The organism is Lactococcus sp. bn62 (assembly GCF_029492705.2).
Lineage (GTDB): Bacteria > Bacillota > Bacilli > Lactobacillales > Streptococcaceae > Lactococcus > Lactococcus petauri.
This window is the reverse complement of record NZ_CP120417.1, coordinates 114,506-229,848: the sequence shown is the minus strand read 5'-3', so window position 1 is coordinate 229,848 and position 115,343 is coordinate 114,506. Positions and strand designations below refer to the sequence as shown.

The 115,343-nt window shown below is 37.4% G+C and carries 125 protein-coding genes, 1 tRNA gene and 2 pseudogenes (2 of these 128 running past the window's edge); 13 read left to right on the top strand and 115 right to left on the bottom strand.

What is annotated here, in order from left to right:
- Window positions 1-549: the beginning of a glutamate--tRNA ligase gene (gene gltX, locus P3G65_RS01300; protein ID WP_019291418.1), read on the bottom strand. It extends 891 nt beyond the left edge of the window; 549 of the gene's 1,440 nt are visible here — the first part of the coding sequence; the start codon lies at window positions 547-549; its stop codon lies beyond the left edge, outside the window.
- Between the two features lie 145 nt (window positions 550-694).
- Between gltX and P3G65_RS01295 the strand changes: the two genes are divergently transcribed.
- Window positions 695-1,189, top strand: coding sequence for a GNAT family N-acetyltransferase (locus P3G65_RS01295; protein WP_019291419.1), 495 nt, complete (start codon window positions 695-697; stop codon window positions 1,187-1,189).
- Between the two features lie 30 nt (window positions 1,190-1,219).
- Here P3G65_RS01295 and ald read toward each other — a convergent pair whose 3' ends face one another.
- The 4 genes from ald to radA form a co-directional block, all read right to left on the bottom strand.
- Window positions 1,220-2,341: an alanine dehydrogenase gene (gene ald, locus P3G65_RS01290; RefSeq protein WP_019291420.1), complete on the bottom strand. Its 1,122-nt coding sequence runs from the start codon at window positions 2,339-2,341 to the stop codon at window positions 1,220-1,222.
- A 186-nt stretch (window positions 2,342-2,527) separates the two neighbouring features.
- Complete coding sequence (locus P3G65_RS01285; RefSeq protein ID WP_019291421.1) at window positions 2,528-3,157, bottom strand: pyridoxamine 5'-phosphate oxidase family protein; 630 nt, start codon at window positions 3,155-3,157, stop codon at window positions 2,528-2,530.
- A 22-nt stretch (window positions 3,158-3,179) separates the two neighbouring features.
- A complete protein-coding gene (locus tag P3G65_RS01280) occupies window positions 3,180-4,256 on the bottom strand; it encodes a PIN/TRAM domain-containing protein (RefSeq protein ID WP_195917651.1) in 1,077 nt (358 codons plus the stop codon).
- A gap of 131 nt (window positions 4,257-4,387) precedes the next feature.
- Window positions 4,388-5,749, bottom strand: coding sequence for a DNA repair protein RadA (radA, locus tag P3G65_RS01275; RefSeq protein WP_029345652.1), 1,362 nt, complete (start codon window positions 5,747-5,749; stop codon window positions 4,388-4,390).
- 188 nt (window positions 5,750-5,937) lie between these two features.
- Between radA and P3G65_RS01270 the strand changes: the two genes are divergently transcribed.
- A tRNA-Thr gene (locus P3G65_RS01270) sits at window positions 5,938-6,010 on the top strand.
- Between the two features lie 247 nt (window positions 6,011-6,257).
- Here the strand turns inward: P3G65_RS01270 and P3G65_RS01265 are convergent.
- From P3G65_RS01265 to infA, 8 genes are all read right to left on the bottom strand, one after another.
- Entirely contained in the window at window positions 6,258-6,710 is a 453-nt protein-coding gene (locus P3G65_RS01265; protein ID WP_019291424.1) for a hypothetical protein, read from the bottom strand.
- 9 nt (window positions 6,711-6,719) lie between these two features.
- Complete coding sequence (locus tag P3G65_RS01260) at window positions 6,720-8,204, bottom strand: S-layer homology domain-containing protein (protein ID WP_019291425.1); 1,485 nt, start codon at window positions 8,202-8,204, stop codon at window positions 6,720-6,722.
- 388 nt (window positions 8,205-8,592) lie between these two features.
- The gene (gene rplQ, locus P3G65_RS01255; RefSeq protein WP_003133776.1) at window positions 8,593-8,973 is read right to left on the bottom strand and encodes a 50S ribosomal protein L17; all 381 of its coding nucleotides are present in this window, start codon (window positions 8,971-8,973) and stop codon (window positions 8,593-8,595) included.
- Between the two features lie 15 nt (window positions 8,974-8,988).
- Entirely contained in the window at window positions 8,989-9,927 is a 939-nt protein-coding gene (locus P3G65_RS01250) for a DNA-directed RNA polymerase subunit alpha (RefSeq protein WP_019291426.1), read from the bottom strand.
- Between the two features lie 51 nt (window positions 9,928-9,978).
- Window positions 9,979-10,362 carry a 30S ribosomal protein S11 gene (gene rpsK / locus P3G65_RS01245; RefSeq protein WP_003133774.1) on the bottom strand — a complete coding sequence of 128 codons (384 nt, stop codon included), beginning with the start codon at window positions 10,360-10,362 and terminating at the stop codon, window positions 9,979-9,981.
- 17 nt (window positions 10,363-10,379) lie between these two features.
- Window positions 10,380-10,745, bottom strand: coding sequence for a 30S ribosomal protein S13 (rpsM, locus tag P3G65_RS01240; RefSeq protein ID WP_003133773.1), 366 nt, complete (start codon window positions 10,743-10,745; stop codon window positions 10,380-10,382).
- A 17-nt stretch (window positions 10,746-10,762) separates the two neighbouring features.
- A complete protein-coding gene (gene rpmJ / locus P3G65_RS01235; protein WP_014024193.1) occupies window positions 10,763-10,879 on the bottom strand; it encodes a 50S ribosomal protein L36 in 117 nt (38 codons plus the stop codon).
- A gap of 52 nt (window positions 10,880-10,931) precedes the next feature.
- Window positions 10,932-11,150, bottom strand: coding sequence for a translation initiation factor IF-1 (gene infA, locus P3G65_RS01230; protein WP_003133772.1), 219 nt, complete (start codon window positions 11,148-11,150; stop codon window positions 10,932-10,934).
- A gap of 201 nt (window positions 11,151-11,351) precedes the next feature.
- Here infA and P3G65_RS01225 point away from each other — a divergent pair, with 201 nt between their 5' ends.
- Genes P3G65_RS01225 through P3G65_RS01215 form a run of 3 tightly spaced genes read left to right on the top strand, consistent with a single transcriptional unit; the run spans window position 11,352 to window position 13,341 of the window.
- Entirely contained in the window at window positions 11,352-11,795 is a 444-nt protein-coding gene (locus P3G65_RS01225) for a zinc-dependent MarR family transcriptional regulator (RefSeq protein ID WP_019291427.1), read from the top strand.
- Window positions 11,796-11,816: 21 nt separating this feature from the next.
- Window positions 11,817-12,539: a metal ABC transporter ATP-binding protein gene (locus P3G65_RS01220; protein ID WP_019291428.1), complete on the top strand. Its 723-nt coding sequence runs from the start codon at window positions 11,817-11,819 to the stop codon at window positions 12,537-12,539.
- The gene (locus P3G65_RS01215; RefSeq protein WP_019291429.1) at window positions 12,532-13,341 is read left to right on the top strand and encodes a metal ABC transporter permease; all 810 of its coding nucleotides are present in this window, start codon (window positions 12,532-12,534) and stop codon (window positions 13,339-13,341) included. The genes P3G65_RS01220 and P3G65_RS01215 overlap by 8 nt, the downstream gene beginning before the upstream one ends.
- Window positions 13,342-13,389: 48 nt before the next feature.
- Here P3G65_RS01215 and P3G65_RS01210 read toward each other — a convergent pair whose 3' ends face one another.
- The 28 genes and pseudogenes from P3G65_RS01210 to rpsJ all read right to left on the bottom strand — a co-directional run bounded on the left by P3G65_RS01210 (window position 13,390) and on the right by rpsJ (window position 31,249).
- Window positions 13,390-14,037 carry an adenylate kinase gene (locus tag P3G65_RS01210; RefSeq protein ID WP_003133767.1) on the bottom strand — a complete coding sequence of 216 codons (648 nt, stop codon included), beginning with the start codon at window positions 14,035-14,037 and terminating at the stop codon, window positions 13,390-13,392.
- Between the two features lie 151 nt (window positions 14,038-14,188).
- A complete protein-coding gene (gene secY, locus P3G65_RS01205) occupies window positions 14,189-15,505 on the bottom strand; it encodes a preprotein translocase subunit SecY (protein ID WP_019291430.1) in 1,317 nt (438 codons plus the stop codon).
- A 70-nt stretch (window positions 15,506-15,575) separates the two neighbouring features.
- Complete coding sequence (gene rplO, locus P3G65_RS01200; protein ID WP_003133763.1) at window positions 15,576-16,028, bottom strand: 50S ribosomal protein L15; 453 nt, start codon at window positions 16,026-16,028, stop codon at window positions 15,576-15,578.
- A 202-nt stretch (window positions 16,029-16,230) separates the two neighbouring features.
- Entirely contained in the window at window positions 16,231-17,280 is a 1,050-nt protein-coding gene (locus tag P3G65_RS01195; protein WP_003133762.1) for a BMP family protein, read from the bottom strand.
- Between the two features lie 137 nt (window positions 17,281-17,417).
- Complete coding sequence (rpmD, locus tag P3G65_RS01190) at window positions 17,418-17,600, bottom strand: 50S ribosomal protein L30 (RefSeq protein ID WP_003134512.1); 183 nt, start codon at window positions 17,598-17,600, stop codon at window positions 17,418-17,420.
- Between the two features lie 10 nt (window positions 17,601-17,610).
- Complete coding sequence (rpsE, locus tag P3G65_RS01185; protein ID WP_003133760.1) at window positions 17,611-18,105, bottom strand: 30S ribosomal protein S5; 495 nt, start codon at window positions 18,103-18,105, stop codon at window positions 17,611-17,613.
- A gap of 20 nt (window positions 18,106-18,125) precedes the next feature.
- Window positions 18,126-18,473 (bottom strand): 50S ribosomal protein L18, encoded by a 348-nt coding sequence (gene rplR / locus P3G65_RS01180; RefSeq protein ID WP_003133759.1) that lies wholly within the window; start codon window positions 18,471-18,473, stop codon window positions 18,126-18,128.
- Window positions 18,474-18,615: 142 nt separating this feature from the next.
- Window positions 18,616-19,152: a 50S ribosomal protein L6 gene (rplF, locus tag P3G65_RS01175; protein WP_019291431.1), complete on the bottom strand. Its 537-nt coding sequence runs from the start codon at window positions 19,150-19,152 to the stop codon at window positions 18,616-18,618.
- 87 nt (window positions 19,153-19,239) lie between these two features.
- Window positions 19,240-19,638 carry a 30S ribosomal protein S8 gene (gene rpsH, locus P3G65_RS01170; RefSeq protein WP_003133755.1) on the bottom strand — a complete coding sequence of 133 codons (399 nt, stop codon included), beginning with the start codon at window positions 19,636-19,638 and terminating at the stop codon, window positions 19,240-19,242.
- 333 nt (window positions 19,639-19,971) lie between these two features.
- Window positions 19,972-20,830 (bottom strand): annotated as a pseudogene (gene rfbD, locus P3G65_RS01165) (dTDP-4-dehydrorhamnose reductase).
- A complete protein-coding gene (locus P3G65_RS01160) occupies window positions 20,827-21,780 on the bottom strand; it encodes an L-lactate dehydrogenase (protein WP_019291434.1) in 954 nt (317 codons plus the stop codon). Before P3G65_RS01160 ends, rfbD (P3G65_RS01165) begins: the two are co-directional and overlap by 4 nt.
- Window positions 21,781-21,880: 100 nt before the next feature.
- Window positions 21,881-22,273 carry an ArsC/Spx/MgsR family protein gene (locus tag P3G65_RS01155; RefSeq protein WP_029346060.1) on the bottom strand — a complete coding sequence of 131 codons (393 nt, stop codon included), beginning with the start codon at window positions 22,271-22,273 and terminating at the stop codon, window positions 21,881-21,883.
- 359 nt (window positions 22,274-22,632) lie between these two features.
- Window positions 22,633-24,234: a Na/Pi cotransporter family protein gene (locus P3G65_RS01150; RefSeq protein ID WP_019291436.1), complete on the bottom strand. Its 1,602-nt coding sequence runs from the start codon at window positions 24,232-24,234 to the stop codon at window positions 22,633-22,635.
- A 229-nt stretch (window positions 24,235-24,463) separates the two neighbouring features.
- Window positions 24,464-24,649 carry a type Z 30S ribosomal protein S14 gene (locus tag P3G65_RS01145; protein ID WP_003129946.1) on the bottom strand — a complete coding sequence of 62 codons (186 nt, stop codon included), beginning with the start codon at window positions 24,647-24,649 and terminating at the stop codon, window positions 24,464-24,466.
- Between the two features lie 19 nt (window positions 24,650-24,668).
- A complete protein-coding gene (gene rplE, locus P3G65_RS01140; protein ID WP_284071236.1) occupies window positions 24,669-25,211 on the bottom strand; it encodes a 50S ribosomal protein L5 in 543 nt (180 codons plus the stop codon).
- A gap of 19 nt (window positions 25,212-25,230) precedes the next feature.
- Window positions 25,231-25,536 carry a 50S ribosomal protein L24 gene (gene rplX, locus P3G65_RS01135; protein ID WP_003133750.1) on the bottom strand — a complete coding sequence of 102 codons (306 nt, stop codon included), beginning with the start codon at window positions 25,534-25,536 and terminating at the stop codon, window positions 25,231-25,233.
- 156 nt (window positions 25,537-25,692) lie between these two features.
- The gene (gene rplN, locus P3G65_RS01130; protein WP_003133749.1) at window positions 25,693-26,061 is read right to left on the bottom strand and encodes a 50S ribosomal protein L14; all 369 of its coding nucleotides are present in this window, start codon (window positions 26,059-26,061) and stop codon (window positions 25,693-25,695) included.
- A 21-nt stretch (window positions 26,062-26,082) separates the two neighbouring features.
- On the bottom strand, window positions 26,083-26,343 hold the full coding sequence (gene rpsQ, locus P3G65_RS01125) for a 30S ribosomal protein S17 (protein WP_003133748.1): 261 nt from the start codon (window positions 26,341-26,343) through the stop codon (window positions 26,083-26,085).
- Window positions 26,344-26,361: 18 nt separating this feature from the next.
- Window positions 26,362-26,571, bottom strand: coding sequence for a 50S ribosomal protein L29 (gene rpmC, locus P3G65_RS01120; RefSeq protein WP_003133747.1), 210 nt, complete (start codon window positions 26,569-26,571; stop codon window positions 26,362-26,364).
- A complete protein-coding gene (gene rplP / locus P3G65_RS01115; protein ID WP_003133745.1) occupies window positions 26,568-26,984 on the bottom strand; it encodes a 50S ribosomal protein L16 in 417 nt (138 codons plus the stop codon). The genes rpmC and rplP overlap by 4 nt, the downstream gene beginning before the upstream one ends.
- A gap of 3 nt (window positions 26,985-26,987) precedes the next feature.
- Window positions 26,988-27,641: a 30S ribosomal protein S3 gene (rpsC, locus tag P3G65_RS01110; protein ID WP_003133744.1), complete on the bottom strand. Its 654-nt coding sequence runs from the start codon at window positions 27,639-27,641 to the stop codon at window positions 26,988-26,990.
- 12 nt (window positions 27,642-27,653) lie between these two features.
- Window positions 27,654-28,001: a 50S ribosomal protein L22 gene (rplV, locus tag P3G65_RS01105; protein WP_003133743.1), complete on the bottom strand. Its 348-nt coding sequence runs from the start codon at window positions 27,999-28,001 to the stop codon at window positions 27,654-27,656.
- A 15-nt stretch (window positions 28,002-28,016) separates the two neighbouring features.
- Window positions 28,017-28,295, bottom strand: coding sequence for a 30S ribosomal protein S19 (rpsS, locus tag P3G65_RS01100; protein WP_003133742.1), 279 nt, complete (start codon window positions 28,293-28,295; stop codon window positions 28,017-28,019).
- Between the two features lie 213 nt (window positions 28,296-28,508).
- Window positions 28,509-29,342: a 50S ribosomal protein L2 gene (gene rplB, locus P3G65_RS01095; protein ID WP_017368757.1), complete on the bottom strand. Its 834-nt coding sequence runs from the start codon at window positions 29,340-29,342 to the stop codon at window positions 28,509-28,511.
- A 15-nt stretch (window positions 29,343-29,357) separates the two neighbouring features.
- Entirely contained in the window at window positions 29,358-29,654 is a 297-nt protein-coding gene (locus P3G65_RS01090; protein WP_003134519.1) for a 50S ribosomal protein L23, read from the bottom strand.
- On the bottom strand, window positions 29,654-30,280 hold the full coding sequence (gene rplD, locus P3G65_RS01085; protein WP_003133739.1) for a 50S ribosomal protein L4: 627 nt from the start codon (window positions 30,278-30,280) through the stop codon (window positions 29,654-29,656). The genes P3G65_RS01090 and rplD overlap by 1 nt, the downstream gene beginning before the upstream one ends.
- Window positions 30,281-30,302: 22 nt before the next feature.
- Window positions 30,303-30,926, bottom strand: coding sequence for a 50S ribosomal protein L3 (rplC, locus tag P3G65_RS01080; RefSeq protein WP_003133737.1), 624 nt, complete (start codon window positions 30,924-30,926; stop codon window positions 30,303-30,305).
- Between the two features lie 14 nt (window positions 30,927-30,940).
- The gene (gene rpsJ / locus P3G65_RS01075) at window positions 30,941-31,249 is read right to left on the bottom strand and encodes a 30S ribosomal protein S10 (RefSeq protein WP_003129973.1); all 309 of its coding nucleotides are present in this window, start codon (window positions 31,247-31,249) and stop codon (window positions 30,941-30,943) included.
- 325 nt (window positions 31,250-31,574) lie between these two features.
- Between rpsJ and mscL the strand changes: the two genes are divergently transcribed.
- Entirely contained in the window at window positions 31,575-31,955 is a 381-nt protein-coding gene (gene mscL / locus P3G65_RS01070; RefSeq protein WP_019291438.1) for a large-conductance mechanosensitive channel protein MscL, read from the top strand.
- A 37-nt stretch (window positions 31,956-31,992) separates the two neighbouring features.
- On the opposite strand, the gene P3G65_RS01065 is transcribed toward mscL, so the two are convergent.
- The 6 genes from P3G65_RS01065 to P3G65_RS01040 all read right to left on the bottom strand — a co-directional run bounded on the left by P3G65_RS01065 (window position 31,993) and on the right by P3G65_RS01040 (window position 38,672).
- On the bottom strand, window positions 31,993-33,270 hold the full coding sequence (locus P3G65_RS01065; protein ID WP_019291439.1) for an MATE family efflux transporter: 1,278 nt from the start codon (window positions 33,268-33,270) through the stop codon (window positions 31,993-31,995).
- Between the two features lie 46 nt (window positions 33,271-33,316).
- Window positions 33,317-33,877, bottom strand: coding sequence for a transcription termination/antitermination protein NusG (gene nusG / locus P3G65_RS01060; protein WP_003133733.1), 561 nt, complete (start codon window positions 33,875-33,877; stop codon window positions 33,317-33,319).
- 108 nt (window positions 33,878-33,985) lie between these two features.
- Window positions 33,986-34,183 (bottom strand): preprotein translocase subunit SecE, encoded by a 198-nt coding sequence (gene secE, locus P3G65_RS01055; protein WP_003133731.1) that lies wholly within the window; start codon window positions 34,181-34,183, stop codon window positions 33,986-33,988.
- Window positions 34,184-34,188: 5 nt separating this feature from the next.
- A complete protein-coding gene (gene rpmG / locus P3G65_RS01050) occupies window positions 34,189-34,338 on the bottom strand; it encodes a 50S ribosomal protein L33 (RefSeq protein WP_003134525.1) in 150 nt (49 codons plus the stop codon).
- A 41-nt stretch (window positions 34,339-34,379) separates the two neighbouring features.
- Window positions 34,380-36,215, bottom strand: coding sequence for an acyltransferase family protein (locus tag P3G65_RS01045; protein ID WP_284071235.1), 1,836 nt, complete (start codon window positions 36,213-36,215; stop codon window positions 34,380-34,382).
- Window positions 36,216-36,383: 168 nt separating this feature from the next.
- Window positions 36,384-38,672 carry a PBP1A family penicillin-binding protein gene (locus P3G65_RS01040; protein ID WP_019291441.1) on the bottom strand — a complete coding sequence of 763 codons (2,289 nt, stop codon included), beginning with the start codon at window positions 38,670-38,672 and terminating at the stop codon, window positions 36,384-36,386.
- A 75-nt stretch (window positions 38,673-38,747) separates the two neighbouring features.
- Here P3G65_RS01040 and P3G65_RS01035 point away from each other — a divergent pair, with 75 nt between their 5' ends.
- Window positions 38,748-39,632 carry an RluA family pseudouridine synthase gene (locus tag P3G65_RS01035; RefSeq protein WP_019291442.1) on the top strand — a complete coding sequence of 295 codons (885 nt, stop codon included), beginning with the start codon at window positions 38,748-38,750 and terminating at the stop codon, window positions 39,630-39,632.
- 70 nt (window positions 39,633-39,702) lie between these two features.
- Here P3G65_RS01035 and P3G65_RS01030 read toward each other — a convergent pair whose 3' ends face one another.
- The 9 genes and pseudogenes from P3G65_RS01030 to guaB all read right to left on the bottom strand — a co-directional run bounded on the left by P3G65_RS01030 (window position 39,703) and on the right by guaB (window position 46,052).
- Window positions 39,703-40,548, bottom strand: coding sequence for a metal ABC transporter solute-binding protein, Zn/Mn family (locus P3G65_RS01030; protein ID WP_284071234.1), 846 nt, complete (start codon window positions 40,546-40,548; stop codon window positions 39,703-39,705).
- Between the two features lie 231 nt (window positions 40,549-40,779).
- The gene (gene comGF, locus P3G65_RS01025) at window positions 40,780-41,220 is read right to left on the bottom strand and encodes a competence type IV pilus minor pilin ComGF (protein WP_019291444.1); all 441 of its coding nucleotides are present in this window, start codon (window positions 41,218-41,220) and stop codon (window positions 40,780-40,782) included.
- A complete protein-coding gene (comGE, locus tag P3G65_RS01020; RefSeq protein ID WP_019291445.1) occupies window positions 41,201-41,500 on the bottom strand; it encodes a competence type IV pilus minor pilin ComGE in 300 nt (99 codons plus the stop codon). The genes comGF and comGE overlap by 20 nt, the downstream gene beginning before the upstream one ends.
- Window positions 41,466-41,882: a competence type IV pilus minor pilin ComGD gene (gene comGD, locus P3G65_RS01015; protein WP_019291446.1), complete on the bottom strand. Its 417-nt coding sequence runs from the start codon at window positions 41,880-41,882 to the stop codon at window positions 41,466-41,468. Before comGD ends, comGE begins: the two co-directional genes overlap by 35 nt.
- On the bottom strand, window positions 41,857-42,162 hold the full coding sequence (comGC, locus tag P3G65_RS01010; protein WP_029345656.1) for a competence type IV pilus major pilin ComGC: 306 nt from the start codon (window positions 42,160-42,162) through the stop codon (window positions 41,857-41,859). The genes comGD and comGC overlap by 26 nt, the downstream gene beginning before the upstream one ends.
- Before the next feature lie 18 nt (window positions 42,163-42,180).
- A pseudogene (gene comGB / locus P3G65_RS01005) lies at window positions 42,181-43,200 on the bottom strand (competence type IV pilus assembly protein ComGB).
- Window positions 43,139-44,083: a competence type IV pilus ATPase ComGA gene (gene comGA, locus P3G65_RS01000; RefSeq protein WP_019291447.1), complete on the bottom strand. Its 945-nt coding sequence runs from the start codon at window positions 44,081-44,083 to the stop codon at window positions 43,139-43,141. Before comGA ends, comGB begins: the two are co-directional and overlap by 62 nt.
- Before the next feature lie 185 nt (window positions 44,084-44,268).
- Window positions 44,269-44,445: a 30S ribosomal protein S21 gene (gene rpsU / locus P3G65_RS00995; protein ID WP_003134539.1), complete on the bottom strand. Its 177-nt coding sequence runs from the start codon at window positions 44,443-44,445 to the stop codon at window positions 44,269-44,271.
- Between the two features lie 125 nt (window positions 44,446-44,570).
- Window positions 44,571-46,052, bottom strand: coding sequence for an IMP dehydrogenase (gene guaB, locus P3G65_RS00990; protein ID WP_003133714.1), 1,482 nt, complete (start codon window positions 46,050-46,052; stop codon window positions 44,571-44,573).
- Between the two features lie 168 nt (window positions 46,053-46,220).
- Between guaB and P3G65_RS00985 the strand changes: the two genes are divergently transcribed.
- A complete protein-coding gene (locus P3G65_RS00985) occupies window positions 46,221-47,822 on the top strand; it encodes a GH25 family lysozyme (RefSeq protein WP_019291792.1) in 1,602 nt (533 codons plus the stop codon).
- A gap of 132 nt (window positions 47,823-47,954) precedes the next feature.
- Here the strand turns inward: P3G65_RS00985 and P3G65_RS00980 are convergent, their stop codons facing one another.
- From P3G65_RS00980 to P3G65_RS00860, 25 genes are all read right to left on the bottom strand, one after another.
- Window positions 47,955-49,742 carry a hypothetical protein gene (locus tag P3G65_RS00980; protein WP_019291791.1) on the bottom strand — a complete coding sequence of 596 codons (1,788 nt, stop codon included), beginning with the start codon at window positions 49,740-49,742 and terminating at the stop codon, window positions 47,955-47,957.
- A gap of 4 nt (window positions 49,743-49,746) precedes the next feature.
- Window positions 49,747-51,120: a DUF2142 domain-containing protein gene (locus tag P3G65_RS00975; protein WP_284071233.1), complete on the bottom strand. Its 1,374-nt coding sequence runs from the start codon at window positions 51,118-51,120 to the stop codon at window positions 49,747-49,749.
- A 60-nt stretch (window positions 51,121-51,180) separates the two neighbouring features.
- Window positions 51,181-52,608 carry a flippase gene (locus P3G65_RS00970; RefSeq protein ID WP_019291789.1) on the bottom strand — a complete coding sequence of 476 codons (1,428 nt, stop codon included), beginning with the start codon at window positions 52,606-52,608 and terminating at the stop codon, window positions 51,181-51,183.
- A 59-nt stretch (window positions 52,609-52,667) separates the two neighbouring features.
- A complete protein-coding gene (locus tag P3G65_RS00965; protein WP_019291788.1) occupies window positions 52,668-53,675 on the bottom strand; it encodes a stealth family protein in 1,008 nt (335 codons plus the stop codon).
- A gap of 200 nt (window positions 53,676-53,875) precedes the next feature.
- Window positions 53,876-55,006 (bottom strand): glycosyltransferase, encoded by a 1,131-nt coding sequence (locus P3G65_RS00960; RefSeq protein WP_019291787.1) that lies wholly within the window; start codon window positions 55,004-55,006, stop codon window positions 53,876-53,878.
- A 2-nt stretch (window positions 55,007-55,008) separates the two neighbouring features.
- Window positions 55,009-55,806: a glycosyltransferase gene (locus tag P3G65_RS00955; RefSeq protein WP_019291786.1), complete on the bottom strand. Its 798-nt coding sequence runs from the start codon at window positions 55,804-55,806 to the stop codon at window positions 55,009-55,011.
- Between the two features lie 454 nt (window positions 55,807-56,260).
- The gene (locus P3G65_RS00950; protein WP_019291785.1) at window positions 56,261-57,205 is read right to left on the bottom strand and encodes an NAD-dependent epimerase/dehydratase family protein; all 945 of its coding nucleotides are present in this window, start codon (window positions 57,203-57,205) and stop codon (window positions 56,261-56,263) included.
- A complete protein-coding gene (locus P3G65_RS00945) occupies window positions 57,189-57,554 on the bottom strand; it encodes a DUF2304 domain-containing protein (protein ID WP_019291784.1) in 366 nt (121 codons plus the stop codon). The genes P3G65_RS00950 and P3G65_RS00945 overlap by 17 nt, the downstream gene beginning before the upstream one ends.
- The gene (locus P3G65_RS00940; RefSeq protein ID WP_019291783.1) at window positions 57,554-58,285 is read right to left on the bottom strand and encodes a glycosyltransferase family 2 protein; all 732 of its coding nucleotides are present in this window, start codon (window positions 58,283-58,285) and stop codon (window positions 57,554-57,556) included. The genes P3G65_RS00945 and P3G65_RS00940 overlap by 1 nt, the downstream gene beginning before the upstream one ends.
- 2 nt (window positions 58,286-58,287) lie before the next feature.
- Complete coding sequence (locus P3G65_RS00935) at window positions 58,288-59,154, bottom strand: glycosyltransferase (RefSeq protein WP_019291782.1); 867 nt, start codon at window positions 59,152-59,154, stop codon at window positions 58,288-58,290.
- A 5-nt stretch (window positions 59,155-59,159) separates the two neighbouring features.
- The gene (locus tag P3G65_RS00930) at window positions 59,160-60,401 is read right to left on the bottom strand and encodes a glycosyltransferase family 4 protein (RefSeq protein ID WP_019291781.1); all 1,242 of its coding nucleotides are present in this window, start codon (window positions 60,399-60,401) and stop codon (window positions 59,160-59,162) included.
- Between the two features lie 120 nt (window positions 60,402-60,521).
- Complete coding sequence (locus tag P3G65_RS00925) at window positions 60,522-63,458, bottom strand: rhamnan synthesis F family protein (RefSeq protein ID WP_019291780.1); 2,937 nt, start codon at window positions 63,456-63,458, stop codon at window positions 60,522-60,524.
- Between the two features lie 18 nt (window positions 63,459-63,476).
- Window positions 63,477-64,811 (bottom strand): DUF2142 domain-containing protein, encoded by a 1,335-nt coding sequence (locus P3G65_RS00920; protein ID WP_284071232.1) that lies wholly within the window; start codon window positions 64,809-64,811, stop codon window positions 63,477-63,479.
- Window positions 64,812-64,821: 10 nt separating this feature from the next.
- Window positions 64,822-65,712, bottom strand: a complete 891-nt coding sequence (locus tag P3G65_RS00915) for a polysaccharide pyruvyl transferase family protein (protein WP_019291778.1) — start codon at window positions 65,710-65,712, stop codon at window positions 64,822-64,824.
- Window positions 65,709-66,869, bottom strand: coding sequence for an ABC transporter ATP-binding protein (locus P3G65_RS00910; protein WP_019291777.1), 1,161 nt, complete (start codon window positions 66,867-66,869; stop codon window positions 65,709-65,711). The genes P3G65_RS00915 and P3G65_RS00910 overlap by 4 nt, the downstream gene beginning before the upstream one ends.
- Window positions 66,870-66,879: 10 nt before the next feature.
- Window positions 66,880-67,689: an ABC transporter permease gene (locus P3G65_RS00905; RefSeq protein WP_019291776.1), complete on the bottom strand. Its 810-nt coding sequence runs from the start codon at window positions 67,687-67,689 to the stop codon at window positions 66,880-66,882.
- Window positions 67,686-68,627 (bottom strand): glycosyltransferase family 2 protein, encoded by a 942-nt coding sequence (locus P3G65_RS00900; protein ID WP_019291775.1) that lies wholly within the window; start codon window positions 68,625-68,627, stop codon window positions 67,686-67,688. Before P3G65_RS00900 ends, P3G65_RS00905 begins: the two co-directional genes overlap by 4 nt.
- Window positions 68,628-68,648: 21 nt before the next feature.
- Window positions 68,649-69,800 carry a beta 1-4 rhamnosyltransferase Cps2T gene (gene cps2T, locus P3G65_RS00895; protein ID WP_153924341.1) on the bottom strand — a complete coding sequence of 384 codons (1,152 nt, stop codon included), beginning with the start codon at window positions 69,798-69,800 and terminating at the stop codon, window positions 68,649-68,651.
- Between the two features lie 110 nt (window positions 69,801-69,910).
- The gene (rfbD, locus tag P3G65_RS00890; RefSeq protein ID WP_019291773.1) at window positions 69,911-70,807 is read right to left on the bottom strand and encodes a dTDP-4-dehydrorhamnose reductase; all 897 of its coding nucleotides are present in this window, start codon (window positions 70,805-70,807) and stop codon (window positions 69,911-69,913) included.
- Between the two features lie 15 nt (window positions 70,808-70,822).
- Window positions 70,823-71,866 (bottom strand): dTDP-glucose 4,6-dehydratase, encoded by a 1,044-nt coding sequence (rfbB, locus tag P3G65_RS00885; protein WP_019293029.1) that lies wholly within the window; start codon window positions 71,864-71,866, stop codon window positions 70,823-70,825.
- Between the two features lie 22 nt (window positions 71,867-71,888).
- Window positions 71,889-72,146, bottom strand: coding sequence for a hypothetical protein (locus P3G65_RS00880; protein WP_019292676.1), 258 nt, complete (start codon window positions 72,144-72,146; stop codon window positions 71,889-71,891).
- Between the two features lies 1 nt (window position 72,147).
- Window positions 72,148-72,744 (bottom strand): dTDP-4-dehydrorhamnose 3,5-epimerase family protein, encoded by a 597-nt coding sequence (locus tag P3G65_RS00875; RefSeq protein WP_019292677.1) that lies wholly within the window; start codon window positions 72,742-72,744, stop codon window positions 72,148-72,150.
- Window positions 72,745-73,614: a glucose-1-phosphate thymidylyltransferase RfbA gene (gene rfbA, locus P3G65_RS00870; protein WP_019292678.1), complete on the bottom strand. Its 870-nt coding sequence runs from the start codon at window positions 73,612-73,614 to the stop codon at window positions 72,745-72,747.
- A gap of 151 nt (window positions 73,615-73,765) precedes the next feature.
- Entirely contained in the window at window positions 73,766-76,084 is a 2,319-nt protein-coding gene (locus P3G65_RS00865) for an HAD-IC family P-type ATPase (protein WP_284071231.1), read from the bottom strand.
- Between the two features lie 103 nt (window positions 76,085-76,187).
- Window positions 76,188-76,838: a DUF1129 domain-containing protein gene (locus tag P3G65_RS00860; protein ID WP_019292680.1), complete on the bottom strand. Its 651-nt coding sequence runs from the start codon at window positions 76,836-76,838 to the stop codon at window positions 76,188-76,190.
- A 181-nt stretch (window positions 76,839-77,019) separates the two neighbouring features.
- On the opposite strand from P3G65_RS00860, the gene rpmB reads away from it, so the two are divergent.
- The 5 genes from rpmB (at window position 77,020) to feoB (ending at window position 82,289) form a co-directional block, all read left to right on the top strand.
- Window positions 77,020-77,214: a 50S ribosomal protein L28 gene (gene rpmB, locus P3G65_RS00855; RefSeq protein ID WP_003133678.1), complete on the top strand. Its 195-nt coding sequence runs from the start codon at window positions 77,020-77,022 to the stop codon at window positions 77,212-77,214.
- A 290-nt stretch (window positions 77,215-77,504) separates the two neighbouring features.
- Window positions 77,505-77,867, top strand: coding sequence for an Asp23/Gls24 family envelope stress response protein (locus P3G65_RS00850; RefSeq protein WP_026063759.1), 363 nt, complete (start codon window positions 77,505-77,507; stop codon window positions 77,865-77,867).
- Window positions 77,867-79,537, top strand: a complete 1,671-nt coding sequence (locus P3G65_RS00845) for a DAK2 domain-containing protein (RefSeq protein ID WP_284071230.1) — start codon at window positions 77,867-77,869, stop codon at window positions 79,535-79,537. The genes P3G65_RS00850 and P3G65_RS00845 overlap by 1 nt, the downstream gene beginning before the upstream one ends.
- A 172-nt stretch (window positions 79,538-79,709) precedes the next feature.
- Window positions 79,710-80,171, top strand: a complete 462-nt coding sequence (locus P3G65_RS00840) for a ferrous iron transport protein A (RefSeq protein WP_019292682.1) — start codon at window positions 79,710-79,712, stop codon at window positions 80,169-80,171.
- 12 nt (window positions 80,172-80,183) lie between these two features.
- Window positions 80,184-82,289, top strand: a complete 2,106-nt coding sequence (gene feoB, locus P3G65_RS00835; RefSeq protein WP_019292683.1) for a ferrous iron transport protein B — start codon at window positions 80,184-80,186, stop codon at window positions 82,287-82,289.
- A gap of 192 nt (window positions 82,290-82,481) precedes the next feature.
- Here the strand turns inward: feoB and P3G65_RS00830 are convergent, their stop codons facing one another.
- The 34 genes from P3G65_RS00830 to P3G65_RS00665 all read right to left on the bottom strand — a co-directional run.
- Window positions 82,482-83,384: a prenyltransferase gene (locus tag P3G65_RS00830; RefSeq protein ID WP_019292684.1), complete on the bottom strand. Its 903-nt coding sequence runs from the start codon at window positions 83,382-83,384 to the stop codon at window positions 82,482-82,484.
- Window positions 83,385-83,387: 3 nt separating this feature from the next.
- Window positions 83,388-84,368: a polyprenyl synthetase family protein gene (locus P3G65_RS00825; RefSeq protein WP_019292685.1), complete on the bottom strand. Its 981-nt coding sequence runs from the start codon at window positions 84,366-84,368 to the stop codon at window positions 83,388-83,390.
- Window positions 84,369-84,474: 106 nt separating this feature from the next.
- A complete protein-coding gene (locus tag P3G65_RS00820; protein WP_019292686.1) occupies window positions 84,475-85,086 on the bottom strand; it encodes a nitroreductase family protein in 612 nt (203 codons plus the stop codon).
- A gap of 77 nt (window positions 85,087-85,163) precedes the next feature.
- A complete protein-coding gene (locus P3G65_RS00815; protein ID WP_019292687.1) occupies window positions 85,164-86,294 on the bottom strand; it encodes an aminotransferase in 1,131 nt (376 codons plus the stop codon).
- Between the two features lie 10 nt (window positions 86,295-86,304).
- Entirely contained in the window at window positions 86,305-86,796 is a 492-nt protein-coding gene (locus P3G65_RS00810) for a prolyl-tRNA synthetase associated domain-containing protein (protein ID WP_019292688.1), read from the bottom strand.
- Between the two features lie 51 nt (window positions 86,797-86,847).
- Complete coding sequence (gene arcC, locus P3G65_RS00805) at window positions 86,848-87,798, bottom strand: carbamate kinase (RefSeq protein WP_019292689.1); 951 nt, start codon at window positions 87,796-87,798, stop codon at window positions 86,848-86,850.
- A 97-nt stretch (window positions 87,799-87,895) separates the two neighbouring features.
- Window positions 87,896-89,359: a basic amino acid/polyamine antiporter gene (locus P3G65_RS00800; RefSeq protein ID WP_019292690.1), complete on the bottom strand. Its 1,464-nt coding sequence runs from the start codon at window positions 89,357-89,359 to the stop codon at window positions 87,896-87,898.
- A 196-nt stretch (window positions 89,360-89,555) separates the two neighbouring features.
- On the bottom strand, window positions 89,556-90,599 hold the full coding sequence (gene argF, locus P3G65_RS00795; RefSeq protein WP_003133656.1) for an ornithine carbamoyltransferase: 1,044 nt from the start codon (window positions 90,597-90,599) through the stop codon (window positions 89,556-89,558).
- 126 nt (window positions 90,600-90,725) lie between these two features.
- Entirely contained in the window at window positions 90,726-91,955 is a 1,230-nt protein-coding gene (gene arcA / locus P3G65_RS00790) for an arginine deiminase (protein WP_003133654.1), read from the bottom strand.
- A 209-nt stretch (window positions 91,956-92,164) separates the two neighbouring features.
- The gene (gene rlmN, locus P3G65_RS00785) at window positions 92,165-93,235 is read right to left on the bottom strand and encodes a 23S rRNA (adenine(2503)-C(2))-methyltransferase RlmN (RefSeq protein ID WP_019292691.1); all 1,071 of its coding nucleotides are present in this window, start codon (window positions 93,233-93,235) and stop codon (window positions 92,165-92,167) included.
- A gap of 96 nt (window positions 93,236-93,331) precedes the next feature.
- Window positions 93,332-93,934 (bottom strand): YutD family protein, encoded by a 603-nt coding sequence (locus tag P3G65_RS00780; protein ID WP_019292692.1) that lies wholly within the window; start codon window positions 93,932-93,934, stop codon window positions 93,332-93,334.
- Window positions 93,918-95,279, bottom strand: a complete 1,362-nt coding sequence (locus P3G65_RS00775) for a bifunctional UDP-sugar hydrolase/5'-nucleotidase (RefSeq protein WP_040086895.1) — start codon at window positions 95,277-95,279, stop codon at window positions 93,918-93,920. The genes P3G65_RS00780 and P3G65_RS00775 overlap by 17 nt, the downstream gene beginning before the upstream one ends.
- Window positions 95,280-95,426: 147 nt before the next feature.
- The gene (locus P3G65_RS00770) at window positions 95,427-96,554 is read right to left on the bottom strand and encodes a site-specific integrase (protein WP_284071229.1); all 1,128 of its coding nucleotides are present in this window, start codon (window positions 96,552-96,554) and stop codon (window positions 95,427-95,429) included.
- A 43-nt stretch (window positions 96,555-96,597) separates the two neighbouring features.
- Entirely contained in the window at window positions 96,598-96,804 is a 207-nt protein-coding gene (locus P3G65_RS00765; RefSeq protein WP_198495080.1) for a hypothetical protein, read from the bottom strand.
- 104 nt (window positions 96,805-96,908) lie between these two features.
- Window positions 96,909-97,418, bottom strand: a complete 510-nt coding sequence (locus P3G65_RS00760; RefSeq protein ID WP_284071228.1) for a hypothetical protein — start codon at window positions 97,416-97,418, stop codon at window positions 96,909-96,911.
- Between the two features lie 26 nt (window positions 97,419-97,444).
- The gene (locus P3G65_RS00755; protein ID WP_284071227.1) at window positions 97,445-97,936 is read right to left on the bottom strand and encodes an antirestriction protein ArdA; all 492 of its coding nucleotides are present in this window, start codon (window positions 97,934-97,936) and stop codon (window positions 97,445-97,447) included.
- A 108-nt stretch (window positions 97,937-98,044) separates the two neighbouring features.
- Window positions 98,045-98,566, bottom strand: coding sequence for an EF0163 family protein (locus P3G65_RS00750; RefSeq protein ID WP_284071226.1), 522 nt, complete (start codon window positions 98,564-98,566; stop codon window positions 98,045-98,047).
- Window positions 98,567-98,587: 21 nt separating this feature from the next.
- Window positions 98,588-99,610 (bottom strand): phage tail tip lysozyme, encoded by a 1,023-nt coding sequence (locus tag P3G65_RS00745; RefSeq protein WP_284071225.1) that lies wholly within the window; start codon window positions 99,608-99,610, stop codon window positions 98,588-98,590.
- A 1-nt stretch (window position 99,611) separates the two neighbouring features.
- On the bottom strand, window positions 99,612-101,528 hold the full coding sequence (locus P3G65_RS00740; protein WP_284071224.1) for a hypothetical protein: 1,917 nt from the start codon (window positions 101,526-101,528) through the stop codon (window positions 99,612-99,614).
- Between the two features lie 11 nt (window positions 101,529-101,539).
- Window positions 101,540-104,038, bottom strand: coding sequence for an ATP-binding protein (locus P3G65_RS00735; protein ID WP_284071223.1), 2,499 nt, complete (start codon window positions 104,036-104,038; stop codon window positions 101,540-101,542).
- A 10-nt stretch (window positions 104,039-104,048) separates the two neighbouring features.
- Window positions 104,049-104,453: a conjugal transfer protein gene (locus tag P3G65_RS00730; protein WP_003134448.1), complete on the bottom strand. Its 405-nt coding sequence runs from the start codon at window positions 104,451-104,453 to the stop codon at window positions 104,049-104,051.
- Window positions 104,454-104,462: 9 nt separating this feature from the next.
- On the bottom strand, window positions 104,463-104,681 hold the full coding sequence (locus P3G65_RS00725; protein ID WP_003134449.1) for a hypothetical protein: 219 nt from the start codon (window positions 104,679-104,681) through the stop codon (window positions 104,463-104,465).
- A gap of 16 nt (window positions 104,682-104,697) precedes the next feature.
- Window positions 104,698-105,363, bottom strand: coding sequence for a translation initiation factor IF-2 N-terminal domain-containing protein (locus P3G65_RS00720; RefSeq protein ID WP_284071222.1), 666 nt, complete (start codon window positions 105,361-105,363; stop codon window positions 104,698-104,700).
- Window positions 105,364-105,426: 63 nt separating this feature from the next.
- Complete coding sequence (locus P3G65_RS00715) at window positions 105,427-108,642, bottom strand: SpaA isopeptide-forming pilin-related protein (protein WP_284071221.1); 3,216 nt, start codon at window positions 108,640-108,642, stop codon at window positions 105,427-105,429.
- A gap of 199 nt (window positions 108,643-108,841) precedes the next feature.
- The gene (locus P3G65_RS00710; protein WP_284071220.1) at window positions 108,842-109,795 is read right to left on the bottom strand and encodes a hypothetical protein; all 954 of its coding nucleotides are present in this window, start codon (window positions 109,793-109,795) and stop codon (window positions 108,842-108,844) included.
- A 23-nt stretch (window positions 109,796-109,818) separates the two neighbouring features.
- Complete coding sequence (locus tag P3G65_RS00705) at window positions 109,819-110,118, bottom strand: helix-turn-helix transcriptional regulator (RefSeq protein WP_017368496.1); 300 nt, start codon at window positions 110,116-110,118, stop codon at window positions 109,819-109,821.
- 73 nt (window positions 110,119-110,191) lie between these two features.
- The gene (locus P3G65_RS00700) at window positions 110,192-110,371 is read right to left on the bottom strand and encodes a hypothetical protein (RefSeq protein WP_284071219.1); all 180 of its coding nucleotides are present in this window, start codon (window positions 110,369-110,371) and stop codon (window positions 110,192-110,194) included.
- 81 nt (window positions 110,372-110,452) lie between these two features.
- A complete protein-coding gene (locus P3G65_RS00695; protein WP_284071218.1) occupies window positions 110,453-110,593 on the bottom strand; it encodes a hypothetical protein in 141 nt (46 codons plus the stop codon).
- A 124-nt stretch (window positions 110,594-110,717) separates the two neighbouring features.
- Window positions 110,718-110,978: a hypothetical protein gene (locus P3G65_RS00690; RefSeq protein WP_017368494.1), complete on the bottom strand. Its 261-nt coding sequence runs from the start codon at window positions 110,976-110,978 to the stop codon at window positions 110,718-110,720.
- Between the two features lie 29 nt (window positions 110,979-111,007).
- Window positions 111,008-111,274, bottom strand: a complete 267-nt coding sequence (locus P3G65_RS00685) for a hypothetical protein (protein WP_252170102.1) — start codon at window positions 111,272-111,274, stop codon at window positions 111,008-111,010.
- The gene (locus P3G65_RS00680) at window positions 111,267-112,571 is read right to left on the bottom strand and encodes a replication initiation factor domain-containing protein (RefSeq protein ID WP_165712671.1); all 1,305 of its coding nucleotides are present in this window, start codon (window positions 112,569-112,571) and stop codon (window positions 111,267-111,269) included. Before P3G65_RS00680 ends, P3G65_RS00685 begins: the two co-directional genes overlap by 8 nt.
- A 351-nt stretch (window positions 112,572-112,922) precedes the next feature.
- Window positions 112,923-114,539 carry an FtsK/SpoIIIE domain-containing protein gene (locus tag P3G65_RS00675; protein WP_240265565.1) on the bottom strand — a complete coding sequence of 539 codons (1,617 nt, stop codon included), beginning with the start codon at window positions 114,537-114,539 and terminating at the stop codon, window positions 112,923-112,925.
- A gap of 16 nt (window positions 114,540-114,555) precedes the next feature.
- A complete protein-coding gene (locus P3G65_RS00670; RefSeq protein WP_240265566.1) occupies window positions 114,556-115,059 on the bottom strand; it encodes a hypothetical protein in 504 nt (167 codons plus the stop codon).
- Window positions 115,060-115,061: 2 nt separating this feature from the next.
- Window positions 115,062-115,343, bottom strand: the 3' portion of a protein-coding gene (locus tag P3G65_RS00665; RefSeq protein ID WP_198495095.1) for a hypothetical protein. 60 nt of this gene lie beyond the right edge of the window; 282 of the gene's 342 nt are visible here — the last part of the coding sequence; its start codon lies off the right edge, out of view — the gene reads right to left on this strand; it ends in the stop codon at window positions 115,062-115,064.

Here is a 115,343-nt window from a genome sequence, read left to right as displayed (position 1 = left end):
AATGTTCCCACCTTCAAATTCGATATCGCCCTTAACCATATCTGTCCATTTATAAATGGCTGTTTCATTTACAGAAATACGAACAACCGGTGTAATTCCTGCAGCTTTGCGTTCAGCGATGTAAGCTTCTTTCTCAGCCTCTGACATCCCAGCATATTCATTGACATAATGAGGTGCAACACCTGCTGCTTCTTGTGCTTCATGATCAGCTTCAAGCTCTTCTGGCGTTTTGTAAGAGTAATAAGCCTTTCCTTCACTCAAAAGTTGATTAATATATTTTTGGTAAAGTTCCAACCGTTCAGATTGGCGATAGTTTTCATGTGTTTCAGGACTTTCATCCCAGTCAATCCCCAACCAACGTAAGTTTTCAAGTTGAGAACGTTCCCCATCTTCCACATGACGTTCGCGGTCTGTATCTTCGATACGAATGATGAAATCTCCATCATAATGACGCGCAAAAAGATAGTTAAAAAGTGCAGTACGGGCATTACCGATATGTAAAAGCCCAGTTGGTGATGGCGCATAGCGCACACGAATGTTATTAGACATAGTTTTCTCCTGTTAGTTTCGATCCTTTTTATTTTATCATATTATGAGCAATGTTTCTAACAGTGAGTCATTATAAAATCATACTGTAATTAAAGAAACACAAGCTTCATTGACTCGACAAGGAGGACCATGTTAGAATAGAGATATGACTAAAATTACATATGACAAAGCAAAAATCACAGACATTGATGATGTGATGCACATTGAAGAGACTTCTTTCCCAGCGGATGAGGTACTCTCACGCGCTTCAATGTTAGAACGTATCCAAGTCATTCCTGAGCGTTTTTTCGTCGCTCGAAATGAAGAAGGTAAAGTGGTCGGCATTCTTGTGGGCCCAACTTCTGATAAATGTTATCTGACAGACGATATGTTTGAAAAAACAGAAGCAAGTCTTCCGACTGACCGCTTTCAAATTATCGTTAGCCTTGCTGTAGATAGTGAATACCAAGGACTTGGTATTGCTACTTCATTACTGGATTTGATGAAAGAGGCTGCAGCTGAGGAAAGCCGTCAAGGCATCAGCTTGACTTGTGTAGAAAGCCTTATTCCTTACTACGAACGTTATGGATTCGTTTCAAAAGGAATTTCTGACTCACAACTTGCAGGAGAAACATGGTACAACATGGTTCTTCCTCTATAAAAAAACGCTGCTCAGGCAGCGCTTTTTTATTTAATTACTTATAACTTCATCAATGTCTGTGTAAACCATGTTATAGAAATCAGCAACAGGTTTACATGTCAACTTACCATGGTCTGCATTTAGTCCCTCTTTCAGACCTGAGTTAGCTCTCAAGGCTTCTTTATAACCTTTGTTTGCTATAGCTAAACCATTTGCGAGAGTTGCGTTATTTAAAGCTGCTGTCGAAGTTACAGGGACAGCACCAGGCATATTACCAACACAATAGTGGATAACACCTTCTTCTTCAAAAACAGGGTTGTCATGATAAGTCACATGAGAACTTTCACAAGTTCCTCCTTGATCAATTGCCACATCGACAATAACTGCACCTTTTTTCATCAATGGTAAATGTTCACGGCGAATAAGCTGTGGTGTAGCTGCACCAGGGATAAGCGCAGCTCCAATCACTAAGTCTGCTTTAGAAATCAGATCTTTTACCGTATGATCAGTGCTGTAAACCGTGTTTACACGCCCTTGATAGAGCTTATCAAGCTCAGTTAAGGCATCTAAATTCACATCGACTGCAGTAACATTAGCATGAAGCCCAACAGCCATAGCGACAGCATTACGACCAACAACTCCTGCACCACCAAGTACCAAAACATTTGCTGGAAGAACGCCAGTCACTCCTCCAAGAAGAACACCACGTCCTCCAAAAGGACGTTCCAAGTATTTCGCACCTTCTTGGACTGATAAACGCCCTGCAATTTCAGACATGGGTTTAAGCGCTGGCAGTGCACCGTTACGGTCGCGGATGGTTTCATAGGCAATCGCGACAATTTTCTTATCTAAAACAGCTTCTGTCAATGCTTTATCTGCTGCTAAATGGAAATAGGTATAAAATATTTGTCCCTCACGCATCAATGAATATTCTGGCTCAAGCGGTTCTTTGACCTTTATAATCATATCCGCTGTTTCATAAATATCCTCGGCAGTTGGTAAGATATTACAGCCAACTGCTGTGTAAAGTTCATCGGAATATGATGAGCCTTCACCTGCCCCTTTTTGAATATAGACATCATGTCCAGCGGCAACATAAGCTGCAGCAAATTCTGGTGCAAGTCCTACACGATATTCGTGTTTTTTGATCTCTGTTGGAACACCTATTTTCATCAAATTATCCTCCATATAGATATATGCTTCGGGGCTTTTCCCCTTTTTTGTTTGAAACCATAATACGACAAAAGCGAAAATGTAACCGCCTTCATAATTAGAATAACATTTCTAAAGTTTTATTGCAACTATGAACTTATACGTATTTTTTGTATCTGTGTAACAAAAAAGAAGTCTAAAAAGACTTCAATTAAATTCTATTATGTGGCTACCTTCTTTAAAGTTTTCATGAACCAAGGATTTAACCGTAAGTTTGATAATGGCCATATTTGCCGCATTTTCATGCACCTTCAGTAGATTAGGTTCCTGTTTAACACATTCTTTTGCTGCCGCTTCTTCTAAGACTTCGGCATACACATTATTCGAGGATAAACGCTCCCCCTTCTCTAAACTATCAAACCATGTAGTGAAAGAGACATCAGGATTTTCCTTAATGCTTTGTACTTTACGGGCATGCTTATCAGCTACCATGTAAAATATATTTTCTTCATGGACTGATTGGATAAAACTCATAATCGTCGTTGTTGATTCCCCATCTTTTGTTAAACAACTCAAAGCAAGGTAACCCGGAAGAAGTCCCAATATACGTCGTACTTCACCTCCTTGACCTTGAGCACCAACACTCGTTGCTTTTTTATTGGTTTTCAACACGGTCAAAAGAACCAAGGGCAAGGTTAGTACTGCATAGGAGATAAGTAAAGCTAGGATTAAAGTTAGATTTTTATTTTGCAAAAAATTTGTTGAAATAATACCAACAAGGACAAGTGCTGCTAGTACATAGATAAGAAAAAGTTGTAAAAAACGCTTAAAGTACATGTTTCTCCTTATTTTTGTTTAACTATTTTGGATGAACAAGCTCAGCAAAAATCATACGTCCTGCACTTGTTTGCAGAACTTTTGCAACCTCAACCAACACTTTTTTATCAATCATTTTGGCCGTATCTTCAATGACAATCATTGTACCATCTGGTAGATAGGCTACACCTTGCTGACGTTCAGAACCTTCACGAATGATTGTTACTTCAATCTGCTCCCCAACCACCAGTTGTGTCTTAACGGCGTTTGCAAGATCATTAATGTTTAGGACGATTACGCCTTGGATCTCCGCTACTTTGTTGAGATTAAAATCGTTTGTGACTAACTTCGCACCGATTTCGCTAGCATAGCGAAGCAGTTTAGTGTCAACCTCGCGTATGTCCTTATAGTCTTTATTAGAAATTTCAACATTGTCAAATTCTTTTAAGGAATTTACGAGATCCAAACCACGGCGACCCTTGGCACGTTTCAAGGGATCAGCACTATCTGAAATGAGCTGGAGCTCTAGTAATACAAAATTAGGTACAATTACTTTATCACTGATAAAACCTGTTTTTAATACATCCAAAATACGTCCGTCAATAACCGAACTTGTATCCAAAATCATAGCATGTTGAGCTGTAACGACTTCTTTGACCACGGGCTTATCCACTGCAGCGACTTCTTTACGTTTACGAAAAACGATTTTAAAGATTTCATCTCCTCGCTTATCAAAGACCGTATAGCCAAGATAAAGCAGACCAATGATCAGCACAAAGGAAATAATGTTGCTTAATACTGGTACCCCGAGTAAAGAGAGAGGAATCGTTAAAAGCACACCTACGGTCAGACCTAAAATAGCACCAATAAAATTAAATACCATTTTTGAAAGATTGACTCTCGTAATTTTTTGATCTAGTTTTTTCAATGCTCGCATCAGCAAATTGGACATAAAGAATGATAAAATAACAAAAATAATTGCTCCAATTAACCCATTTACAATTTCCTGATTAAAAGCATTTCCCTCTTGTCTAAAGAGGTCCCAAACCCAAGGGAGAGTAGTGATGCCTAAAGAAGCACCCACAATACCCATGAGAACATGAATTATCCAACGACGCATAAGACTTCCTTTCTGTACATAGCCTCAATTTTTTATAACTAAAAAGCTCTGTGTCAATTATATCACACATCATAACAAGATACTTGTTTGTCCTATTACGATTATGACATCTTGACTCACAAAGCTTTTTCTTAGCCAAACACTTTTTTCAAACATTCAGATAAAGTCGTCACGCCGATCACTTGCAAATTTTCTGGAATATCTACACCTGCTAAGCTATTCTTAGGCGCATATACTTTTTGGAAACCTAATTTACTTGCTTCATTGAGACGTTGCTCCATACGTGTGACACGTCGGATTTCTCCAGTTAGGCCAATTTCGCCAATAAAGCATTCACGTGCATCTGTTGGCTCTTCCTTATAGCTGGAAGCAATTGCCACAGCGACTGCCAAGTCGATGGCTGGTTCATCCAACTTGACCCCACCTGCAGATTTCAAGTAAGCATCTTGCTGTTGTAAAAGAAAACCGGCACGCTTTTCAAGTACTGCCATGATTAAACTCACACGGTTAAAGTCTAAACCGGAGGTTGTACGTTTGGCATTCCCAAACATGGTTGGTGTTGTCAAAGCTTGAATTTCAACCAATATCGGACGAGTACCTTCTAACGCACAGACGATAGCAGATCCGGTAGAACCCTCTAGACGTTCTTCCAGAAAGACTTCACTCGGGTTGGTTACTTCCACTAAACCACTGCCTTGCATTTCGAAAATTCCAATTTCATTTGTTGAACCAAAACGGTTTTTGACCGCGCGTAAAATTCGGAATGTATTTTGGCGTTCTCCTTCAAAATACAAGACGGTATCAACCATATGTTCCAACATACGTGGGCCTGCAAGTTGCCCTTCCTTGGTGACATGTCCGACAATAAAAGTCGCAATATCGTTAGTTTTGGCCAATTGCATTAATTCTCCTGTCACCTCACGCACTTGACTAACTGAACCCTGGGTACTCTGAATTTCAGGCGTCATGATAGTTTGAATCGAATCTACAATAAGAAAATCTGGCTGTAGACGTTCCACTTCATTTCGGATACTTTGCATATTGGTTTCAGCATAAAGATAAAAATCTGTATCAATGTCGCCCAAACGCTCAGCACGTAGCTTAATTTGTTGAGCTGACTCCTCCCCACTCACATAAAGGACACGCCCTCTTGAAGCAAGTTGTGTAGATACTTGAAGCAGTAGAGTCGATTTACCAATCCCTGGATCACCCCCAATAAGGACAAGACTTCCTGGAACGACACCGCCTCCAAGGACTCGGTTAAACTCATCTAGGTCGGTTTCCACGCGCGGTGTATCAAAAAGTTCAACCTGATCTAACTTCATGGGTTTAGAGTGCTCACCTGTCAAACTTACTCTCTGATTTTTTACCTCTTGGACTTCTACTTCTTCCACAAAGGAGCCCCAAGCGCCACAATTGGGACAACGTCCGAGTTTTTTTACTGATTTATAGCCACATTCTTGACAAAGAAAGGTTGATTTTTTTTTAGCTATTTTGAAGCCCTCATTTCTATTATTCTTATAGACTTTTATTCGTATTTTTGTTAAAATAATTATGGTTTAACTATAAGCCACTGTAGCTCAGTCGGTAGAGTTGGAAGCACTGCTTCCAATCGGTGGATAAGGGTTTGCAGAGCAAATCCTCATCTGTTGCTCTCTGACTGGGCGAAAGCACAAATATAGCCGCTGTAGCTCAGTCGGTAGAGCAACACCATGGTAAGGTGGAGGTCGATGGTTCGATTCCATTCAGTGGCATGAATAAATTTTAGCCTCTTAAGGCTTTTTATTTTACCCATTATTTGATTATAACATATCAAAAGACAGACTTCACTGACTGTTTTCTTTTCTCCTCAAAGAATTTTTCAATCCCTCAAATCCTCTTCCTTATGATAATTCAATACAATAAAAATGGTAGTTATAATAGCACTACCATTTTTATTGTATTTACTGTAAAGTACTTCTTAAAACGCTCTGTAAAGCCTATTTTGAGCTCTAAACAACACTATTGTCTGAGATATTCTTTTACATTTTTTACAAATTCTTCCTTGTCTTTTGAACGTTCCCAGACAGTTAAAATGTCATCATCCGTCATACTATGGGAATCAATACCTGCTTCATAAAGTGCAATACGTGCTTGACCTAAGTCCGTGGTGCTGCCTGATTCAGTTCTTACCGTATGGTCTGCTTCTGGAGCTTGGGGATCTGGAGACACTTTAGAAGCCTCTGTGCTGGTATTATCCTTACTTGTTGATTCTTGGTTTTTTTCTGACTTAGACTGCTCTACACTTGCATCACTTTTTGATGTTGCTGTATCGGATTTTACTGTACTTTCTTTGCTTTTACCTGCCACTGTACTGGAATCCTTTTGCGGTTGTTTATTGGTTTGCTGATTTCCACATCCAGATAAACCAAGCAAGCTGACAAGGAGTAGAGCTATTACTGATATTTTTTTCATGGTTTCCTCCTACTTAATCGCAAATACAGGACGGCCTGCATTCCAATCCATAGCATCTTGACTAGGACGTCCCCATAGTTCACGCAAAGTTGTTTTTCCTGAAGGATAGAATAGTTTTCCATAAGGATCGTTAATATTTACTCGACCATTAGTGTTGTCATAGTCGGAAACGACAACGGCATGGCCAATACCCACATTAATATAAAATATGAGAGGATATCCTGCTCTGAGCAAAGTTTCTGCTCGGTTGATATTACTGATAACTTCTACACTACGTCCATAAGCTTTAGCAGTATTGATCAAATCCTTCCCTGAGAGTCCAAAGCTTTCGTGACTAATCGTATCCGTTTTTTTAGCAACAATTCCTGGGTCAACATTTTGTCCATAGCTTCCCCGTAGAATCATAGCCAAGCTTGTAGGCACACACCCTGAAACTCCTACATTGGAGCCATTCAATCTGTTATTCTTCCATCTTGCATCCAGCTGAGAATAATATATTGGTTGATTAGCATGAGGTTGTGGTGCTGCCGGAAGTTTCTGATTATTTACTACAACACTATAGAAGCGATAGAGAAATGCGGCCATCTCTCCACGTGTGATATCCGCATCTGGTTTAAAAGATGTCGCTGTATATCCTGTCGTTATCCCTTTTGAACTTAGCCATCCTATATCATTTTTAAACATATGATTTTGGACATCCCAAAACTTTGGATTATATTTTGCAGAAGCAGAAGCTTTTCCTGATGCTTTTGCCATCCTGTGCAGAAAGGCCGCCATTTGTCCACGAGTTACCTTACCATTAGGATTATAGTGAGGGGCTGTACCATTAGATACTGTGGTCGCTGTCAACCAAAGGATTTGGTTTTTGTACTGACTAATGTCTGTATAAACATTGAAAGGTGCTTTATATGTTGGTGCTCCTGCTAAGCGGTGTAGAAAAAGAGCCATCTCTCCGCGTGTTACTTTTGCATTAGGGTTATAGGTGCTTGGCGTATAACCTGTAGTAATACCACGACCATAAATCCAGTTGATGTTATTTTTGAACATTGACTGTGAGATATCTCTAAAAAGAGATCCTGAATTTTTTACGGGTAATTGTTTAAGACTAACACCAACTCTGGGGAGATTTTTGCGTGAAAAATACTCTTGGGCAACCGACTCCTTGGCCACTTCCTTCTCACTGTTATTTTTCTCTGGTTTTTCAGTTGTGCTTCCTGGAGCTGTCCCGGTTTCTTCAGTCTCCTTATCTGAAGGGGGATTACTTTGATGGTCACTTTCAGAAATACTATCTTCCAGAGAGCTATCAGCAGTAGAACTATTTTCAGAACTTCCTTCTGAACTACTAGAAGCTTCGACCTCTTCTTGCACGTTGCTCGTTATTGGGACACTGCTGTCCACATTTGTCGCTGTAAGCTCACTGGCACTTACCAATATTCCTTGTGTGGACGATAAAACGAGAGCGCTAAGCGTGAGTAATTTTTTATATTTTTCCACAAATGCTATTCCTTTTTCTCATAAATTCCTATTCATACGTCCTTAACAAAAAAGTGTCTTCGTTATTTTTAAAATTATTCCACACTACAACAGACACTATATCCTCTCCCAAGTTCGTAGTCCTTGATTTGATTATATCATATCAAAGGAAAGAATTTTATATTCTTTTAATCCCCACACTTAAAAAAGCCTCTTTATTGAAAAGAGACCTATATTTTTATAAAAAAGCAAAAAAAAAAACATATTGAGTGAACTACCGAAATAAATATCTCGGTAGACAGAGCTAGACTAAGCAGTGCTACTCGACGTTTTTACGTCAACTCAAACACAGCGCCATCATCATAACACTCAATAAGTAATCTTATATAATATTTAAATCCGAACTCTCTTAAACAAGCTCGATGATTGCCATAGGGGCAGCATCACCACGACGTGGTTCAACTTTCAAGATACGAGTGTAACCACCGTTACGGCCTTCGTAGCGTTTAGCAATATCGTCGAACAATTTTTGAAGTGCAGTTGGGAAAGTTTCAGTTTCTTCGTTGAAATCTTTAATAGCGATTTCGTTACGAACGTAAGCTGCTGCTTGACGACGAGCGTGCAAGTCACCACGTTTACCAAGAGTGATCATCTTTTCAACTGTTTTACGGATTTCTTTAGCACGAGCTTCAGTTGTAACGATAGTTTCGTTGATGATAAGATCAGTTGTCAAATCACGAAGCATAGCTTTACGTTGTGAAGATGTGCGTCCAAGTTTACGGTAACCCATTTTTTTCCTCCTGTATTATTTTCGTTTTTTGAGCTCCAAGCCCAAGTCAGTCAATTTAACCTTGACTTCTTCTACTGATTTGTGACCGAGGTTTTTGACTTTAATCATGTCAGCTTCACTCATTTCCACAATATCAGCTACGGTATTGATTCCAGCGCGTTTCAAACCATTGTAAGCACGAACTGAGAAGTCCATTTCTTCGATAATTTTATCGAGGACACGTTCTGTTTTAACTTCTTCTTTAGCCACGAGAGTTTCAGATTCTGAAGCTGTTTCTGACAAGTCAACAAACAAGTTCAAGTGATCTGTCAAAATCTTCGCAGAGAGAGACAAAGCATCATCAGCAACGATTGTGCCGTTTGTAGTGATTTCCAAAGTCAACTTATCGTAAGATGCATCACCACCTACACGAGCTGGTTCTACTTGATAGTTAACTTTGCTAACTGGTGTGTAAATTGAGTCCACAGCAATTGTACCGATAGGTGCGCCTTCGACTTTGTTTTCGTCAGCAGGAACGTATCCGTAACCTTTGTTTACTGTCATCACAGCACGCATAGAATGACCTTCTGCGATAGAGAAAAGAAAATGGTCTTTATTGACAATTTCGATATCACTATCTGTCAAAATGTCACCTGCGGTTACTGTCATAGGTCCAGTAACGTCAAGCTCAATTTGTTTTTCATTTTCAACGTAAGATTTGATCGCAAGTCCTTTAATAGCAAGGATGATTTGGACCACATCTTCACGTACACCAGGGATTGTTGCGAATTCGTGTTGAACACCTTCAATTTGGATTGAAGTAACAGCAGACCCAGGCAATGAAGACAAGAGAACGCGACGTAAAGAATTACCCAAAGTTGTACCGTAACCACGTTCAAGTGGTTCTACTACAAACTTACCGTAAAATTCTGTTTCGTCAAATTTAATAATTTTTGGTTTTTCAAACTCAATCATGTATAGTCTCCTCTAAAAGAAAAGTAAAGTGATTTTGCAACTCACTAACGATTATACACGACGACGTTTTGGAGGACGTGCACCATTGTGAGGTACAGGAGTCACATCACTAATAGAAGTTACGTTAAGACCAGCAGCCGCGAGTGCACGGATTGCAGATTCACGACCTGAACCAGGACCTTTAACTGTAACAGATACTGTTTTCAACCCTTGTTCTTGAGCAGCTTTAGCAGCAGCTTCAGATGCCATTTGTGCAGCGAATGGTGTAGATTTTTTAGAACCTTTGAAACCAAGTGAACCTGCAGATGACCAAGCAAGAGCGTTACCATGAACGTCAGTAATCATAATGATAGTGTTGTTAAAAGTTGATTGAATGTGGGCGATACCAGTTTCAATATTCTTTTTCACACGACGTTTACGAGTAATTTTTGCCATTTTAACTCCTTTCTAGATTATTTTTTCTTACCAGCGATAGCTTTAGCAGGACCCTTACGAGTACGTGCGTTGTTTTTTGTGTTTTGTCCACGTGTAGGAAGTCCACGACGGTGACGCATACCACGGTAGCTACCAATTTCCATTAAGCGTTTGATGTTGAGGTTTACTTCACGACGAAGATCTCCTTCGAGTTTCAAGCCGTCAAGTTCACGACGAATTGCGTCTTCTTGATCAGATGTAAGATCTTTAGTACGTACATCTTCTGAAACACCTGCAGCAGCAAGCACTTTTTTAGCAGTTTGAAGTCCAACACCGTAAACGTATGTCAATGAAATAACGATACGTTTTTCGTTTGGAATATCAACTCCAGCAAAACGAGCCATAATTTAATAGTTCCTTTCTATCCCTGACGTTGTTTATGTTTTGGATTTACAGGGCAAATTACCATAACACGACCGTTACGACGAATTACTTTACAGTATTCGCAGATTGGTTTAACTGATGGTCTTACTTTCATTGTGTCTTCCTTTCTATGGTTACTGTGCTTTCGCACTCAATGAATGTCCAGGTTATTTAAAACGGTAGGTAATGCGTCCACGTGTCAAATCATATGGTGACATTTCCACTTGCACGCGGTCGCCAGGCAGGATACGGATATAATTCTTACGAATTTTTCCAGAAATCGTCGCCAAAACTTTGTGACCATTTTCAAGTTCAACAGTGAACATCGCATTCGGCATAGTATCTACTACTTTACCTTCAATTTCGATAACATCATCTTTTGCCAAGCAAAAGTACCTCCTTAAAAATCCCCGAAAGATACAAGTGTATCTAAAAAGTCGGACTGATATATTATAGCACACTGACTGACAAATGACAAGCCCTCTATTTATTTTTTTCCTTTATTTTTCTTTCTGCTTTAATATTAACCGGTTGACATTTAATGAGAGCCATGTTATTATTAACCAGTAAATGAAAGGAGAGGAATCATGCATACAAATTTAGAAAAACAAATTGATCAATTCTTATCTCAAGTCATGCAATTTGCTGAAAACAAGCACGAAATTCTTCTTGGAAAGTGTCAAAGTGATATCAAATTAACTTCTACTCAAGAACATCTCTTGATGCTCCTGAATGGAGAACCAACAACCAATGCTCGGATGGCAGAAACTCTTTCGGTCTCTCCGGCTGCCATCACTAAAGCTTTAAAAAAGTTACAAGATTTAGAACTTATATCGCCCACGAAAAGTAAGACCGATGAACGTGTTGTTTTATGGAATCTAACAGAAAAAGCATTGCCCATTGCACGTGAACACGCTGCACATCATGAGGCAACGCTAGACAGTTATCAGCAACTTACACAGAAATATACAGAAGATGAACAAAAAGTAATCCAAGACTTTCTTCATCAACTCGCTGAAAAATTTAAGTAGTTTAGAAAGTAAATAAAAATTATGCCTTATATTGATGTTCAAAATGTAAGCTTTTATTATGACAATAATCCTGTTTTAGAAGATGTGAGTTACTCGGTTAACCCAGGGGAATTTGTAACATTGACTGGAGAAAACGGTGCGGCAAAGTCAACGCTAATCAAAATAACGCTCGGAATTTTGAAACCTAAGTCTGGTAAAGTTATCATTGCACGCCATGACACACAAAATCGCCGTTTACGTATCGCTTACGTCCCACAACAAATTTCCAGTTTCAATGCGGGTTTCCCCTCAACTGTTCATGAATTTGTTCGTTCTGGTCGTTATCCCCGTAAAGGTTGGTTCCGCAAGCTTAATGCACATGACGAAGAACACGTAGAAGCTGCTCTTAATGCTGTAGGCATGTGGGACTTTCGTCATAAAAAAATTGGAGAACTTTCCGGTGGACAAAAGCAACGTATCATCATTGCTCGTACATTTGCTTCTGACCCTGATGTCTTTGTTCTGGATGAACCAACTGTTGGGATGGACGATGTAACCACAGAAGCCTTTTATGAGCTCATGGCCCATGCTGCACATGAGCATGGTAAAAGTGTTCTCATGGTTACACACGATCCTGACTCTGTTAAAAAATATATGGACCGAAACATCCACCTTGCCCGAGACAAAAACGGAAAATTTGAATGCTTTGAAGTCCATGGCAACCCTAATGCAAAAATGAAAAAGGAGGTAAAAGCTAATGTTTGAAATCCTCTCTTATGACTTTATGCGCAACGCTTTACTAGCGACAACTGCCATTTCACTTTTTGCACCACTTCTTGGGGTTTTCCTTGTTCTGCGTCGTCAGTCTCTACTCTCTGACACCCTCTCCCATGTTTCTCTAGCAGGCGTTGCTTTCGGAGTCCTCTTTAGTTTAAATCCGACATGGACAACTTTAATTGTCGTTATTATTGCCGCTATCTTTATGGAATTTCTCCGTACCGTCTATAAAAATTATCTTGAGCTCGCAACCGCGATTTTAATGTCCGCTGGACTTGCTTTAGCCATGTTTATTATTAATGTGGCAGGAAGTAAAACCAGCATCAGCATTGACCAATATCTGTTTGGTTCAATTGTAACTATCGCTACTCCGCAAGTCGTGATGCTTTACATCATCGCTCTGATTGTTCTAGCTGGCTTTATATTCTTTCTCCGTCCACTTTATGTGATGACTTTTGATGAAGATACAGCTTTAGTAGATGGTCTTCCCGTCCGTGCTATGTCAATGATTTTTAATATTGTAACTGGTTTGGCGATTGCTTTGATGATTCCTGCCTGTGGCGCCCTACTGGTTTCTGCAATCATGGTTTTACCTGCTAGTGTATCTATGCTTATTGGAAAATCTTTCAAGACCGTATTAATCTGGTCAGTTATCATTGGTTTTATTGGTATGAACAGTGGATTGATCATCTCCTATTACTTCAATGCGCCTGCAAGTTCTGCAATTACCTTAATCTTCGTTGCACTTTTCTTAATTGTTTCTTTATTGAAACGTCTTTTCCGAAGATAGACAAACAAAAAACACTGAAATAATGTTCAGTGTTTTTTTTGTTCTATTTTAGCCAAGAACAGCTTGAATATCTTCGGTTACTTTCTCCATAGCTTGTCCGCCATCGATTGATTTAACTAAACCCAGTTCTGTATAGTGTTTCAAGATTGGTGCTGATTCCTTGATGTTTACTTCTAGGCGATTTTTAACTGTTTCTGGAACATCATCGGCACGTTGATAAAGGTCATGTCCTCCACATACATCACATGTTCCTTCAACTTTTGTAGGTTTGAAGAGTTTGTGATATGTTGCGCCACATGTACGGCAGATATAACGTCCACTTAAGCGTTCGACCAAGATATCTGGGTTTACTTCGATGTTGATGACTGCATCAAGTTTAATGCCAAGTTCTACCAACATTTTGTCCAAAGCTTCTGCTTGGTCAAATGTACGTGGATAACCATCAAGCAAGAATCCTGAAGCTTTGATGTCATCTTGTGCCAAACGTTCTTTGACTATACCGTTTGTTACTTCATCTGGAACCAATGCTCCTTTGTCGATATAAGATTTAGCAAGTTTGCCCATCTCAGTTTCATTTTTCATCGCTGCACGGAACATATCTCCTGTAGAGATGTGATTCACGCCGTAATTTTTAACGATAAATTCTGCCTGTGTACCTTTACCTGCGCCTGGCAAGCCCATGATTAACAAGTTCATTGTTTTCTCCCGTTTTCTTCTTACAAGTTTTACTATAGATGCTGCAACTCTTGCTTATGAGTTTACAGACAACATAATATAAATTATACCTTAATATTTTACCGCATTTCTTACGATAAATAAAGAAAAACCTTGCCGAAGCAAGATTTTTTTAGCTTTCAATTGGATTATCCATAAATCCTTTGTAGTTTTTCTTGTAGAGATAACCTTCAAGTTGTTTAACAGCTTGAATAGCAACCTGAATCAAGATCAAGAGCGATGTTCCTCCCAAGGCAACGATTTTTGGCAATCCCCAAATATTTTGGGCAACGATTGGAAGAATCGAAATAAAGCCAAGGAAAAGTGCCCCGACTGTTGCCAGACGCATAAGTAAGCCTGAAACATATTTTTCAGTCCCTTTACCTGGACGAACAGATGGGATATATGAACCTTGTTTTTGCAGATTTTCTGCCATCTTTTCTGGATTAACTTGTACAAATGAGTAGAAGAAGGTAAAGAGAACAATCAATAAGCCATAAAGTAACATCCCAGTCCATGTATTATAAGAAAGGGCTGATTGTAAGCTATTCAGCCAGCCAACATTGTTACCTTGAGCGCGTTGTAAGAACTGTAAAATCGTTGCTGGAGCAGTTGTGATAGAACCTGCAAAGATTACTGGAATAACGCCTGCTGGGTTAACACGAAGTGGCAAGTATGAACTTGTAGGCGCCCCTTGTGTCAACTTAGTGTATTGAATCGGAACTTTACGTTCTGCTTGTTGTACAAATGTTGTGAAGTAAATAATCAATGCTGAAGCAACAACCAGAATAGCGACCATTACCCACGACATTGGAATTTGACTCGGACGAACATTTACAAACCACTCTGTATAAACTTCGTGAATGGCGCTTGGAATACCTGAAACGATACCCGCAAAGATAATAACAGAAATACCAGAACCAAACCCTTTTTCATTGATTTGTTCACCCATCCATGTAACAACCATTGATCCTGTTGTCAAAATGACACCAATCATTAGGTAAGTTTGCCAGTTAGGATTTTGTACGATATTTGCCGAGCTCATAGCTTGGAAACCTGCAGTGATACCGATAGATTGAGCCATAGCCAAAACTAAAGTAATATAGCGTGTCGCTTGATTAAGCTTACGACGCCCTATTTCCCCTTGTTTTGACCATTCTACAAACTTCGGCAAAATATCCATTTGTAAAAGTTGAACGATAATTGATGCTGTGATATAAGGTGACACCCCCATAGCAAACAATGAATAGTTTTGCATGGCATTACCAGACACCAAGTTCATCATGTTCAAGAACGGTAAATCACTCAGGGCATTCAAGTTTTCAACATTGATCCCCGGTACTGTGATATGCGCACCTAATCGAAAGACAAACAGAATAAAGATGGTGAAGATAATCCGTGCTCTTACATCTTTTATTTTGAAAGCTTCCTTTAGAGTTTTGAAAAACATAATTTCCCTCTAAACTTTCTTAAATATTAACCCTATAAAATAAGCGGTTGAAAATCAACCGCCAATTGAATTATTTTGCTTCAAGAAGTTCTACAGAACCACCAGCAGCTTCAATAGCAGCTTTCGCAGCAGAAGATGCTTTAGCAACGTTAACCTTAAGGTTTTTAACTGTCAATTCGCCGTTAGCAAGAACTTTGATACCAGATTTAACATCTTTGATGATTTTAGCAGCTACAAGAGTTTCAGCTGTAACTTCAGCACCATCACCAAGACGGTTCAAAGTGTCAAGGTTTACGATTGCGTATTCTTTACGGTTTACGTTAGTAAATCCGCGTTTTGGAAGACGACGGAACAATTCTGTTTGTCCACCTTCAAAACCAGGACGTACGCCACCACCTGAACGTGATTTTTGACCTTTTTGTCCACGACCAGATGTTTTACCGTTACCAGATGAAGTACCACGACCTACACGGTTGCGAACTTTACGGCTGCCTTCAGCAGCTTTCATTTCATGAAGTTTCATGTTTTCTCCTTATTTTGTACAATGCTGCCGCCTCGCTCCACTCTAAGGAAGGATGGAGTTCAACTCGCCTGTACTTTTCTAATTTTTGGCTTTTAAACCTTTTCCATTTTACTAAATTTACTCTGAAAAAGCAAATCATTCCATAGTCTTTTCTTTTTTTAAAACAGAAAAAAAGAGTATGTCTTTCATACCCTTTTTTAGTTTATTTTGCTGGAACTTCAATTTTTCCTGAAACAATATCAGCTTTTGCTGCTTCAACTGCTTTCCAAGCTTCATCTGAAGCATTATCTCGAGCAAGTGTTACACCGCCGTTAGAAAGATCATACTTGAGGTTTTCACCACCAGGGAATTTCCCTTTTTCTGTTCTATTGGCAATATCTTTAACTGCGTTTCCAACTTCTTTAACTGTTGAAACAAGGACAAAGTTTGATTTTTTTCCATCTTTTGATGTATACCCACCTAAATATTCTTGGTCCTGGTCAACACCAACAACCCATACTTTATCTTCTTCTTTTCTTGTTTCATTCAAATTCTTAGCTTCTGTGAACAAACCTGTTCCGACACTACCTGCTGCTTGATAAATCACATCTGCACCACTAGCGTACATTGCTGAAGCCATTGTTTTACCTTTGCCGGCATCTGTGAAGGACTGCGCATATTGTACATCAACTTTGATATCTGGTGATACTGATTTGGCACCCGCTGTAAAGCCTGTTTCAAAAGCGGCAAGAACATCTGACTTGATCCCACCGATGAAACCAACATGATTTGTTTTACTTGTTTTTGCTGCTGCTACACCTGCAAGGTAAGCTGACTGTTGATCCGCAAAAGTTGCAGAGACCACATTGTCTTTACCTTCGATGACCGAATCGATAACAGCAAATTTTGTATCAGGATTGTTTTGTGCGGCTTGAGAAGTTGCTTCGTGCAAAACAAAGCCAATGCTGAACACAAGATCATAACCACCTGAAACGGCCGAATTAAAGTTTGAAGTGAATTCAGCTGGAGAGTTAGATTGGAAGTAGTTAATTCCCTTTCCTTTTGAAAGCCCGTTATCTTTACCCCAAGCTTGAAGACCTTCCCAAGCTGATTGGTTAAATGAGCGATCATCAACCCCATCATTACCTAAAACTAAGGCTGCATTAAGGTCTGTTTTTCCTTGCGATCTTTCTGTATTGCGTCCTCCGCAACCTGCAAGTACAATTACTGATGCAAGTGCTACTGTCGCAAGTGCAAAAATTCGTTTGTTCATTCTTCTCTTCCTTTCACATTTAAAAACAATTATACCTTAAAATTTAATGTACATTTTTACTTATTTAATTCGACATCTTGAAAATTTTTACAATTTCCTCAGAAAAAAAGTCCAGATAATCTGAACTTTTTTAATTACTATTTAACTTCTTCAATTGTTACCAAGTGTGAAATTGAGTTAGCCATGCCGCGAAGTGCTGCATTGTCTTCTTTCACAACTGATGAACCAAGTTTACCAAGGCCAAGTGCAACAACAGTTTTACGTTGTGCAGGGATACGGCCGATTGGTGATTTTACCAATGTAATTTTGATTTGAGCCATGATATCCTCCTTATGCCAAATCGCTTACTGATTTGCCGCGGAGTTCCGCAACTTCTTCAGCGCGTTTCAATTGTTGCAAACCTTCAACTGTTGCGCGAACAACGTTGATTGCTGTGTTTGAACCTAATGATTTAGATGTTACGTCAGCAACACCTGCGAGTTCGAGGACGGCACGAACGGCACCACCTGCGGCAACTCCAGAACCTTCTACAGCTGGTTTGATAAGGATTTTACCACCGCCGAATACACCAAGTACTTCGTGAGGTACAGTAGTTCCTACCATAGGAACTGTCACGATGTTTTTCTTAGCTGCTTCGATAGCTTTACGGATTGCTTCTGGAACTTCTTGAGCTTTACCAGTACCGAAACCTACGCGACCGTTACGGTCACCAACTACAACAAGTGCAGCAAAGCGGAGACGACGTCCACCTTTAACAACTTTAGTAACGCGGTTGATTCCAACAACGCGTTCTTCGAATTCTTTAACTTCTTCGTTTCTAGCCATTTTAATGATTACCCCTTTCCTTAGAATTTCAATCCAGCTTCACGTGCAGCTTCTGCAAGTGCTTGGATACGTCCGTGATAGAGATAACCACCGCGGTCAAATACAACTGCTTCGATGCCTTTAGCTTTAGCAGCTTCAGCAACAAGTTTACCAACTTCAGCAGCTTGTTCTGTTTTAGTACCAGTCAATTTGAGTGATGATGCAGATGCAAGTGTTACAGCTGCTTCGTCATCAATAACTTGTGCATAGATGTTTGTGTTTGAACGGAAAACGTTCAAACGTGGAGTCTCAGCAGTACCTGAGATTTTTCCGCGAACGCGAATGTGGCGTTTTTGACGGAGTTTGTTTTTATCTGGTTTAGAAATCACAATTCTACCTCTTTAAATATTTTATATTTCGATAGTTTCTGCCATCGATTTTCTTGCAAAAAATGCAAGCGGGAAGTTTCTGTCTGTACAGAATTTTGGCAAACTTACATTCACCAAATGACGGATCATAATCTCAAAGAGATTATTTACCAGTTTTACCTTCTTTACGACGTACGAATTCGCCAACGTAACGAATACCTTTACCTTTATAAGGTTCTGGTGAACGACGGCTACGGATGTAAGCAGCTGTTTGACCAACAACTTCTTTATCTGAACCTGAAACGTTGATGTGTGTAGCATCTGGAACTTCGAAAGTGATTCCTGCTGGAGCTTCGATTTCGTCTGGGTGAGATTTACCAACAGCCAATACAAGTTTTGAACCTTGAAGTTGTGCACGGTAACCAACCCCGATCATTTCGAGTTCTTTACGGAAACCTTCGCTAACACCAACAACCATGTTGTTGAAGTTTGCACGAGTTGTTCCGTGGATAGTTTTCATTTCTTTAGAATCATCTGGACGTTTGAATGTTACTTCAGAACCATTGATTTCCATTGTGATTGCTTCTGCAAATGTACGAGTCAATTCGCCTTTAGGGCCTTTAACTGTTACTGTTGCGCCATTTTGTTCAACTGTTACACCAGCTGGCAAAACAACGACTTTATTACCAATACGTGACATGTTTTTTTACCTTTTCTGTTAAATTATCAAGAGTATTTCTACTACCTGTTTTCACAATTATAATACTTTCAGCTTACGGGTAAAAGATTACCAGATGTAAGCAAGAACTTCACCACCGATGTTCTTAGAACGTGCAGCTTTGTCAGTTACAACGCCTTCAGAAGTTGAGATGATTGCTGTACCAAGTCCGTTAAGTACGCGTGGTACTTCGTCAGATTTAACGTAAACACGGAGACCTGGTTTAGAGATACGTTTCAAGTTAGTGATAACTTTTTCGTTGTTTTTTCCGTATTTCAAGAATACACGGATAACACCTTGTTTGTTATCTTCAACGTACTCAACGTCTTTCACATAACCTTCAGCTTTGAGGATTTCTGCGATTTCACGTTTGATTTTTGAAGCAGGTGCTTCAACAACTTCGAAACGACGCATGTTTCCGTTACGGATACGTGTGAGGAAGTCTGCAATTGGGTCTGTCATTACCATAATGTAATTTCTCCTTATTTGTAGTTTGGGTTTGTTCAATCCCACTTTCAAATTAATGAGGTCTTTTTAAAAAGACCGAACTTATATAGTTTATCAAATTATTTCTCTCGTGTCAATAGGCTCGGGTGTTTCTTCCTCCATTTAATTTTTGAAAGATAAAAAACACAGCTTCTAAAATATACGCTGTGTTTTCTCATTAATAAAGATATCTCGACTAAAGAGTTATTCTTCTCTCTCTTCCGTTTTTTCCTGAAGAACCGAGGTTTTGGAAAAAGAAAATATTTTAAAGACAAGGAAACTTAATAAGATACAAATAATAAGAATTTCCATCATCTATTCTCCATTTTCTAACCTCTGCATAGTATTTAAAGCTTCTTGCCAGGTTGGCACTGAAAAACCAATAGCTTCTGTTTTCTTTATACTCAATGTGGAATTGTAAGGGCGTTTCACATTTGATGCAAGCTCTACTGTAGCAAGGGGTAAAAGCTTGACTTCTTCTTGGCGCAAAATATATTTTGCAAATTTAAACCAAGAAATATTTTCGACTTCAACTTTTGCGTTGGACAGATGATAAATACCATATTTTGGTTTATGCTGCACCAAGTAAATCATAAAATCAGCTAATGTTCTAGTCCAAGTTGGGCAACCAAATTGATCATTGACCACCATAATTACTTGATCATCTTTATTCTTGGCTTTATTTTTCATAGTGGAGACAAAATTATTACCGTAGCATCCAAAAAGCCAGCTTGTACGAATAATATAATGTTTGGTAGTATTTTTCTGCACAGCATTTTCACCCAATAGTTGTGTATAACCATAGTGGGTGTGGAACATCGTCTACTTCCCATTCTTTCCCAAGCTCTAAGTTGCCGCTGAAGACATAATCAGTAGAGATATAAAGTAATAATGCTCCCACATTCTCAGCTGCTTGTGCAATATTTTCGGTACCAACAGCATTGACCTGCTCGGCTAAATGTCGTTCTTCTTGTTCTGCTTTTTCGACTGCAGTATAGCCTGCACAAAGATAAATAATTTGTGGTTTATGACGAGAAAAATACGCATCGACTGCAACTTTATCGGTGATATCTAGCTCGTGTGACCCCGTAGCCAGATAAGGAATTTTTTCTCTATCAAACCGTAAGCAAAGTTCCCGTCCCAACAAACCATTTTTTCCTATAATCAGATTCATTCTTGACTTTCTAGTGACTGAATCACTTCACGCAACTGTTTAACGGAGTTTTTAAAAGCTTTACGTTCGTACGCATCAATATTTAATTCGATAATTTCTCTTACGCCAGTTTGGTTTACGACAGATGGCACACCAGTGAAGATACCTTCTTCACCATATTGACCTTCTAGGTATGATGAAACAGGAAGAACTGCTTGTTCATTATTTAGAATAGCTTTTACTATCCTAGCTGTACTCATTCCGATACCATAATAAGTCGCCTTTTTACGGTCAATAATTTCATAAGCGGCATTTTTTACCTTGTCTGATAAAGTTTGTAAATCGCCAACTTCTAAGCGATTGTTTTGCACGATAAATTCAAGAATTGGTTTACCACCAACCGTCGTATGCGACCATACCGCAACTTCTGAATCCCCATGTTCACCAATAATATAACCGTGGATACTTCGAGGATCCATCTCAAGTTTTGTCGCGAGTTCTTTACGAAAACGTGTCGTATCTAAGGTTGTTCCTGTTCCAACAACCCTAGAAGCTGGTAGACCTGAAGCTTTCCAAGCACAGTAAGTCAGAACATCTACTGGGTTAGAAGCAATAACAAAGACGCCATCAAAACCAGACTTCATTACCTCATCCACAATAGATTTCATTATTTTAGCATTTGTATCTACAAGTTCTAACCGTGTTTGTCCTGGTTTTTGATTAATCCCTGCTGTAATGACAACTACGTTTGCATCTTTACATTCTTCATAACCACCAGATTTGACATTTACATTTTCTTGACCCCAAGCAATTCCGTCAAGGAGGTCCAAAGCTTCCCCCTCAGCTTTTTCCTGATTCACATCAATCAGCACAAGGTCATTAACAATTCCTTGATTAATCATCGAATAAGCAATGCTTGTTCCGACAAATCCTGTTCCAACAACGACTACTTTTCTATTTGTTACTTGCATATTTACACTTCCTTCTGTATTATTTCTCTATCTCTATATTAAGCCATAATTAGATATTTGTAAAATGAATTAATTTAATGATAGATATTAATTTATTTAATTAAATTTGGCGTTTATACTGATGTAGAAAAATACTGCTCATCCGATAATAGCGTGGAGCAAACTGCCGAATGTTTTCAGAATGATAGCCCACTAAAAATTTATTATGATCAACAATCAAAGGTGTCTGTAACACCTCAACATTTTCGCTGAGATAAACGACTGCCTCATTAAAATGCATCTGTTGGATCTGAAGAATTTTTCGGTGCAAATCCTCTGTGCAACGCTTCGTCGACTTCACAATTTCATCAATACCATTTTCAGTTAGTCGAAGCATATATGACAAGTCTTCACAGCTCACACAATCTATCGTACATTTTCGATAAGGAATATGATGTTCATTCAGCCAATTTATCGCCTTTCTACTGGATAAACAAGAGTTGCGATAGTAGATATAATCATTTTTTTCTCCTTTATAATGTCTGTGCTTTTTCTATAAACATTGTAGAGCTTTCTTTTTAATTTGTAAAATAAATCTATTTAATACAAAGAATTATTAAATGTAATCAAAACTTCAAATAATTAATTAATATATATAATTATAACTATCAAAAAGATTCATTTTACCTATCCTTAACTTTATAGTATACTAAGACCGTAGTTAATCACTCAATCATGTTGAAGACACCTTGAAAAGTTCTTTGGTCCTTAGAGGCCCTTTACTCAAAAAATTTATGACAAAAAACAATTACAATTCTCTTTTCAATCTGTTAAAAACTTGATTTTAAAGCAGTACTTTTCGTACTGCTTTTTTTACACTTTATAATTCAATACTTCTGCGATATGGAGGATATCTGTACTTATTTTTCGTAAATTGTTAAGAATTCGAATATCTTCAAAGTCTGATCGTAGTAAATCTCTATTGACTTGAGTAAGATTAAGAATTTCTCGCTCTAACTTTTTAATCTCATCCAGTATTGTTTCTTCTTCCTGATGTTGTTTATCTTTAAGGAATGTAAAAACTTGATCTAGCATCCTCTCTATTAATGGTACGATAGACTCCATGACTAGCTTAATGGCCAATTCATTTTTTTCCTTGTCCTCTTCCTCCTCCGAGTAATCGTAAACATTCAGTGTCAATACGATATCTTTGGTATATGCCTCAATCTGGGCCAAATAATTTATAGTTTTATATGCCCTTCCGACAGAAATAGCATATTTATCCTTTAACTCAACTGTATTAAGATTGACAAGTGCCCTATTAACCTCCTGTACCAAGTAGTTAATCAAAGTTTCATTCATAAGACTCGTGCTATTTTTTTCTCCACGTTGAATATTCACTCCTTCGGTAAAATCCTCTTGCACAAGTTCAAATGTTCTTTGAATTTCTTTAAGGATCTGCTCAACTTCAATCTCTGGTGTGCGGAGTAACCTTCGATCAATAAATTTTAGTTTCAGGTGCGCTGTATCATCTGGTGCATTTTTAACACACTTTTCCGCCAACTGAATAATAAATTTCGAAAGTGGTAACAAAATAAAAAGTGTTGCAACATTAAAAATAATATGAGCATAAACTAGTTGCAGGGCAATACTTTCAGAAGTATTCTGAATGAGGCTGACAAAGCCGAAAGGTAAAATAGTCAAAGCTGTGAAGATGAGCGCTCCAATAATATTAAACCAGACATGGACCATCGCAGCCTGCTTGGCTATTTTATTTCCACGAATTGATGCAAGAAGAGTGGTCACAACAGTCCCCACATTAAACCCATACAGAATAAATATAGCTTGATGTAAATCCACCACAATACCTGCGGCAACCATCGTCAGCAAAATACCTACTGAAGCAGTTGAACTTTGAATTAAAGCAGTAACAGCAAAACCAACCAATAAACCTACAAGAGGCATTTGCGTATGAGTAAACAGTTCCGCCATGAGAGGTGCTTCTCTTAAAGGAACCATGGATACACTCATCAGATTTAGCCCTAAAAATAAGAGTCCAAACCCTAGCAAGATCATTCCCATGTGATTGAAAGCCTTACGTTTCATAAACAGCGTGGCAATCGTGCCTATAAAAATGACAAAGGGAACAATGTCTTGAATATTAAATGTAAATAAAATGCCTGTTATGGTCGTTCCAGCATTGGCCCCCATAATAATTCCTGCAGCCTGGCTCAAATTCATCAATGACGAATCAATAAATCCTAAAACCATAACTGTTGTCGCTGTAGAACTCTGAATGACCGCGGTGATGATAAAACCTAAAAAAGCGCCGAACCATTTATTACGTGTCAAACGCTGTAAGATCTTTTTCAGTTGAGAACCGGCAATCAAGCTTAAACCATCACTCATCAAGCTCATACCGTATAAGAAAAGGCCCAAACCGCCTAATAAGAAAAAAATGTCGTAGATGGTCATCACAAAATCTCCAGATTGCATTCATGTTTTTATTTATTTTTCACTTATATTTAAGTATATCTTATTTTAATTTCATTAAGAAATAATATTGTAACAAAAATGTTTTTGAAAACAAAAACACTTCCTCAAATGAGAAAGTGTTTTTTTCTGTTAGAACCACAATCCCCCGTGGAGATTGCATGGGCAATAAGCTAAGCTTCTGAAATGCCCTTTTTATATCAATTTCAAATTACCAAGATGCTTTCTTAACGCCTGGAAGTTGACCTTTGTAAGCCAACTCACGAAGACAGATACGGCAAAGTTTAAATTTGCGGTAAACTGAATGTGGGCGTCCGCAGCGTTCGCAACGAGTGTAGGCTTGCGTTGAGAATTTTGCAGGGCGTTGGTTTTTAACAACCATAGATTTCTTAGCCATTAGTTATTCTCCTATCCTATTATTTAGCAAACGGCATGCCAAGTTTAGCAAGCAATTCATGTGATTCTTCGTCAGTGTTCGCAGTTGTTACGATAACAACATCCAAACCACGTACTTTATCAACATCATCGTATGAGATTTCTGGGAAGATCAATTGTTCTTTCACACCAAGTGTGTAGTTTCCGCGTCCATCAAACGCTTTGTTTGATACACCGTGGAAGTCACGTACACGTGGAAGAGAAACAGTTACGAGTTTATCCAAAAATTCGTACATGCGTTCGCCACGAAGAGTTACTTTCGCACCGATAGCTTGACCTTCACGAAGACGGAAAGCCGCGATTGATTTTTTAGCTTTAGTAATCAACGGTTTTTGACCAGAGATCAAAGCCAATTCAGCAACGGCTTTGTCAAGGTTTTTAGAGTTGCTTACTGCATCCCCAACACCCATGTTAAGCACGATTTTTTCAATTTTTGGTACTGCCATAATTGAAGTGTAACCGAATTTTTCAGTCAATGCTGGTACTACTTCGTTAGAGTATTTTTCTTTTAAACGATTAGTCATATTCTTTCTCCTTCCCGTCTTAGTCTAGGACTTCGCCTGATTTTTTGTTGAAACGAACTTTTTTGCCGTCAACTTCTTTATAACCAACACGACCAGCTACACCGTTTTTGTCGAGCACTTGTACGTTAGAAACGTGGATAGGTGCTTCGATTTCAAGGATAGCGCCGTTTGGATTAACAGCGTCTGGTTTTTGGTGTTTCTTCATGATAGCAACACCTTCAACGATGACTTTGTTCATTTTTGGCAAAGCTTTAATCACTTTACCTGTTGTACCGCGGTCTTTACCTGCGATAACTTTTACAGTATCTCCAGTTTTTACAAACATTTGATATTCCTTTCTTACGCCCTCTGGGCACCCTACATGTAGGGGACTATTTCTATCTATGATAGAAGTGGATTTATAAATGTGGAATAAAATTCCTTTTGTGATTTTGACATCAATAGCGGGATACTCTCCCGCTATTTCGACATCCTCTAAATATTAGAGAACCTCAGGTGCCAAAGAAACAATCTTCATGTAACCAGCTTCGCGAAGTTCACGAGCTACTGGGCCAAAGATACGTGTTCCTTTAGGTGTTTTATCGTCACGGATAATAACTGCTGCATTTTCGTCAAATTTGATGTAAGATCCATCAGGACGTTTAGCACCAGATTTAGTACGAACGATAACAGCTTTAACAACTTCACCTTTTTTAACAGCTCCACCAGGGGCAGCTGATTTTACTGTAGCTACGATAACATCACCAATACCAGCGAATTTACGGCTTGAACCACCGAGTACACGGATAGTCAAGATTTCTTTGGCACCAGAGTTATCTGCAACTTTCAAACGGCTTTCTGTTTGAATCATGCTTTTTTCCTCCTAGTTAGCTTAGATAATTACAGCTTCTTCAACGATTTCGATCAAGCGGAAACGTTTGTCTTTTGAAAGAGGACGAGTTTCCATGATACGTACGATATCACCAGTTTTGGCAGTATTGTTTTCGTCATGAGCTTTGTATTTTTTAGAGTAGTTAATGCGTTTACCATAGACTGGGTGGTTACGTTTAGTTTCTACGACAACTGTGATAGTTTTATCCATTTTGTCTGAAACCACGCGGCCTTGATAAACTTTACGTTGATTACGTTCCATTTATGTATTTCTCCCGATCTATTTAGTCAATTCGCGTTGCACAGTTTTAACACGTGCAATTGTTTTCTTCACTTCGTCAAGTTTCGCTGTGTTTTCGAGACGACCAGCTGCAGCTTGGAAACGAAGTTCAAACAATTCTTTTTTCAATTCAGCTTCGCGTGTAGCCAATTCGTCGATTGACAAAGCGCGGAGATCCTTGAGAAGTGATTTTGTTTCGTTCAATTTCATTCTGCGTCACCTCGTTTTACAAATTTAGTCTTGACTGGAAGTTTGTGAGATGCAAGACGCAAAGCTTCACGTGCTACTTCTTCACTTACACCAGCAATTTCAAACATGATTTTACCACGTTTAACTGGTGATACCCAACCTTCAGGAGCACCTTTCCCTGAACCCATACGCACACCAATAGCTTTGGCTGTGTAAGATTTATGAGGGAAGATTTTAATCCAAACTTGACCGTTACGTTTCATGTAACGAGTCATAGCAATACGGGCTGCTTCGATTTGACGGTTAGTGATCCAGTGAGAAGTAGTCGCTTGAAGACCAAATTCACCGAATGCGATTTCTTTACCGCCTTTAGCTTCGCCACGCATTTTACCGCGGAATTCACGACGGTGTTTTACACGTTTTGGTACTAACATGGATTAATTTTCTCCTTTCACAGATTTTTTAGTTGGGAGAACTTCACCACGGTAGATCCAAACTTTAACGCCGAGTTTACCGTAAGTAGTGTCTGCTTCTTCCCAAGCATAGTCGATATCCGCACGCAATGTGTGGAGTGGAACTGTACCTTCAGAGTATCCTTCTGCACGGGCGATGTCCGCACCGTTCAAACGACCAGATACTTGAGTTTTGATACCTTTAGCTCCTGCACGCATAGCACGTTGGATAGCTTGTTTTTGAGCACGACGGAAAGCGATACGTGCTTCAAGTTGTTTAGCAATTCCTTCACCAACTAAGTGAGCATCCAAGTCAGGACGTTTGATCTCAACGATGTTGATGTGAACTTGTTTACCAGTGAGTTTGTTGAGGTCTGCACGAAGTGCATCAACATTAGCACCAGATTTACCGATAACCATACCTGGTTTTGCAGTGTGCAAAGTAACGATAACTTTGTTTACAGCACGTTCAGTTTCAATAAGTGAAACTGAAGCATCAGCAAGTTTTGTTTGAACGAGTTGGCGAATTGCCAAATCTTCGTGAAGGTAATCCGCATATTCTTTCTCAGCATACCATTTGGCATCCCAGTCGCGAATAACGCCAACACGCATACCAATTGGATGAATTTTTTGACCCACGATTTTACCTCCTTATTCTTTCTCAGCCACTACTACTGTAATGTGGCTAGTACGTTTGTTGATTGGTGAAGCTGAACCTTTCGCACGTGGACGGAAACGTTTCATTGTTGGTCCTTCGTTGACGAAAGTTTCGCTAACTACCAAGTTAGCTTTTTCAAGACCAAAGTTATTTTCTGCATTAGCGATAGCTGAGTTCATTACTTTAAGAACTTCTGCAGCACCTTTAGTCGGTGTGAATTTCAAGATTGCGATTGCATCCGCAACACGTTTACCACGAATCAAGTCTGTAACAAGACGAGTTTTACGAGGTGAAACGCGAACTGTTTTTGCAGTTGCTTTAGCTGAAGTGATTTCTGCCATTTTGTTCTCCTCCTATTAACGTCTAGTTTTCTTGTCGTCAGCAGCGTGACCACGGTATGTACGAGTTGGTGCAAATTCACCTAATTTGTGTCCAACCATATCTTCTTGAACATAAACGGGAACGTGTTTGCGACCATCGTAAACAGCAATTGTAAGTCCTACAAAGTTAGGGTAGATTGTAGAACGGCGTGACCAAGTTTTGATCACTGATTTCTTTTCGGCGTTTTCTTGAGCTTCGACTTTTTTCATCAAATGCTCGTCAGCGAAAGGCCCCTTCTTAAGACTACGACTCATGTTTTTGAGTTCTCCTTTAAATTTGATACCACGCTGGCTACTAGGGCCAGGTTGGCGGATGATTTATATAGATATCTTCTCGACATCTTACTAAAGTTGACAAGATTTATCAATTTTAGCAAGACGCCGAGAAGGCATCTCAATAAAATATCTTACGCACAGATACAAACTTAACTTTTTTAACAAAAGTAAAGCTTGCCTTATGCTGCAAAATTATTTATCGTTGATACGTTTAACAATAAGTTTGTTAGAACGTGCGTTTTTATTACGTGTTTTGAGACCAAGAGCTGGTTTGCCCCATGGAGTCATTGGTGATTTACGACCAACAGGTTGTTTACCTTCACCACCACCGTGTGGGTGATCATTCGGGTTCATTACAGAACCACGAACTGTTGGACGGATACCACGCCAACGTGTACGACCCGCTTTACCATAGTTGATCAAGTTGTGTTGTTCGTTACCAACTGTACCAACTGTAGCACGACAAGATGAAAGAATCATACGCATTTCGCCTGATTGAAGACGAACGAGTGTATATTTACCTTCTGTACCAAGTACTTGTGCAGATGTACCAGCTGAACGTACGAGTTGTCCACCTTTACCAGGTTTCATCTCGATGTTGTGGATCAAAGTACCAACTGGAATGTTAGCAAGTGGCAATGCGTTACCAACTTTGATATCTGATTCAGGACCAGATACAACTGTCATACCAACTTCAAGACCTTTAGGTGCAAGAATGTATGATTTGATACCATTTTCGTATACGATAAGGGCAATATTAGCTGAACGGTTTGGATCGTATTCGATTGTAGCAACTTTAGCTTTTACGTTATCAGTTGTACGTTTGAAGTCGATCAAACGGTATTTACGTTTGTGTCCGCCACCGTGGTGACGTACTGTAATGCGGCCAAGGTTGTTACGACCAGCGTTTTTGCTAAGACTTACAAGCAAGCTCTTTTCAGGAGTACTTGTAGTGATTTCTGCAAAATCGCTACCAGTCATGTTACGACGACCGTTTGTGGTAGGTTTGTAAACTTTAATTCCCACGATTTTCCTCCTCTATTATTCTGCGTCTTCGCCGAAGATATCAATAGATTTTGAACCTTCAGTCAAAGTGATAATTGCTTTTTTGTAGCCAGGTTTGAAACCTGTGTAACGACCAACACGTTTAGCTTTAGGCTTAACGCTGATTGTGTTTACAGATGCAACTTGAACACCTTCAAATGCTGCTTCAACAGCTTGTTTGATAAGGAGTTTGTGTGCGCGAGCATCTACTTCAAAAGTGTATTTCTTTTGATCCATTGCTTGCATAGAAGCTTCTGTAATAATTGGTTTACGGATTACGTCATAAAGAGACATTATGCAAGAACCTCCTCAATTTGAGACAGAGCTGCTTGAGTAGCAAGAACTTTGTCAGTGTTTACAAGATCAAGTACGCTTACTGAGCTAGCAGTTGATACTTTCACGTTTTTAAGGTTACGAGCAGAGAGTTCTGCGAATTCGTTACCTTCGTTAGGAAGAACAACAAGCACTTTACGTTCGATTGAAAGAGCTTCAAGAACTTTAGCGAATTCGCTAGTTTTTGGTGCTGAGAAGTTCAACTCGTCAACAGCCAAGAGTGTGTTGTCGATAACTTTTTGTGAGTAAGCTGATTTAAGAGCCAACTGACGTACTTTTTGTGGAAGTTTGTAAGCATAGCTACGTGGGTTAGGACCGAAGACAGTACCACCACCACGGAATTGTGGTGAGCGGATTGAACCTTGACGGGCACGTCCAGTTCCTTTTTGACGCCATGGTTTTTTACCGCCACCAGATACGAGTGAACGGTTTTTATGAGCGTGTGTACCTTGACGGAGGCTAGCACGTTGTGAAAGAACGACATCAAATACTACAGTTTCGTTTGGTTCGATACCAAACACTGCATCGTTAAGTGTTACTTCACCAGCTTGTGTGCCGTCTTGTTTAAATAATGATACTTTTGCCATTATAATCTATCTCCTTTCCTTATTATTTAGATTTGATCGCTGATTTAATAACGATCAATGATTTTTTAGATCCAGGTACGTTACCTTTTACAAGGATAACGTTTTGTTCTGGAAGTACTTGTGCGATAACAAGGTTTTGTACAGTAACTTTTTTGTTACCCATACGTCCCGCAAGGCGTTTACCTTTAGGAACTTTGTTAGCCGCAACAGGACCCATTGAACCAGGACGACGGTGGTAACGTGAACCGTGAGCCATTGGCCCGCGTGATTGACCCCAACGTTTGATTGGTCCTTGGAAACCTTTACCTTTAGAAGTACCGGTAACATCAACGACATCTCCAGCTTCGAAAGTATCAACTTTAATTTCTGATCCAACTTCTAAGCCTTCGATTCCTTTGAATTCACGAATGAAGCGCTTAGGAGCTGTGTTAGCTTTAGCTACATGACCTTTGGCAGGTTTGTTAGACAAAACTTCACGTTTGTCATCGAAACCAACTTGAACAGCTTCATAACCGTCTGTATCGACAGTTTTAGTTTGAAGCACAACGTTCGGAGTTGCTTCGATCACAGTTACGGGGATTAATTCACCGTTGTCTGTGAAGATTTGAGTCATTCCCACTTTTTTCCCTAAGATTCCTTTTGACATGAGAATTACCTTTCTTATAATTTAATTTCGATGTTTACGCCACTTGGAAGATCAAGTTTCATCAATGAATCAACAGTTTTTTGTGTTGGTTCGATGATGTCGATCAAACGTTTGTGTGTACGCATTTCAAATTGTTCGCGAGAGTCTTTGTATTTGTGAGTCGCGCGGATAACTGTGTAGACGCTACGGTCAGTTGGAAGTGGGATTGGACCACTTACTTCTGCGTTTGTACGTTTTGCAGTTTCTACAATTTTTTCAGCAGCAGCGTCAAGGATACGGTGTTCGTATGCTTTGAGGCGGATACGGATTTTTTTAGTTGCCATTTTTTCTCCTTCGTCTATTTGTTAATAGGCTAGCTCAGCGGGAAAACCGACACTGAAGTATGGCAATACTTTCGGGTGTGTCGCAACCTCTCGCTTCGTCGCTAATACTGTAATTTTTACAGCACCTATCTATTCTACCAAAGCGACTTTGTCTTGTCAAGGGCATAATACCTTTTTATTTAATTTATTTTTAGCTCACTCATATGTCTTCTCTTTTACTTCTAGCCCTTACTTTACGTGAATATTTTGCGACAGAATAATTCACATGGCTTTAGAAATACTATATAATAGTAATAAATACATATTAATTAATATAGGAGAACTTATGATTAAAGAATTCAAAGAATTTATTTTACGTGGTAATGTCTTAGATTTGGCAGTTGGGGTTATCATTGGTGCTGCTTTTACGGCCATTGTCACTTCTTTGGTAAATAACCTTATCAACCCACTTATTGGTCTTTTTGTTCAAGATGGCGCTTTGACACAAATGTCAGTTAAGGTTGCTGGTGCAACTTTTGCTTATGGGGCTTTCTTAAATGATGTTTTAAACTTCTTGATTACAGCCTTTGTCATCTTCATTCTCATAAAAGCCATCAACAAGCTTTTCCCTAAGAAAGAAGAGCAAGAAGAAATTGTTTCTAACGATGAATTAGATACTCTGCGTGAAATCCGTGACCTTTTGAAAGAAAAAGAACTTTCAAAATAACATTACACACTAAAAACCTCTATTATAATAGAGGTTTTTAGTGTGTAAGAAAAGTTCTAACTTTCCTATCAAAATTGAATTTTAAAAAGACAAAGCGGAAAAAATTATCTGCAAGCACGGCAAACCAGATGCCTTCTAAGCCCAAGGTAAATGTTTGACTTAGAATATAGCCGAGACCCACACGTATAATAAGCATCCCGATAATTGTTGTATATAAAGGAAGTTTTGCATTACCTATTCCTTGAAAAGCCGCCGTATAAGTGGTCGTTCCAGTGACAAAAAAAGTTGCCAAAAAAGAAAAGAGGATAACTGTGTTACTTGAAGCTATAGCGACAGTGTCTGTCGTAAAAAGATTACTTAATGATGTAGAAACTAAGACAAGAAGCAAACCAATACTCAACATCATCCCTGTCGCTAGCCAGTAGGTTCTTTTAATATATGACTGAATGGCTCCATAGTTATGTTGTCCAAACTCTTGAGCCACCAAAATAACTGTTACGGTAGCTAAACCGAATGCCGGCATATAGTTAAACTGAGTAATACTTTCGCCGATCGCATTTCCTGCAAAAACCCGATTTCCAAGAGCAATAATCAGCACCATGATTACCAAATCTCCTAGACGCATCGCCAAACGTTCACCAGCGGCCGGAATTGTTAAAAAGATCAGTTCTCTACTGATTTTTTCAGAGAAAAAGTTTTTCGTAGGTTGTAAATCCTTATCTTTGAGTTTTTTCCAGAGATACAGAAGCGCTACGCCCCTCGAAAAGATTGCTCCTAAGGCAGCTCCCATAATTCCCATATGAAAAACAAATATCAAAAGGGCTGAGAGAGCGATATTTAAAATATTGGCAAAGAGACTCGCATACATGGGTGTACGGCTGTCCCCATTTGCTCTGATAATGGCTCCAAAACTGGTCATTAAAGCCAGCAAAATAATTGTCCCACCAACCAAAAGGAGGTACTCTTGACCTAAAGTCGCTACATCCCCACGCCCGCCAAAAAAGCGCACGAGAGCTTGTGCAAAAAGAGCCGTAAGAATCCCAATAGTCCCTCCCAGTAATGCAGTGAGCTTTACCCCTGCGTTCACCATTTTCTTTGACATTTCACGTGCAAGGAAGCTTGATAAAATTGTCCCTAAAGCTATGAAAACGGCCTGATAAACGGTGATAATATTATTGGCTAGTGACACACCTGCTACAGCTGTGAGTCCAATTCGGGTGACTAAAAAGGTATCACTAATCCCCACCAGCATCTGCAGAAAATTCTCAACTACGGCTGGGAGCGCAAATTTTAATATTTCTTTTGTAGATTTCATATCCCTAATAAATAAGAGCGCACCCTTAACGATACGCTCTTATTTTTTATCCTTCAACTTCTTCGATTTGGTGTAAATCAAGCTCTACTGGTGTTTCACGACCAAACATATCGACCATAACTTTAATCTTATCGTCGCCTAGGACTTCTGTGATTGGCGCTTCAAATCCTGAGAAGGCGCCATCAATGATACGTACACGTTTACCCACAAAGATATCAAAATCAATTTCACGTACAACTTTACCCATACCAATAAGGATTTCTTGAATTTCTTCTTCAAAAAGTGGCGTTGGTTTTGAACGGTTACCGTGTGACCCAACGAAACCTGTAACGTTCGGTGTATTACGAACGATAAACCAAGCTTCATCTGTCATGTTCATTTCTACCAAAACATAACCTGGGAAGAGATTTTCTTCAACATCTTTCATCTTACCGTTCACTTCTGAGCGAACTGTTTCTGTCGGAATTTCAACACGAAGAATTTTATCTGCCATGTTATAAAGTTCTGCACGTTCAAGTAAATCTTCTTTTACTTTTTTCTCGTAACCAGAATAAGTTTGGATAACAAACCAGCCTTGGTCAAAACTTGTTAATGTACTTTCGTCCATTGGAGTACCTCTTTATTGTTTTTTATTTTTTTAGTTTCAAATTTATGAGTTCATGTTCTGAACGGATTGTATAAGAAAAAGGCTTTCGCCTCTTCTTTCATTATATCACTAATTACGTACAAATGGAAGCAGATGCTGTACAGCACTTGTGATACCATTTTGTGTTACCCAGTCAAAGATCATCAAAAAGATGAGGAAGAAAACTGTATATTCAATAACCATGAAAAAATCAATGACAGACTGCTTACGTGTCGGCCACGTTGTTAACTTCATTTCTTTGACAACACTTCCAATAAATTTAAACATTTGACTTATCTCGTTTCCTTATGCAAAGTATGTTTGCCACAACGTGAGCAAAACTTCTTGACTTCTATGCGTTTTTCTTTTGCTGTACCGGACAGTTGAAGAGAATAGTTTCTCGAACCGCACACCGTACAGGCCAATCCTGCTTTTTTTAACATGCTATTATTTTAGCAGAACTAAGAGAAAAATACAAATCTCTCTATTTTTTTGTCATATTTTCTAAGACAAGGCGTGTATAATTAATTGCCCCTTGGTCCTTCGGATGGATAGCATCACTATAGAACCATGAACTTTGATTTGCTGATAAGCCATGCCAATCGATGATTGTCAAGTTAGGATACTTCTTAGCCATCGCTTCTAATTGTTCATTGTTATTGCTTTCCCACGGGCGTGGCATTTGATTATTAATCCAGAAGACCGGTTTATCACCAACTTCTTCCATAATTTTTTCCACGTAATTTGTATTGCCAACGGTCAGTGTGCCATTAGTTCCAAGACCAATTAAGACAGCATCTGCTTTTTCAACTGCTTCTTTATTCTCTGCTAAAATGGTCGCTCCACCATCTACTTGCTCACCAACAACAGCTTTTATCGTCATTCTTGGGAAGGCTTCCTGTAGAGTGGTTGACCCTGCAACCATCACAGAATCACCAACTGCAAAAATTTGCATCTTACTTGCTCTTTCGGCAACCACTGGATCAACACCATATTTTTCAGCGATAGTCTTTAGTGGCGTGCTGACACGGGCATTAGCAGCTTTTAAGTTTGCAGCTTCAAGCGCTTTTTGTTGCTCCATAATTCGAGCTTCTAACACTTGCTGATCATGTGGTGATTTTGGAGAAGTAAGAATCATAACGAGTGATACAAGCACTAAAACGGACACTAGGATTACGCGGACGGGTAAGGCGCGCCATTTTTCCTGCTTAATTTGCTCAACTTTTGTCATCACCCAAGGCCATAAGTTGCTGTAATCATAAGCAACGAGCGGACGTTCAATAAAGCGATATGAAAACTCAGATAAGGCAAAAATCAAGACCAACTGCCAAATGACGTTGTACCAACTTGTCGGATTAACGACTTTAGCAGCAACTAAAGCAAAGACTGGTAATTGCCAGAGATAAATCCCATACGAACGTGAACCAATATAATCAAAAAGTTTATTTGAAAATATTTTATTTGCTTTCAAGCCCGGATGAACAACCAAAAGGATTAATAACATTGTTAAGAGACTGACAAACCAAAGGCCGCCATAGTAAGTCACTGGACTTTGCGCTGGCATAAAAACATATAAGATTAAAGTCAGTGCAAGCACGCCCCATAAAAGGTTACGTCCAAAAGCTTGTCCTTTTTTATTCAACTTGGCAGGCATTTTGTTCATTGGCCAAATGAAAGCTATACTTGCCCCCATCAGGAGACTAAAAATACGGGTATCTGTGCCATAATACACACGCGTTGGATCTTGCCCCACCTTATACTGAGCAATCATCAGAATCAATGAGAGAATGGCTAAAAAGTTTGTCAGAAGGAAACTGTGCTTCTTACTCCGAATGACCTTCACTAAAAAGATCATAATGAGCGGCCAGAAAATAAAGAATTGTCCTTCAATCGCCAGATAATATATATGCTTAAAAGGTGATTCTCCTGCAGCATCAGCAAAGTAGGATGATCCCTGCTGAATTTGCCACCAGTTTTGCACCATAAAAATACTTGAGAGAAAGTTTGACCTGAGGCCCTTCATCTGATTTTGTTGGAAGAAGAACAAATAAGGCGAAACAATCAAGAAAACAGCCAAGAGCATGGGGTAAATACGCTTGGCTCTTTTCCCCCAAAACTTAAGTGGTCTTATCTTTTTAGTTTTAGTATATTCTCTTAGTAGTGAATCCGTGACTAAGTAGCCGGACAACACAAAGAAGAGAACAACGCCTAAAAATCCCCCTTGGATTTTCTGTGGATAAAGATGATACAAAATGACAGCAAGAACCCCAAGGGTACGTAAGCCATTAAAACCTGTTACGTAGCGTTTTTTTGCTTCCAAAACTGTCCTCCTTCTAAAAAGTAAGATTCACTTTTATTATTCTCTTTTTATATTTTTATTTCAATAATTTTTTTCATATATTTGCAAGAAAAAGAGCCGTGCCATGACTCTTTTTCTCATCTATGCACTACCCTTATTTTATCACTTTTCATGCTGTTTTAGAACAATTTACCTACCGAAAAAACCAGTAATTTTATCCCAAACATCTTTGGTAGCATTTTTAGCATCATCTACTGTTTTTTGGAAATCAAATCCGCTGCCTTTTTCAGAAGAATCACTGCTAGAATCTTCTGTTTGTGGCATATTTCCTGAACTGTTTTGTGCACTTTGCTCTTGATAAACAATTGCATCTTGTTGATCACGCAGAGCTGTCCAAGCTGGAGTTATTGGTGCAATATTATGCATGGCATAGGCATTTTCAGCTGTAAAGGCGGTTCCATCTGTATAAGGAAGCAAATAGCTGGCTATATTCCGGAAGATGACTGAAGGTTGCCCCTCAGAAGAACCTTCTAGTTGTTGCTGCTCATTTGTCTCATTCGGGAAACCAATCCATAGTGCAATCGCAATATCAGGTGTATAACCAACCACCCATTGGTCAGTCGTATTATTTGTCCCTGTTTTACCTGCCATTGCATAGCTTGCCGGTGCAGCATTCCAAGCTGAACCGTTGGTAAATGTACCCAACATCATGGAATTCATCTTCTCTGCTACTTCTTTGGTCATGATCCGTTTTTGTGTCACGTTGGCTGTTGCGATTGTATCCCCAGCTGCATTTTCAATTTTAGTAATCAAATGCGCGCTGTTCATTACACCCTCATTCGCGAAAGTTGCAAAAGCTTGAGCCATTTCCCAAGGATTTGTTTCGACACCAGAACCAAGAACGGTTGATAAAGTGTTGTTTTCATCTTTTTTATTGAGATTCAAACCAAATTCACGCCCAACAGCATTCCCTTTTTCTGGAGTGATATCACGATAAGTATTAATAGCAGGAATATTGTAGGAGTTAGCTAAAGCTTGATACATTGGTACAGTACCCAGGTACTCTCCACTGTAATTTTGCGGTGTCCAATTACCTGGATAAGTGGTTGGTTTATCTTCCAATACTTTATCGATTGGCCAACCTGCTTGGACTGCGGGCAGATAGGCGATTAACGGTTTGATAACTGAACCTGTCGAACGTTTCGATTGTGTGGCATAGTTAAAGTCAAGGAAACTGTTATGGTCTTCTGATGTGACATTGCCAACAAGAGCCTCGACGCCACCAGTTTTCGGATTGATTGCCACCGAACCTGACTGTGCGTGCGTGCCATCTGCAGCTTGTGGGAAAAGTGCGGCATTGTCATAAGTGACCTGCATCCCTGCCTGCTTGTTTTGATCCAAAGTTGTATAAATCTTATAACCGTCATTCATAATGTCCTGCAAGCTAAGGCCATATTTGCGTTCAGCTTCCGCAATCACAGCATTGAAATAGCTTGGATACTTGTAAGCTTCTGACTGAGAAACATAAGTATCTTTTACCCGAGAGGCCAGATCGACCGATGCATAACTGTCTGCTTCTGACTGCGTGAGGTATCCTGCACTGACCATGTTCTGCAGTACCGTATCTCGTCGCGGTGTCGCATATTTTCCGTCCTGGTAAAGTGGGTTATAAATTTCTGGACCCTTCAACATCCCCGCAAGCGTAGCGGCCTCATCTACGGTAACTGCATTTGCTGAGACTCCAAAGTATTTTTTACTGGCATCTTCAATCCCCCAAACACCATTCCCAAAATAAGCGTTATTCAGATACATTGTAAGAATGTCTTGTTTACTGTAATGTTTATTGATTTCTAAAGCGAGGAAAAATTCCCGGGCTTTACGGTCAATCGTTTGTTTCTGAGTAAGGTAGGCATTTTTGGCCAACTGCTGCGTGATGGTAGATCCACCACCAAAACGCCCCAAAGTAACAACTGCTAAGCTAAAGCGACTCAGATTAACCCCATGGTTCTTATAAAAAGTACGGTCCTCGGTGGCGACTACGGCATTTTTAATATTGTCACTTATGGCATCAAACTTAACTGTTGTTCCTTTACTTCCATAAAGTAATCCTGCTTCATCACCATTTTTGTCCACAATTTGCGTTTGCGCATCAATGGATTTTTGCAAGATGGATACATTGGCCGTTTTTGCCAAATAGAACAAATAAGAACCAACAGCAAGAATCATAACCAAAATAGCAATAATAGTAATTTTAGTTAAATTATACTTTTTCCAGAAACGTTTTACTGGACGTAAAAATTGCCTTATTTTTTCTGTATAAGGCGCCATCATTCTTAAATATTTTTTTATGCCTTTAAGGTCTTCAAGCGGAATTTCCGCTTCTTTCAGCTCTTTTTCTTCTTCATTATTATTTTCTATTTTTTTAGATGATTTCTTGTTTTTAGCACGACGACTAAAATTTTTATCTTTTTCTGACATGATTTTTTAAAAATCCTTTTGTATTCTATATTTTGCCTATTCTAACAAAAAAGCCTTTGTGTTACAATATTCTATATGAAATTTAGTTTAATTTTACCAAAAAAAATTAAAAAGCAAAGTGTTTCGCATTTACTGGAGCACACTTGGCTCGTTCCACGCAAACAAAGACACCTTTTAAGAACCAAAAAACATGTCTTCCTTAACGGCACATTGGCAGACTGGGAGGATTCCATAAAGCCCCAAGACGAAGTTACTCTTATTTTTGATGACGACGATTTCAGGCAGCTGGAGGTTCCCGTAGGCAACCCTCATCTTGCCGATATCCTGTATGAAGATGAACACCTTGTGATTGTAAATAAACCCGAAGGCATGAAAACTCATGGCAACACTGCTGAGGAAATCGCCCTACAAAATCACGTGACAGCTCGCCTGAAGAGCCCCGTACATGTCGTTCATCGCTTGGACAAGGAGACCTCTGGAGCAGTCCTCTTTGCCAAAAACCAATTGATTCTGCCCATTCTGGGTAAAATGTTTGAGGAAAATAAAATCCATCGCTCTTATTTGGCAGTTGTACAAGGTTATTTTAACGAAAAAAGCTTAACTCTTAATAAAAATATTGGAAGAGATCGGCACGACCGAAAAAAATATGTCACCAGTAAAAATGGAAAAAGAGCCATTACGCATGTGACTGTACTCGAAAAAGAACACAGGCACTCCCTTGTAAGATGTACTCTTGATACCGGCCGTACGCACCAAATACGAGTTCACCTTTCCAGTGAAAGGCATCCTATCGTCGGTGATCCCCTCTATAATTTAGCGTTAAAAAATCAGCGCTTGATGCTTCACGCAGAAAAAATATATTTCTTTCATCCTTTCACAGAGGAATTAATAGAAATTAAAGCATCTAGCCAGACTTTTCAACAAGGCAAAAAAAGCCTACTTTCGAAAAGTAGACCTTAGGAGTTTTATGAAAAGATTTTTTTAGGAAGGTCTTTATTATAGTGAAAGCTTCTTAAAATAAGCTTAAGTCTTATTTAATTGTTTCTTTCAGTGATTTTAGGTTTTCTTCCATAATTGTCAGGTAACTTTCACCTGATTTTTTTTGTTCATCGGTCAATCCCTCAACAGGGTTAATCACCAACAACTTGGCTCCTGCTTCCTTGGCTAAAGTCTCCGCTAGCTTACTGCTAGAGTTATCTTCAAAATAAACAGTATTTAAATTTGCTTTTTGCATCTCATTTTTCAGTTTAATCAATGTTGCACTTGAAGGTTCTGCTTCAGGATCAAGGCCTGTAATGGCAATTGTTGTCAATCCATAATCACGGCCCAGGTAGCCAAAAGCTTCATGCTGTGTGATAAACGTTTTATTTTTAGCATTTTTCAATTGATCAAAGTCTTGATCTATTTTTTTCAACTTTCCAATATACTCATCAGCATTTTTAGTGATATCTTCCTTATATTCAGGGAATTTTTTTGATAATTCATCTGCGATATAGCGGACTTCAAGTAAGGCTGCTTTAGGGCTTACCCATGTATGCGGATCATCACCAATTTTTTCTACGGGTGTACTTGCTTCTATTTTAACACCTTTATTTTTTACAGAAGGGGCCCATTTTTCAAGGTATTTTGAATTATAAATAATAGCATCTGCATTTGTCAAAGTAGTCATGTCTTTTGCACTTGGCTCAAAATCATGTGCTTCTTGATTAGCAGGAACGATATTAATAATGTCAACTTTATCACCAACGACAGCTTTCGTAAACTCATACATTGGCTCAAATGTTGTCACAATTTGTGGTTTCTCACTTGCTGTTTTTTGACAAGCTGTCAATAATAGCAAGACTGGGATAAGGAATAGAAGGGTATATTTTTTCATAAAGCTAGTATAATACAAATTTAAAACAAAGTCAACCGGTTAACTACCAGTTAACTATTTTTCATTTGTCATGTTTTTCACGCTGTATGATCTTTTCTCTTAACTGCAGTTGGAGTTGATTCCGTTGCAATAAGCGTTGTTTTCTAGCATTAATAGCTCCTTGCAAATAATACTGTAAAAGCAAGCTGAAAAGAAGGGAGATGACTAGTGTATAGAGTAAAATACTGGCTCTTAACTTTCTTTTTCTGAGAACTTGTAAAGAAATATGCGGTCTCCTCCTTTTTCAAAAGACAATATAATTTTTACCTGCCCTCCCTCCTGGCTAATTTTAGCATTTTTTATATGATGGATCATGGGTTGATAACCTCGCCCATTAGCATTAGTTTTCCGAAAATCGCCTTTAGAGGAAAGCCCAAATCTTAGATTAACATGTTTGCGTACATAAAGATAGTTATTTTCTACCTTATCTAAGCTTGCTCCCTCAAGTTCGCTTCTCAGTAGACTGCAAAAAAGTTGCCAATCTTGGGTGTGATCTATTGTTGCTCGTTTTACTTCTTCATGAAAAATTTTAGTAATATCTAGAAAAAGGGAAAAAGTACCTACTAACACGAGTAAAGCAAGGAGTGATTCCAGGAGAGTAAAGGCTGTAACTTTAATTTTTTTCAAGAACAATCAATACCTTTCCCGACTCACGGATAGTCATTTGCGAAGTAGTTTCCTCAATCGAAATCTCCACACCATTTAATTTCAAATGCTTTTTCCCCGTATCTATTGCCATATGAGCGACATTTAAGGCTTCGATATCCTTATTTTCCATCTCCGTTTGTTTCTTAACCTGAATAACTTGTTCTAAAATAACCGTGACGAAAAAGACAAGCAAACTCATAGCAATTAAGCTCTCTAATAGAAGATATGCTTCAAGTGATTTTTTTCTTATATTTCCCGCTTCCAATTTCCAATTGATAAGAGATGTTTTTTTTCTGATAAGGAAGAAATATTGTAATTTTTTGTAGGCTCGAGTTGCCTGATTTTTGATCAAAAGTAATAGAAAAATCATTTATTTCAACCTCCTCTGGAACTTTCAGCACTTCCTCTTGGCTGTATAGTGTACCATTACTCGCACTCAATGTCTGTTGCTGTCCCTTTAATCCTGCCATACGCTGGGTATCCTTATAAAGTCGCTCAAATTGTAAAATAAAAATCTCTGCGCGTGCTATCCTGACACTTTGTTTGGCCGAACCTGAAAAGAGAAAAAGAACAGAAGAGCAAAGGAAAAGGACTAGTAAACTCTCTAGTAAGGTCAAAGCTTTAATTCGATACATTACGTTTTGCATTAGGGTTCTTGGTATAATAATCATTGTAGCTATCGGCTTGTTTTTGCGTAATTAAACCGTCGGAGACAAGCTTCCCTAAGTTAGGACTATCCTGTTTATCAAGTTGATAAAGTTCGGCTTGACCTTCGACAACCTTAACAACCGCTGTTTGACCCGTATTTTGGATATTCTTCTTTTCTTTAGCCAAATTTGGGACAAACAATAAAAGTAACACACTGATAATAAGTAAGACGACAAGCATTTCAATCAAAGTAAAAGCTTTGAGTCTCTTTTTTTTCATTCATTCCTCCATGTTCTTTCAAATCAAGTTTCCCATATTGCTATATATAGGAAGTAGCATTGCCGCATAAATTAAAATAATCAACAGCGCCACGAGCAAGAAAACGATAGGCTGGATAAGTTGCATTGCTCTTTCCATCCTTTCAAAAAAGAGCGACCAGTTTTCTTCAGAAAAAATCATTAACTCTTTCCCTAGCTTGGACTTTAGTTCACCATATTCCACAATTAATGAGAGCTCCTTGGTAAATATGGGGTAAAATCGAAGAGCATCTTCAAACTTCTGACCACTATCTAATATTTGAAGAAGCTCAAAACCGAATTCTTTGAAAATTCGACTTTTTTATTCTTGCATAATAAAACAAATCTGACGTAAATCGACAGCTTGAGCAATTAAGTTTCCCCATTCTCTTGCAAAATAAGCTGTCAAATAAAGCTGGACAAAACGGCCAACAAAAGGTATTTTGACCATTAGCCTCAGCGCTTCTAAAGCAGTTTTTTTCTTCCAATAGTATCTGCACAGATAAAAGAAAACGAACAAACTGAAGAGCCACCCTAAAAAGAGGGTCGGAAGATTCTGTATGGCATAAGTTGCTAATCCTTTGTTTTCTTCCAGTTGGGGCAGTAAATAATTTTTCAATCCAAGCATAATAAAGATTAGAAATGCCAGAAGAACAATCGGATAAGTGGCAACTTGGACAAGCTTTTTGCGGATGTTCAAAACACGTATCAGTTTTTCTTCAATCAATCCTAAAGTATACTCAACATTCCCATGAGACTCAGCCAAAGAGAGCTGAGTCACAACATCCTCATAAAAATTTAGCTTCGCCAAAATACCAGAGAAACTTTTCCCATTAAGTAAACCTTCACGCATTTTGGAAATAAAGTATGCTTCCGCAAGACCCGATCGTTCAAGGAAATCAATAATTTCAGAGAGGTGAAAGCCACTTTTGAAAAGATTATTCATGAGTTGAATGAGCTTAATCTGCTTTGCTAAACTCAATTTTTTCGCGCGCAGCTGCAACAGCTGAGATAAATCCATCTGCAACCAACTGATCAATCTGGTCATTCCATTCGTCTGGTTTCCATTCTTCAAACTTTTCCTTTTCACAAACAAGCAATCCCTTTCCTGCAATTAATCGTTGATAAATCACCCGCTGAAGACTGGATTGTAGCTCCCAATCACTTAATCCAAGTTCTTTTAAGCGTGCAATTACACCTGATATTGAGCGTGCATGAACAGTAGAGAATACTGTATACCCAGTCAAACTTGCACGAAGAACAGCTTTTGCCGTTTGACTATCCCTAATTTCACCAACAATAAGTAAATCAGGTCTGTGTCGCAGCGAAAGCTTAATCAAGGAATCATAATCATTCCCTATTACTTTATTGACTTGAAGTTGCAAAAATTCATTTTCTACTAACTCCACAGGATCTTCTATACAAATAACTTGTTGATTTTTAAAATGCTCCCTTGCAAATTTGTACATAAGACTGGTCTTACCTGAACCTACAGGACCTGAAAAAAGGTAAAGGCCTCTTCCCCCAATAATAGTATTAAAGATCTCTGAATTCCAAAAATGAAGTTGGTTTTGTTGATGATGCAAGAGTCGAATAACCAAGCTTTCTTGACCATGAAAATCACCGACAGTAGATAAACGTAAGCGCTGCTCACCTTTATCTAAGATATAAGTGCAAGCCCCCAACTGTACTCGTCTACTTTCTCCTAGATTCATACCAGATAAAAATTTCATATGAGCAATCAGTGCTTGCCCTTGCTCAAGGGTGAGTTCTCCTTCAAACCTCCTTTCTGTTGTTGTACGAAAATAGAGAGAATACTTTCCTTCTAATGCTACTAAATAAAGATCGTGCACCATCTGATCTACTGCTTTTTGTAAAAGGTTTTTTGCCAAAACCTGTATCATGATTGACCTCCTTAGCTAAGCTTACTTATTAACACGATAAAGTTAACAAGTTATCACAATTTTTTTGAAAAAATGAGCAGATAATTTATAATAAGCTTTGTTGCTTACTTGATACCCTTTCTCAATGCATAATAGAGGCAAGAGTAATAAAAAAACCTGCCCAAAGGCAGGTTCAAAATTTTCAATTAGAATTTTTTACGTTTACGTGCAGCTTCTGATTTACGTTTAGCTTTTACAGAAGGTTTTTCGTAGTGTTCACGTTTGCGGAGCTCTTGAAGAGTTCCAGCTTTTGTTACTGAACGTTTGAAACGGCGGAGAGCGTCGTCAAGCGATTCATTTTTACGAACGATAGTTTTTGACATTGATTTCACCCCATTTCATTTTCGTATTTACTCTTAAAGAGCACTCCTAACATTCTATCAAAAGGCTGTATATTTGTCAACTAGATGTATAAAATAAAAAAAGCAGATTGTCTCTGCCTTTTCGCTTATTGTACGGAGTAGTTTGGAGCTTCTTTTGTAATTTGAACATCGTGTGGGTGAGATTCTTTCAAACCAGCACCTGACATTTCGATAAATTGTGCTGACTCATGTAAAGCAAGGATATCAGCTGCTCCAGTGTAGCCCATACCTGACTTCAAGCCACCAACCATTTGGAAAACGATATCGGTCGCTGTACCTTTATAGGCAACCCGACCTTCGATACCTTCAGGAACCAATTTATTTGCTTCATTGACAGAGCCTTGGAAGTAACGGTCGCTTGAACCTTTCTTCATTGCTGCAAGTGAACCCATACCACGGTATGTTTTAAATTTACGCCCTTGGAAGATTTCGAATTCACCTGGTGATTCGTCTGTACCGGCAAGCATTGAGCCAAGCATTACTGCATCTCCTCCTGCTGCCAAAGCTTTAACGATATCGCCAGAGTATTTGATTCCTCCATCGGCGATGATTGTTTTACCGTATTCACGCGCAACTGCTGCCGCATCATAAATAGCTGTGATTTGTGGCACGCCTACACCTGCGACAACACGTGTAGTACAGATTGAACCTGGACCAATTCCGACTTTAACAACATCAACACCAGCTTCAAAGAGTGCGCGTGCACCTTCACCAGTGGCAATATTCCCTGCAATCAATGTACGTTCTGGGAAATGTTCACGAATTTCTTTGATTTTACGTAATACACCTGCCGAATGACCATGTGCAGTGTCAATGACAATAGCATCGGCACCAGCTGCAAAGAGAGCTTCAGCACGATCAAAAGTATCAGAGGTTACACCAACAGCCGCAGCTACTAAAAGACGACCTTGACTATCTTTTGCGGCGTTAGGGAATTCAATCACACGTTCAATATCTTTGATTGTAATCAAACCTGCAAGCTTACCGCTCTCGTCAACCAATGGCAATTTTTCAATCTTGTGTTTTTGAAGTGCTTCTTCAGCTTCACGCAATGAAGTTCCCACAGGTGCTGTAATCAAGTTTTCAGAAGTCATTACATTCTTGATTTCTTGATTGTAGTTTGAAACAAAACGAAGGTCACGGTTAGTCAAGATACCCACAAGCTTGCGATTTTCCAAAGTTTCAACAATGGGTACACCCGAAATACGGTAAGTCGCCATCAAGTTTTCCGCTTCTTCAATCTTATGCTCAGGTGTCAAGAAGAATGGATCAGTAATAACACCAGATTCTGAGCGTTTTACTTTGTGCACTTCTTCAGCCTGTTCAGCAATGCTCATATTTTTGTGGATAACACCAAGTCCACCTTGACGTGCCATTGAAATAGCCATTTTACTATCTGTTACAGTATCCATTGCAGCAGATATCATCGGAATATTCAATGTCAAGTTCTTCGCTAGTTTGGTACTCATGTCTACCTCGTTTGGCAGTACATGTGATTCCGCTGGAATCAATAACACATCATCAAAAGTGTAACCCTTCTTCAAAAACTTTGTTTCCCAATTTGACATTAAATCTATCCTCCAAATATATATTTTTACTATTCTATCACTATCTTTTAGGGATTTCAATGATTTTTCACCATATTTGTCAATATTTTTTCGCAAAAGGCTTTAATTGAGTTAAGGTTTTTGTTAAAATAAAAGATGTGTAAATAAAGAAATAATAATGAGGAAATAATGATCAATTTAAGAAAAGCAGCCGTATTTACCGGTTTATGTTTCATCGCGCTTGCTGCTCATGCAGCACAAGCAGATACTGCTGAAGTACCTGTGGACAATCACCCAATGGGGTATTACGCTGAAGTACAAACCGAAGAAAATCCAATGACCGCTCCTATTGATGCTCAAGGAAACTTAGCGCCCGTCGATGAAGAAGGGCAAACAGTAAAGGAGGAAATCCAAGAGGATACTGAGACTCCAAAAGTTTCCAGCAGGGTTCGTCGCGCTATTGCTGACGATGCGGAGACAGCCCAAGCCAGTTTAAGAAATGCCCCCTCTGACCTGGTATCCAATGATACAAGTCTACCACGAAAAGATGCTGTCGACATTGCTTCGTGGCAAGATTGGATGACACAAAGTGATTTCAATCAACTTAAAGCACAAGGTGTTAAGACAGTGATTGTTAAACTGACGGAGAGCACAACCTACATTAACCCAGCAGCTAAAGCCCAAATTCAAATGGCTAAAAATGCCGGACTAACTGTTGCTGTTTACCACTTTTCACATTTCTCAGAATCAGGAAAAACGGCTCAAGCGACTGTTAACAATACTGCACGAGCAGAAGCTAATTTCTTTGCAAATGTTGCTAAACAGTACGGTCTTTCAACAAGTACTGTCATGATTAACGATGCCGAATATGTTCCAAAAGATAGCGTGGGAACCATGCCTTACTGGGACTGGACGGTTGCCTCACAAAACTTTGCGGAACAACTTAAAAAGCAAGGCTTTGTAAGTACACGTCACTATGCTTCAAAAGCTTGGGCAGTGGATGGTGTTGGACAAATGGAACCAAGTAAGTTGGGGGCAAAAAACATGTGGATCGCTCAGTATCTGTATGGAAAACCAAGTGCTTCTAATCTTCAAAATACTCAGTTTGGTTCATGGCAGTATACAAGTCAAATGTACTTTACAAACTTCAGCAGACGTAGCCCATTGGATGTAAGCATTGACTATGCAAATATTTTCAGTGGAGATTTACCAAGAATCTCAGTGAAGTTTGTTAATCTCCCCGTGAAAAATCCAAATCTTTCCCCATTTAAGGATATCTCTCAATCTATTTATAAAAACTATATCAACTGGAATTATAAGGTAGGAATCACCACTGGTTACACACCAACTACTTATAAACCCGATTATTATGTTACTCGTGGTGAGATGGCCGTATTTCTTCACCGTTTAGCTGGATCGCCAGCTTATACCCCGCCATTCAATGTTTACACTGACGTTAACCAATACAAAAATCAAATTCTTTGGTTAACTGCCGCAAACATTTCAAATGGTACTGCGCCACACTATAATCCTAACGGCAATGTAACACGAGGACAAATGGCTGCTTTCTTACATCGTACTGCAAAAGCCATGGGGAAAGCCCCTGCCTCAGGAACATACACTTCGCCATTTACAGATATCAGCAACAATATGTTCAAAAATGATATCAATTGGTTAAAAACAAAAGGAATCACCACTGGTTACACACCAACTACTTTCCGACCTGATGCTCCAGTTACACGTGGAGAGATGGCCGCATTCCTTAATCGTTTCTACAACACTTTTAAATAATAATAAAACTCTGCGTGAATCACGCAGAGTTTTTGTTGTAAAATATATCATCATTTTTAAAATATAAGTATAAGTGGAATAAAAAGGCAGCTCTTAATAAAGGTCCGCCTTCCATATCAATCATTATTTTTATTAAAGTTTCCAAACAAGAAGTACTCCAATAAAGATAATAAATAATATAATCAACATTATTGGAATAATGATACTTTTTATATTTATACTTAAATTACCTATATCAGAAGTAACAGATAAGGCATTAAACTCATTTGTACCGGCAATATAGCCAGGAATCTGTCCATTAAGCTTCATAGCTTGTTCTGTAGCAAAGCCGATTGAATCGGAATTTCTAGGTGACTGTAAGTTATTTTTATTATTATGTACTGTAAAATAATGAGGTTGATCTACTTTACTATATCCCTCTGGTGCTTTAACTTGCATAACAAAATATTGTTTGCCTTGTCCCAAACCTCTTATACCTAAAAGTGATTGATTTCTAGACTGGATTGCTTGAAAATCTCTATCCCAATTTTGTGAATTAACAGCCATTGGTATCGCTTGATTATCATCTAAGTTATAAATATTGCCACCACTCAGTAGAATATAATCATCAAGATTAAGATGCGAAAGGTTGCTTTGTTCAACTTCCTTCCAGCCTTTATCAGAGGAAATATAATATTTATCAGCTTCTTTTTTACCCAACACATATTGAGCACCACTGATAAGTTTATTTTTTTCACCATCAATCATAACGAAGTTTATACCTGCAGAACTCAGAGGAGCAGATATTATACTTGCCGCACCAACTCCTTCTCCTACTTGAACAGTAATTTGAAAACTTGAAGGTTGTTTAACATTTGAACCGTCTTGCATGTTAAAATTATGTAAATTCAACTGAGCAGTAAGTGGTAATGTATTAAACAAGAAGTTTACTTCTTCTGGTACATTTGGTGATACTGATAGTGTCCCTGTAATCGTAATATCTTCATCACTTCGAGGTAATGTATAGTAATTTTCGTTAGTATAAGTACTCTTCAACTTCTCAGAAGTCATAGAAAATACTTGTTGTTGGAGCAGCTCATAATTATCACTAGTCACAGTTAGCCCTTGATAATAAGCCTCTGGTATCACTGAAGGTAATAAAGATTTTTTTTGCAGTGGAACTGAGGAGCTATCAATAACTACGTTTGGTGGAGTTTGGATACTAAATACTTGCTCGCTTTCCTTAAGCAAATCTTTTGAGATTGTTATTTTATAGCCAATCTTTTGATTGTTCTCTAAAATGTAAGCTCCAGAGGCGTTCTGAGAATTTTCAGGTATCCCTGTAAACTCTAACGAGATACCGCTGCTAGTACCATCCAAATCAACAGATATATTTTGATTATTAGAAGCTAAGTCTACAAAACTAATAATCATAGCATTACTGATAACCGCAAGAAGTCCCCTTTCAGCTTGTGCAGAACCTTTTCCATTCTCATCAGTTATGAGGGATTTTATATCACTCATAGTTTTATGGGAGGAACCATTAAGAAATTGAAAAATATCAAAGTTAGACTGAAATAATATTTGTATTATTTTTTTTGCTTCTTCAGAAGAATGCGTTATTCCCTGTCCCACTCTTAATCCATCGCCTAAGTTAATAAAATTTTCCTTATTGGTCAAAGATGTATTCCAAATAACACTTTTTTCTAGTTCATTAGGAATATTCCCCTTCATTATATTTTCATAAGCTGTTTGAATATTTTCATATGCAATACTTGAAGATGCAGCTGGTTCTCCTTGCTGGGTGGCTGAGATATTGAAAGTTACCTCTCCATTATCTGCCTCTGTGGCATAAGTGCTCTTTCCTGAATAAACGCTGATTAGCATTACAAACAAAAGAGAAAATACTTTGATGTAATTTTTATTTTTATAAAATGTCATCTGTTTATCCTCTCATATCAATAAATAATCCATGCATGTTTGACAACGTATTGGTAACAATCAGTGTATTTGAAATAATAACAATAATTATCATAAGAACAACCACTATTCTCTTCGGCTTTATTTTTAATTTAAATGCCTCATTTCCCATAAAAAGAGAAAGAAGTAATAGTACAGGAGTAAAGTACCTCCCTTGTACACCATAAATTTGGCCTGATATCGCATTATTGTAAGAAATAAAAGCCATATATACAACTAAAATAGAAATGCCAAACACTCCCAATGCTCCAAATGAAATCACTTTTGATTTCACATACTTATCTTCAACTAATAGAATACATATTAATAAAGCGAACCAAACCCCTGCTATCCAAAAAGGTATACCATTTGTCATTCTGTTAGTCTGGGCTAAGAGTGTTTGGCTAACTTGACTCGATGTCGGAGTACTAAGAATACCAAATGATGCCCAAAGTCTTGAAACAACATAGCGCACACCTCCATTACTATGTGTCCAATAATAGAAAGCACCACTTCCAACTATAAAAGTCAGAAAAAAAACAACTGCTATCACTCTATATTTACTCTTCTGACGCACAGCATCATCTCCATAATAATTAGAGATTAAATAATTAACAAGGATAATGGCTGGCATGGCAAACAACAAAAGAAAATTTGTTTTAAACCACAAAACGCTGGTCACACCTAAAACTGCAAGTATGGGTAGCTCTTTCCTCAATACTAACTTAGATCTAAGTGACATATTTATCATATAAGCTATGAGAAATGCAACCCAAACAAAATTAATAGCATCATAAGACAAGCTAGCAAAAGAAATAATTGCTACCGGACTCAACATTACACAAGCAAAAAGAAGTTTACCTTTTTTTACCCATTTAATAATGAAAAACATCATCGTAGCACATACTATAAGATTAAATAAGCGAGCAACAACTGTCATTACTCCAAGAGAGGGATAAATATGATACCCTACCCAAACCCCCAATGCAGGAATAATGTGTCCCATATAATCATAGTTAAATTTACTACTAAGAGCATTTATTTTTCGAGGAACATCCTCTTGTGGAATAATTTGAACTTTTTGCAAATAGAATTGTTGAAAGTGAGTCCCGTTCTGATAAAATTGCTTTTGATTATCCATACCTGATCCCACAACATATTCACCATAATTGGAAAGGTTTACAGGAAGATCAACCATAGCACTCGAAGCTGCAAAATGATATTGTCCATCTTGCTCATGAAAAATAGGCATAGCTATCGAAAAAATAATACCAAACAACAATGCCAGCACGATATAAATTTTATGAACAGGCAAATTTTGTTTCGATAACTTCCTTAAATTTTTAGATACATATTCCATCTATACTTTTCATCCTATATCTATTTAGTGATTTACTTCAGTAATACTAATTTTAAATTTCTAATTTTTCTTTCTTAGACGAATGATACTCTTGATGTCAGCAATAATTGGAGCTTTTAGTAGCCACACAATTAGAGCATACATACTTGTTCCGAGCACCGTTTGAATAATATAGTTTATCACACTTACATTCATCAACTGGCCTAAATTAAATACAACAAAAAAGGTCGCTAAGCCCGCAAGAAGATACTTCCAAAAGCCATGCAGTATTTCCCTCAAAGAAAAAACATCGCGTATTGACCATAACTGATAGAGAACCACAGCTAATTCAGTTAACACGGTTGTTATTACTGCGCCCATCACTCCAAAAAGAGGAATCATAATAAAATTAAAAATAACGTTAACCACTAGGCCAATAGAAACAGATACCGTGTATTCTTTTGTTCGATTTGAAGCTAATAAATATTGATTACCAGCAACTACAGCTATCCCGACAAAGAGGATCATTATACTTTGAACAAACATCAAAGAGCCAACTTCTTCAAAATCTTTCCCAAAGAAAAATACCGCAAATGTTTGTGAAACCCCCATAATCCCTGCCATGATTAAAATAGATAATGTTGCACTTAAATTAAAGGACTTTAAAGTTAAACTTTTAATCTCAGAATGTCTTTTTTCCGAAAAAAGACTCGATAAGCGGGGCAAGAAAGCCGAAGCAAAGCTAGAAACTAAAGTAAAAGCTGTACGAATAATCATATCCGACTGGCTATAATAGCCAGCACTCACAACACCATCCATAATTCCTAGCATTGTTTTATTTAAGGACAGATAAATCATCATCGTTATTTGTGGTAAAAAGAGTAGTAGGGTAGGTTTTAAGTGCCTTAGGATATTAAGTTCTCTAAATTTTACAGGAACAAATTCTTTTTTTAAAAACGGCCAAACAGTAAGATTACCTAACAGGGGAGCTAACATGGTTAAGAGAATATATATCCATAAATCATCTGCTGTTTTAACTAGTACAAATGTTAAGATAAGGAGGAGTAAACGAGCAATCGTATTTCTTACAACTAGTATCCGAAAATTCTCTACACCCATGAAATACCAAGAAATATCTAATGCTGAACCTAATAATGCAAGACCTTGAAGCATGAAATAAATCTTCAAGTCTCCTTGATACATTGAAAAAATCAAATAAGGTATAGAAGCAATGAATATGGCTATAAACTTTAAAATAACCAATTCATAAAAGACCTTACTTTTTTCTTCAATATTTCTTTGATTATAGGCAATCTCTCGATTCCCATACAACTGAATACCTAACCCGCCCGCTAACACGAAATACATCACAATAGAGTAAGTATAAGCATTTATCCCTATCCCTGTGGCTCCAAGAACCCTAGAAACATAAGGAGTTGTAATCAGGGGGACAATTATGCTTAACATTTGATAGACTGTACTATACAGCATATTCTTAACAAATTTCATCTCTTTATTAGTTGAAAATGTTTATAAAAAACACTACAACGTACCATCCTATCTAATATTTATTTCTCAAAACCACTCTTATTAGGTAACTTATTTGTAAAAGCAGTATTCATTTTGTTTACAATATCATCAAAATCTTCTTCAGCTACAAAATCTCCGTCTTCTAGACAAAGTACTTTATATTTTGATTTAAATAATTTTTCAAAATCAACATCTTTTCCTAAATTAACTAGGCTCCCAAATTTAAAAGAATTCATTGGTTCGAATTGATTTGTTGCACGTGCATAATCTGCAATCGCCCAGTTAGAAATTCCTCTCACATCTTGTGAATTTCTAAATTTCCCCTTACTCACAAAATCAAAGTATTCTGGTAATGCCTCTCTAAATTCACGATATATCGTTTTTGTCAGTGGAAGAGTAAGATGGTCCGCTCTAAAACCTAGAAATTTTCCGTAAAATTTTAAAATTGGTAACAAATACAGATTTGATAATGCAGCAAATAGCCCATTCTTCAATGAAAACATCTTAGGATTTATCAACCATTTTGTATCAGCAACCTTATTTACAGCTAAAATATTATTGGCAAACAGCGCCAGAGTTGGCATAAAAGGAGCATGCATAATTTGTAATTTTGGAAGACCATTTTCAAAAAAATCAGTAGGTTGAGTTGGTGCATTCAAAAACATATCATCGTTAAAATTAACAAATTGCTCCGCAAGACCTGGAATTCTATCAAAATTCAACTCAATTGGATTTGTATTAAAAGTTGGGAGGTATTCTTCTGGTATAAAATCTCGGTGATTAACAATATTAATTTTGGGATTTTCTGTATTCAACCATTCTGGAATATGTCCCCAAGTCACAATATGAATCTTATTCACCCAAGGAGCGAATTTCTCAATAGAGCGTAAAAGAAAGTGAAAGTTGTCCATATTTCTATACCTGCTATCGCCATTTTCTTGTGTTACAACTCCTTGAATTTTTTCACGATAATAATTTCTCTCTTTTATCCATTCTGGATCTGCTCCATCTAAATAAGTAATCACAAAATCTATCTTATCAGCCATCTTCAACTCCTATTACTCTCTTAACTATTTTTCTAACTTAATCTTCTGCCATACTCTCTGTATATTAACTTTAAAAATTCAGAAAATCAATTATGAAACATATCTACTTATTTATTCATCATAAGGTGTTCTCTTACAATTTCACTTAAACTTCTATATTCTATTTAAACGAAAACATGACCTTTTCCGAACACATTTAACTATTGAAGAATTTCTTCCCAAATAGATATAATCTTTTCTACACTAAACATATCTGATCTTTCCTTCGAAAGTTTCCCATACTTGGTTTTTAAATCTGGTGAATTTTGAAATTGTTTCAACTTAACTACAAACTCTGCAACGTCTCCTTGCTTCACCAAAACTCCATACTCACCTTTATTCAAAACTTCAGCTGAACCTGAATTTTTCATGGCTATAACTGGTAAGCCAAAACTCATTGCCTCAGCAAAAACCAGTGGGAATCCTTCAAAGCGGCTTGTACTAATAAATATGGAACTATCTTGAAAATGTTTTTTTAAATCATTTCCACTTTTAGCACCATGCCATTGAATTTTTTTATTTAGCTTTCTCTTTTTTATTTCATAAGCAAAGCGTTTTTCTTCAAAAAACAGACCTTTCCCTGCAACTTGAATGCTCCAATTATCTTCCAGTTCTTCAGCAATATCTAGCAAATAGTCCAAACCTTTAGTATGATAATCAATCCTTCCCACAAAACTAATTTTATTACTTTTTAAATTAGCTTTCTCTGTATGAGATTCAATTGTTAATGGATTATGCATTACCCTTACTTTTTCAAGGCCCATACCATTTAAAGTTAATCTATCTTCCTCAGTTAAGACACATATCAAATCAGAATACTTATAACTATTCACTAATCTACTATAACTTTTCCCATACAAAAAAGTTTTATACATTGTAACATTGAAATGTAACCACGAAATCAATTTAACATCTGGTAGTTGCTCTTTTAATTCTTGCGCTACTACAGCCCACTGCTCAACTAAAACCACCGTTTCTATATTATTTTCTTTAACATAGTCCACCAAATCCTTAACCATACTAGGATTTGGTATGACTGTCATATCAACAGGCTGCCTCAAAATATATTTTTGAATACCAGTTTTAATAAGTATGCTTCGAAATTGGCTGTGAGTCATGGCATTTTTTGCAAAAATAATTTCTGGTTCTACATGAAAATAGCTTTCAACTTTTCTCATAGAAAAAAAAGTAATATCGAATTTTTTTCTATTCAAATTATTAGCAATTACGCTTTGTACTCGCATAGAGCCACCCATGCGTAAATCTCCAACAGCAAAAGTTATTTTCTTCATTTCTAAATATTTCCTTTTTGATTATTCACATAAATTTTCATAAGAAGCTGAGTCATATTCTCACCCCAGTATCGACGAAACATATCATACTCTTCTTTTTCTCTATTTTTGTCAATAGTATTTGCACTTGTTTCTGAATCACTGTGAATACGATGAGCCATTAACCTTTCTGGCAAATATTTGATATAACCTGGTCGACGCATAATTCGCTCCCAAGCATCCCAATCTAAAGCCATTCGAAGTTCTTCATTGAACTTAAAATCACTCAGACGTTCCATATTATAGGAGACAGCAGGACAGCAAATAAAGTTGCCAAAAGAATAAACTCTACGTTGATATGACTTATTCTTAAATAGAGAAAGTAGACGTAGGCCAAAAGTTTTAATTTTTAAATTAATATTTCGTTTTCTGAGATTATCATTTTCATCAATCTCATAGTAATCAGAGAAAACAATATTTAAATCTTCTTGTTTTTGGAAAGCTTGAATAATCTTGGTTCCATACTCCGGCTCATAAGTATCATCTTGGTGAGCGATGGTCGCATATTTTGTCTGTACAAAAGATAAGGCACCATTCCAATCGGCACCAATACTTCCACCTGTTCCTACAAAATATTCAATACTATAATTTTCAGCCGTCTTAATCATTAAACTCGTGGGAGTTGAGGTGTAGAGAATAATTTTTGATTTTTGTTCTCTCACCGAAGACTGTGATAATAATGACTTAATACATTTCTCTAAGTATGGTGAATCTTGATATGCACAAATAACAAAAGTATGTGCAAATTGTGTGTTTGGCATAAAAAATAGGCCTAACCTTTCCTTTTATTGTTAAAAAAACAAATTTTCTGATGTATAAAAATATTCGTAATTTAAGTACTTAATCACGTCTCTTTCAATCACAAAAACCCAAAATTAAACTTACATATATTTTTATCGTAAAATTAGAACCATTTAATACTTCGAAATACCTAAGTAATGAATCTGCCAACTATCATTAAAACTAAAAATTATAGAATCGGAATGCTCAATATACAGGTAATATACTATCTACCTAAATAAGAAAAAACTTCAAATAGTATAATATATATGAACATTTCTTAAACTTCTTCATCTTTCTACTTTTTTCTTGATTTATTAAATAATTATAGTTCCAAAAAGATAATAGATATTATTAATATCTATTAAGAATTTGAGCAAAAAAGAAACAAAAAGATTTTAAACTACTAGGGTGTCTCCGATTTAAAATCACTTTTTAATTATGAAATTCATAATCTAAGTACTTCTTCATGCCACTTTCGAGATTATATTTTGGACTGTATCCTATTTTTTTTAACTTTTGAATACTACTAATCGAAAGCTTGATATCACCTTCTCTGGGCTCTACATACTCCACATCTAATTTTTTGTTTAAATTTCTTTGAGCCAAGAGAATTAAATCATTCAGAGTAGTTTTTGTCCCAGTTCCAACATTATAAACTTCCCCTAAAGACTTATCTGATGTCGCAATCAGAATCAGCGCTTGAAGAACATCATCAATATAAACAAAGTCGCGCGCCTGCTCACCGTCACCAAAAATTGTCAAGGGAGCTCTTCTTTTTAAACGATCAACTAAAATCGAAATAAAGCCCGAATAAGGGGAACTAGGATTTTGGTTTGGGCCATAAACATTAAAAAATCGTGTCGCACTGACTGGAATTTTATATAAATTATTATAAACCATCGCCATTTTCTCTGAAGCAAACTTATCCACTGCATAAGGTGTTAAAGGGCGAATCACACTTTCTTCTTGTTTAGGTAGAGTTGGTTCATCCCCATAGACCGCAGCACTTGAAGAAAAAATTAGACGTTTCAATGACTTTTTATTTCTTCGAAGTATTTCTAAAATCGTCATCGTACTATCAAAGTTAACTTGATGAGTTTCATAGGGACGAGCGACAGAATCTGCTACAGATGCTACTGCTGCTAAATGGAAAATATAATCAAAATCATTTTCCCCAAGAATGTTTTCAAGCAAAGATTTATCCGTTACAGATCCCTCGATTTTTGTTAAATTAATCGAATTATCTAGGTTAGAGAAACTTCCCATCGAGAGATCATCAATGACCATAACTTTGTTATTGGGAATAAGCTTATTTGCTAGAGAGGAACCAATAAAACCTGCTCCTCCCGTTATTAAGATATTATTGTTTTGAATCATTCTTATTTTCTACTTCTTCCACTTTCTTCTTCAGTAACGACGTTTCTTGAACTAAATTTTTAATCTGCTTTTCCGCGGAGATAAGTGACATTTGATACTTCAAAGATATAAAAAGCAACAAACTCACTAATATAAATAAAGCCAAAGATGTTAAAGTCTGTATCCCCATAAAATGGGCAATGCTACTTCCTAATTCAGGGAAAAGCGCACCAAATAAAATAATTATTGCAAGTATGAACCATTTGAGCATATGGCGTATCTCAGCTTTATCTTTTTTTATAAGTTGAATAACATAAATAAAAAAGATAATTGAGAAAATAATTGCTAAGACGCGTAATTGAATGGGCATTAATTTTTCTCCTTCCCAATCATCGATGATACAAGGACAGCGAGCGAAACGCTAATCATATAGTTCACACCTTTTAAAAGATTTATACTGGATGTTCCTGTGGTACGTTCAAACATTCTCACGCCAACTTCTTTCACCCGAATATTTTTCGCAAAAAGATGCATATAACTTTCTGGCTCGGGATATTGACGTGGATATCTCTTCACAAATTGTTCGATAACTTTACGATTACCTGCACGGTAGCCACTAGTAACATCCATTATACGAATATTTGAAGTCAAACGAATCAAAGCTGAAAGAACTTTAATCCCAATTTGCCGTGTTCTTGAAGATTTGAATTCTGAATTACTATCATCAAGGAACCTAGAACCAACAGTAAAATCTGCTTCGTTATTTATAATTGGATCGACAAGTTGAGGAAGCGATTCAATATCATGTTGCCCATCTCCATCAAACTGCACTGCAATGTCATAACCATTTTCATCTGCATACATATAGCCTGTTTGCACAGCACCACCAATACCTAGATTTTGAATAAGCTCAACATGATTAATATTGTTCTCTCTTAAAACCTCTTCTTCATTATCTGTAGAGCCATCATTAATGACCACATAATCTAAATTATAAGGAGAGCTTGCTCTATACTGCTCTACTTTTCGTATGTTCTCTGCAATGCCTTCTCCCTCGTTATACGCAGGAATGATTAGAAGAATTTTTGCTTCATTAATCAACTTTATTCAAGTCCTCTCTTACCCTCGGGTTTGTTGGTTTTTACTTTTAACATCACTTTAATCAAGCTCTTCCATCTGATTCCAGAATCTCTTTTCAAAAAACCTTTTAGAACCATTTTAACATATTTTTTATTAAGTTGACAGAACAACTCCGGCTTATAGGCTTTATAGAACCTGTATTCACTGCTAAAAATGCTATAAAATCTCTCCTCTGACAAACTCGACAAGTCTTGCACTGAGAGTTGATGATTTAATTGACAGTTTAAGACTTCCACCTTTTTTTGGTTAAAGATAATCTGAGAAAACAGCCAGTGATCTAAATAATCGAGGGGAAACTCTTTAGAAAAGCCCCCTATATCTTCGATAAAAGCTTTTCTCAGCGTTAAAGTACTAGAAATGCCTGATATATCTTGTTTGTAGACTCCTGCTTCCTTTGGAAATAAGAGCATATCCAACGTTTCACTTGCCGTTGGGGAAATCTGTGTTACACCATCGTATATTTTTGCACAGTAGGCAACAATCTCTGTGTCTCTGATCTTACTTCCTAATTCAGCAAGCAAAAGACTCAGATAGTCTTCTGTAAGGGAGGTATCATCATCGAGTAGCATCAGCCATTCATCATTAGAGTGAGTGAGAGAAGTCTCGTATGCTATGCGTGTCCCACGCTCCACATTGTCCTTATTATAGATATAGGTGAGTGAATGAAAACCAGAAGGTAGAGCGACATCGGAATAGTCCGTACTTCCATTATCAAAAACAATGATATTAAGCTTGTTTTTGATAATGTCACTCATCCTAAGGAGTGACTCGAAAGATTCAGTTTCTGTGAATTTTTGTGCATAAGCTACTAAAGAAATAGTTATATTCATCGTTATCATTTCTTAATTTTCAAAAGAACCTTTTTAACGATTCTTTTTATTTTCGAGCTCGGTGGATTTGAACGTTCCGTATTCAAAGTGACCAAATTTTCTATATGTCGTAGAATTTTTTTGCTATTACCTTGTACCATCTCTGCACTTTCAATAAACTCTTTGTAAACAAATTCTAAAGAATATTTTTCCCGAACTTCCGGAATTTTATTGATACTGTGTTCCTTTTTTGCCTCAAAATCCGTTAAACTTCTTGATAATATTTCAGATAATTCTTCAATATTTCCGAGATGATATTTTTCACCTTCTTGGAAGATGTTATATGCAGATTCATAGCCTGGATTATCCGAGATTATTACGGGCAAGCCTTTGAGTAAAGCCTCGATATAGACCAAACCAAAGGTTTCTAGAGCTGAGGAGCTCACAAAGATATCTTTGTCTGTGAGTACTTCCCAAGGCTGTTCAAGGTGGCCAGTTAACTTCACATTCTTCAGGTTATGCTTCTTGATGTAACTCAAGCACTTAGTTTTATAATCCTCATCTTGAGCGCCAACCAAAAGAAGCTCCACATCTGTCTTTCCAGACTTATGATAAGCTTGTAAAAGCTCCATTTGGTTTTTGCGCTCTGTCAAGCGACCGACAGAGACAAAACGGATTTTTTCTCCTTTTTTCAAAGGTGAGATATCCACTTCGCTGTAAGGAATAAAATTTTTGATTTCTTTGTTCTGAAATAGAGTATTCAGATTCTGGTTCAGAAGACCAGTTACACTATAAATTTCATCTGAATACTCTTCAATAAAATCTATCTTATCTCTGTAATAGGCAAATTCATTTTCGGGAAATTCGTGAATTAACCAGAAATGTGGTATTGATTCACAGGCTGCGGCAACAGCCCCTTGAAACATATTGACTGTATTGGTAACCACGAGATCAATATTATTTTCTTGAATGAGTTTTCTAATTTGGGCGATATTTTCCCGATAATAGAAAGCACGAACCTTCTCATCTTCCGGAAGGCCACCTGGAGCATCCTCCCACCACCATTTTCCTGCGGGAAGAAAATATGTCTCGATACCCGAGCTATCAAATTTATGTTTATAGGCTGTCTTATCTACTCCTGGATAATCTGGCACAACATTAATCACTGTGTTCCCGCGTTGTACAAGCATCATCATCAGATAAAAAATTGAAATTTCAGCTCCATTGTCAAGAGTCCCTGTCGGAGAGACAAATAAAAATTTTTTCATTATTGTTTCCTTATCCTTTAAAGTGTGATACTTGTTGTTCGCCAATAAGCAAAGACACACTGTCAAAAAAGACAAATTAGAAAAGTATGATTCTTCCCTAAAGTCATATCTACAAATTTTTTAGATACTTATGCTCTTTGTAAATTCATCCGTGTGCTCTTTAATTGTACAATTCTCCAAAACAAAATGATAGGCATTTTCTGCAATCATTTGTCGTTTGCTTGGATTTTCAATAAGTGTTTCCAGTTTTTCATACCATTCGTCGGGTTGGGCCAAGATTCCTGTTTCATCATTTTTTACCATTTCTTCAAATGATCCCAAATAACTAGCTACAGTAGGTACTTTCACAAGCGCTGCTTCGAGCCATTTAATCTCTGATTTTGCACGATTGAAAACACTATCAACCAAAGGTGCTAAGTTGATATCCATTTGGCTAATTAATCTAGGGAGCTCTTTCCAATCCACATAGTCATTCATTATGATTTGCTCTGTGTATTTTTTCAAGTCCTGTGGAAGGTCAATATAGCCGACCAAATGCAGTTCTACATGTGGGTATTTTTCTAGAATTTGCATGATTGCAGGTTTAATCATCTCAAAATTTTCATTGTGTGTGATTGAGCCAGAAAAATATCCTATCTTAATTTTCGAAGAAACTTGTGTATAATCCTTGAGCGTTTCTTGACTTAATCTTACCAATTCTTCACTAGCAAGATTTCTGTTAATTATCACCTCAGAACTATAATTTTCAAGCTCTTCTTTTAAGGTTTGTGTGGTTGTAACGACAATGTCGCATAAGGCCATCATTTTCCCATAAGATTTTACACTACTGTCATAATTATACTTATCGACCTCTGAAAGTCCTTGCGTATAAGCCAATAAATCAGTATATTTGGTATCAATAACAAGATCATCAATGTCATAATAGACTGGCTTATTGTGTTTTTTTGCAAGATGACAGAGTTGTTCGAGTACTTCCGAGTAACCGGTACGATAGATAACAATATGGCTCGCATTCTCTGCATCACTCATTTTAAAAGCCGAAGCATTGACTGTCAACACATCATAGCCAAGCTCCCTTAACTGTGCCGCTTTATTTTCAACCCGATAGCGTGTACATTGCGGGATAGCATTTTCCACACCATCAATAATTAAAATATGCTCCTTAGGCGCACTAGTTTTGATATCCTCCATCATCTTATCAATAACATGGGCAGGGTAAGTTGTATTGGTTTTAATGTATTCAATCAATTCTGGAACTTGTGTTTTTCTGGAAATGCCTTGCCATAAAAACTTATCATCACTATAATTTGAAAATGCTGTATATTTTACAAGAGGAACATCAAAATCTTTTAACATCGTCAATGGATGAATATACATTGCACTGTCACTATTATTGTTGCTCACTGCACCGTGTTTAAACCCTAAATATTCAAAATGCTTTGTGAATACTGTTTCATGTTTACCAATAGCTTTATCTCTAGAATCCGTGTCATTCATATTTTCCCAGTACTTTATAAAGCCAGAGTAAGTGAACATACTTTTCTCAATGACGAGGAAATAAGACTGAAGATGAATCGGAATGGTTTTATATTTATTATAACCGGTAATATCTGGTTGAGGTTCACCATATGACATTCCCCAAAAATCCAGTTTTTGTGAAGCCATTTTTTCAAAGATTTTTTCTAAATCAATAAAAGGACCCACATTGGTATCATTGACGAGTAACAGCTCATCAAAATGTGAAAGTGATTCATTTGCGAAAGCAAGAATACCATGTCTAAACGCTGCTGTGTCGTAGCCTTTGTTGGGACGAATGTCTACGCGACCATAAGTTTCCAAAATCGTCTTATCTTCTGGAATGAGAGAACCATTGACCACAATAATAATCTCGTGGGACAGTTTAGCAAGTGCTTCCAAGAAGATGATTTTGTATTCTTGAAGTTTTTTACCATCTGCATACACTACGTAAACAAGTGCACGTTTCGGATTGTGGTAGTTGTTTTTCGCACGCGCTTTATTGCGTAAAGGACGAAGCAGAGCTTTCCTCATTTCGAGAAGCGGATGAAAATTTAAAGATAATTTGCGGTAAATTTTTCGAGGAGCTTTTAATAATAGCTTAGGTCTTTTTAAGACAAAGAGCGTACGCTTCGTATTGTGTATAATAAGATTCCCTAATTTATAGCTTCTTGACTGGATAAGATTTTGGAGTTGTTCCTCTTTAACTTGAAGTTGTTGCTCATTATAATGCAATACTTTCTCTAAATCACGTATTAAAAGAAGACGCTCTTCTGCCAATCTATTCATCTCTCTAAAATTATGAGAAGTTGAGATGAGACTTTGCTTAATCGCCTGTTCATACTTGTCTCCTAGTAGTGGCTTATACTTCTTCAAAATATAAAGATAATCTTCGAAATAGCGATTGAGATCATCTCTTTGACTTCGAGAAGCATCTAAAACTCTGTAGTTTAACTTCGTTTCTCTTACAAAAAAAGCTTTCGCTCCGTTCTTAAGAATTAAATTAAGCCAAAAATCATAATCTTCTAAGCTTTTTAAATTTTCATCAAATTTTGCGCTTTTTATAGCTGTTGTTTTAACCAAAGAAGACATATCGATAACATTTTGTACCAGCTCATCTTCTAAAATAAAGTCGAGATTGTCGTGTAAAATATTACGCTTCTTTTCAAAATCCCAAAGCTGGCAGTAAGCAATATCAGCATCGCCATGTTTTTTGGCTTCTTTGAGCAGGATCTCAACATAATCCTTGCTCAAAAAATTATCACTATCCACAAACAACAAGTACTCACCTGTTATTTGTTCTAGGGCCGCATTTCTAACTTTTACTACACCTTGATTCGCGCCTGAAAAGTATTTTGTTTCTTTAAAAGGAGATTCTAGAAGTAACGAAGAGATAATCTCTCCCGAACGATCTGTAGAACCATCGTTAAAGACAATAAGCTCAATATTTTGATACGTTTGTTCAAAGATACTTTTGATACATTTTGCAATATATTTTTCATGATTGTAGCAAGTGACTACAACAGAAACCTTATCATTCATGGGGGTTTTTACTCCTTTTTAAACAACTCCTGTCGGTTTTACTCTTAGAATAAATCCTCGATAGAAAACGATAAATAAATAAAGAACCATTATCGTAATTGTAGAGACTTTTGCAATATTTGCGACTGTTCGTTCTGAAAGTTGGATATTATACTTTGCGCCCAAGTTTTGTAATGCTGGAAGGAAGAAAATAATCAGGGGCTGGAGATAGCGACCAGAGAGTTCATCGAAGGTCGAGAGCGCTCTCTGACCAATATAGAAGCCTGCGAAAATACCAATCCAGTTAATAAAATAAGTCATTCCTGAGCTCCATACTGTCCATTTAGGATACACACGTCTGAACTCCCCCATAGCAACCCAGCAGAATAATAAAATCCATATGATATTGAAAAAGTCTGGAAGATTCATTGGAGTAATCATCCACATTCTTCGTGCGTTAGGGCCCATAGTTGCAAAATTTAAATAGTTATTAAAAAATACTTTTCCAAAATGAATTAAGCCAAGTTTTTCGTTGAAAAGAACAAGTCCTGCGATAACCAAGGCAACAATTAATGTAGATAACACAATTATTGTGTGTTTCTTCATTTTCTTAATCGTGGTAACAACAGGTTTATAGACCATTGGTAGTCCAATAAGGGCAAAGAGAGAGAAAACATAATTTTTCTTCGCTAAAAAGAGCAACAAGATAGTCGCTAAACTATAAATTTTTTGCTTTTTACTCAACTCTTTAAAATTCTTGATTTGTGTTAACTCTAAAAAGTTGAGCGTAAACATTGCAAAGACAATAAAACTAAAGATATCGTAACTTGGACTTGCAATCTTCATAAGGTAAGGAACAGTAAAGAGCATCACGAGCAACCACTTACCCTGATTACTTTTCTTGATAATAAAGTAAAAGCAAAGAGCGAAAAACAGGAGATTAGCAAGTCTACCACCATAGTCCATCACACCAATGCTTGGATAGATAAGACGGGCGATTAACACACCTATGGACGCTGGGAGATGCATAAAATTAATGGGGACAAAACTATTTCCATTATTCGTGAAATTGAAGCGAATACCATCATTCTCTAAATCCACTTTTTTGAAAATAGTATCCTTAATACTGATATTTGCTGTACTACCTGTAGAACCACCAATCGCCTCATTCTCTATAATTCGAAGGTTCGGCGTTACCATAACCTTTGGATGATTAGCCGAGAATTGATTATAAGCATAACTAAGATGATAGCCTTCATCACCAGTCGTCATCGGAGGTGTGAGAAATGTTGAGAATGCACCAAAAATGAGCACAACGATGATAAAGAATTTCTCTGCAGGGAGTTTTAATTTTCTATTGTCCGTCGTGTTCATTTTTTTCTCCTTATGAAATGATTTTTAGTTTAGCTAATAATGAATAAATATAGTTTGTTCTTCTATAGGGGAAGGCTTTTAATAAGGCTTGCTGTTTTTCTTCAAGGCCTTGAATAGGGAAGTATGCTGCAATTTGTTGTTCTTGGTAATCTTGATTCAACATCAAGTCCAAGTCTGCCAACTTATGCTCTTTTCCTATTGCTGAATAATAATCTTCAAATTTGAAATCTCCCCCAACCAGACGGTCTGAGAGATTCATATGTAGATTAGGAATCTTGAAACTGTCAGCAACGATTAATCCATGAAGTGAGGAAGAAAAAACAAGTTTACAAGAGGTGATGTCAGTGATTACTGCTTGCGGTGCACGCAATACATCAATAATTTTAAATCTTGGATCTGCAGCCAATTTTTGAATAAAAGGGTAGTCTGCTTCCTCAAAATGAGGAATGATTCCTATTTTATCTTCTTTATTGGGGCTTTCTTGGTAAACTTTATTAACAAGAAGTCCTGGATCACCTAGTGGAAGGGGTGGGAGCTTCAAATCTTCTTGCGTAAGCTTTCCACGTACTGCATAAAATTTTAGTTTCGAAAAATTAAGCTCTGAAAAGTTGTGCAAAGGATATGTTTCCTTGATTGACCCCACTTCTGCCTGAAGTGGATAGATTGTACCAGTGCCCCAAATATGTACCTTTTTCGTTGGGCGATTATACTCTAAATCAAGTAAAATATGTAAAAGGCTCCCAACAGAGAGCAGATCTGCTTTTCTGATATCTGGTTCATAAACCACTTCAAGGTAAGAGAATAGGTTTTGGATAATTTCCGGGCCAAGTTCATCCCCAAAGTTAGGCCTGCCTCCAGGTGCTTTCCATGAATACAGTTTGATTTTCTTTTTTGGGATCATTTGATTTCTTTTAAAAGTCCATAAGTGCGTTTGTCTGAAGAATCACGATAAACAAAGCTAAGTAACGGCGAGGCAGTCAGAAGCTCAGTTTCAATGAACCCATCCTCTGCTACACGCCGTTTCATCCGGATTGTTGCAACTAAGCCGAATTCGGTATTGTGAAAATTCTCCATCGGGATTTCAATAGTGTCTACTGTGTGTATTGGCATTGAACCACTATCGTAGATTATTCCACCACGTTTTACATCGTGAAGGCTGTAAGAAATAAATAAATCTGATTTATCCAATGTTTCATCAAAAAGTTGTACATTTAATTTTCCAACAAACTTATCTTCTGGTTTTGAAAGCGAAAGAGGAGATACTGGTTCAATTGCAATCTTTGCGGCAACAGTTTCTTCTTCTCCAACGGAAGTGTTATTTCTTGCAAGATTATCTTCAGAATATTTATTGGTGATATCCTGAATATTACCTTTTTCAACAATGCCCTCTTTAATATAAACAGCTTTATTACAATATTTTTGCACGGCATTCATATCGTGAGTAACTAAAATCGTTGTTTTACCTGAAGCTTTGCGTTCTAAGAAATAATCGTTACATTTACGTTGAAAGGCTTCATCTCCCACAGCAAGTACTTCGTCAAGAACAAGTACATCACCTTTAGCCTTGATTGCGACTGAAAAGGCCAATCTCACTTGCATTCCACTTGAGTAGTTCTTTAACTTTTGATTCATAAATTCATGGAGTTCAGAAAATTCCACGATATCATCATACATCTGATCGATCTCTTCGGTAGAAAAGCCAAGCATTGCGCCATTAAGATAAACATTTTCTTTACCTGTAAGTTCTGGGTTAAAGCCGACGCCAAGCTCAATAAAACTGACCAGTTTTCCATTAACGGTAACTGTTCCTTTTTCTGGTGTATATATTTGAGAGATAATCTTTAAAAGTGTTGATTTTCCTGAACCGTTACGACCAACAATTCCAAAAAAGTCACCTTTTTCAACGGTAAAGTCAATATCTTTGAGAACATGTTGTTCCTTATATCCTTTAATGCCTCGCATGCGATTGACCAAAGTTGTACGTAGACTCGTACTTGCTTCAGTTGGGAGGCGGAAGTATTTACTTACATGATCTATTTTTACTGCTACTTCTGACATTCTTTCCTCCTTAAACAATTTCCGCAAATTTATTCGAATTTTTATTGAATACCCACAATCCTAAACCAAAAACAAGGACGGAAAGAACATAAGGGATAGCAATTACGAATGAATTATCCCAAAGTTGCCATAAGGTCGGATTCGTATTATTACTAAAGGTTAACACGTAACGCATATCTTGAATAATTTGTGCCATTGGGTTCAACATTTGAAATTTTGCTACGGTAAGATGATTGGTTGAAATCTGAGTAATTGGATAAATAATCGGCGTACCATAAAACCCAGCTTGCATGACAACTTCCCAAATAGGCCCCAAATCTCTAAAATAGACAAAAAATGTCGCGAGCATAAAGGAAATCCCTGTAGTAAAAAGAATAAGCTCTAATAAGAGTGGAACGACAAAAATAACTGTCCATGACATCTGAACGCCATTGATGAAGGCAAAGACAGTCACCACTGCAAGTGAAATCATCAAATTAATAAAAGCGTTGACAGCAACTGAAAAAACGATAACTGATTTTGAAAAGTTCACTTTTCGAAGCATATCCCCTCGACTTACGACCGAGAGCATTCCCATTCCTGTTGTCTCGCCGAAGAAATTCCAGATGGTTATCCCTAAGAGCAGTGCTACAGCAAAGTGAGGTGTTCCTTCACCAAAACGCATGAAACGTACAAATACGAGATACATAATCAAGAAGAGCATTACGGGCTTGAGGATTGACCATAAATAACCAATAGCACTCCCTTGATATCTAAGTTTGAAGTCTGTTTTAATCAGTTCTTTAAGTAGAATTTGATTTCTACGGCTGAAGAAATTCATTTATTTTTTCCTTTATATGCAAATTTTGTAAGAATCAGAGTACGGAAGATTTTAGTATGAAAACTTTTATTCTTTCGTAACTTGTACTGATTGAGTGTTTGGCGGCGCTTTTCCTTTGGCATGTTGAGCAAATCAACATAGTCTTGGATAAGCACCTTGTTCGACAATGATAACTTATCCAGTTTCTCTGTCAGCAGTTTTTGTGCTTGCTTTTGACTAGATTCGATAAGCCACCAATACTTTTCAAACCAAAGATGGGGGCGTAACCATTTTTTCATCCGCTTCGTCCACGTTCTTGCCCCCAGAACATTCGCATCGTGCTGGCGATAGAGGTGCGTTGGTTGATCTATGTAAACCAATTTCCCTATTGCGGTAGCTAGAAGTGCTAAATACCAGTCATGCATGATAATATCCTCAGTGGTTTGCCACTCTTGTGCTAAAGCATGATTAATCATGCTCGCACCACCAGTAACAGTGTTTTCTGTGAGTTCTTGAACCAGTTCCGTATTGGCATGATCGGACTGACTGCGAATCATACTTTCCGATAAGATATTGAGTTGTTTATCAACAATCTTAAGGTCCGTGTAGTACATGGTGGGGATATTACTATCATGCTTTTCTGCTTCTACCAGAATAATTTCCAATTTTTCTGGTAGCCAGTAATCATCCTGATCAGCAAAAAAATAAAAATCAGCAATATCAGCTTTTACCAATTGATAAAAAGATTGAATTACACCAACGTTTTTGGCTTTGATTACTTTAATTCGATGATCTTTACTGGCAAAATGCTCGATTATTTTAACGGTTTCGTCCTTGGACCCATCATCTCGAATAATCAAGTTCCAATCTTGAAATGTTTGTTTCTGAATGCTTTCAATTTGCTCAGCAACAAACTTTTCACCGTTGTAAGTCGACATTAAAATATTAACTTTGGGCATGTTGAGAGGCCTCTTTCGGTTTCAGTCGCTTATTTTTGTAAATAAGGTTTCATACTGGGCACAAATGTGTTCCCATGTGTATTTTTCTTCAATAATTAGTCTTGCTTTGTTTTGTAAATTTTGACGTGCATCAGTTGTTATTTTTTCAACTTCTGAAAGCACGTTTGAAAGGTTTTCCTTATCGAAATAAATGACAGAATCTCCCGCAGTCATCCGATTAAAATTCACACCAAGGACGACATTGACTGGAGTCGACCACATGGCTTCAAGAAGACCTGGGTTGGTTCCGCCCACCTCATGACCATGCAGGTAAGCAAAAGCCTGCTCGCGGATAAAACGCAATTCATTTTGATCATAAACTGTGCCCACAAATTTGATCCGAGGATCCCTGTCAAAATTTGTCTGAGCTCGGAGTTCTTCATAATAAGGATTTCCTTCGTGATTTGTAATAATCACTAAATCCCTCTTCGTTTTACTTTTCATAAAGTGACGAATGAGTAATTCATAATTGTTTTCAGGCACAAATCGCCCTACAATCAAATAATAATCACTAGTTTTATATTTTACCAGAGTTTCTGATTCTGTCAAATTTGAATTGAACTTCTCTGTACCGTAAGCAATCACTTCACTCTTGACCTGACCATATTCTGCACGTAAATAATCAAGAATACCTTGATTGTCACTAATAATCATATCCGCACTACGGACCATTTTTTTCTCCGCATGCTTAAGATAGCGGCGCACAGGTTTCGGCCACTTGGTACGTTTCCACTCAAGCCCATCTGGATTGACAAGCAGCTTTCCGCCGACCTTGTGAATTTTATGAGCATAGTGACCAATAATGCCACCTATTGTATTTCCTAATATATAGAAGACTGGTTCAATAATTTGTTCCTCTTTAATTTGCTTAAGGGCTGCATTAATTGCCAGAGCATCATATGCAATTACACGCGCTGGTCCAATGTTTGGCACATTAATAACAAAGCAATCAGCCCCTCGATAATCAAAATGACCATCCACAACTTCTATATCTGAATTCTCGCTTTGACAAGCCACATGATATTTAATATTTTGATTACTTTGGTGTTTAACCAACTCTTCTACAAAAGTCTCAAACCCTCCATACTTTGCTGGCAATCCACGACTACCAATAATAAAAATGTGTTTTTTCATGTTTTTCTACGTTTGCAAGCGCAAACTTTTAACCTCTCAAAGCGAGAATTCTGCCTTAAAGACAGAATTTCGCTGTTTTTTATCATCTCCAAAACTTGTCGATGCCATATTTATTTTGCTGTTTCGCCTTTGACTTTGTCTTTATTTTCTCTTAAGTCACCAATAGTCAACAATTGTGCAAGAGCTTCTTGCCATGTTGGAATATTAAATCCTGTAGCTTTCGCTTTAGCAAGACTCATCGTTGAATTAAATGGTCGTTTCGCGGCAGATGGGAAATTACTTGAATCTACAGGTTTTACAACTGTATCTGTATCTTTCAAAATTTCTTTAGCAAAATCAAACCATGTTACATCTTCTCCAGGTGCAGCATCGTTTGTCAGGTGATAATAACCTGCTTCTGCTTGTTGATCAACCAAGTAGACCATAAACTCTGCTAATGTACGGGTCCAAGTAGGACGACCGTGTTGATCATTAACAACGGTGATTTCTGGAAAACGAGTGGCGAGATTTTGCATTGTAAAAACAAAATTTGGTCCGTAGCTACCAAATACCCATGCTGTACGAATCGTATAAAATTTCACACCAGATGCTTCAACTGCTTGCTCCCCGAGTAATTTTGTACGTCCATATTCTGAAACAGGGCCTTTTGGCGCATCAACTTCCCATTCTTGACCAACAGGTAAATCACCATTGAAAACATAGTCCGTTGAAATATAAACAAGTGTTGCTCCAACACGAGCAGCTGCCTCAGCTACATGACGTGTGCCATCAACATTAATTTTTTCGTTAAGAGCTTTACCTTCATCTTCTGCTTTATCTACAGCAGTGTAGGCAGCGCAGTGATAAACCAATTCTGGTTTATTTTTGTCAAAGAAAGCATCAACAGCAGTTTTGTCCGTAATATCAAGTTCATTAACATCTGCTGCAAAGTATTTTACATCCCGTTCATCAAGAAGATGGCGTAACTCAGTACCAAGTTGGCCATTTCCACCAGTAATTAAAATCATATTTATTCCTTTATCTTAGAGAACTTTTTGGCTTTCAGCATATTTTGCTTCAACAGCAGCTTTTTCTGCCTTCCACCAGTCTTGATTTTCAGTATACCAATCAATTGTTGCCTTCAAGCCTGACTCAAAGTCTGTGTGTTTAGGCTCCCAGCCAAGTTCTGTACGAAGTTTTGTATTGTCGATAGCATAGCGCAAATCATGGCCAGCACGATCAGTTACACGATCATAAGCGTCAGGTGCTTGTCCCATCTCCGTTAAGATTTCTTCTAAAACTTCTTTATTATTTTTTTCGCCATCGGCTCCGATAAGATAAGTTTCACCCATACGGCCTTTGGTCAAAATTGTCCAAACGCCAGAAGAATGGTCTTCTGTATGGATCCAGTCACGCACATTTTTACCATCGCCATAAAGTTTTGGTTTAATCCCTGATAAAATGTTTGTAATTTGACGTGGGATAAATTTTTCGATGTGTTGGTAAGGTCCATAGTTATTTGAACAGTTTGAAATTGTCGCTTTCAAGCCAAATGAACGTACCCAAGCACGGACAATTAAGTCCGATGCTGCTTTAGTCGAAGAGTAAGGACTTGATGGATTGTAAGGTGTTTTATCAGTGAATTTCTCACCTTCGCCTTCGCCATGTCCTGGTAAATCTTCGCGGTAAGGCAAATCACCATAAACTTCATCTGTCGATACATGATGGAAGCGTAAATCATATTTTCGTGCCGCTTGAATCAACGTATATGTCCCAATAAAGTTCGTTTGGATAAACTCATCTTGTGATTTAAGTGAGTTGTCGTTGTGGCTTTCTGCCGCATAGTGCACAATCGCATCTGCCTTGGAAGCAACCTGATCCACAATCTCTGGATCTGCAATATCACCAACGACAAGCTCTACACGATCTCCAAGAATCATGTCAATATTGGCACGATTTCCCGCATACGTTAATTTATCTAAAACGGTAATATGTACATCTGGATGATTATTATAAACGTAGTGTACGAAATTTGAACCGATGAATCCAGCACCACCAGTGACTACGATATTTTTAAATTCAGTCATTGTTTTTCCTCTAGTATATTTTTTATTGCAAGCGACAGTCTTGTTTGAATTTCTGCGCTGACACAATTTTTAAATATTTGCCATTAAACACCAGAAATTCATCTTGAGCAGCGTTAATCTTGATCAAACCACCAGTATTAACAATACGTAATGTTTTATCATTTAACCAAGAAAATCCACCTGAAGCAAAGACCTTCTTTACCCACACAGGTTGTTCATTTTCCTTATTCACTTGCCAAAACTCTAGTATTCTTTTACTTTGTAGATGTTTGGCCTTCATTTTAGCCGAGTAAATCTGCGGTTAGGGGTTTTACATCTGCAAGCAGTGGGTGATTTTTGTCTGCTTCACTCACTTCAGCATGTGCAAGATCTTCCCACTCAATACCTAAAGTTGGATCTGCATAATTGACGAAAGCGTATTTTGGTTTAAGTTCCAAAGCCCAATAGTCATTTACTAAGTAAGAGTAAGAAACAGTATCACTTAAAACTTGGAAACCATTGGCAACGCCACGTGGTACAAAAATACCCTTGCTGGCATCAATCACTGTTTGGTAAACATGACCAAAGCTCTCGCCTTCACGAAGATCTACCCATGAGCCCAAAACACGTCCACCATCTGCTACAGAAATATATTTGTCCCATGGTTCAGCGTGTAAACCGCGCAAAACATTTTTACGTGAGAAAGAAACGTTATTTTGTAATTTTCCTTCTGCGAAGAATTTTTCTGGGAAACCGAGTGGAAGCATCTTTTCTTTTTGAAAGTTTTCTTTAAACCAGCCGCGATTATCACCATGAACCGGAATATCAAATTCTAACATACCTGGAATAGCTTCAATTTTGCGAGCTGCAAGTTCTTTTCCAAAAAAGTTATCCGTCATTTATTTATCACCTACCAATTTAAGTAAATATTTACCGTATGCGTTTTTCTTAAGCGGTTGTGCAAGTTCACGTACGGCTTCTTCAGAAATATAGCCCATACGCCATGCAATTTCTTCAAGGTTAGCAACCATAACGTTTTGCATACGTTGAACTGTTTCAATATATTGCGCTGCCTCGAGCAAGCTTTCATGTGTTCCTGTATCGAGCCATGCAAAGCCACGCCCCATAAGTTCGACAGAGAGATCACCACGTTCAAGATAGGCCTTATTCACATCTGTGATTTCCAACTCTCCACGTGGTGAAGGTTTGATGTTTTTAGCAATCTCTACAACATCATTATCGTAGAAATAAAGCCCTGTTACTGCGTAGTCAGATTTTGGTACCTCAGGTTTTTCTTCAATTGAAACAGCGTTCATATCTTCGTCAAACTCAACAACACCAAAACGCTCTGGGTCTGGCACTTGGTAACCGAACACAGTTGCGCCTTTTTCTTTGGCTGCAGCAGTTTGAAGTAACTTAGACATCCCTGGGCCATGATAAATGTTATCACCCAAGATAAGAGCAACTGAATCATCACCAATAAAGTCTTCGCCGATGATGAAAGCTTGAGCCAAACCATCTGGACTTGGTTGAACAGCATACTGCAAGTTTAGACCGAATTCAGAACCATCTTGCAAGAGTTCTTGGAAACGCGGTGTATCTTCTGGTGTTGAGATGATCAAAATATCTTTGATCCCAGCCAACATCAGTGTAGATAATGGATAATAAATCATTGGTTTATCATAGACGGGCATCAATTGTTTACTTGCTGCACGAGTCAGTGGATACAAACGCGTTCCTGATCCACCTGCTAAAATAATCCCTTTCATGAGGTACCTCACTTTATTTCTTCTATTTTATTATAGTTAATCAGCATAATTATAGCATATTTTTACTTTTATTTCATTCTAATTCTGCCTGAGGTAGGAGCAAAAAGGACTAGAAGCAACGCTCTAGCACCTTTTGTTTAGTATGTTTCAATTATAATTTTTTAAACATGAATAAGGCTCCCTTTGTCAGTAAATATTGTGCAAGAGGTGCAACAATAAGAAATGGGATAAGTAATGTAAAGTGAAGCGGACTCGGCCATGCTAAATTAAGAAAATCCGTACCCACAATTAAAGCTACAAAAAAAGAAAGCTGTGTGATTGTGAAAATCCATAAGCGGTAGCGTTTAATAGGCCAAAATATCTTGCGCTGCATTAAAACGTAGTTCCATGCAGAAAAGAGAACCGTCATCATCGCAAGTTCAGGATGTGTAATGCCGAAGACTCCGCCTATTGTAACGATAAGTATTGCACCGACAGCAATACTAAAACCCATAGGAAACGCACGCTCAAACAGCGTCCGCAAAAAACGGCCTTCAACTTTTGAAAAGTCTGATTCAAAACTCAAGAAAAAAGAGGGAATCCCGACAAAAAACGCGGTCAAAACAGTAAGCTGGATTGGCTCAAAAGGATAGACACTCCCCGCAAATAAAGTCAACACAGTTAAAGCTATCGAAAACATCATCCGCACCATTAATAAAGATCCTGTACGGGTTAAGTTATTAATTACGCGTCGCCCCTCATTAACAATATACGGCATCGCCGAGAAGTTATTATCCATCAAAATAAGATTGGCGGTTTGTTTCGCTGCTTCACTACCTTCGCGCATGGCAATCGAACAATCGGCTTCCTTAAAGGCCAAAATATCATTGACACCATCTCCAGTCATCGCTACTGTGTGCCCCTGCTTCTTCAGGATTTGCACCATCATTTTTTTCTGTTGTGGGGAGACACGACCAAAAATTTGAAAATTTTCTACTGCAAACTCCAGTTCTGCCTCTGTTTTTAGTTGACTGGCATCAACATACTGCTCGGCATCCGGTAAGGAAACAGCCTTCGCAATTGCCGATACTGTTACAGGATCATCTCCTGAGATGATTTTACAACGTACACCCTGCTTTTTAAAATAGGCCAGAGTCTGTTTAGCATCGTCACGTAAAACATCAGAAATAACAATGAGCGCTTCTGCAGTTAGGTCTTCAGGAAGTCGGTCTCTATCAAGTGCTTGTTTTGAGCGGGCCAAGACTAACACACGATAACCCTTTTCTGCATACTTTTGTGCGTGCTGTTCTAACACGGCATTTCCCTTTGGAAACAAAAACTGCCAAGCACCTAAATAAAAGGCCCCTTCTGTAAACTCAACTGCGCTGTATTTTCTCTCAGAAGAAAATGGCAACACTTGAGAAACTTTGTAATCCTTTAATGAAGCAAAATACTCCCTTAAGGCTTGTGCAGTGACGTTTTGATCTGGGAGGTTTTCTAGAAGATTCCCCATAATATGGACAATGTGCGGCTCAGAATGTTCAGTCAGACTCTCAATCTTTTCCACTTTCATTTCACCCGTCGTAATGGTCCCTGTTTTATCCAAGCACAGTACATCCACTCGTGCAAGCGCATCAATCGTATGCAGCTCTTGAACCAAAACTTTTTGCTTCACTAAGTTGATAACTCCCAACGTTAAAGCCATACTAGTCAATAAAATCAACCCCTGTGGGAACATACCCTCTAAGGCAGCAACCGTTCCTAGAACGGCTTGTTTGTGGCCCGTATCAATGACATAAAACAACTTGAGGTAAAGCAAAATTCCCAAGGGTATCATAATGAAACTTACGATACGTACAACTTTTGCTAAACTGTCACGCAACATTCGTTTCTGTTTCTTTATTTTTTGAGCTTCATGGGCTAATTGATGAATATAATTGTCTTTTCCTACATGAACAACCCGCGCAACAGCTGTCCCACTTGTGACAAAACTACCCGAAAAAAGTTCTGCATTTTCTTTTTTAGTCAGCGCGTCAGCCTCTCCGGTAAGCAAAGCTTCATTTACTTCCACTTGCCCTTCAATGATTTGGCAGTCACATGGAATTTGATCTCCAAGTCCCAGAAGAATAATGTCATCAAGCACAAGCTCTTCTTGTTTTAATTCAATCTGTTTCCCTTGACGAAAAGTCTTGACCTTACTTGTATTCAATAAAGAGAGCTTGTCGAGCAAGCGACGTGCTTTAATTTCCTGATATAAACCAATTCCTGCATTCACTGCAACAACAATAATGAAAAGCGCATTTCGATGCGAGCCCACTGAAAGCACTAAAATAAAAAGGAAAATATTGATTAAGTTAAAAAAAGTCAGCAAATTACTCGCAAAAATTTGGCCGTATGTTTTACTGCTCTCATTCTTTGCGATATTGACCTGACCTGATTTTAAACGATTTTTAACTTCTTTTTGTGATAAACCTTCATATTTAAATGACATAAGCTCTCTCCTAACTCTTATTCTATCCTAACATTATTAGAGAAGCAAATACCTTACATTTTCGAAATAAAACCCCGTCACAATGAGGACGGGGTTAATTAGTTTACTTTGTTTGACGTGCCATCGAAGACTGCACATTGAATTTACGTTGAATAAGAAAGCGAATTCCCATCACGGCTGCCCCGAGAATAATTGTAATGTACGGAGCAAGTACAATATTGATGGATTTTGGTAAGAGAGCGACCAAGACAGAAACGCCTGCCCATGCCAACATCGCAACAGCCAACATCGCAAAACCTTTGCCTTTTTTCTGTGGGCGTTGTGCACTGTAAAAATATTTATACATCCAGTACATCACCAAACCAGCGAGAGCAGAAGAAGCCAGCGTTGTCAATAGACCGTAAACACTTGCTTGTGGCTGGAAGAGACCCATCAGTCCCATAACCACTGAAATCACACCAAAGAAAAGTAAAGCACTATCTAGCCACATCAAGAAGGGTGATTCATTTTTCGCTGTTTCCTGACGTTTTACCTTATCTTCCTCAGGTTTATACTGTGTCGCAAATTCCATTGGTGCCCCCAATAATTTGCGGGCCAGAATACCTTCCTTTTGTCCTTCAATGATTTTCGGCAAGATTTCAGCGAGTATTGCTTTGATTTCCTCGTCTGATTTTCCTAAAAGCATCAATTGCTTTGTTACGTTATGTACATATTCGCTATTTTTGGCAGTGAGTTGCTCGATTAGATTTTCCATATCTCCTATTATATAAAAATTTTGGTGAAATTTGGAAATAAAACTTGATTTTTTTAATAAAAAAATGTTATACTAATTTGGTATGTTATTTTGAGGGTTTCTGTAAGAATTGTGTTTCAGATCTGAATTTTTAGAGATGCTCTTTAAAAAAAGCATAAAATTTTTAAGGAGGAACCAAACCATGTCAAAAGAATGTTATTTTACTGGTCGTAAGACTGTATCAAGTAATAACCGTTCACACGCTATGAACCAAACTAAACGTGTAGTTAAACCTAATCTTCAAAAAGTTCAAATTCTTGAAAACGGTGAACTCAAAACTGTATGGGCTTCAGCTAAAGCATTGAAAAAATTGCCTGCAGGCGTTGAGCGTGTATAATTGGATAAAATAAAGAAAGCTAGTGAATCTTATTTACTGGTCTTTTTTATTTTCTTCTCTTTCTCCAACACATTAAAAACCAAAGGTCATAATTAACGATTGATCTTTGGTTTTTTATCTTCTAAAACTCTTTCGACTTAGGACTCCCTCCCCTAAAGCACTTACAAGGCTAAATTGAACAAAAAACCAATAAAACAACTGTTCTATTTTACAAAATTATGATAAAATGAAGTGATACATAAATTATTATGGAGGAAAGTGCTGTATGATTCAACAGCACGCATATGAAAATGACCGTTACTATTAATACTCAACATGGTAATGTTGACATTGCAACAGATGTTATCGCTACTGTTGTAGGTGCAAGCACTACTGAAATTTTCGGCGTTGTCGGCATGACAAGCAAAAATGCTGTAAAAGACAATTTCCGTAATATCCTCGGACAAGAAAACTATTCTAAAGGTGTTGTCGTTACGACAACCGATAACCAAACAATCATTGGTGTTTATGTTGTTGTCAGCTATGGTGTTAAAATTAGCGAAGTTGCCAAAAACATCCAAGAACGTATCCGTTTCAATCTGGAAAATCAACTTGGCATTGTAGCAGCTAAAGTCAATGTATATGTACAAAATGTGAAGGTGGTCGAAGACTAGTGTCAAATATTAACGCAAGTAAATTTCAAGAAATGATTCAGGCGGCAGCAAGTCGCCTTAACGAACAAGCTGAATATGTCAATTCTCTGAATGTCTTTCCTGTCCCAGACGGAGATACAGGAACAAACATGGGGATGACAATCACAAATGGTGCCAAAGATGTCGCTGAAAAGCCAGCCGAAACTGTTGGACAAGTTGCTCAAATTCTTTCCAAAGGTTTGCTCATGGGCGCTCGTGGTAACTCTGGTGTTATCCTTAGTCAAATCTTCCGCGGTTTTGGACAATATGCCAAAGACTACGATGAACTTGATGGTATTCATTTAGCTAACGCTTTGCAAAATGGTGTTGAAGTCGCTTATAAAGCGGTTATGAAACCTGTTGAAGGTACAATCTTAACTGTTTCACGCGGTGCTGCAGAACTTGCAAATCGTAAAACTAATGAGACTGACGATGCAACAGCTATTATGGAAGCTGCTCTTGAAGGAGCTAAAATCGCCTTAGCGAAAACACCAGACATGTTGCCAGTCCTTAAAGAAGTTGGCGTTGTCGATTCAGGTGGTCAAGGTTTGGTTTATATCTACGAAGGCTTCTTGATGGCTCTCAACGGTGAATTCGTCCCTGAAAATCCTGAGCAAGGTTTAGGTGCCATGGACCGTATGATTAACCTTGAACACGAGTCTGAAACAAGTGTTGCGGGTGCTTCTACAAGCGATATTAAATACGGCTACTGTACAGAGATTATGGTCGAGTTAGGCCAAGGTCCAACAGCCCTTGAGAGTTATGATCACGATAATTTCCAAGCTTACTTGGCAGGTATCGGTAATTCACTTTTAGTTGTTGATGACGAAGAAATCGTTAAAGTCCATGTCCATACTGAAGATCCTGGTCTTGTCATGCAAGAAGGGCTTAAATATGGTCGTCTGGTTAAGGTTAAAGTTGACAACATGCGCCTCCAAAACGAAGGCGTTGCTGAAAAAGAAAAAACAAACAACATCAGCACTTCTACTTCTAAATCTGACTGGGGCTTGATTGCCATCGCTGCTGGTGATGGTCTTGCTGATATTTTCCGTGAAATGGGTGTACAGCATGTGGTTTCTGGTGGTCAAACAATGAACCCATCAACAGAAGATATCCTCAAAGCTATTGAAGCTGTCAATGCCGAAAAAGTTATTATTCTTCCAAATAATAAAAATATCTTCATGGCTGCCAAATCTGCCGCTGAAGTTTCAGATATCCCTGTTGAAGTGATTGAAACAGCAACTGTTCCTCAAGGTTTTACTGCCTTGCTCAGCTTTGACCCAACAAAATCAATTGAAGAAAACAAAGAAAATATGACTGCTTCATTAGCAGACGTACAATCTGGTTCAGTGACACAAGCTATTCGTGACACCAATATTGATGGTATTGATATCCATAAAAAAGATACACTTGGCATGGTCAATAATAAAATTGTCGCATCAACCAAAAAAATGAACGATGCTATCTTTGCTGCTTTTGAAAAAATGATTGATGAAGACAGCGAAATTGCAGCAATTTATATTGGTGAAGATGGTAAAAAATCAAATGCCGAACGTATTGCCAAAGAACTAGAAAAACGTTACCCTGAACTCGAAGTAGAGATTCATGACGGTAAGCAACCTGTTTATCCATACATTTTCTCTGTAGAATAAAACACAAAAAACTGGCCTCTCAAAGCTAGTTTTTTTGTGTATTTGTTTTCACGTGAAACATTCTTTTTTTATTCACTTCGTCCCATACACAAATTTCCTCGAAATTACAAGTAATTCGTGTTATACTTATTGTAATGTCAAATACTTTTTACATCCCATTGAAGGAGCATGCATGAAAACACTGAATACTGCCCGTATCGGCCAAATATATTATGTAAATAAAATATTAAAATCCGAGCATGCTGGAAAACTTCGAGAGCTTGGTTTTGCCCCTGATACGGAAGTTGTTTTAATTTCTATGGACGGGGAAAATGCGCTTTTAAAGATTGGTCAGACACGTTTAGCGCTAAGCAGTTTCTACCTCAACACGATTTTGATTAAAGATGAACAATCAAATGAGGAACTTATACCTCTCTCGTCTTTGAATATCGGTCAAAGTGGCGTGGTCCGATTACTCGAGGGAGAAAGTGAAATAAAACGCCGGCTTATGGATATGGGGATTACGAGGGGAACAAGTATTGCGGTGCATAAACTTGCACCACTAGGAGATCCTATGGAGCTTCATCTGCGGGGTTACTCACTTTCTTTAAGAAAGAAAGATGCTGAAAAAATAAAAATTGTTGTCCAAGATTAAAAGGAAATAAAGATGACTAAAATCGCTTTGCTAGGAAACCCAAATAGTGGGAAAACAAGTATTTTCAATATATTAACTGGCAGTAATCAGCAGGTAGGAAATTGGCCAGGTGTAACAGTTGAATGTAAAACAGGACGTTATAAAAAAGACAAGAATATCGCTATTCAAGATTTACCGGGAACTTATTCTCTCTCACCTTATACTTTAGAAGAACAAGTCACACGAAATTATCTCAGAGAGACACCACCAGATGTCCTTCTCAATATTATTGATGCAACAAATCTCGAACGCTCACTGTACCTCACATTACAACTGATGGAGTTTAATATTCCTATCGTCATCGCTCTAAATATGAGCGACTTGCTAGAATATCAAGGTAAACAGATTGATATCGAAAAACTGTCTTACAGTTTAGGGCTACCTGTCGTACTTACTAGTGCTTTAAAGAAGAAAGGCCTAGACGAAGCTATTCGAAAAGCTTGCCAACCTCTTGAAGTGACTCCTTTAGATTATGATCACCGTCTTGAAAGTGCCTTAGCAGAAATTCAAACGATTTGTCCCCAAGCAAAGAATCGTTTTGAACAAATTAAACTTTTTGAAGGGGACAGTTTAGCCTCGAACACCCTCACTGCCTCACAAGAGCAAGAATTAGATGAAATCGTAGCAATCACCGAAAAAATTATGGGCGACGATCGTGCATCCATCATCGTTAACGAGCGCTATGATTTAATTGGTCAAATTGTTCGTTTAGTTGTTACAAGCACACATAAAGGACAACTTAATCTAACAGATAAAATCGACCGCATCGTTACCCATAAATGGTTGGGCCTTCCTATTTTTATCCTTATCATGTGGCTCGTTTACTTTTTAGCGATACAGGTCATTGGTACACCCGCTAGCGATTGGCTCAATGATAACTTTTTTGGTAGTTTTCTGCCAGATATTTTACACCAAGTAATGGATAGCTTGGCGATTGTTCCTTGGGTCCAATCCCTACTCCTTGATGGTGTCCTCGCTGGAATTGGGGCTATCCTAGGCTTTGTTCCACAAATCTTCGTTCTATTCCTCCTGTTAGGCTTTCTTGAAGATTCAGGCTATATGGCTCGTGTCGCATTTGTGATGGATCGTATCTTTAGAAGATTTGGCTTATCTGGTAAATCCTTTATTCCCATGTTGATTTCTTCTGGCTGTGGTGTACCGGGAATTATGGCTACCCGTACAATTGAACAAGAAAGGGACAGAAAAATTACCATCATGGTGACCACCTTCATGCCCTGTTCAGCAAAGTTGCCGATTATTGCTTTAGTTTCAGGTGCCTTTTTTCACTCCACCAGTTGGGTTGCACCTAGCGCATACTTCTTAGGCATGGCCATGATTATCCTCTCAGGAATTATTTTGAAAAAAACGAGAATGTTCGCGGGAGATACTTCTGCTTTCATCTTAGAATTGCCTACTTACCATATACCTCACTTTCCTACAGTCTTTAAATATGCGTTTGATCGAGGTTTGAGTTTTATTAAGCGCGCTGGGACAATCATTTTTGCGCTCAATGTCGCACTCTGGTTCTTGTCAAACTATAGCTTCACTTTGCACCAAGTTGAACCCGGCCAATCAATATTAGCAACGCTCGGAGGATACCTGAGTATTGTTTTTGCTCCTCTAGGCTTTGGAGAGTGGAAAGCCACGGTAGCTACCTTGACTGGACTAATTGCCAAAGAAACTATTGTCGGAACTATGAGCCAATTGTACGCCCAAGGTGCAGAGGTAGAAAATAACGGTCGAGCCATTTGGACGGCTCTACAAAATAGCTACACACCACTGGCCGCTTATTCTTTACTTGTCTTCAACCTGTTATGTGCACCCTGTATTGCTGCTATTTCGACAATTTATAAGGAAATGGGTGAAGTTAAATGGACTTTACGCGCTGTGGGCTTTCAAACCGCTGTGGCTTACAGCATGAGCTTTATCATTTATCAGTTAGGCTCTGCCTTTCTTACACAATCCTTTAGCATTAGTACATTACTTGCAGTACTTCTCTTGGTTTTTGGCCTTTATCTTATCTTCCGTCGACCAAAATACACATCAAACAAGGAGGAACTTTCTCTTGAACTTAGCTAGCATCGTTCTTTTATCCCTTATTTTAATAGCAGCCTTCTTTTCACTGCGCAAAACAGTGCGGAGCAAAGGAGCTTGCGATGACTGTACAACTACGACCTGTCCTGTTAAGGGGGTCTCTGCCTTAGAAATCCCATCGAAAAAAGACTGTTGTGAATAAGAAAAACCTTCCTTAAGAGAAGGTTTTTCTTATTCTCAGAGAACTAAAGCAAGCAGCATGAGACCCGCTTGCAATAGCGAGAAGACCATTAATATTTTTACTGAAGCAATAAAAGTTTCACTTTTTACTTGTCTTTGGAGGTAAGGACGCGCTTGTTTGATAATGAAAGGCAAAAGTATAAACATGAGCAACATGAGTGGAGAGATTAGTCCCAGAACTACTGCCCCAACGATTGAGATATAGGCCAATATAATGGCTAATGTCCACCAGCGCAAAGCATTCTTTCTCCCGATGTAATGCACGATAGTATATCGATGATTACCTTCATCCTCTTCCAAATCACAAGTGTTATTCGCCAGCATCAAGTTAGAAATTAACAAGGTACTTGGTAAAGCAACAAGGAAGGTTGATGCCAAAGTTGCAAAATCCCAAACAAAAACAGCACTCGTATTGATATACACACAGATCAGAAAAATTAAGTAGCCCATTGTTAAACCACTGGCCAACTCACCTACAGGTAAACTTGATAAGGGTTTTGGTCCAGCTGAGTAAAAGATACCAATGAAATAGCAAAAAAGTCCTAACCAAAACACCGGCCAGCCCACAAGTCCTGCTACAATTAATCCTAAAATCAAGGAAAGAGAGAAGAAGAAGAGTAACAAGCCCTTTATCAGCGAAAGTGATAGATTTTCCCGACCAATGATATTGGTATTTTTCTTGTAATCTTCCGTATCCACAGCCTTATGGTAATCATTGTAGTTGTCCCAAATATCTACAAAACAGTTAAAGCAGAACATAGCCACAAAGTAGATGATTAATGGGCCAAAATTGGCTATTTGATAATGATAAAGTGAATAAGCAACTCCCAGTATAAAAGGAAAAACGCTCGCTGTTTTAGCTTTCAGCTCAATAAGCTCAGCAAATATTTTAAAGTTCATTTTTTAATAATTTCTTTGTAATAAGGTTTGGGTAACTTCCATCAAAATTTCGCGGTTACGAGATTCTGGGAATTTTTCTATTTCAAGTAACGCTTGATTGGTTAGATGTTTTGCTAAGAAAAGACTTCCTGTTATACCTCCTAGATCAGTGACCAATTCGGAAAATTCGATACATTCTTGACGACTCAGTCCTTCTGGCGCTTCCAGATAGGGCATGACTTTCTCAGGCGCTTCTTCTTTTGCCAGCAACAAGGGTAAGGTATAAATCCCTTGACGAAAATCCGTCAATATTGGCTTATCAGCTTCTTCCAAACCGACTGTGAAATTAAGTACATCATCATAAATCTGAAAAGCAAGACCAATCGCTAAACCAATCTTTCGTGCAGACCGTTGCATCTGCTTATCACCACCAGAGAAATACACACCTTCTAAACAAGCTAAACTCAATAGCTCTGCAGTTTTACCACTGATAGCTTTAAGATAGCGTCTAATACTGTTGTCTGCATTAAAAGCTGATTGCATCTGTGTAAGTTCACCTTGAAGAATCTTTTTCATCGATCTTGCATTACGCGGCAAAAATGGTGTCGCAGCCATTGTTTCACAAAGCAACTCGAAGTAAACCGTATAAATAAAATCACCCGTGTATACTGCAACATCCTTGCCAAATTGTGCTTCAACACTCGGCAAGCCTCGACGTAAAGGGGAATCATCAATAACATCATCATGAATCAATGTTGCCGAGTGTAACAACTCCAAACTGGCTGCTATTTTAACCAAACGTTCTTCGTCTTCTATCTCCTCGTCAACTAAGCCAGAAAATAGAAAAAAAAGCGCTGGCCGAACCATTTTACCTCCGCGCGTCGTAAACTTTTGTAATGCGTCACGTATATCTGTATTATTTACCGCTAAACGTTCTGTCATCATAGTTTGTACTGCGATAAGTTTTTCCTTAATTTCAGGATAGTCCTGCCAAAAATCTAGCACTTTTTCCCCTTACTACCTATATCTATCGTTTTTATATCTCTCTTATTCTAGCAAAATCCACCTTAAATTTCGATATAAACGACTCACTTTTTTCTCTTATTACTTATTATCGAATTTCAATAATATTTTGTTGTGGCAAGCGGTAACTTGCTTGACCTTTTACTTCTGATGAGCCCAATACAACCAAGAGCTCTGGACGGTAACGTTTATCGACTTCGAGAATTTCATTCACGCGCTCAGTACGTTCAAAGCCAAGAATAATATTGCCTTCATAGCCTCTATTTTTGATGACATACATGAGATTCATCGTCACAAAACCAATATTCAATGATAAATAGCTTGCTTCCATCATCTCGTCCATATTTTCAAACATTTGGGGATAGCGACTATTGAAACGTTGCAGTTGTTCACTATCCATTTCTCCAGCCCCAGTACGTGCAATTTCACTTGAGCGTTCAGAAAGATTAGTATCACTAAAGATAGCAATGACCGCTCCAGCTTCTTTCACTTGTTGACCATTTTTTCCATGAACAACGGATAGAAGTTCTTGACGTTTTTGTTCACTCTCAACAATGACAAAGTGCCAAGGTTGGATGTTATGTGCAGAAGGTGCTAAACTTGCAGCAGAGATAATCTGTTTCACATCTACTGTTGGTATTTTTTTACCGTCAAATGTTTTTACAGCGTGGCGTTCTTTATTAATTTTTACAAAATCCATGAATATCCTCCTCTCATTATTGTACCAAATTTGCATATTTTTAGTATATAAAAAAGGGGTAAATCCCCTCTATTATCCTATTTGTTATATTCTCGCAAAAATTGAGACAAAGCAGACAAACCCTCGCGTAATGTCTTTTCATCCGTACAATAGCCTAAACGTGCATAGCCTGGCAAATCAAACCTATTTCCCGGTACTAAAAGAACGCCTTTGTTTTTAAGCAGGGCCACGCAAAATTCTTCTGTTTGGGCCGGATCGAGCGTTTCAAATTTCACAAAGCTTGTCGATACTGCTTTAGGAAATATCATTGATACAAGTGGCTCATTTTCCACCCACTCCCGAAGTATCTGCAAATTATTAGTGACGATTTCTTTATTCCGCGCCAGTACTTTATCACGGTGTTTTAAGACTAGAGTTCCTAAGGCATCATCAAAGACTCCACAACAAATCATTGTATAATCGCGGTATTTGCGAAACTCATCTGCTAGTTTTTCATCTTGAGTCGCCACCCAACCTAAACGTACACCAGGTACAGAATATGTTTTAGAAAGCGAGTTCGTCGAGATACCTTTTTCATATAAGTCAACAATTGGCGCATAATCTTCCGCATCATCAAGAGGCAAGTAAACCTCATCGACCAAGACATAAGCATCAACTGTTCGAGCCAGTTGAATGACCTCTTCTAAAAAGGCACGGTTTAAGGTTGTACCTGTCGGATTATTGGCATTGTTCAAACAAATCATCTTTGTGTTTGGACGAATCATCTGACGGAGTTCATCCAAGCGTGGATACCAGTTTTCAGATTCATAAATTTGCCAAAACTCAATTTCGGCTCCTAAAGATCGTGGAATATCATAGAGCTGCTGGTAGCTTGGGTACTCTGCAATCACATGATCTCCCGGCTCGATCAAGCCATACAAGACCAAATGATTGGCACCCGTTGCGCCATTTGTCGCCAAAATATTTTCTGCAGGAACTTTCGTATAAAGCTTGGCTACTTCTTGCTTAAATTCAGGAGAGCCTTCAATCCATCCGTAGTTAAATTTTTCCTGCATTAAGTGAGACATAAAGCTTTGGCCCTTGTCTTCTTCCAGATTTAATATTTCTTGCAACGTCATGGATGAAATCGTTGATTGAGCAATGTCATAAACTGCTTCTTTTTCCCATACATTGAGCCATTCTTCTACTCCAAAACCATCTATCTTCATATGTGCCCTCCTAAATATCAATTATAGTATAAGTATAGCATTGTGCATCCAGTATTTTAAAGCAATCTTCCATTGGAAAAAAGATTGTCTTTGTATTGTCATTAGGGTGTAACGTCATAATGTCATGCTCCTCAAGCATATCTCGGTCAAAATAAACATGCATATTATCCATTTTATTATCAACCAGACCATAAATAGAAACAATCCCAGACTGCAGTCCCAACATGCTTTCCAAACGTTCTTCTGATACAAAATGAAGTCGATTTACTCCAAGTACCTCCCCCAGTTTGTTCATCTCAACGCGCTTACTATCATCCATAATAACCATATAGAATTGGGTGGATTTTTTATTAGCCAAAACTAAAGTCTTCGACCTACAACCTTCATGTCCTTCAATATAATGGTCAGATTCTTCTGTAGAATGACTGGCCGGATGCTCGACAATTTTATAGGGAATTTCGAGCTGAGCCATTAACTTCTCTACTTCTTTAAAGTCTCTCATTCAGCCTCCTCATATAAGAAAAAGGCCGCGCAAAACACGGCCTCTTACATTTTAATCAGCAACAATTGTTGTTCCTGAACCATTTGCCAAGAAATCTTCAAGATTTTCAAGGGAAGTAATTGTTGCCGCACGACCAGTACGTTCTACAAAAGCCATAGCTGCTTCAACTTTTGGTTTCATAGAGCCTGCAGCAAATTGACCGTCTTCCAAGTAGGCACCAATTTCAGACAAAGTAACTTTTTCCAATTTCTTTTGATCTGGTTTGTTGTAATTGACAAAAACATTGTCCACACCTGTCAAAATAACTAACTCGTCACCATCCACAAGTTCTGCAAGTTTAGCTGCTGAAAAGTCCTTGTCTATTACAGCTTCCACTCCTGTGTATGTACCGTCTTCATGCTCAACTACAGGGATGCCGCCGCCGCCTGATACAGTAGTTAAAACTGCAGCATCTAACAGTGGTTTGATGGCTTCTGCTTCTACAATACGTTCTGGTTTTGGACTGGCAACAACACGACGATACCCACGACCTGAATCTTCGACAAATTTCCAATCTGGATATTGTTCCAACATTTTGTTCATTTGTGCTTCGTCATAGAATGGGCCAATCGGTTTTGTTGGGTTTTCAAATGCAGGATCGTTACTGTCTACCACGACACGTGTGACAACAGAAGCTACAGGAATTCGTTCCAAGCCTTCTTTGATTAAAGCTTTAGTAAAGGCTTGAGTCATCCAGTATCCAATTTGTCCTTGAGTCATAGCCACTGCGGTATCTAAAGGCATCGCAGGATTTTTGGCACTGTCTGATCCCAGTTGTTGTAAAAGTAAATTACCAACTTGAGGGCCGTTACCATGCGTAACAACTATTTCTACATCGTTATCCTTAATGAGCGGGATCAATTGACTCGCTGTAACTTCAAGCGCTTCTTGTTGTGCTTGAGCTGTTGGATCATCTGTCAAAATAGCGTTACCGCCAAGAGCAACTACAATACGTCTAACCATAATTATTTTCTCCTATTTTACGTTATTAAAGCGCTTACTTTGCGCTTGAAAGAATAAAACTTTTGATTGCTCAAAAATTTTACTCTAAATTTTCTTTTTAAATACCAAGTAACTCTCTCAAACCAAACTGATTAGCAAGCAAGCCATAAAGAGCGAGCAAAGCGGCAAGAGTAAAGATAATGATAGCAAACCATTCGCCTGTTGAAATAGTTCTGTTGTTTTCACGTTTTGCACGGATATAGAGGACAAAACCAACTACATACAGAATGGAAGCCATCCAGACAAACTGCCAACCACTCAGGTAAAGGGCAATAATTTGGAATGCCATGGCAAAGAAGCCGATTAAAATATTTTTAGTTGATTTTTCGACTAAACCAACTTTTAATAGATATGCACCGACGAGAGCGTAGCAAACCATAATTACTGCAGTACAGAGATAAACAAAGACATTATAAGCATCTGAGGCAAAGTAAGTAATAATGATAAAGAGTTGTACAAAACCTTGAGTCAAAAGCAATGAATTAACAGGTGCACCAGCTTTATTTTCTTTTCCAAACCAAGCAGGCAAGAGCTTTTGTGAAGCCAATTGAGAAGTTGACTCAACTGGAAGCATCGTCCACGATAACCAAGCACCGAGAAGTGAAATAATCAACCCGATAGCCATCAAATTACCACCCCAAGGGCCAACCATCTCACGTAAGATACCAACCATACCTGGTTGTGGCATACTTGCAAGCTGTGCTTGGTCCAAATATCCATAAGGTAAGAGCGAGAGCAAGATATAAATCACCAGCAAAGTGAATAATCCAATAATTGAAGCTTTACCAGCATCTGATTTTTTCTTAGCACGGTCGCCCATCATTGCCGCACCTTCAATACCAACGAAGACCCAAATCATAACCATCAAGGAACTTTGAATCTGTCCGATTAATCCTGAGGCTGTCATCTGAGTAAATGCTGCTGATCCATCTGCATTAATGACGACATTTTGCCAAAAATGTTCTGTAAAGACTCCTGCTCTGAACATAACAATAGCAACAACGGCAAAAATTGCGATTGGAATTAATTTAGCAATGAGTACAATAGCATTAATTACTGCTGCCCCTTCAACACCACGAATAACAAGTGCGGTTAATGACCAAGAAACGACTGAGACAACGATGACTGATAAAAAGGTCAAAGAACCGTCTTCATTAGCAAAAACACCAGGAAAGAAATAGTTGACAGATGTCATCATCAAGACAGCGAAAGCCACGTTACCTGCCCAAGCAGACAACCAGTAACCCCAGCCTGATAAGAATCCGGCAAAATCACCAAATCCTGCGCGGGCATAATCTGAAACACCGGAGAGTTCTGGTTTATTAACAACAAGGTGATTTAAGCTCAAAACGAGCATAAGAATACCAAAACCAATAAAGAGCCATGAAATGACCACACCACCTGGTGTAGCTCCATTTGCCAAGTCGTTCGAGAGGTTAAATACCCCACCACCAATAGCTCCGGATACGATAATTGCTACGAGGGCCATGAGCCCTATTCCTTTTTTATTTTCTACTTCCATATTACTTCCTATTTTTTTCATAAAGTCATATGCTTTAAAAAAGTCTCCAATTATGAAAATATACGAGGTCTGACCTTTTCAAAACAAGAGTTATAGAGGGAACCAAAAATATTTTTTCCAGATTTGTGCAAACTTCCCACCGGTATTAGGAAGTGGAAAGTCTGTCAAATCCGGAAAAAATCAAATTCAAAATTTATTATTTGATACTTGGTACATCTGGAATGAAGAGGTTACCCAAAGTTGCTGCCATAATTGCTTTAATTGAGTGCATACGGTTTTCAGCTTCTTCAAATTGACGTGCATATTTAGAACGGAATACTTCGTCAGTAACTTCCATTTCAGTCAAGCCATACTCTTCTTTAATTTCTTTACCATATTCAGTTTCAGTATCGTGGAAGGCTGGCAAGCAATGCATGAAGATAAGTTCTTCATCTGGAGTACCAGTCAATTTCATCATATCCATTGTAATACGGTATGGAGTGAGAAGTTCCACACGTTCTTCCCAGTTTGATTCACCCATTGATACCCATACGTCTGAGTAGATAATGTTTGCACCTTTAACCCCTGCTTCAATATCTGCAGTTGTTTCTGGTTTTGCACCTGACTCAGCTGCAAATTTACGCGCAATTTCCATAACTTCTTCAGAAGGTTGAAGTGATTCAGGCGCTACGATAGTTACGCTCACTCCAAGCATCGCACCTGTTACGATAAGAGAGTTAGCCATGTTGTTACGACCATCACCGACATAAGCAAGTTTAAGACCTTTAAGGTAACCAAATTCTTCTTTGATTGTCATGTAGTCTGCAATCATTTGAGTTGGATGCCAATCGTCAGTCAAACCATTCCATACAGGAACTCCTGAGTATTTTGCCAAATCTTCAACTTCTTTTTGTGAGAAACCACGACGTTCAATCGCATCAAACATTGAGCCAAGAACACGTGCTGTATCTTCAGTAGATTCTTTGATACCAAGTTGAATATCATCTTTACCAAGATATTCCGGGTGAGCACCAAGGTCGATAGCTGCTGTTGTAAATGCAGCACGCGTACGTGTAGAAGTTTTAGCAAAAAGTAAGGCGATATTTTTTCCTTCAAGATAATGGTGAGGGATGTTATTTTTCTTCAATGCTTTTAAGTGAATAGCAAAGTCAACAAGATATTGAATTTCTGCAGGTGTAAAATCTTTTTCTGCTAAAAATGAACGGCCTTGGAAAACTGAGTTAATTTTTGGTGTTTGCATTTAATTTTCTCCTAAATATAATTTTTTTATTTTTTGAAATAAGGACATTTGCTTGTGCTATAAGCAATAGAGTGTCAACGAGGTTGACAGAGCTGTAAACCAAGCAAATAGAGGGTGGATCTTTGATTAAATATCTTCACGCCACAATGGTTGAGACATACAACGTGCTCCACCACGACCACGTGCCAACTCGCTTGAAAGAATCTCATGTACTTTGATACCATGTTCTTTAAGTAATTCGATTGTGACATAGTTACGGTCATAAGTAACAATTTCACCTGGAGCGATAGCCAATGTGTTTGAACCATCATTCCATTGCTCACGCGGTGCAACGATTGGATCTCCATTACCACATTCAATCAAATCAAGTTCTGAGAGTTCCAACACTTTCTTAAGAGCAACTTTAAGGTCTGTCAAATGTTCAATTTCCACATCTCCATCTTTACCTGGACGTAAGATGAATGCATTGATATTTCCAGAACCATCAAAGATTCCTGGGAAGACTGTAAACTGATCATGATTAATCATTGTAAATACAGTATCCAAGTGCATCATTGCGTGATTATGCGGAATTTCAACAGCAAGTACAGTGTCAAAGGTTGACAATGGGTTTGCAAACAATTCTTTTGCTAAAGCTTGAATTGTTTTAGATGAAGTACGTTCAGAAACACCAATAGCTACAGTGTGTTTGTTTAATACGAGTTCATCACCACCTTCGATACGTGTTGTATGGTTACGATCACGCCAAATTGGAGTGTCTTTAAAACGTGGGTGATTTGCCATTACATATTCTGTAATCAATGATTCAGGTTGACGTGCTGGGAAAGTCATTTTGTTAATAGTCATCCCTACACCCATAGATGCTTGTGGGTCACGAGTGAAGTAAGCATTTGGCAATGGATTAAGGTAGAAATGGTTTTCGGCATCAGAACCGGCCATGTCGCTAAGAACTGTACGTTTTAGGTCCAATTCATTTTTACGAACACCTGCATAAATCTTGTCAACCATTGCTTTTGTATCCATGCTTGTCAAGTACTCAGTCAAACCTTCAAGTGTACGTCCTGGACGGTAGCCTGCTTCATGCAAGAGTCGAGCCAAGAAATCTTTTTTAACACTTTCAGTTTGAAAAACATCTGCGGCAAGATCTTCTATATAGACAGTTTCTGCTCCGTTATCACGCAATGTTTGAGCAAAGAAATCGTGTTCCTTCTGAGCAATTTTCAAGTAAGGGATATCATCAAACAAGAGTTGATGCATTGTGTCTGGTGTGATGTTTTCGACTTCAGCACCTGGACGATGAAGGAGAACTGATTTAAGTTTTCCGATTTCTGAATTGACATTGATTGCTTTTTCCATGAGATAAGCATCCTTTCTTTTATATAAAACTATATATTAAAATTGTAAAAGCGCTTTCAACACCTTTTATTATAGTCTAATCTTTTTTTGAATGCAAATTGAACGTCATTATAATAATGCGCTTTCATTTCATAAAAAATAATAAATATACAAAAAGAAACCAGCAATACCAAAGTTGAGCCTTTGTGATGGTTTCTTTTATTTTTTTATTACTTTTCTTTGTTTTTTCTAATTTGTTTACTTCTAAGTTGTCCGCAAGCGGCATCAATGTCTGTACCATGCTCTTGGCGCACAACACAGTTGATACCATTTTTCTTGAGTACATCGTAAAATTTCGCAGTATCATTTCGTGTTGAACGTTCATATTTGATATGCTCAGCGACAGGATTGTAGGGAATCAGATTGACATACGAAAGTTTATTTCGGGGTTTTATTAAATCAGCTAATTCTTGTGCAATTTCCGGAGTATCATTTTCTCCAGAAAGCATAATATACTCATAGGTTACACGACGATTTGTTGTTTCAGTATAATAATCTATCGCATCAAAAAGTTTTTCAAGTGGTGCGCTACGTGTGATACGCATCAGACTTGTACGTAATTCATTGTTTGGTGCATGTAAAGAAATAGCCAAGTTCACTTGCAAGTTTTCATTTGCAAATTCTTTGATTTTTGCTGGCATGAAACCACAGGTTGACACGGTAATATGACGTGCCCCAATAGCAAGGCCATTATCGTCATTAATTGTGCGTAAAAAGTTCATCAAGTTTACATAGTTGTCAAATGGTTCACCGATACCCATAACTACAACGTGAGAAACACGCTCATCTTGGCCTTTTTCATCGAAGTATTTTTGGACCAACATAATCTGAGCGACTATCTCTCCTGCTGTCACATCACGCTCTTTTTTTAGAATACCAGAGGCACAAAAAGTACAGCCCATGTTACATCCTACCTGAGTAGTCACACATACAGATAAGCCATAAGATTGGCGCATCAATACAGTTTCAATCATCATTTTATCTGGTAACATAAAAAGATATTTAACTGTTCCATCTTCCGACTCTTGTACGACGACTTGCTCCAGAGGATTCATAATAAAATGCGCGTTCAACTTTGCAATAAAATCCTTGGAGAGATTTGTCATTTCTTCAAAAGTTTGGACACGTTTTCGGTAAAGCCAATCCCACACTTGGGTTGCCCGAAATTTTTTTTCACCATTTTCAATCGCCCAATCAATAAGTTGATCACGTGTTAAGCCGTAAATTGTTTGTTTTTCCATTATATCTCCGATATTTTTCCCCCAAAAAATTTTTGAGGGAACTTTTTTGTATATTATTCAATAACTTTTTAGACATATTTTTAACATTTGTCTATTTTATTTTTTTGCACGTTCGCGTATTACAAAATTAGATTTAGAGGTTGTATTTTTCTCATTTTTCTCATTTTGTTTTATTTTAGCAGGCTTCTTACCTGATTTCTCGCGAATTTCAAATGATTTTTTCTCATTTTTCTTTTGCTTTTCTTGAGAGCTTCGATTTTTATTGCGATTATTTCGACGTCGTGCTTTTTCAAATTTAGGTTGACGTGGCTTGTCTTCAAAAACACGTTCGGATGTGTAAGATTCATCTTGTGAGCGTACACGACGTAAAACAAAGTAGGCACAGCCATAATTGCAATATTCATTGATATAATCTTCTAATCGGTCAATCTTATTTTCAGATTGCATTTTTTTTCTACTTACTGAAAAAAAGCCTTTTAAACGGAGCTGTTCAAAGCCCCAATCTCCCACGATGTAATCATACTTATCGAAAATATCGCTAAATCGCTGCTCCAGCTTTTCAGCATCAAACCCTTCACGATAATTGTAAACCAGATGAAAGGTCTTACCACCTACTTTTACAATGTCATCTGTAGCAGTTACCCGCTCACCAGGGAAACGATTATAATTTAATTTTGATTCGTCAACTTCTTTTGGCACTTTCCTCTCCCTTTCTCTTTTTGTTCATTTTCTCATTTTTTAATTCATTTGCTACTATTTCTCGTAGAAAATACGGAAAAAGTATTTCGGCTTTCTCTTGTTTTTTCAATAAAGGAAAATACCAAGCAAAGAGATACTGATCAGGAACGACTATGCTATAAGACTCAGCATCGACCACATCCGTATTTCTATAATAAAATTTCCCTCTGTTGAAATTTATTCCCTGAAAAATAAGCCGACCAAATTGCTTCCCTCGAAAACCCATACCTCGAATATTTTGCCCAGACAGCATTGCAGATACATCAAGCATTTCACGTAAAACTTCTTTCAGTACCTTACCAGTCATCGTAAGCCGCACTAAACGCATGGAATGGGGCAAAAATTGGTGTAAATCATCTAAAGTAAGTTGATTTGGCAATGCTTCTGTAACCAAGAGCCCAGTATTGAAAACACAGGCTCCCACCTTGCCATATCGGGCAAGTAACTCTGCAATAAAATGACTTGCATTATAATCAGGATAAACATTGGTCAGGCTATAGGGAAGTTCTCCGACAGTCTTGCCTTGCAACATTTTACGTCCTTTCAACTCCCACGAGTTGATGTGTAAAGCATCACTTTTTACTTTTTTGAGCGTGTTGGTAGCAATTGTGGAAATTTCCGAAGCAATTACTTTGTTATTTTGATCAAAAGTAAGATTGATTTCGCCGATATGCTCCCCGTATCTTCCTGCAGCCGCAAGTAAGGTGTCATGTAATTCCACTCCGTGTTCAAAAAGATGATGCGTATGGCTTCCAATAATTAAATCAATATCGTAATTTTTAGCGATTTTCTCATCAACGGTTTTACCCAAATGACTCAAAAGAATCGTAAAATCACAGTCCAGTGGCAAGAGCTGATCCAAGCAAACTAAAGGATCAACAATATCCCAACCTGCTTGTAAATAGGCTAGATAAGGAGCTGTTAAGCCAATGATTCCAATACGCATCCCCCAACTGCTCTCTATAAATTTAGGACCTTGAGCAAAAGGCATATTACTGATATTTGAAAGCAATATATCAAATTCGGCTTGATTGTATAAATGGCTTAGCATATCATGAGTTAATCCTAAACCTTCATTGTTACCGAGGGTCGCTCCTGTCAAGTCCAGCTTATTCATCAGAGCAACATTAATCTGTCCTTCTGTTGCCTCAGTTAAAGGATGTACCCGGTCAACATTATCCCCTAAGTCAAATCGCAAGACATCTGGAAGTCCAACTGATTTTTCCGCAAAAAAACGCTCAATCACTGGAAATCTTTCCAAATGCGAGTGCAAATCGTTCAAGTGAATAATGCGCAATGAATTCATTTTACCATTATATCATGCTTACCTTGTTTTAGCACCCCTATATTGCTATATCCCCCTATTTCCCAACCTATCAACTTTTGGAAAAACATTACTTTCCTCTAAAAACCTCTCAGTTCCTATTACTTTTGGTTAGTTTTTGGTTAGTCTTTATATAGATAAATTATTTAATTTTTCATCTAAATTTTCTTTCATATTTTTAGTGACATGAGTATAAACTTGTAAAATCATCTTTTCATCAGAATGTCCTACTCTCTCCATAATCAGTTTAATAGGAACATTCATTTCAACCAATAAAGTAATATGAGAATGCCTTAACATATGTAAGTTATATTTACGATTTTCAGTTTCTTCTCCTAAACACTCTTCACATAGTTTTTTGAAAGCATACGTTAGATTGTTTGTGTTAAAAATTCTACCCCTATTGCTTAGAAAAAGAAATTCATCCTTTTGCATTCTTTCATGAAAATACTCTAAAATTTCAATGCACCTATCATTAATTGAAATTGTACGATAAGAATAGATTGTCTTAGGAGATAGTAGTTGCCGATCATTAGGTACATACCCATGACAATTTAAAGTGTGGTGTACATTTAACAATTTATTCTCTACATCTACATTTTGCCACCTCAAAGCAAGAGCTTCACCGATTCGTAAACCAGTCAAAAACAAAAACTCAAATAATAATCCTTTTCTCTTGTGTACACTATATTTAGAAATATGATTAAGTAGAATTTTCATTTCTTCCTGAGTTAAAAATTTGTTTTGTTTCCTATGCACTTCTTCCATTGTAGCTTTACTTCTAGGTAAGGCTACTTGCTGCATAGGATTTATTTCTACATAACCTACTCCTGCTGCATATTCAAAAAATAATTTATAGTAAGATTTACGTAAATTTCTTGTCGTCCCTGAAAGACCTGAATTTAAGAGAAAATATTGTATTTCTTGCGGAGTAACTTCCGTTATATTTTTACTACCAAACTTCCTTATAAATTTTTTAAAAGCATTTTCTTCCACATTTTGAGTGGAGGGTTTTATTTCTTCATTCCTTAATTGGCGCCATTCCAGATATACTTCTTGAATAGTTGGTATATTCTTTTTTTGACTTTTTGATAAACAATCTTCAATTTTTCTACTCAACTTATTTTTAGCTTCTGATTGAGATACTCGACTTTTTGAGTTCATAGTCACAGTTACCTGTCGCCATTTTCCCTGATTATCATCAAAATATTTTTCAAAATAACGATATTTACCGTTCTCTAATTTTTTATAAAACATTTTTCTCCTTGTTTTCCAAGCAAGAAAATGTGTGTACTTTGTATTATAACATTTTCTTACGTTGTGCTTCCTTATACTCCATGTACTTATAATACCCTGCTAAACTTACTCGTCTTAAATCTTTCGTAGGTGCTAAGATATATTTTGAAAATTCATTTCTTTCCATTTCTGTTAAATGTTTTTCTACAGTTTTTACTGACCAATGAAAAATTGCTGCCAGTTGATATTTTGTTTTTAAGTCTACAATCATAATTCCCCCTATATACAAAAAAACAAGGGCGAGATTTCTCCCACCCTTAATTATTCACCGATTTTATTTTAACTACTTATAATGCTTGTCTTATACCATATATTTTACCCCTCCAATTTTAATTGATATGACTTTCCATTTATCCAATGTATAGAACCTAGCTGTCTAGCTTTATGTAATATTTCGTTTATTGAAAGACCATTTTTTTCCAAATCGTCCACATAACCTTTAACATATCGAATACAATTATCTAAGAAATTCAAAAAAACATCTAAACGTTGACTATACCTCTTATCTAAGCTCACTAAGAAACTTACAAACTCTGACATAATAGTTATCGCTCTATTATCTTTACTTTGATAATCATATATATTATGTTCTAACTTTCCCCATGCTTCACTTGATAAAGTCATAGTGGATTGGCGCATAAGCTCAATTTTCTGTTCATAAGCAGTCAATTTTTCACACCAAGTAACTATGTCAGACAAGCGAGCATAAGGCGGTAGAGATAGTTCTTGTTCGATTTCTCTTAACCTCTTGTCAAATGCAATATATTTCATATTAAATTGACTCTCTGCATTTTTTGCTTGATTTCGAAGAAGTTCTAAATCCATTTCCTCTCCTTATATTCTTATAGCTACTAGATATTACGGACAAAGCCATTTGTTGTTTTAGCATAATCAGTTAATGCTAGATCCCGACCATAGGCTGCATAGTTAAAGTATCTCTCTAAGAATTCTTTTCCTAAAGATTCTAACCCTCCCATTTCTTGAATAAGCTTATAGGCTAAATCTTCCTCATCATCTACATCTATAAAATATAAATCTGACTGCTGAGAAATAATATCATCAATTGAATATATTTCTAAAAATTCTTCAACATTATCCAAATATGATATTTCTTCTAACTTTTCTGCATAAGCATTAAGTTCTTTAATTGATGAATACTCCCCAACTCTATATCCCATAAAGTTTTCAAAATCATGTATTGCATATTCTTCCCCATGTTCTACATCTAATTGGAGTTCTCGTTTAACTTTATTAATATCTACCGGAAGTTCGAACCATTTCCCCCTTGTATTTCCGTTATTATAGCTGCTTAAATTTACAATATATACTCTTGGTGTTTCCATATCTATTTCCTCCAAAGAAAAAAACCTATCATATCTGATAAGCCTTTAATTTATTATTAACAGTAAAATAACTGACTGATTCATCTCTTATTCTATTCATCTTTCCTCCTAATTCATTAATGGAAAAGTAACCTTACTTACTAAGTAACTGTCACCGTCTTGTTCAACTGTAATCTTGAGTACCTGCGGAGTAACCTTATTTCCATTTAGAGTATATGAAACTAGAGCCAAATATTCTTCATCATTATCACTATAAATATCTGATGAATCAACGCTTGATTCCATTTTTATATCTTTATCTGTCTTAGTTAACCCTAAGTCCTTTTGAACACTAGAATTACAAAAAGCTTTTGCTGCTTCATTACGTGCATTTGCAGAAGAAAAATTATAGTAGCTATCAATAAAACCTGCCACAGTATCCCTTGCCTTTGCACTATTAAAGTCATAACTTTTAGATTCTGACGTCTGCTTTGTTTCTGTTGTTTTAGTTTTTTCAACTTTTGAAGAATGTTGCACAACCTTTGATGATGAACTTTCTACTTTTTCTGGCTGAACAACACTATCACTTCCACAAGCTGAAAGTAACATCAGTGATGAAACACCTAAAATAAATATACTTTTCTTTTTCATAGTTTTTATTTTTCTTACTTCCTATCCTTTGCTCGGTGGAATACAAATACTTGTAATACTGTTATCCCACGTCCTGTTTTCTTTTTGAACAATCTGAACACCACCTACATTTTGTTCATAGGTCGTAAAACTATTACCTTTTACTGTACTAATAATCCCAGTATGTCCGTATGGATTTTGACTCACTGCTCCTGCTACAGGACCTGGACCCCAATTTATAACAGCTCCTGCCACAAGTTGGTTAGCCTTAGGTTTCATAATGACTTTCCAACCATGAGAAGTGAACTCGCTAAAGTTATCAGAGCCAATATTAAAGGCACATAAGCCATGTAAAGTAAAACCGCTAATATGATTTACATAGTACGCTGACAAAGCATAACATTGTCCTGAACCTACTTGTTTGCCCAAAACATCATTTAAGAACTTAATATCCCCACCTGATGAACCAGAACTATTAAAATAAGCGTACCATTGGTTCGCTAACTGTGATATTAATTCAAGATTAGTCTGACCGTCAGATAAACTCACTCCCTCATAATAAAGTGACCAATCTTTAGCTGCTTGAACGGGAGCTTTAGACTTTGTCAATAGAGTTTTAACTTTTGAATAAGACCCATTCAGCTCTTTATCTACAAGTTTAAATTCATTTTCAAGTGTAAGAGTCGATAAGTCCATACCTTGAATCGAACCCTCTGAGTGAATACGGTCACCATTAATAAAGCTCCCCCAACCTGACCATTGGAAAAGTCCTGCCACACCCCCTGCTGGATTTAAAGCCTGAGGATTAAAACTACTTTCACGTTGAGCAACTGCTAATGCTCCTGAAGCCCCTGCAGAAGTAAACTTTTGTTTTTTAATCAAATGTTCATAAGTTTTTGTAGCAACTTGAAGAGCTTGTCCTGTTACTGGAGGTGTACCATTCCCTGAAATATCCGAAGAATCATCTGGTGACGAACCTATAATAGAGGTCATCATAGAAAGGAGTAACAATCCCAATAATAGAAACGGAACGATAACCAAAGAAAATTTGAATATTTTTTTCATTCTATCCCCTCATTTCTGTTAAAATTCCTGAGGCTTCTTCCCAATTTTTGGCAATTTCTTTTGAATTTTCAAAAGGTTCGTCCATTGTAATTGGTTGAGTCTGTTCTGGCTCAGAATAAGGGATATTTTCAATATTTTTTGATTGATTTGACATATCATTTGAAGAAAGAAATTCTTCTTGATTATCTTCTATTTCATCATCAGAAATTGGAACTTCTTCGACTAAAGTTGGAGATGTTTCTTCTTGTGATGAAGGAGTTTCTAGCGTTTCTGATAAATCAGAAAGGCTTTCATGTTCCTTAGGTAAAGTTTCATATTCTTTATCTTCTAAATCAGGTGAGATACTTTCTTTATCAGGATAAAATTCAGAAACTTGTTCCATTCCGTCTGGTGCTTCATTTGAAAGTGATTCTTCCTTCAAAGGGTTCGTATCATCTTTTTCAAAAGATTCTGGAGTTTGCATTGTATTTTGAGTTTGCTCTTTTATATCTGGTTGAGATTGAACAGAAGATGAAGATTGAGTTTCTGTTTTTGGTGCTAACATTTGCGCTCCGTCTACGGCAAGAGCAGGATTTCCTGTTGCTGCACCTACCCCTACTTCCGCAGCTCCTACAGCTTTATTACGAATATTTTGAACACCTTGTGAAACATTGTTTGAAAGTGTGTCTGCGTGCTGCATTAACTGTTGACCTGCAGAACTGCCACCTGTCACAAAACTAATCACTTTGCCTTTATTCTTCCAAATAAATATCATGAAACTTAACTTCAAAATAAAAATAGCTGTAAGCACAGCCATTAAAACAGGGCCACTTATCAAACTCATAGAAGCCACGAGATCCGTAACACTTGTACCTGTCGCAGATGAAAGAACCGCAAAATCTATTCGTGTAACGAGATAGAAAATAAAACTCATGAAAATAGTGAGTAGTGTTGGTGCAATTAAAACTCCAAGCGATATTTTTATAACATGGAAAAAAGCATTTCTAAATATAGGAATAAAGCTCAATATTGCAGACAAAGGCCACAACATAATTAAAAGACACAATATAAGAGAATAGATTGAAATTAAAACTTTAATCAGTAATACAGGAATAATATACATGAAGAGGTTCATAACCTCAATACCAATCCCCATAAATTCTTCCCCAAAATGTCCTCCGTTATTTTGAAGATAACCATTACTATTTTTGGCTACAGAATTTACATATTTTTGACCTTTTTTCTTATCCTGACTTTCTTTTTTACCATTCGCAACATCATAATCAAAATAACTTTTACCGTCTGCTAGCTTACCGTCCACGTTACCTAGATTGGCTAAATTAGCTGCTGGTTTCAAGACAAAAGACTCAAAGAAATCAGAAGATTCATCAGGAGTAGTATATCCTGTAAGACTCTTAGTAATACTGTCTTGTGCTGTTTTAGAAAGATTTCTTACTGTATCAAAAGCAATTTGACCTCCCATATCTGTTTTTGTTTGTCCTTGAGAATTAGTATAGGTAAAACTTCCAAAGAAGAAAAACATAGTAGAAATTATGGCAATCAAATGTACTAAAGACGACCAAAATTTCCCTTTACCACTAAACCAATGATAAGCAAGATAAAGCATAGTCAAAGTAATAAGGACACCTGCTACAGAACCTCTTGTTATTGTGCCGTTTGACCCACCAATTAATGATAGAAAAATACTCTGTGAAGTACTCATAATTGATTTCTGAACACCACCCAAAGCACTGGAAACATCTAGTAACTGAGAAAGAACAGTTGCAACACCTACAAGCACACGCAAAAATTCTAAAGGAATGTTAAGAAAAGTGTTACTTAAAAAGTTATTAAATAAATGTGAAGGCTCTGCTACTCCTCCATGAACTTCTTCCCTATAAATTTGATATTTACTAAAATCTGGAATTTTTAGGCTCATAACACCCCTTTCTAAATTGCTTTATATTTTTGTTCCAATTGTGACTGCTTACTTTCTTTCTTAGGCGCAATTAATTTCAACCAAGCAGGCGGTACTTCAATAGAAATACGGTGTAGTTGTCCGAATACATCACGGTAAATACATTGCCCTTGATTCATATTACTAATCCATTTCACATTTACTTCATTCACTTCAAGTTTTAATGCTCTTAGAATATCCTCTTCCTCACCAGATTCATAGAAACAGAACCGTTCTCCTGTACCTGTTGTATCATTTTCATCTTTTGTATCATTGACAGATTGAGAAATAAGTACCAATTTATTATCTTGTGAACGTCCTAATCGCTTCATACTTTTAACAACTTGACGTCCTTCTTTAGACTTCATCAATACCCAAACTTCATCTAAGAATTCAATTGTTTCTTCGTTTTCGTTTTTCTCACCAAATCGTTTACAAAAGACACCTAAAGACATCATAACTGCAACCGAGTTTCTTTCTTCTTCATTCAAATCATCATTATCCGCATCAGGTAACTGTAAATCAGCTATTTCAAGAATAGTAGAATGTTCATCAAATGAAATACCTTCTGTTGTTCCACGAGAGAAAGCCAATTCAAGAATAGAGCCTTCAATACGTTCATAAAGTGATTCACCAACATCACGAATATTTTTATCATCATGTTCTTTAAGTAAATCAATAACGTGCATAAATCCTAAAGTTTCTCCTTTAGCTCTACGCTTTACAATTTCCTTAACTGCTTTTGACACTGCCGTGTTTTGATATTCTTCCCAACGGTTATCCATGAGATAAAACAACATCATTTTAGCCACATTCAATGCTTCTTTTGCTTCTAAAAAGATAATTGGATCTAGGATACCGATATTTCTTTCATCTTCTACACTCAATGTAAGAAAGTTAATTGAACGTATTACATCTGCAAGTTCAGAGTTTGCCGCAACCCACTGTTTATCCTTTAATATCTTTTGCCATTGTTTACGTAAAGTATGTTTAGGGTCAATGTAAAGAGTTTTAATTGTCGAAAGGATAGATTGTAACAAAATCATTTGAGCAAGAACTGTCTTACCTGAACCTGTTTCACCAGTAATTTCCGTCAAAAGGTTTTTTGTTTTCTTTCCTGCAATATCTTCTTTATTCGCAAGCATTGGACTATAAAGAACAAGATTACGTGAAGCATGAATCGCTGTTTTCAAATCGTCCCATTGATGATAATTACTGTCTAATCGACCAATAGGAAAACCTGTTTTTGAGCCGCTTTTTTGTGTCGTAAACATAAGATATTGTGAAAATCCTTTTGAATTTGATAAACGATACCAAAAACGAGTATCTAAAGAGATTTTATTTCCATAGAGTAAAGACTGGAACAGGTAAGGTTGGTCAAATCTCGCTCTTTGTTTCTCACCAATCGAACCCAAACTATTCATAACAGTATTTACTCTAGCTCGCCACTCAGGCTTTGTAGAAGCTGACACAATCAAAAAAAGCCCGTGTTCAATCAAAGGCTCTTTTGCTTCTACATCTTTTGCCATTTTATTTAACGCTCTTCTTCCCATAACAATTTTGTCATAGACAACATTACCTGTACGTGCAGATTCAGTCATTATCCCCTTAGAACGTGTGAAGGCTTGTTTCATTTTTGATAAATAACCCCCTGTTTTCTTCATTACAGGAAAACGTCCTTTAACTTTTAAACCTACTGGAAAATCAAAACGCTGTATCAATTCTCCAAGATGATTATTATTAAGTGATTTATCCGTTTTTCCTATCGGAATAATCGTAGAATAGCTTTCCCCATATTGCGAGGTAAATTTCATACACCCTAAACCGTCTTGGTCAATTAAAGTATCTGTAATATTAGATACAGAGCGACTTTCAAGGACTTCATCAAAACGGTGTGTGATATGTGGTAAAAATTGAAGCCGTTGATGATAATAAACTTGGTCTGCATTCAAAGGCACTGCTTTAATCGAAGATAAGGCTTGTCTTAAAGAAAGTTCTACATTAACCCATACTTTTTCCCAACCTTCTGGAGTTTTTATTCTCCTATTGAATAAACTCATTAACTGGTGCATACGCTTTTGTGCCTGCTTTAAGAAAAACTCTTTAAGAGATTCTGCCGATTCATCTTCTTTAAGAAAAACAGCTATCAGCCACTCATACTCATAAGGGATTTTCATTTCATGAGTTAACGTTCTTTTTCGCTCGTCAAGATATTTTTCTCCTGCTTTTCGATGTTCAGGATAAAGTGTTTCTTTCAAAGCGTCCATTTTCTCACCTAAAAGAAAATCTCTAGGCACTAAAGCAATTTCAAAATAGCTATTAGGTGCTATCTTTCTTATTGCAGTTGCAATAGATTTTTTAATTTTTACTTTTCCTGAAAAATCAATAATGGAACTTGAAAAGTACGGCACAGTATAAAAAGCAAGAGTTTCTCCCTCCTTTGTACGTGCAATATTCCCATGTGTTTTGACAATTGGATAATCTAATTTCAATCTTTACCTCCTATAATTCTGTTTTTTCAAAAATAATCTTTTCATTATTTTTTTCTCGACGTTCTTCTCCATAAATAATTCTAGAGTCTAAGACAAATTCTTTAATGTAGCGTATCATACCCCAAAGGTAATAGTGTATCTTTTTTCCGTCAGGGTCTGTTTCAACATATAACCTTCCTACACGCCACGGAACAACAATCCAAAGCGTAAGAGGGATAAAAGCAACATTGGCTAAGACTTTTAAAAAGGGAAGAGTTAAAAGAAACATGACAAGTGCAGTTAATGCTGTTATGCCAATAAAAGCCACAGATACAGGGGTCTGAAATGTCCACCACAATTTCCCCTTGATACGAATTTCTTGAATCCAATAAGGGGTGTCTAAACCGATAGAATAATCATACTCTTCTTCTTCCATTTAAACCTCCTACATGTGTAATCCAAATACACCAAGAACTGCTGTAACAACTTTCCAAGCCATACCGAACAGGTCTTTACCTGATAGCATAGCCCAAACAATCGATCCTGCACCAATAACTCCTGCTATTTTCAAAAAAGCAGCTTCTTTCCAATGCTTTACAATAAGTCCTGCACCAACAAGACCCAGTAATGTTATTGCACCATTTGTAATTTGATGAATGTTCATTCTTTAATCCTACTTTCTACTTTTTAGATTTTTCTTTATGAGGTGTAACTTGTTTTTGCTTAGGAGGAGTCTTTTTCTTTTCCTCATTTTTCTTCGACTCCTCTTGTTTTGCTTCAAAGCCTTTAACTTCTTTTTGTAGTTTTTCCACTGTTTGAGATAAAGATTTTTGATTTTCATTTAAAACTTTAATTGATGTATTCGCAGACTTCTGTAAATTCATCATTTGAGTATTTGCACGTATCGCAGACACTCCGCAAGCAATTAACAACAAAACAACAAAAACACTGACTACTTTATAAATTGTTTTTGCTTTCTGATAATCTACTTCTTTAACCTTTGCAGGCTCTTTTTTCTTAGGAACTTTTTCATAGTTTTCAATATTTTTTTCGACAAACTTTGAAACTTTTGGAAAAATCTTTTTTCGTTCCTTCTTTTTCTGAACATTTTTTTCTGGTAATGATACCTGAATATCATCTTTGGCAGAAATAGGTTCAGGCTTTTCAACTTCTGAAACTGAATCGAGAATACCTCCTGCTTCATCAAAAGCTTTCAAAACCTTTACTTCTTCATCAGGTGTCAAACTTGAAGCAATACTTTTAGCTTCAATTCCTTGTTTCTGAACAAATAAAAGGAGGTCTTTTTTATCAACCCCCAAATCATTTGCCAATTTATAAATTTCCAACTTTCACCTCCATGCCATTTATTCCTCCCACCACCATTCACTGCTTTTCACAGTCAATATTTTTTATTTTTTGTCTTTACTGAAAAAAGCTTTGATTTTTTCACGTTGCGCCACTGCCAATGCTACAAGTAAGATACCTACACCTGCCAAGCTCCACAATGCCTTTTCTTCACCAGTATGTGGAAGAACACTTTTTGGAGTCTTTGGTGTTTCTGGTGTTGGAGTTTTTGGAACTACAACACTGAATGTTTCTTTTTCATCATCTTTATCATGATGAGAAATGATTGGTGTATCTTTTGGAGTTTTACCATGCCATGCGTCCTCATAAAATGTAATTTTATGTCCTGCATACTTCTTAGCATCAACTTTGACTGGCACATCTACAGTACCTTTTGTGTCTGTAGCTTTAAAGGTTAAGCTGCCGTCAACATCAATAACTTTTTTCAAGTCATGATCATACGCTTGTGAAATCTTAACAGTGTAAGTGTCACCTTTAACTAGTCCTTCATAGAAGAATTTATCTGTAACTGTTGTTGTAGTTGTTGAAATTTCTTTACTTTGTACTTCTGTATGACCGTCTGCCTTATCAACTTTTACAGATTGAGAAGGATTATCTTTATAGTTGTTTTCTTCTACAACTACAGTACCTTCCTTATCTTTTGCGACTTCTTTTACCGTGTAGACTTTATTTTGGTCTTTCACAGTATTAATCGTTGGGAAATCAAGTTGAACTGAAGCTTTTCCTTTATCATCTGACTTAAACTCCTTAGAAGCAGTGATAGCTTTTCCTTTATCATCTTTTACTTCTTTACCAGAGTCTTTATAAACTACCGTACCTGTTAAGGTAAGGTCTTTAGAAGCAGGTAAATGTTCCATTTCTGCTTTGTCTGTAACTTGTGCTTGACCAACACCTAATGTTTTATCACCGTCTGCTTTATCAGTTGCAGTTGTAGTAATTTTGGGCTGCTCTTTTTGTTTATCTGTAAAGATACCGAGATTGAGTTTGAACATCAAGTTATTATCAACCAGTGATGAAGCTTCAACTGTAACTTTATCAATTTGCTGTCCTGTTACAGTATCTGTAAAAGTAGCTGTATAAGATACAGGTGAGCCGTCTTTATCCAATTTATCCGTAATAGAAATCGCAATAGGATTAATTGGTTTCAAGCCATTTGGTGTTTTAATCTCAGTCAAGAGATAATCACCAATTGCAATTCCGTCTTTACTTGGATTTCCTGCAAGTGCATTAGCTTTTCCGTCAAAGACAACTAAACCATTTTTTGTATAACCGTTAGAGTCTGTACCAGTACCTGATACAGCTTTAATTGGATTACCTTTTGTTCCTGATTGCTGTTTGAGTTCAAATTCTGCTCCATTAAGACCTGGAAGAGAACCGTTAACATCTTGTGCTTTTTCAAACATAAGATTAAAGACATTTACTTTATCTGCTGCTTTGTCTTTATCCATGAAGTCATTAGTCGCAACATCTACTTCACTCTTATCATCAAAGACAACTGGAATTTTCTTAGATGATTGTGAATAGCCTGATGAGGTACGCAGTTCTTTCCAATAGAAGGATTGACCATTTTCTTTAAGTGGGAGGTTTTGCACTCCAACTTTATTTGAACTATCAATCGTCAATTCTACTTTCTTGTTGTCTGCTTTTGTACCAAAAAGCGGAGTAATTGGAAGATTTTCAGTAGAACCTGCGGTCTTATCTGTTAAGCCCTCAGACCATTCAACCGCTTTTCCGTCCGAATGGAACAATCCATAAGTAACACCTTTAAGCGTTGCTTCACCTTGTGTTTTAGAAGAATTTGTGTCAGAATCGACTTTTGTTAATGTTGTTGCACCTGTTGGAATATCTTGTGTTGCAACATCATCTTGATAGTTGTTTGTTGTACCGTCAAACTTAGAGTTTTCATCAAATGAAACTTGAATTTTAGTAGCATTCATAGCAAAACCTGCAGGAGCTTTTGTTTCTTGGAAGTAATAGCCTTTTGTATAATCAAGGTTTTTAACCCCTAGCTTACCGTCAGCACCCATTTTAAGAACAACATTTGTATCATTCGCCTTTGTACCTGCAAGAGGTGTAATAGGATAACCTTTTTGACCGTCAGACCATTTCACAGCTTTACCGTCTTTAGTAAAGAGGGTAAATTCAGCACCTGCCATAGCTTTATTTGAAAAGGCATTATTAGTCGAAGTCTTTTGAAGCATAGCTTCACCTAAACCAATAACATTAACTTTCAATTCACCGTCTAAACGTGCGGGATCCGTTGTTGCAAACAATGTTTGACCAACTGTACTGTCTGGATTGATTGTGCCATAAATATAATGTGGTACAAAGTTTTCATTGATATTATTGTAAACTTTGACATTTCCAGTATTCCCAATAGCAGAAGGTGAAGCAGTCACTTTTAGCGAGTTACCTTCACGTTTAGCTGTAAGCCCCTTAGAAGGAATAATTTTATCAAATGGTGTACCATAACCACCTGCACCACCTGCAAGAGAATTTGTTGTATCTGTGGCAGTTGCAGTAGTTCCTGCAAGAACGGTCAATGGATTTGGATTAAATTCAGGATTTCGTGTACTTTCTACAGCTTGACGTAAAATAATACCTGCATAACGAACGACTTCACTAATATCAGCACCAGTTGACTCCAAACCTGTAATTGTATTACCACCCACAACATTATTTAATTTTGAAGTATCTACCTCTTTAACTTTAGGAAACAGTCCTGCAACTTCATTTTGACCTGCTTCAACAAGCCATAAAGAAAATTGTGTTGCTAAATTGAGATTAGGGTCTGCTTCAGCATTATTTACTTCACCAATGTAAGTAATATTATTAATCAAATTGCGTTGGTACTCTGTCATAGCTGACCATTGTTTTTGAGCTGCGGCATCTTGTCCTGCTTTAGTAGCATAAGCACCATTAAATACATCTACAAAAGGTTCTAAACAGAATGTTGTTGCACCGTTGACCTCCATAAAGTTTGCGGAAGCTTCATGACCATTAGACCATTTAACCGTACCTGTTCCTGAGTACTTATAGTTCACTGACCCTTTATCTGGAAGAGAGATAGAACGTGCAGGGGCTGAAAATAAGCTTGCACTAAGTACATCTGCATGAACAAGCCCTGCGACCGTACCGCTTACTGTAAGGACAAGCATAGCAGTTGTAACGAAGTGTTTCCCTGATTTACGTAAACGGAAACGAGATTGTTTTTCATCTGTAAGTGCTTTTTGAAGTTTTTTCTTTTTAAAATTAGACATAAATTTTCTCCTAGTATTTTTTATTCTGCGCAAAATAAAAAAGCGTGTCTTGGCTCACACTTTCTTGAAAATATTGAATTATTTAACCGGCATAAATTCACCTCTTTTCTACAGATATTTTACAATCCTTTTAATGTCATGATTGAGGACAAGAAAAAAAACGATAATTTCAGTAGAAACTATCGTTTGATTTTTTATTTTAATAAGCTCCAGACGACCAAGCGTCCTCTGGATTAGGTTGTGCATTCGCCCAAGCTGCCGCTGCACTTGCTGCTGCTTCTAGTGTTGCAAATCCACCTTGTGTCCAAACTGTTTGTCCTGCTCGATTTTTTACCCAACCTGTAAATGTTGGTGCAGGGGTAGGATCAGGAGTAGGTGTTGGGTCTGGTGTTGGTGCAGGAGTAGGGTCTGGCTTAGGTGTTGGTGTTGGTGTCGGTGCAGGAGTAGGTACTGGACTTGGCGCTACATTACCATTTGAACCACCATTAACTGAGATATTTCCTCCAGTACTAGCTTGTACATTTGAATTAGAATCACTAGAAACACCATTTGCACTAGCTGTAGTATCAGACGTTGACGTTTTTACATCTGAACTTTTAGATTGAGCAGATTCATTAGAAGAGGTTGTATTATCTGCAACTTTTTTATTATCTAAACCTTTTTGAGAAGTCATGTGTTTCTTCTTTTTGGTATTTTCTACAGATTTTTTCACTTTATCTAAACGAATTTGCAAACCAATCTTTTTAGATTTTATTTTTTCATCTTTTATATTGTCTATAGCTTTTTGAGCAGTTTTTACATTGGTATCATTTTGAATTTTTTCAGCATTAACGACTTTTTTAGTCGCTTCATTTATTAGATTCCAATTTTTTTGAACTTTTTCTATACGATTAACATAGTCTGACTTTTCTTTATCGTCAAGTTTTTTGATAACATCTTGTGCTGTTTTCACATCACTTTCTGACTGATAATTTTCAGCTTGTGCAGTCTGTTCTTTTACACTTTGAATCAGCTTATCATGTTTATCTTTAACCTGTTGAGCAACTTTCGCAGCTTGCACATTATTATTATGAACAACACCTGCTGTAACTCCACCTGCTAAAAGAACTGCAACTACTCCACCTACAATAACTTGTTTTTTGCTTAATTTCATAAATTTTCTCCTAAAATAATTCCCTAATCAATATCTTCAAAGCTAATAACTAATTTTTTATTCATAGCTACAGCAATTTCCGCAAGTGATTTAATCGAAGGGTTCACGTTCTCACGTTCTATAGCACCAATATTTTGTCGCTTTTTACCGCTTAAGTCTGCTAGCTCCTGTTGTGTTAAGCCCTTTTCAAGACGAGCCGTATTCAAATTGAGTGCTAACTCTCGCTTAGCTTCTGAGAAAGCCCAGTCCTCTCTATAGTCCTTATCCATTTCAAATAATTCCTTTGTCGCTGTTTGCCACTCTTTATCTGTTACCTTATTCAAAATGCCCTCCTTAATTACTATATGCATATTATATCATGCATTGCGTTTCGAGTCAAGAAAAAAGCATATTATATCATTCTTTTACTTTTAGAGCAGTTTCTGTCGCAATAAGTGCTTCCTTTAATTTTGAGCCTGCAATAAATGCCATACGGTCAAACTTAGAACTTTTCTCTCCGAGATACAAGACATCTAAATCAATTTTATTAGTCAATTTTTTAATTTTTTCAAGTTCTTCCAGTTTATTATTTTCCAATGTTTTCTCCTTTTTCAAATTTCTATCAAATCTTTTACTGAACAACCCAGTGCTTCTGCCTAGTGTACTAAATCAGCTTTTTTATTTTAATAAATTTAAACTTATTTCTAAAATTTGCAAAACTAAAATTACTCCGTATAAAGCAACCCTTATTTCATTATGACGTTCAAAATTTTCTGCTATTAAATTAACTAATAAAACAATTATTAGAACCTTATCCACTTTTCCTTCCTTTCCATAAACCTTGCACCCTGCAAGAGATTTTTTTATTTTTAAAACAAGAACAAGGAGTCGAACCTTGAACTTGTGAGAACTTCTTTATAAAGAACTCCACCCTCATTGATTTTTAGAGTTGAGTATTTAGGGCTTTTTGACCCATGCCATAAGCACGTTTGCCTACTGCTTCAAGTTGGTTATTGATATTGTAATAGTTCTTAAGAACACCATTGATAGCTTCATAATCTGAACCTGTCATTACATCTTTATTTGCTTTAAGATAAGCATTTAAATCACCTGCTGAAGTCCATGCTTCATCATATTTTTTTGCAGTCATTAACTCACCGAGTTTTTGAATTTTACCTTGTGCTTCTTTTTTATTATATGCCATGATATTTACCTCATATTTTCTTTTATTTTTTAGCCCTCCCAACCTTTATAAAGCAGTTCATCATAACGTTTTTGATAGAGCCTAATAAAGTGAAGTCGTCTTTTGACATTATAATTTTTTGCTTTTTCAATATATTGTCTTGCTTCCTCACTATCAGGCGCATAATGCCGTGAACACAGGCAGTCTATTTTCAAACGCAACTCTTGGCACTCAGGAAGGTTAAGGCGACTTGCAATATGCTGTCTTAATCGGTCAGAGTATTCTCTACGCTTTTGATTTTCTTCTTGCCTACTCACCTCTACCTTCCCCCATTCCTATTGCTTCAAGAAGTTTACGACCCTTAGAAGTAGACCTTGCTTGATACTGGAACTCTTTATTCTTCAAATATTTTGTTTCTTCCTCAATTCGCAATTCTTCTTCTTCTGAAAAATCATAACTTCTTATAGAGTCCATTAAAAAATGCACCCCTGTGTTCTTGTTTACCGCGTATTCAATACTTAATTCTCTTAAGAGTTGACGTGTAATCCAACGTCTACGTTTTTCTGGTGAAATTTCTTTAGGCTCAGTAATGAACTTATAGCGTTTAGAACTTCCTAAAACATCGAGCCATTCACGGTCTAAATCTCCTTCATCATCATAAAACGTAAGATAACTTGAAATGATACACACCGCTACTTCGAATAAGTTTGACTCCTTAAAAGCATAATCATATATGACTTGTTTTGCCTTATCATGACTCAAACGCACCTCATAACGATTTTTAAAACCGTAAATTTGTTGCACATCTTCTACAGGTAGTTCCCTTTTCAGTGCTTGCTCCTTGTCTTTCTCGTAAAACTCCATAGCTATTGTGCCACCTCTTTTACCAAATGCTAAAGACAATCCTTTAGACTGGAAAAGACCACCTACAGGAGAGAATGCTTCATGGGGTTCAAAGTGCTTAAATAAAGTTTTGACTTGATTATTTCTCACTTTCCCCCACAATTTGAATAAATCATAATTATATTCAGGGTTATAGCGTTCATCTAAAGCAATATCAAACTGAGTAAAATTAAGATAATCTTCTACAGCTTCTTCATCTATTTCACCTTCAATTTGTGTCGCCTTTACTGCATAAGAACGACAATCTCTTAGAAATTCTCGCCATGTGCGATCCTGCTCTTTTAAGAACGTTTCAAATAAACGGCAGCCACTCCCTGTCATTTCAATCAGAACACCCATATCAATATTTTCTTCATGTTCCGTATCTTCAATCTGATAATACACTTTAATATTGCCATGTTCGATACGACAAGGATAACCTTGACCGCCCCCTCGCCCCACATTGAACTTATCCAATGGAATTTGAAGGAGTTTTTTTACAACATTTTCATATTGAAAAGTTTTCAAGCGAATCTTTAAATAGTCAATCAAAACGGTCACATCAGCTTTTGGCTTTATGTTCAAGTAAGCAACGAGTTTCTCTTCTTTCTCTGCTGTTAAGGTTTTACGTCCATTTTCTACAGCCGATACAAAGCCTTTACTTACACCCATAATTCTTGATACATCATTTTGAGAAAGTCCAAAAGACTTTCTAACTTTTAATAAATCCACTTTCAACCTCTCTATATTTTTTAGGGGTATACCTCAATAAACCCTGTAAGCTACTAGGGTTGGTATGTTGGTATACTACTTGTACCCCGTGTTACCAAACGGGGTACCGCAAACACTCGCTTAGCCCAGACTACGTCTGGACTAAGACTCTTTCTAATGGCTCTTTCTCTCGCACTCAGACGCTACTTCACGACAAAAAAAGACCGTAAATTTGTACGGTTCTCCGCTTCGCACTCACTCCGGGGCTTTCGCCCCTCGTTCGCCACGTCAGCGTTTAACCTACACTTTATCGGCTTTCTTTGTCTATAGCTTACCTTCGCCACTTCGAGAGAAGCCAAAGACGAGTCGTTTTTAATGTCGACTCACAACTTCATTGATAATATTATCCAAGGTATCAGAACTACTTTCCTTCACCTTAAGAATTTCTTCAAATAACTCCTTATCTTTCAAGGAATAGTCTTTTGAAACAAACTCATAGCTATTTTCTATCAGTTTACTTTTTATTTTTTTGAGTAATCTCACATCAGAATTTAGCGCATTTGCCATCTCTTCAAGTGTAAATTTCTCCTCAATTACAATACTAGGTGACGTTTCTTTTTCAATACGTGGCAAAGATTTAAAGTCCATATAAAAACTATAAGTTTCTGCATCAGGCAAAAGAGGTGCATAAAATTCTCTTGCACTCCCTCCAAAAATACCATAATAGCCACGTCCAAAAATCTTTTGACCTGTATCTCCATCTTTTTCAACGTACTTAAAGTGTTTTTGCTTATTTTCTTCACCAAATAGCGTGTCATAACTAAACTGTGCCAATCGCCCTAAAGTTATACGAGTCATCATATTATCCTTAAGAGTAGATGGTAAATCATCAGCTTTTACATTTTGAGTCGAAATAACAACATAAACACCAGCTTGACGTCCTTTAAGAACGATTTGCTTCAAAGCACTCATAACTTTCATAGAATCAATCACACCGCCATAAGGCAAATCTTCTAAAGCAGAAACAAGAGAAGGTTCTTCATCAATTAAAATAAAAAGAGGTTTCATGTCATACTTATAAAAAGCACCTAATTCTTCCTCATTTTGTTCCTCTGACCTTTGGCGCATGATTTCATAACGCTGTTCCATTTCTTCTTTGAGGTCAATTAAACGTTGCCCCATTTCTTCTGTCGTATAAGTCACTCGACCTTTTAGAACATTAAGATTTTCTAGTTTTACAAAATCTGACTGCTTAGGGTCAAGAATTTCTACTACACCTATACGTAACAAACCAGTCAAGAGTGAGCGTAAGAATACCGTCTTACCTCCTCCAGTACCACCTGCTACAATCATATGAGGATCATGCACAAAATCCCAAAAAACACCTTCTGCGAGCTTCACACCCTGTTTAACATCTGCCACAACATCTTTACCAGAAATACGACTACGTACAGAGTCTATCGCATAAGAGTACACGACATAACCCTTCTCGTCCGAAATTCCCATAAGGTCACCTGAGAACATTGTTTCAAGTATGCCCCCTAGTTTAAGAAATTGTTCTTGGAACTTAATGCCTTCAAGTTGAAAGCTTGCTCGAAGTTCATATTTTTCTTGCTTTAAATACACCTTAGGAAAGTATATTTTAGGTTTTCCTTGCCTATTATTACCGTTTCTTTCTTTCGTAAAATAGAAATTATTTTGATACATAAAGCGCCATAAAAGAAAATGTCTATATTTACGTATAAAGAAAAAACTCTTTTTCAAGAGTATGCGATACAGCCAATATGAAAGCAAGAACCCAAACAGAATAAGCCCAAAAGAAAGCCCCCCAACAAGAGCAATTTTAACTTTTCCGTAAAGCAGATAAAGAGCAACACTAGCGCCCCCTGTCAATAAAAACACTGGAACAGCAACAAGAGCATACAATCTTAAAGGAATACGACGATCACGCTTTTTTAAACGGTGACCTTTTGGAAACAATTTGTTCATGTTTCCCTCCTATCCTTTATTTATTTTTGGGCTTAGACTGCTCTTCTTGTGCATTTGTACGTGGTGGTTCAGAGTTCGTATTTACATTAGAATTTGAACCTGTCACAACTTTAACACCTGATGCCTTCAACGGGAAAGTAATTTTAGGAACACGTTGTACACGACCATTATTTCCTACAACTTCATGATTTGATTTGTATACAGAAGCTGTCACAGGTTCAACAAGTTCAATTTCACTGCGGAAAGGAACTGTTTTTTCATCAAAGTCAAGAGGTACTTTAATATCAATTTGTTTTGGATAATTTGGAGAAGCAATCATAATATACTTTTCAGCAATTTCACCAGTAGGAACTGCTTTAAGTGTACCTTCTTCATTTTGTGTTTCAAATTTTTCACCATTTTCATCGTAATAAACCATTTCTGGAATATTTTCAATACCAAGATAAGTCATAGTGCCAAAAAGTTTTTTAGGGTTTTGTGTAATTGTGCGATTGAATTGATTAAGTCCGTATTTTGCCATTGTTATTTTCCTCCTTTGATTTTGACTTCATTTAAACGTAAAGCCATTTGATTTTTTGTAACACCATTTTCTGCATAATTAAAATCAATAAGTGTTGGTTCATGTCCTTCGACTTCAATTTCAACCAATCCACCAAGAACGGCTTTTCGTAACTCGTCCTTTTTAGGCACTTTACCAAAGCAGACGATATGGAAATTTTTCTCCCCATCACCTGCGCCTGAGAAAACTGTATGTTCAGGCATATCTGCTGTACGTGCGACAGTTTCATATTCTGGTAAGACATA

Excerpts from the sequence above, each read along its gene's own strand:
- P3G65_RS01295 (WP_019291419.1), top strand. The coding sequence starts at position 695 with ATGACTAAAATTACATATGACAAAGCAAAAATCACAGACATTGATGAT.
- ald (WP_019291420.1), bottom strand. The coding sequence starts at position 2,341 with ATGAAAATAGGTGTTCCAACAGAGATCAAAAAACACGAATATCGTGTA.
- P3G65_RS01285 (WP_019291421.1), bottom strand. The coding sequence starts at position 3,157 with ATGTACTTTAAGCGTTTTTTACAACTTTTTCTTATCTATGTACTAGCA.
- P3G65_RS01280 (WP_195917651.1), bottom strand. The coding sequence starts at position 4,256 with ATGCGTCGTTGGATAATTCATGTTCTCATGGGTATTGTGGGTGCTTCT.
- P3G65_RS01265 (WP_019291424.1), bottom strand. The coding sequence starts at position 6,710 with ATGAAAAAAATATCAGTAATAGCTCTACTCCTTGTCAGCTTGCTTGGT.
- rplQ (WP_003133776.1), bottom strand. The coding sequence starts at position 8,973 with ATGGGTTACCGTAAACTTGGACGCACATCTTCACAACGTAAAGCTATG.
- P3G65_RS01250 (WP_019291426.1), bottom strand. The coding sequence starts at position 9,927 with ATGATTGAGTTTGAAAAACCAAAAATTATTAAATTTGACGAAACAGAA.
- rpsK (WP_003133774.1), bottom strand. The coding sequence starts at position 10,362 with ATGGCAAAAATTACTCGTAAACGTCGTGTGAAAAAGAATATTGAAACT.
- rpsM (WP_003133773.1), bottom strand. The coding sequence starts at position 10,745 with ATGGCTCGTTTTGCTGGAGTTGATATTCCAAACGAAAAACGTATCGTT.
- rpmJ (WP_014024193.1), bottom strand. The coding sequence starts at position 10,879 with ATGAAAGTAAGACCATCAGTTAAACCAATCTGCGAATACTGTAAAGTA.
- P3G65_RS01225 (WP_019291427.1), top strand. The coding sequence starts at position 11,352 with ATGCATACAAATTTAGAAAAACAAATTGATCAATTCTTATCTCAAGTC.
- P3G65_RS01220 (WP_019291428.1), top strand. The coding sequence starts at position 11,817 with ATGCCTTATATTGATGTTCAAAATGTAAGCTTTTATTATGACAATAAT.
- P3G65_RS01215 (WP_019291429.1), top strand. The coding sequence starts at position 12,532 with ATGTTTGAAATCCTCTCTTATGACTTTATGCGCAACGCTTTACTAGCG.
- P3G65_RS01210 (WP_003133767.1), bottom strand. The coding sequence starts at position 14,037 with ATGAACTTGTTAATCATGGGCTTGCCAGGCGCAGGTAAAGGTACACAG.
- secY (WP_019291430.1), bottom strand. The coding sequence starts at position 15,505 with ATGTTTTTCAAAACTCTAAAGGAAGCTTTCAAAATAAAAGATGTAAGA.
- rplO (WP_003133763.1), bottom strand. The coding sequence starts at position 16,028 with ATGAAACTTCATGAAATGAAAGCTGCTGAAGGCAGCCGTAAAGTTCGC.
- P3G65_RS01195 (WP_003133762.1), bottom strand. The coding sequence starts at position 17,280 with ATGAACAAACGAATTTTTGCACTTGCGACAGTAGCACTTGCATCAGTA.
- rpmD (WP_003134512.1), bottom strand. The coding sequence starts at position 17,600 with ATGGCTCAAATCAAAATTACATTGGTAAAATCACCAATCGGCCGTATC.
- rpsE (WP_003133760.1), bottom strand. The coding sequence starts at position 18,105 with ATGGCTAGAAACGAAGAAGTTAAAGAATTCGAAGAACGCGTTGTTGGA.
- rplF (WP_019291431.1), bottom strand. The coding sequence starts at position 19,152 with ATGTCACGTATTGGTAATAAAGTCGTTGTTTTGCCAGCTGGTGTAACA.
- rpsH (WP_003133755.1), bottom strand. The coding sequence starts at position 19,638 with ATGGTAATGACAGACCCAATTGCAGACTTCCTCACACGTATCCGTAAC.
- P3G65_RS01160 (WP_019291434.1), bottom strand. The coding sequence starts at position 21,780 with ATGCAAGTAACAAATAGAAAAGTAGTCGTTGTTGGAACAGGATTTGTC.
- P3G65_RS01150 (WP_019291436.1), bottom strand. The coding sequence starts at position 24,234 with ATGACCATCTACGACATTTTTTTCTTATTAGGCGGTTTGGGCCTTTTC.
- P3G65_RS01145 (WP_003129946.1), bottom strand. The coding sequence starts at position 24,649 with ATGGCTAAGAAATCTATGGTTGTTAAAAACCAACGCCCTGCAAAATTC.
- rplE (WP_284071236.1), bottom strand. The coding sequence starts at position 25,211 with ATGACTAATCGTTTAAAAGAAAAATACTCTAACGAAGTAGTACCAGCA.
- rplX (WP_003133750.1), bottom strand. The coding sequence starts at position 25,536 with ATGTTTGTAAAAACTGGAGATACTGTAAAAGTTATCGCAGGTAAAGAC.
- rplN (WP_003133749.1), bottom strand. The coding sequence starts at position 26,061 with ATGATTCAAACAGAAAGCCGTTTGAAAGTTGCAGATAACTCTGGTGCC.
- rpsQ (WP_003133748.1), bottom strand. The coding sequence starts at position 26,343 with ATGGAACGTAATCAACGTAAAGTTTATCAAGGCCGCGTGGTTTCAGAC.
- rpmC (WP_003133747.1), bottom strand. The coding sequence starts at position 26,571 with ATGAAATTGAACGAAACAAAATCACTTCTCAAGGATCTCCGCGCTTTG.
- rplP (WP_003133745.1), bottom strand. The coding sequence starts at position 26,984 with ATGTTAGTACCAAAACGTGTAAAACACCGTCGTGAATTCCGCGGTAAA.
- rplV (WP_003133743.1), bottom strand. The coding sequence starts at position 28,001 with ATGGCAGAAATCACTTCAGCTAAAGCAACTGCAAAAACAGTTCGCGTT.
- rpsS (WP_003133742.1), bottom strand. The coding sequence starts at position 28,295 with ATGAGTCGTAGTCTTAAGAAGGGGCCTTTCGCTGACGAGCATTTGATG.
- P3G65_RS01090 (WP_003134519.1), bottom strand. The coding sequence starts at position 29,654 with ATGTCTCTTTATGACGTAATCCGTAAACCAATTATTACAGAAGCTTCT.
- rplD (WP_003133739.1), bottom strand. The coding sequence starts at position 30,280 with ATGGCAAAAGTATCATTATTTAAACAAGACGGCACACAAGCTGGTGAA.
- rplC (WP_003133737.1), bottom strand. The coding sequence starts at position 30,926 with ATGTCAAAAGGAATCTTAGGGAAAAAAGTGGGAATGACTCAAATCTTC.
- rpsJ (WP_003129973.1), bottom strand. The coding sequence starts at position 31,249 with ATGGCAACTAAAAAAATCCGTATCCGCCTCAAAGCATACGAACACCGT.
- mscL (WP_019291438.1), top strand. The coding sequence starts at position 31,575 with ATGATTAAAGAATTCAAAGAATTTATTTTACGTGGTAATGTCTTAGAT.
- P3G65_RS01065 (WP_019291439.1), bottom strand. The coding sequence starts at position 33,270 with ATGAAATCTACAAAAGAAATATTAAAATTTGCGCTCCCAGCCGTAGTT.
- nusG (WP_003133733.1), bottom strand. The coding sequence starts at position 33,877 with ATGGACGAAAGTACATTAACAAGTTTTGACCAAGGCTGGTTTGTTATC.
- secE (WP_003133731.1), bottom strand. The coding sequence starts at position 34,183 with ATGTTTAAATTTATTGGAAGTGTTGTCAAAGAAATGAAGTTAACAACG.
- rpmG (WP_003134525.1), bottom strand. The coding sequence starts at position 34,338 with ATGTTAAAAAAAGCAGGATTGGCCTGTACGGTGTGCGGTTCGAGAAAC.
- P3G65_RS01040 (WP_019291441.1), bottom strand. The coding sequence starts at position 38,672 with ATGTCAGAAAAAGATAAAAATTTTAGTCGTCGTGCTAAAAACAAGAAA.
- P3G65_RS01035 (WP_019291442.1), top strand. The coding sequence starts at position 38,748 with ATGAAATTTAGTTTAATTTTACCAAAAAAAATTAAAAAGCAAAGTGTT.
- P3G65_RS01030 (WP_284071234.1), bottom strand. The coding sequence starts at position 40,548 with ATGAAAAAATATACCCTTCTATTCCTTATCCCAGTCTTGCTATTATTG.
- comGD (WP_019291446.1), bottom strand. The coding sequence starts at position 41,882 with ATGCAAAACGTAATGTATCGAATTAAAGCTTTGACCTTACTAGAGAGT.
- comGC (WP_029345656.1), bottom strand. The coding sequence starts at position 42,162 with ATGAAAAAAAAGAGACTCAAAGCTTTTACTTTGATTGAAATGCTTGTC.
- comGA (WP_019291447.1), bottom strand. The coding sequence starts at position 44,083 with ATGATACAGGTTTTGGCAAAAAACCTTTTACAAAAAGCAGTAGATCAG.
- rpsU (WP_003134539.1), bottom strand. The coding sequence starts at position 44,445 with ATGTCAAAAACTATCGTTCGTAAAAATGAATCGCTTGACGACGCTCTC.
- guaB (WP_003133714.1), bottom strand. The coding sequence starts at position 46,052 with ATGTCAAATTGGGAAACAAAGTTTTTGAAGAAGGGTTACACTTTTGAT.
- P3G65_RS00985 (WP_019291792.1), top strand. The coding sequence starts at position 46,221 with ATGATCAATTTAAGAAAAGCAGCCGTATTTACCGGTTTATGTTTCATC.
- P3G65_RS00980 (WP_019291791.1), bottom strand. The coding sequence starts at position 49,742 with ATGACATTTTATAAAAATAAAAATTACATCAAAGTATTTTCTCTTTTG.
- P3G65_RS00975 (WP_284071233.1), bottom strand. The coding sequence starts at position 51,120 with ATGGAATATGTATCTAAAAATTTAAGGAAGTTATCGAAACAAAATTTG.
- P3G65_RS00970 (WP_019291789.1), bottom strand. The coding sequence starts at position 52,608 with ATGAAATTTGTTAAGAATATGCTGTATAGTACAGTCTATCAAATGTTA.
- P3G65_RS00965 (WP_019291788.1), bottom strand. The coding sequence starts at position 53,675 with ATGGCTGATAAGATAGATTTTGTGATTACTTATTTAGATGGAGCAGAT.
- P3G65_RS00960 (WP_019291787.1), bottom strand. The coding sequence starts at position 55,006 with ATGAAGAAAATAACTTTTGCTGTTGGAGATTTACGCATGGGTGGCTCT.
- P3G65_RS00955 (WP_019291786.1), bottom strand. The coding sequence starts at position 55,806 with ATGCCAAACACACAATTTGCACATACTTTTGTTATTTGTGCATATCAA.
- P3G65_RS00950 (WP_019291785.1), bottom strand. The coding sequence starts at position 57,205 with ATGATTCAAAACAATAATATCTTAATAACGGGAGGAGCAGGTTTTATT.
- P3G65_RS00945 (WP_019291784.1), bottom strand. The coding sequence starts at position 57,554 with ATGCCCATTCAATTACGCGTCTTAGCAATTATTTTCTCAATTATCTTT.
- P3G65_RS00935 (WP_019291782.1), bottom strand. The coding sequence starts at position 59,154 with ATGAATATAACTATTTCTTTAGTAGCTTATGCACAAAAATTCACAGAA.
- P3G65_RS00930 (WP_019291781.1), bottom strand. The coding sequence starts at position 60,401 with ATGAAAAAATTTTTATTTGTCTCTCCGACAGGGACTCTTGACAATGGA.
- P3G65_RS00925 (WP_019291780.1), bottom strand. The coding sequence starts at position 63,458 with ATGAATGATAAGGTTTCTGTTGTAGTCACTTGCTACAATCATGAAAAA.
- P3G65_RS00920 (WP_284071232.1), bottom strand. The coding sequence starts at position 64,811 with ATGAACACGACGGACAATAGAAAATTAAAACTCCCTGCAGAGAAATTC.
- P3G65_RS00915 (WP_019291778.1), bottom strand. The coding sequence starts at position 65,712 with ATGATCCCAAAAAAGAAAATCAAACTGTATTCATGGAAAGCACCTGGA.
- P3G65_RS00910 (WP_019291777.1), bottom strand. The coding sequence starts at position 66,869 with ATGTCAGAAGTAGCAGTAAAAATAGATCATGTAAGTAAATACTTCCGC.
- P3G65_RS00905 (WP_019291776.1), bottom strand. The coding sequence starts at position 67,689 with ATGAATTTCTTCAGCCGTAGAAATCAAATTCTACTTAAAGAACTGATT.
- P3G65_RS00900 (WP_019291775.1), bottom strand. The coding sequence starts at position 68,627 with ATGCCCAAAGTTAATATTTTAATGTCGACTTACAACGGTGAAAAGTTT.
- cps2T (WP_153924341.1), bottom strand. The coding sequence starts at position 69,800 with ATGAAAAAACACATTTTTATTATTGGTAGTCGTGGATTGCCAGCAAAG.
- rfbD (WP_019291773.1), bottom strand. The coding sequence starts at position 70,807 with ATGATTTTAATTACTGGTGGAAATGGCCAACTTGGTACTGAGTTACGC.
- rfbB (WP_019293029.1), bottom strand. The coding sequence starts at position 71,866 with ATGACTGAATTTAAAAATATCGTAGTCACTGGTGGTGCTGGATTCATC.
- P3G65_RS00880 (WP_019292676.1), bottom strand. The coding sequence starts at position 72,146 with ATGAAGGCCAAACATCTACAAAGTAAAAGAATACTAGAGTTTTGGCAA.
- P3G65_RS00875 (WP_019292677.1), bottom strand. The coding sequence starts at position 72,744 with ATGACGGATAACTTTTTTGGAAAAGAACTTGCAGCTCGCAAAATTGAA.
- rfbA (WP_019292678.1), bottom strand. The coding sequence starts at position 73,614 with ATGAAAGGGATTATTTTAGCAGGTGGATCAGGAACGCGTTTGTATCCA.
- P3G65_RS00865 (WP_284071231.1), bottom strand. The coding sequence starts at position 76,084 with ATGTCATTTAAATATGAAGGTTTATCACAAAAAGAAGTTAAAAATCGT.
- P3G65_RS00860 (WP_019292680.1), bottom strand. The coding sequence starts at position 76,838 with ATGGAAAATCTAATCGAGCAACTCACTGCCAAAAATAGCGAATATGTA.
- rpmB (WP_003133678.1), top strand. The coding sequence starts at position 77,020 with ATGTCAAAAGAATGTTATTTTACTGGTCGTAAGACTGTATCAAGTAAT.
- P3G65_RS00850 (WP_026063759.1), top strand. The coding sequence starts at position 77,505 with ATGACCGTTACTATTAATACTCAACATGGTAATGTTGACATTGCAACA.
- P3G65_RS00840 (WP_019292682.1), top strand. The coding sequence starts at position 79,710 with ATGAAAACACTGAATACTGCCCGTATCGGCCAAATATATTATGTAAAT.
- feoB (WP_019292683.1), top strand. The coding sequence starts at position 80,184 with ATGACTAAAATCGCTTTGCTAGGAAACCCAAATAGTGGGAAAACAAGT.
- P3G65_RS00830 (WP_019292684.1), bottom strand. The coding sequence starts at position 83,384 with ATGAACTTTAAAATATTTGCTGAGCTTATTGAGCTGAAAGCTAAAACA.
- P3G65_RS00820 (WP_019292686.1), bottom strand. The coding sequence starts at position 85,086 with ATGGATTTTGTAAAAATTAATAAAGAACGCCACGCTGTAAAAACATTT.
- P3G65_RS00815 (WP_019292687.1), bottom strand. The coding sequence starts at position 86,294 with ATGAAGATAGATGGTTTTGGAGTAGAAGAATGGCTCAATGTATGGGAA.
- P3G65_RS00810 (WP_019292688.1), bottom strand. The coding sequence starts at position 86,796 with ATGAGAGACTTTAAAGAAGTAGAGAAGTTAATGGCTCAGCTCGAAATT.
- arcC (WP_019292689.1), bottom strand. The coding sequence starts at position 87,798 with ATGGTTAGACGTATTGTAGTTGCTCTTGGCGGTAACGCTATTTTGACA.
- P3G65_RS00800 (WP_019292690.1), bottom strand. The coding sequence starts at position 89,359 with ATGGAAGTAGAAAATAAAAAAGGAATAGGGCTCATGGCCCTCGTAGCA.
- argF (WP_003133656.1), bottom strand. The coding sequence starts at position 90,599 with ATGCAAACACCAAAAATTAACTCAGTTTTCCAAGGCCGTTCATTTTTA.
- arcA (WP_003133654.1), bottom strand. The coding sequence starts at position 91,955 with ATGGAAAAAGCAATCAATGTCAATTCAGAAATCGGAAAACTTAAATCA.
- rlmN (WP_019292691.1), bottom strand. The coding sequence starts at position 93,235 with ATGGAAAAACAAACAATTTACGGCTTAACACGTGATCAACTTATTGAT.
- P3G65_RS00775 (WP_040086895.1), bottom strand. The coding sequence starts at position 95,279 with ATGAATTCATTGCGCATTATTCACTTGAACGATTTGCACTCGCATTTG.
- P3G65_RS00770 (WP_284071229.1), bottom strand. The coding sequence starts at position 96,554 with ATGTTTTATAAAAAATTAGAGAACGGTAAATATCGTTATTTTGAAAAA.
- P3G65_RS00765 (WP_198495080.1), bottom strand. The coding sequence starts at position 96,804 with ATGATTGTAGACTTAAAAACAAAATATCAACTGGCAGCAATTTTTCAT.
- P3G65_RS00760 (WP_284071228.1), bottom strand. The coding sequence starts at position 97,418 with ATGGATTTAGAACTTCTTCGAAATCAAGCAAAAAATGCAGAGAGTCAA.
- P3G65_RS00755 (WP_284071227.1), bottom strand. The coding sequence starts at position 97,936 with ATGGAAACACCAAGAGTATATATTGTAAATTTAAGCAGCTATAATAAC.
- P3G65_RS00750 (WP_284071226.1), bottom strand. The coding sequence starts at position 98,566 with ATGAAAAAGAAAAGTATATTTATTTTAGGTGTTTCATCACTGATGTTA.
- P3G65_RS00745 (WP_284071225.1), bottom strand. The coding sequence starts at position 99,610 with ATGAAAAAAATATTCAAATTTTCTTTGGTTATCGTTCCGTTTCTATTA.
- P3G65_RS00740 (WP_284071224.1), bottom strand. The coding sequence starts at position 101,528 with ATGAGCCTAAAAATTCCAGATTTTAGTAAATATCAAATTTATAGGGAA.
- P3G65_RS00730 (WP_003134448.1), bottom strand. The coding sequence starts at position 104,453 with ATGGAAGAAGAAGAGTATGATTATTCTATCGGTTTAGACACCCCTTAT.
- P3G65_RS00725 (WP_003134449.1), bottom strand. The coding sequence starts at position 104,681 with ATGAACATTCATCAAATTACAAATGGTGCAATAACATTACTGGGTCTT.
- P3G65_RS00715 (WP_284071221.1), bottom strand. The coding sequence starts at position 108,642 with ATGTCTAATTTTAAAAAGAAAAAACTTCAAAAAGCACTTACAGATGAA.
- P3G65_RS00710 (WP_284071220.1), bottom strand. The coding sequence starts at position 109,795 with ATGAAATTAAGCAAAAAACAAGTTATTGTAGGTGGAGTAGTTGCAGTT.
- P3G65_RS00690 (WP_017368494.1), bottom strand. The coding sequence starts at position 110,978 with ATGGCATATAATAAAAAAGAAGCACAAGGTAAAATTCAAAAACTCGGT.
- P3G65_RS00675 (WP_240265565.1), bottom strand. The coding sequence starts at position 114,539 with ATGAACAAATTGTTTCCAAAAGGTCACCGTTTAAAAAAGCGTGATCGT.
- P3G65_RS00670 (WP_240265566.1), bottom strand. The coding sequence starts at position 115,059 with ATGGCAAAATACGGACTTAATCAATTCAATCGCACAATTACACAAAAC.